This window comes from Streptomyces sp. NPDC033136 (assembly GCF_055578235.1).
Genome location: NZ_JBVIPD010000004.1, coordinates 425,473 through 522,681, shown reverse-complemented (window position 1 = coordinate 522,681; position 97,209 = coordinate 425,473). Strand labels below are relative to the sequence as shown.

Below are 97,209 nucleotides of genomic sequence, written 5' to 3'. Positions count from 1 at the left end.
GTTGATAGGCCGGATATGGAAGCACGGTAACGTGTGGAGTTGACCGGTACTAATAGGCCGAGGGCTTGTCCTCAGTTGCTCGCGTCCACTGTGTTGGTTCTGAAACCACGAACAGCCCCATACCAAGGGTTACGGTATGGTGCGGCAGTTTGAGAGTTTCATAGTGTTTCGGTGGTTATAGCGTAGGGGAAACGCCCGGTTACATTCCGAACCCGGAAGCTAAGCCTTACAGCGCCGATGGTACTGCAGGGGGGACCCTGTGGGAGAGTAGGACGCCGCCGAACAATTTTTGGGAAAGCCCCCGCATCTTCGGATGCGGGGGTTTTCTGCGTTCAAGGGCCCCTTTCCGGGCCCTTGAATCCCGGATTTGGTCAGAGACGTCCTGCCGCCTTCAGTGCCAAGTACGCGTCTGCCAGTGCCGGAGCGAGATCTTCCGGTGTGGCGTCCACGACGGTGACGCCGTGCCGGCGGAGTTGTTCGGCGGTGCGGTGGCGTTCGGACTGGGCCTGGGCTGCTGCTGCGGCCTCGTAGACGGCATCGACGTTTCCGCGTGCCTTCGCCATCTCCGAGGTGTGCGGGTCCGCCACCGAGGCCACCAGGACTGTGTGGCGCTGCGTGAGCTGCCCGAGGACCGGGAGCAGGCCCTCTTCGATGGGGGCTGCGTCCAGGCTGGTGAGCAGAACGAGCAGGGAGCGGCGGGGGGACGTACGGAGTGCGGTGGCCGCGAGGCCTCTGGCGTCTGTCTCGACGAGCTCCGGTTCCAGCGTGGCCATCGCGTTGACCAGGGACGGGAGGACGTCGCCTGCCGTGCGGCCCTGGACGAGGGCGCGAACCTTGCGGTCGTAGGCGAGAAGGTCGACGCGGTCGCCGGCGCGGGACGCGAGTGCCGCCAGGAGCAGGGCCGCGTCCATGGAGGCGTCGAGGCGGGGGACGTCGCCCACGCGGCCTGCGGAGGTTCGGCCGGTGTCGAGCACCAGGAGAATGTGGCGGTCGCGCTCGGGGCGCCAGGTGCGTACGGCGACAGCGGTCTGGCGGGCTGTGGCGCGCCAGTCGATGGAGCGGGTGTCGTCGCCGGGGACGTACTCGCGCAGGCTGTCGAACTCGGTGCCCTCGCCGCGGGTGAGGACGCTGGTGCGGCCGTCCAGTTCGCGGAGGCGGGCCAGTTTGGACGGCAGGTGCTTGCGGCTGGTGAAGGGGGGCAGGACACGTACCGTCCACGGGGCCTTGTGGGTGCCCTGGCGGGCGAAGAGGCCGAGGGGGCCGTACGAGCGGATGGTGACGCGGTCGGCCTGGCGGTCGCCTCGGCGGGTGGGGCGCAGGCGGGTCGTGACGCGGCGGCGTTCGCCCGGGGGGACCGTGAGGAGATGGCGGGAGGCTGTTGTTTCCGTGCCCTGCTGCCAGCTACTCGGGGGCCAGGCGTCGCGGAGCCGGGCGCGGAGGGGGCGACGGGCCGGGTTGGTGATCGTGAGGGTGACGTCCGCTGTGTCGCCCAGGCGCACGGAGGTGTCGCCGGAGCGGGTCAGGCCCAGGTGGCGCACGGGGGCGGCCAGGGCGAAGTCGCAGGCGCAGGCCACGGCCAGGGGCGCGTTGACCGCCAGGATGCCCGTCCAGCTGGGCTCCCAGATGCCGACGGGGAGGGAACCCAGGGCCGCGAGGAGGGCGGCGCGTCCGGTGAGTGCCATCAGCGGGGGACGGGGACGTGGGCGAGGATCGCGTTGATGACGGAGTCGGCGGTGACGCCTTCCATCTCGGCCTCCGGGCGGAGTTGGACGCGGTGGCGCAGGGTCGGGAGGGCGAGGGCCTTCACGTCGTCGGGGATGACGTAGTCGCGGCCGGTCAGCCAGGCCCAGGCGCGGGCGGTGGCCAGGAGGGCCGTGGCCCCTCGGGGGGAGACGCCCAAGGTGAGGGACGGCGACTCGCGGGTGGCGCGGCAGATGTCGACGACGTAGGCGGTGATCTCCGGGGAGATGGTCGTCTTGGCGACGGCGGTGCGGGCTGCCTCCAGGTCGGCCGGGCCCGCTACGGGGCGTACGCCGGCGGCGTGGAGGTCGCGTGGGTTGAAGCCTTCGGCGTGGCGGGTCAGGACGTCGATCTCGTCCTGGCGGGAGGGCAGGGGGATGGTGAGTTTGAGGAGGAAGCGGTCCAGCTGGGCTTCCGGAAGGGGGTAGGTGCCCTCGTACTCGACCGGGTTCTGGGTCGCGGCGACCAGGAACGGGTCGGGGAGGGGGCGGGGGGTGCCGTCGACGGTGACCTGGCGTTCCTCCATGGCTTCCAGGAGGGACGACTGGGTCTTGGGGGGCGTGCGGTTGATCTCGTCGGCGAGGAGGAGGTTGGTGAAGACGGGGCCGGGCTGGAAGGAGAACTCGGCGCTGCGGGTGTCGTAGACCAGGGAGCCGGTGACGTCGCTCGGCATGAGGTCGGGGGTGAACTGGACGCGCTTGGTGTCGAGTTCGAGGGCGGCGGCGAGGGCGCGGACCAGGAGGGTCTTGGCGACGCCGGGGACGCCTTCGAGGAGGACGTGGCCGCGGCAGAGCAGGGCGACGACGAGGCCGGTCACGGCCGGGTCCTGGCCGACCACGGCCTTGGCGATCTCGGCGCGCAGGGTCTCCAGGGCGGCTCGGGCGGTGCCCTGGTCCCCGGTCTGCCCGGCGTTGTCAGTGGTCGGGTCCATCATGGACGGCGTACCTCTCTTTCGAGGGCGTCGAGTCGGTCGGCGAGTGCGATGAGTGCAGCGTCGTCGCTGGGCGGTGGTCCGAAGAGGAGGGCGTGCAGGTCCTGTCCGTCGCCGTGGAGGTGGGTGGACAGGGCGGGGAGCAGAGCCTCGGGCGTGTGCGCCTGGGTGACGGGGACGCCGGTGAGGGGGGCGAGGCGGGTGCGTGTGGTGGAGCGAAGAGCGCCGGCTGCGCGGTCGCGGGCGTCGGCCTTGCGGTAGAGGCGGGCGCGGCCTTCGGCGGTCTCGGAGGCGCGGATCGCGACGGGGAGTTTCTCGGGTACGAGGGGGCCGAGCCGGCGTGCCCGCCACAGGGCGGCCAGGGCTGCGGCGATGAAGAGCTGCAGGGTGCCCCAGAGCCAGCCCGAGGGGAGTAGGTCGAAGAGGCTGCGTTCGTCGTCGCTGCCGGTGGCCGACGTGTCGGAGAGCGAGGGGAGGTACCAGACCAGATGGGGGCGGGAGCCGAGGAGCTGGAGGGCGAGCGAGGCGTTGCCCTGCTCGTCGAGGCGGTGGTTGAGGAGGATGTCGGGCGATCCGAGGACGACGGTGTCGCCGTCCCCGGTCTCGGCCGGGATGCGCAGCAGGGTGGCCAGGCGCTCGCTGGTGTAGCACGTGTCGGCGTCGAGGTGGGTGGTGGTGTAGCGGACGCCGCCCGTGTCGGCGGTGCCGGCGCGTTGTGCGGCGGGCAGGGCGCAGTCGGGGGGGAGCGTCGAGTCGAGGCTGGTGGCGGGGTCGGCGGTGACGCCGGGGGCGAGCCGTTCGACGGAGGCGCTGCCGGAGGCGACCAGGACGGTGCGGCCGCCGGAGTCGGCGAACGCGCCGTGGAGCCGGGATTGCTGATCGCGGGTCAGCAGGTCGGGGACGGCGACCAGGAGAGTCGTGTCGGGCCCGGTCGCGGCGGCTGCCTCGTCCAGGGTGGTGACGACGCGGGTGTCCACCCCTCGGTCGGCGAGGAGTTCTGCGACGGCGCGGCTGCCGTTGGGGTCGGCGGAGCGCGGGTCGAGTTCACCGTGCCGCGCGTCGGAGCGGATCACGGCGATGGCGATGGCTCCCACCAGGAGCACCACCAGGGCCAGCGCGATTCCGCGCGCCCGGGTCCAGACCTGGCGTGCGGTGGGGGAGGCCGAGGTGGACGGGAGCGTGGCCTCGGTGGTCATTCGGCGGCTCCCTGGCGGGTGGTGGCGGCCGCGTCGGCGCTGCTGGTCGCGAGCTGGGGTTTGGTGCGTTCCAGGTCGCGGTCGAGTTCGGCGAGGCGGTGGTACGCCTGCTCGGTCGCCGAGCGGCCGCCGTATGTGACGTCGTCGAAGTCGCGGGCGGCGGTGCGCAGCCGGCCGGTGTGGGCGGGCAGGGCGTGGCCGGCCTCGGCGGCGGCCTCGTCGGCGGTGCGGCCGGGGCGGGCGTCCAGGAGGGCGCGTTCCTCCAAGGCGCGGACAAGGGCGCGCATGCGTTCCTGGACGGCCTGGTTCCAGTGGCCCTGGGCGGCGTGTGCCTCGGCGGCGGCGCGGTGGTCGGCGGCGCCGCGGGGGCGGTCGTCGAACAGAGCGGCGGACGAGGTGGGCTGGCGGCGGGGGGTGCCCAGGCGCCACCACAGGGCGGCCAGGACCGCGACGACGGCCAGGATGATGACGACCAGGCCGAGTGTGCCGCCGGGGGTGGCGGTCGAGGCGGCGTTGAGCAGTTTTCCGAGCCAGTCCCAGAACGCGTCGAGGGCGCGCTGGAACAGGCTGGGGTCGTTCTCGTGGTACATCCGCTTGGACAGCTCGCGCCGGGCTGCCTCGCGCGCGGGGTCGCGCGGGATGGTGACGGGCGGTTCGTCGGCGGAGCGGGCCGGCGACAGCACAGAGGTGTCGCCGGCGCGCAGCAGCGTCCGCAGGGCGGTGCGTGGCAGCGCCGTGGTGAGAAGTTCCCCCGCCGAGCTCACCGCATCAGCTCCCCGGGGTGGTGCCGGGGGCGGCGGGGCCGTAGCCCTGGAGGCCGGCGGCGCGGGCCAGTTCGAGGTCGAGGGCCTCGCGGCGGATGCGCTGGTCGATGTAGAGGAGCACGGTGACGCCCGCCGTGATCGGGAACGTGATCATGGAGCCGATCACCGAGCCGATGCCACTGACGACGAGGAATGTCCAGCCGAGGCTGCCGACACCGGAGTTGAGCCAGCCGGTGATGCCGTCGCCGCTGAGAGCCCCGGCGAGGAAGGTGAAGGGGATGACGATGATCGAGGCGACGACGTTCGCGATGATCGTGGCGAGCAGCTGGATGCCGAAGATCCGCCACCAGGTGCCCTGGACCAGCTTCGCGGAGCGGCTCATGGCCTTCTTGATGCCCTGCTTCTCCAGCATGAGGGCGGGCGAGGCCAGGGAGAAGCGGATCATCAGCCAGAGGGCGACGATGCCGGCGCCGATGATGCCCAGGACGGTGAGGGCGACGCCTGCTCCGGTGCTGCCGGCGACGGAGACGAGGATGCCGGGCAGGGCGCCCACGGTGACGATGCCGACGGTGATGAGCAGCAACAGGCAGATGAGGCCGAACAGTTTGACGACCTGAGGGCGGGCGTCGCGCCATGCCTCGCCGATGGTGACCGACGTGCCGAGCACGGCGCGGCTGGTGACGGTCGTGAGCAGGGCGGTGGCGATGACGGTGCCGACCACGGAGATCACGAAGATGACGGTGGAGTTGAGCATGGCGTCGCCCAGGGCGCGGCTCAGCTCGCTGAGGGTGGCGCTCGGGTCGTTGAGGGCGTCGGTGCTGGAGTCGTCCAGGACGAGGCCCTGGAACAGGACGACGATGACCTGGGTGAGGACCGCGACGGTCAGGGAGATGCCCAGGACCGTGCGCCAGTAGGTGCGCATGGTGGAGACGGCGCCGTCGAGGACCTCGCCCACGCCGAGCGGGCGGAGCGGGATCACGCCGGGCTTGGCGGCGGGCGGGGGGCCGCCCCAGCCGCTTCCCCAGCCGCCGGGGGCTCCGTAGCCGCCGGGGGCCGCAGGGCCGCCGGTGCCGTGTCCGCCGGGGGGCCGGGTGCCCCAGCCCGAGCCGGGCGGAGGGGGCGGGGGAGTTTGGCCGGGGGCGGCCGGGCCGCTGGGCGCGGACCACTGGGCCGGTGGCGGCTGTTCCTTGGACCATTGCGGGCCGGTGCCCTGCGGGGGCTGGCCCTGCTGTCCCGGCTGGTCCGCGGGCTGTGCGGGACCGGGGCGGTCGGCGGGCTCGGCAGGGCCGGACGCGTCCGGCTTCTGCCCGTCGGACGGGGCGGATCCGGGCGAGGCCCAGCCCGGAGTGTCGTTCATCGTCGCTCCTTCACGGTGCCCGTCCGCGGTCGCGGCGGCAGGTTGGCAGCCATCGTGCCATGGGGTGGTCTTGGAGTGACCGGCCGCGGTATGGGCTGCGTACCTTCAATTGTCCGCTCGATAGGGGGCAGACTGACCGCATGGCTGATCAGTACGCGTACAGCGGCGATGACAAACGGCCGACCGAGACCCCGGCGATCCGCTGGGAAGAACCACCGGAAGGCCCGGTTCTGGTCCTGCTCGACCAGACGAGGTTGCCCGCGGAGGAGGTCGAACTGGTCTGTACGGACGCGCCCGCTCTCGTGGAGGCGATCCGCTCGCTGGCCGTGCGCGGGGCACCGCTGCTCGGCATCGCGGGGGCGTACGGCGTCGCGCTCGCCGCCGTACGCGGCTTCGACGTGGACGAGGCGGCGTCCGCCCTGGCGAGTGCCCGGCCGACCGCGGTGAATCTGACGGTGGGTGTGCGCCGGGCGCAGGCGGCGCACGAGGCGGCGCTCGCCAAGAGCGGTGACGTCAGGCAGGCGGCCGCGGCGGCACTGGCGGCGGCGCGGCAGCTGCACCGGGAGGACGCCGAGGCCAGCGCGCGGATGGCCGAGCACGGTCTGGCCCTGCTGGACGAGCTGCTGCCCGGTGGCGGGCACCGGATCCTGACCCACTGCAACACCGGCTCGCTGGTGTCGGGCGGGGAGGGCACCGCGTTCGCGGTGGCGCTGGCGGGGCACCGGGCGGGCCGGCTGCGGCGGCTCTGGGTGGACGAGACGCGTCCGTTGCTGCAGGGGGCGCGCCTGACGGCGTACGAGGCGGCTCGCAGCGGGATGGCGTACACGCTGCTCACCGACAACGCGGCGGGGTCGCTGTTCGCCGCGGGTGAGGTGGACGCCGTGCTGATCGGGGCGGACCGCATCACGGCGGACGGGTCGGTGGCGAACAAGGTCGGGAGTTATCCGCTGGCGGTGCTGGCGCGCTACCACCATGTGCCGTTCATCGTAGTGGCGCCGGTGACGACGGTGGATCTGGACACGGCGGACGGGGCATCGATCGAGGTGGAGCAGCGTCCCGGGCACGAGGTGACGGAGGTGGTGGCGCCGCAGGTGCCCGTGGTCGGGGCGGAGCCGGGCGGCGGGATTCCGGTGGCGCCGCTGGGGACGCAGGCGTACAACCCGGCGTTCGACGTGACGCCGCCCGAGCTGGTGACGGCCATCGTGACGGAGGAGGGCGCCGTCTCGCCCGTGACGGCTGAGGCGCTTGCCGAAGTGTGTGCGAGGTCACGGCGGGCGGCGGGCTGAGCTTTCGCGGCCCCGCCGGACCGGGGCCATGTCCTGTCCCTCGTCCGTCGTCTTGATCAAAAACGGGCGGACGAGGGCAGACAGTGACTCTTGCTGCGACTATGGTCACTGGCCGGTGAGCTACCTCACCACTGCCTTCGCCACCGTTATGAGAATGGGATGATGTCGTTTATGAAGGGACGAGTCCTTGTCGTCGACGACGACACCGCACTTGCCGAGATGCTCGGCATCGTGCTGCGTGGTGAGGGTTTCGAGCCGTCTTTCGTGGCCGACGGCGACAAGGCGCTGGCCGCCTTCCGCGAGTCCAAGCCCGATCTGGTGCTGCTCGATCTGATGCTGCCCGGCCGGGACGGCATCGAGGTGTGCCGTCTGATCAGGGCGGAGTCCGGGGTGCCGATCGTGATGCTCACGGCCAAGAGCGACACGGTCGACGTCGTCGTGGGCCTGGAGTCCGGCGCCGACGACTACATCGTGAAGCCGTTCAAGCCGAAGGAGCTGGTGGCCCGGATCCGGGCGCGGCTCAGGAGGTCGGAGGAGCCCGCGCCCGAGCAGCTCGCCATCGGTGACCTGGTCATCGACGTGGCCGGGCACTCCGTGAAGCGGGAGGGGCAGTCGATCGCCCTGACGCCGCTGGAGTTCGACCTGCTGGTCGCGCTCGCGCGCAAGCCGTGGCAGGTGTTCACGCGCGAGGTGCTGCTGGAGCAGGTGTGGGGCTACCGGCACGCGGCGGACACGCGGCTGGTCAACGTGCATGTGCAGCGGCTGCGCTCCAAGGTCGAGAAGGACCCGGAGAAGCCGGAGATCGTGGTGACCGTCCGTGGCGTCGGATACAAGGCAGGACCGAGCTGACATGTCCGGTGACAGTGCCGCTTCGGCGTCCGGCCGGTCCGGGGGCCGCCCGGAGCGGCCTGTCGGGCGGAAGAAGGCGGGTTCCCGCTGGGGGCGGTTCCTGGAGAGCGGGCTGCTGCTCCAGGGCGGAGTCCAGGGCAGCCCGGTCATCCGCCTGTTCCTGCGGTGGGTGCGCCGGCCGCTGCTGCCCGTCATGCGGCTGTGGCGGCGCAACATCCAGCTCAAGGTCGTCGTCACGACACTGCTGATGTCGCTGGGCGTGGTGCTGCTGCTCGGCTTCGTCGTCATCGGGCAGGTGCGCAACGGCCTGCTGGACGCCAAGGTGAAGGCGTCCCAGAGCCAGGCCACCGGAGGGTTCGCGGTGGCCAAGCAGCGGGCCGAGCTGGCGGCGAGCGGCACCGGCGACGACCTCGCCACGGCGGACGACCGTCCCGCGCAGAACGTCATCCAGTGGATGAGCGACCTCGTTTCCTCGCTTTCCAGCGGCGGTCAAGGTGCCTTCGAAGTGGTCACGCTCCCGACCTCCGACGCGGACGGCACCGGCGGTCGCGGACCGCGTGCCTCCGGTGAGGTCGACTGGAGCACGAGCGTGCCCGCCGACCTGCGCGAGCGGATCGGCAGCAGTCCGACGGCCGCACAGAGCTACACCCGCATCACGTACAACAACGAGACCAAGCCCTCCCAGCCGGGCCTGGTCATCGGCAAGCAGGTCAACGACCCCAACAGTGACCCGTACCAGCTCTACTACCTCTTCCCGCTCACCCAGGAGGAGAAGTCGCTGAGCCTGGTCAAGGGCACCCTCGCGACGGCCGGGCTGTTCGTGGTCGTGCTGCTGGGGGCCATCGCCTGGCTCGTCGTACGGCAGATCGTCACGCCGGTGCGGATGGCGGCGGGGATCGCCGAGCGGTTGTCCGCCGGGCGGCTCCAGGAGCGTATGAAGGTCACCGGTGAGGACGACATCGCGCGCCTCGGTGAAGCCTTCAACAAGATGGCGCAGAACCTCCAGCTGAAGATCAGCCAGCTGGAGGACCTGTCGCGGATGCAGCGCCGGTTCGTCTCGGACGTGTCGCACGAGCTGCGTACGCCGCTGACGACCGTACGGATGGCCGCGGACGTCATCCACGAGGCGCGGGAGGACTTCGACCCGGTGACCGCACGGTCGGCGGAGCTGCTCGCCGACCAGCTGGACCGCTTCGAGTCGCTGCTCGCGGACCTGCTGGAGATCAGCCGGTTCGACGCGGGCGCCGCGGCCCTGGAGGCGGAGCCGATAGACCTCAGGGACGTCGTACGGCGGGTGGTGAGCGGGGCCGAGCCGCTCGCGGAGCGCAAGGGCACGCAGATCCGTGTCCTCGGCGACCAGCAGCCCGTCGTCGCCGAGGCAGACGCCCGGCGCGTGGAGCGTGTGCTGCGCAACCTCGTCGTCAACGCCGTCGAGCACGGCGAGGGCAACGACGTCGTCGTCAGGCTCGCCGCGGCCGGCGGTGCCGTGGCCGTCGCGGTGCGGGACTACGGGGTCGGGCTCAAGCCGGGCGAGGGGACCCGGGTGTTCAGCCGCTTCTGGCGGGCCGACCCGGCACGCGCGCGTACCACGGGCGGTACGGGTCTGGGGCTGTCCATCGCCCTGGAGGACGCCCGGCTGCACGGCGGCTGGCTGCAGGCGTGGGGCGAGCCGGGCGGCGGCTCGCAGTTCCGGCTGACGCTGCCCAGGACCGCGGACGAGCCGCTGCGAGGCTCTCCGATACCGCTGGAGCCCAAGGACTCACGGCGCAACCGGGGGCTCGACGACGCCGGGCTGCCGTGCGGCGGTGGGGACGGCGAGAAGCGGGCGACCGTGCCGGCGCAGCCTGCGACGGGGCCGGTGCCTCCGGGACCGATGCGGGACCCCATACCGCCGCGGGCGTCTGCCGCCGCGGCGGATCCGACGGCGCTGCCCGGCAATGGCTCGCGTGTGGTGCCCAGGCCCGCCTCGGGCACGCGGCGGCAGGACGCCCCGGCGGCAGCGGACGGGCCGGCTCGTGACGGCGGAGCGGATGGCAGGGCCGGCGACGGTGCGCCGGGCACCGCGGCCGGGCAGCGGGACAACAGATCCGCGGAGTCGGGCAGGGAAACCGAGCCGGGCGATGCGAACAGGCAAGGGGAGGCAACTCGTGGGCGCTGACCGCGAGGGGCGCGGCCGGCGTAAGCCCCCGCGCGTGATGGCGTACGCCACCGGTGGCGTCCTGCTCCTGGCGGGGTGTGCCTCGATGCCGGACAGCGGTCACCTGCGCGGGGTGGAGTCCACACCGCGCCAGGAGACCCAGGTGCGGGTGTATGCCGTGCCGCCCGGTGAGGACGCGCCGCCCCCGGAGATCGTGCAGGGCTTCCTGGAGGCGCTCACCAGCGATGATCCGCACTACAAGACGGCACGCCAGTACCTGACCGGTGAGGCGGCGAAGACGTGGCGGCCCGAGCTGTCCGCTACGGTGCTCACGGACGGGCCCGGGGCCAAGCCCGTGGGTGCGGGCGGCCGGGAGGACACCGGCGAGATCTCGTACCTGCTGACCGGCACCAAGGTCGCCACCGTGGACGCGCAGCAGGCGTACTCGCCGGCGGCCGGGGCCTACGGCGGGACCGTGCACCTGACGCAGGACGACAAGAGGCAGTGGCGGATCGACGCGCTACCGCAGGGCGTCGTCATGGGCGAGTCGGACTTCCAGCGCAACTACATGTCCGTCAACAAGTACTACTTCGCTTCGAACACCGCGGCCGCCGCGGCGGACACACAGCCCGCCGCGGTCGCCGACCCGGTCTACGTGCGGCGGCGTGTGGATCCCATGACGCAGACGGTGCGCTCCCTGCTCGCCGGGCCCACGCGCTGGCTCGGGCCCGTCGTCAGGTCGAGCTTCCCCACCGGTACAGCGCTGGCGAAGGGCGCCGGCACGCTGACGCCCGACGACCGGAGCAAGCTGACGGTCCCGCTCAACGGCAAGGCCGCGGGCATCGGTACCAACCGGTGCCAGGAGATGGCGACTCAGCTGCTGTTCACGCTGCGGAACGTCAGCCCGGTGGTGGAGGAGGTCGGGCTGCGGGCCGGCGGGACGGAGCTGTGCTCCCTCACACAGGACGCGGCCGACGCGGCGGCCTTCCGGGGCTCGGCGCACCCCCCGGAGTACCTGTACTTCGTCGACGGCAAGAGCCGGCTGGTGCGCCTGCCCACGGACAGCGGTACGAAGCCGGACCCGGAGCCGGCGCCGGGAGCGCTGGGCGAGGGCGGCACGGCGCTGCGGTCGGTGGCGGTGTCGCGCGACGAGCACACCGCGGCCGGCGTCGGCCTCGACGGCAAGTCGCTGTACGTGGGGTCGCTGGTCTCGGGCGGTTCGCTGGGTGAGCCGGTGCTGCGCAGCCGGGGCCGGAGCGAGGCCGACCGGCTGACGGCCCCGAGCTGGGACGCGGACGACGGCCTGTGGGTGGCCGACCGCGACCCGGAGAATTCCCGGCTGCTTCTGCTCGAGGAGGGCAAGGGCGATCCGCTGGAGGTGCGCACGCCGCACATGGACGGGCGGATTCACTCCGTGCGGGTGGCCGCCGACGGGGTGCGGATCGCGCTCGCCGTGGAGAAGGGCGGCAAGAAGACCCTGCTCATCGGGCTGATCGAGCGGGACGAGAAGCCGGGCGAGAAGCCGGCCGTCCGGGTGGTCGAACTGCGCTCCGCGACGCCGGAGTTGGAGGAGGTCACCGCGATGTCGTGGGCCGGAGACAGCCGGCTCGTGGTGGTCGGACGCGAGCACGGCGGCGTGGAGCAGATGCGGTACGTCCAGGTCGACGGCTCCACGCCGGACATCCCGGCGCCCGCGGCCCTGACCGGTGTCAAGAACGTCACCGCCGCCGAGGACGACCGGCTGCCGCTGGTGGCGTACTCGGTGGACGGCATCGTCCGGCTGCCGTCGGGCGCGCAGTGGCAGAAGGTGACGGAGGGGACGGCGCCGGTCTATCCGGGGTGATGTTGACCCCGGGGCCGGTGCGTCCCCGGGCGTGAGTGTCGGAGCGGCCGCCGCTGCCGAGGGAGGCCTCGGGAGGGGCGGCCGCTGTGGGTTCGCGGTGGGGCGGGGCGCTGGGCCGTGGTTGCCCACAGGGGTTTTCCACAGGGGGTGGCAGGGCCCGGGGCGGGGCGGCAGAGTGGTGGGCATGCGGGGGTGGTGGCAGGAGCTCGGGGACCTGGTGCTGCCGGGCGAGTGCGGGGGCTGCGGGGTGCCTCGCGCGGTGCTGTGCGCCCGGTGCCGTGCGGTGCTGAGCGGGGCCGGGGCGTGCCGGGTGCGGCCGGTCCCGGAGCCGCCCGGGCTGCCTGTGGTGCACGCTGCGGCCCGGTACGCGGACGAGGTCCGGGCGACGCTGCTGGCCCACAAGGAACGGGGCGCGCTGGCGCTCGCAGGTCCGCTCGGGGTGGCTCTGGCGGGAGCTGTGCGGGCGGGGCTGCGACGGGCCTCGGCCGCAGGGGGGCCGGACACGGCGTGGTCCGGGGAGGTCAGGGCCCCCGTGCTGCTCGTGCCCGTGCCGTCCGGGCGGCGGGCCGTGCGGGCCCGGGGGCATGATCCGGCCCGGCGGATCGCGCTCGCTGCGGCGGGGGAGCTGCGGCGGTGCGGGGTGCCGGCCCGGGTACTCGGCGTGCTGCGGCAGAGGCGGGCCGTGGCCGACCAGTCGGGGCTCGACTCCCGGCAGAGGCTGGACAATCTGGCGGGCGCGCTGGCGGTGGTGCCCGGAGGTGACCGGCTGCTTTCCGGGGGGCGGGTCGTCCTCGTCGACGACCTGATGACCACCGGAGCGTCCCTCACGGAGGCCGCGCGGGCCGTGCGCGCGGTTCCGTACGGGCCGGTATACGGGCCGGTAACGGGGCCGATTCCGAACACTGAGGGAACGGTGGCCGTGTACGGGGGAGAGACGTGGGAAAGCAGAGAGGAACAGTACGTCGGATCAAGGCGGGAGAGTACGGGCCGGCGGCCCGGCCGGCAGGGAATCGCGGGCGCGGACGACGCCGGCGGAGTCGTGGACGTGGTGTGCGCGGCAGTGGTCGCGGCATCACCGGACTCTTTCGAAATAGACCGGAACTGACTGAGATCTTGTGTCGTTGCAGGTAACAAGAGGGCTTATTCACCTGAACGGAGGTACGCCGCAGTAGAGGGTGACGACATCCGTCCGGGCGAGATATGTTCGGTTGAGAGGGAAAGCCGCAGGCCACACCTCCCAAATCCGAATGCCGTGCTGCGGGTTTTCCTTCATCACTCGCGACGGTGGAGTGGAGATCTCGCTCACGGGGGAGGAGGTGGAAGTCACCGAGTCCGAGGTTCCGGGGCTCACCGGAACCTGGTGCGAAAGGGAGACGCTCCGCAACGAAGCGGAGCGATCCGGGAACGGAGTTCTGCGTGGACATCGTCGTCAAGGGCCGCAAGACCGAGGTGCCCGAGCGGTTCCGGAAGCACGTGGCCGAGAAGCTGAAGCTGGAGAAGATCCAGAAGCTCGATGGCAAGGTGATCAGCCTCGACGTCGAGGTGTCCAAGGAGCCCAACCCCCGGCAGGCCGACCGTTGCGACCGAGTGGAGATCACACTCCGCTCCCGCGGTCCGGTGATCCGGGCGGAGGCGGCGGCGAGCGATCCGTACGCGGCGCTCGACCTGGCGGCGGAAAAGCTGGAGGCCCGGCTGCGCAGGCAGCATGACAAGCGGTTCTCGCGCCGTGGCGCGCGCCGGATCCCGGCCGCCGAGGTCGCCGACCACGTCCCGGGGGTGGCGACGCTCAACGGAAACGGCCTCATGACGGCCTCCGAGGAGGAGCCGGAAGCCGTACCCACGAAGAAGATCGGCTCGCTGGAAGTGCAGGGTGACGGCCCCATCGTCGTCCGCGAGAAGACCCACGTCGCAGCCCCCATGACCCTCGACCAGGCTCTCTACGAGATGGAGCTGGTCGGGCACGACTTCTATTTGTTCGTCGACTCCGAGACCAAGGAGCCGAGTGTCGTCTACCGACGGCACGCCTACGACTACGGCGTGATCCACCTCAGTACGGACACGATGGTCACACAGTCGCACTCCCCCGAGGCGGGCGGTGCGCTCGGCGGCTGACCGTGCCGGGTGACAGCGGAGCAGGTGCCCCTGGAGCGCGTGTGCGCCCCCAGGGGCACCCGTGTGCGACCACTTCGCGCCCGCTCCGTCACCCCGGCGCCGTCCGGGCATGAAATCATGGTGACCACGGCCCAACCGGTGGGTCGTTGCTCTGGGTTGGCGATGGCTCAGGACCACAGGCCGCAGCCTTCAGGGGGAGGAACGATGGCGGACAGCTTCGGACCGATGCGTGACGAGGATGCCGACGGTGGCGTCGTCGGCATGGGCCCGGACACGGCGACTCCACGCAAGGAACCGATCAGAGTCCTTGTGGTGGACGACCACGCCCTGTTCCGCCGTGGTCTGGAGATCGTGCTCGCGGCCGAGGAGGACATCCAGGTCGTCGGAGAGGCGGGCGACGGCGCGGAGGCCGTGGAGAAGGCCGCCGACCTGCTGCCCGACATCGTCTTGATGGACGTTCGGATGCCCAAGCGGGGCGGGATCGAGGCGTGCACCTCCATCAAGGAGGTGGCACCCAGCGCCAAGATCATCATGCTGACGATCAGCGACGAGGAAGCCGATCTCTACGACGCCATCAAGGCGGGCGCGACCGGCTATCTCCTCAAGGAGATCTCCACGGACGAGGTGGCCACGGCCATTCGCGCGGTCGCTGACGGACAGTCGCAGATCAGCCCGTCCATGGCGTCGAAGCTCCTCACGGAGTTCAAGTCGATGATCCAGCGCACGGACGAGCGCCGGCTGGTGCCCGCGCCGCGGCTGACCGACCGCGAACTGGAAGTCCTCAAGCTCGTCGCCACGGGCATGAACAACCGGGACATCGCCAAGGAGTTGTTCATCTCCGAGAACACCGTGAAGAACCACGTGCGCAACATCCTGGAGAAGCTGCAGTTGCACTCCAGGATGGAGGCGGTGGTGTACGCGATGCGGGAGAAGATCCTCGAGATCCACTGATCGTCAGGCGGTCGCGCGGGCCAGCTCCCGCACGAGGGGCTCGCGCAGCTCCGGAGCGTCGACCCGCTCCACACGCACGTCCGCGCAGTCCACCCAGGTCGCCGCCTCGGCCAGGGCCTGGGCGACGGCCGGGACCGCCTTCGGACCGTCGAGCGTGACCTGCTTGGCCACCAGCGTGCTCCCCGCTCGGGACGGATCCACCCGGCCGACGAGCCGCCCGCCCGCCAGGACCGGCATCGCGAAGTAGCCGTACACCCGCTTCTGTTTGGGCACGTAGGCCTCCAGGCGGTGGGTGAAGCCGAAGATCCGCTCCGTGCGCGCCCGCTCCCAGATCAGGGAGTCGAAGGGGGACAACAGCGTGGTGCGGTGGCGGCCGCGCGGGGGTGTCTCCAGGGCCGCGGGGTCGGCCCAGGCCGGTTTGGCCCACCCCTCGACCGTGACCGGGACCAGGCCCGAGTCGGCGATCACCGCGTCGACCTGCTCGCCCTTGAGGCGGTGGTAGTCGGCGATGTCCGCGCGGGTGCCGACCCCCAGGGCCTGGCCCGCCAGGCGGGCCAGGCGGCGCAGGCACTCGGTGTCGTCCAGCTCGTCGTGCAGCAAGGAGTCCGGGATGGCGCGCTCGGCGAGGTCGTAGACGCGCTTCCAGCCGCGGCGCTCGACGCAGACCACCTCGCCGTACATCAGGGCGCGTTCGACGGCGACCTTGGAGCCGGACCAGTCCCACCAGTCGTTCGTCTTCTTCGCGCCGCCCAACTCCGTGGCCGTGAGGGGGCCTTCGGAGTGGAGCTGCTTGATGACCCGGTCGTAGGCGCCGTCCGGGAGGTCGTGGTTCCAGTGCGGGCGGTTGCGGTAGGCGCGGCGGCGGAAGGCGAAGTGGGGCCACTCCTCGACGGGGAGGATGCAGGCGGCGTGGGACCAGTACTCGAAGGCGTGGGTGTCCTGCCAGTACGCCTTCTCCACTGTCCTCCGGCCCACCGCGCCCAGGCGGGCGTACGGGACGAGTTCGTGGGAGCGGGCCAGGACCGAGATGGTGTCGAGCTGTATCGCGCCCAGGTGGCGGAGGACGCCGCGGGCGCCGGAGCGGCGGTCGGGGGCGCCGAGGAGGCCTTGGGCGCGGAGCGCGATTCTGCGGGCCTCGTCTGCGGAGAGGTCTGCGCTGGGGGGCGGGGTGGTCATGTTCCGCACGATAGGGGGTGGGACTGACAGTGGGGCGTGAGCTGCGGCCTTGCCGCTCCGCACCGGGCGTTGGCGCGCGGGCGGGGCGGCCGAACAACGGCTAGGTGTGCTGTTCGGACAGCACACCTAGCGGGCCGGCAGGTACGGGGCCGTCGACGGGAGGCCCATGTCCGAGGGGAGCAGGGAGCCCACCCAGCTGTCCCGGAGCACCCCCTTGTTGTTCATCGCGGAGCGCAAGGTGCCCTCGATCGTGAAACCCGCCCGTTCCGCCACGGCGCGCGAGGCCCGGTTGCCCACCTCCGCGCGCCATTCGACGCGGTCGAGTGCGGCGTGGGTGAAGGCCCAGCGGCAGGCGGTGAGGGCCGCTTCCGTGATGTAGCCGCAGGAGCGGTGCTGCTTCGCGGCCCAGAAGCCGATCTCCGCCATGCCCAGGGCGCGCATGGTGAGGCCGAGCATGCCCGCCAGTTCTCCGGAGTGCAGGAAGACGCCGAAGGTGACCACGGAGCCGTCCGCCCAGCCGTCCGGAGCCATCTGTTCCGTGAAGCTCCGGGCGTGCTCGCGGAGGTAGGGCGAGGGGATCGTGGTCCAGCGCTGGATGTCGGGGTCCTGGCAGGCGTCGTACACCGCGTCGGTGTCCTGGGGGCCGACCGTGCGCAGCAGGAGGCGGTCCGTGGTGAGCGTGACGGGGTCCATCGGCCGATTCTGTTCGGAGGCCGTGGCAGGCGCCATCGATTTGCTGTCGGTGATGGTTTGGTCACGCCTCGTGCGCGTCGTGGCGGGGTGCGGCACTATCCGAGGGGCGCGGGCGTTGTCCCCTTTGAAGCAGACGTGAACCAGAATGGAAGCGGCGGACGGTCGCCGTCACCGCAGGCCCTCCCGGCGTGGTGGGGTCCTCGCATACGATGGCCGTTGCTCAGTAAGTCAAGTGGTAACCGACCGTCCCAGGCCCGACCGGCAAGGAGACCAACCCCCGTGTCCGTCCTCTCGAAGATCATGCGTGCAGGCGAAGGCAAGATCCTGCGCAAGCTGCACCGCATCGCGGACCAGGTCAACTCCATCGAAGAGGACTTCGTCGACCTCTCCGACGCCGAGCTGCGGGCCCTCACCGATGAGTACAAGCAGCGGTACGCCGATGGTGAGAGCCTGGACGACCTGCTGCCCGAGGCGTTCGCCACCGTCCGCGAGGCCGCCAAGCGCGTCCTCGGACAGCGCCACTACGACGTGCAGATGATGGGCGGCGCCGCCCTGCACATGGGCTACGTGGCCGAGATGAAGACCGGTGAGGGCAAGACCCTGGTCGGCACGCTGCCGGCGTATCTGAACGCGCTGTCCGGCGGCGGCGTCCACATCATCACGGTCAACGACTATCTGGCCGAGCGCGACTCGGAGATGATGGGCCGCGTCCACCGCTTCCTGGGTCTGGAGGTCGGCTGCATCCTCGCCAACATGACGCCGGCTCAGCGCCGCGAGCAGTACGCCTGCGACATCACGTACGGCACGAACAACGAGTTCGGCTTCGACTACCTGCGCGACAACATGGCGTGGTCCAAGGACGAGCTCGTCCAGCGCGGCCACAACTTCGCCATCGTCGACGAGGTCGACTCCATCCTCATCGACGAGGCCCGTACGCCGCTGATCATCTCGGGCCCGGCCGACCAGGCCACCAAGTGGTACGGCGACTTCGCCAAGCTGGTCAAGCGCCTCAAGCGCGGCGAGGCCGGCCAGCCGCTCAAGGGCATCGAGGAGACCGGCGACTACGACGTCGACGAGAAGAAGCGCACGGTCGCCATCCACGAGTCCGGTGTCGGCAAGGTCGAGGACTGGCTGGGCATCGACAACCTCTACGAGTCGGTGAACACCCCGCTCGTGGGCTACCTGAACAACGCCATCAAGGCCAAGGAGCTCTTCAAGAAGGACAAGGACTACGTCATCATCGACGACGAGGTCATGATCGTCGACGAGCACACCGGACGTATCCTCGCGGGCCGCCGTTACAACGAGGGCATGCACCAGGCGATCGAGGCGAAGGAAGGGGTGCCGATCAAGGACGAGAACCAGACCCTCGCCACGATCACCCTCCAGAACTTCTTCCGCCTCTACAAGCGCCACGACCACAACGGCAAGGAGCAGCCCGGCCTCTGCGGCATGACCGGTACGGCGATGACCGAGGCCGCCGAGTTCCACCAGATCTACAAGCTCGGCGTGGTCCCGATCCCGACGAACCGGCCGATGGTCCGCAAGGACCAGTCGGACCTGATCTACCGGACCGAGGTCGCCAAGTTCGAGGCGGTCGTCGACGACATCGAGGAGAAGCACCGCAAGGGGCAGCCGATCCTCGTCGGCACCACCTCCGTCGAGAAGTCCGAGTACCTCTCGCAGCAGCTCAGCAAGCGCGGCATCCAGCACGAGGTGCTCAACGCCAAGCAGCACGACCGTGAGGCGACGATCGTCGCCCAGGCCGGCCGCAAGGGCTCTGTCACGGTGGCCACGAACATGGCCGGCCGCGGTACGGACATCAAGCTCGGCGGCAACCCCGAGGACCTCGCCGAGGCCGAGCTGCGCCAGCGCGGTCTCGACCCCGAGGAGCACATCGAGGAGTGGGCGCACGCCCTGCCCGAGGCGCTCGAGCGGGCCGAGAAGGCCGTCCAGGCCGAGAAGGACGAGGTCGAGAAGCTCGGCGGGCTCTATGTGCTGGGCACCGAGCGGCACGAGTCGCGGCGGATCGACAACCAGCTGCGCGGCCGTTCCGGCCGTCAGGGCGACCCCGGCGAGTCCCGCTTCTACCTCTCGCTGGGCGATGACCTGATGCGGCTGTTCAAGGCCCAGATGGTCGAGCGCGTGATGTCCATGGCGAACGTCCCGGACGACGTGCCGATCGAGAACAAGATGGTCACGCGCGCGATCGCCTCCGCCCAGTCGCAGGTCGAGCAGCAGAACTTCGAGACCCGTAAGAACGTCCTGAAGTACGACGAGGTCCTCAACCGCCAGCGTGAGGTCATCTACGGCGAGCGGCGCCGCGTCCTGGAGGGCGAGGACCTGCAGGAGCAGGTGCAGCACTTCATGGACGACACCATCGACGCCTACGTCCAGGCCGAGACCGCCGAGGGCTTCCCCGAGGACTGGGACCTCGACCGGCTGTGGGGCGCCTTCAAGCAGCTGTACCCGTGCAACGTCAGCATCGAGGAGATGGAGGAGGCGGCCGGCGACCGGGCCGGGCTGACCGCCGAGTTCATCGGCGACTCCATCAAGGACGACATCCACGAGCAGTACGAGGGGCGCGAGGGGCAGCTCGGCTCCGAGATCATGCGTGAGCTGGAGCGCCGGGTCGTGCTGTCGGTCCTCGACCGCAAGTGGCGCGAGCACCTCTACGAGATGGACTACCTCCAGGAGGGCATCGGCCTGCGCGCGATGGCGCAGAAGGACCCCCTGGTCGAGTACCAGCGCGAGGGCTTCGACATGTTCACCGCGATGATGGAGGGCATCAAGGAGGAGTCCGTCGGCTACCTGTTCAACCTGGAGGTCCAGGTCGAGCAGCAGGTCGAGGAGGTCCCCGTCGAGGACACCAAGCCGGTGGCCGACCTGGAGAAGCAGGACGCGGTGCCGGCGCAGGCCGGTGCGCGTCCGGAGATCCGTGCCAAGGGGCTCGATGTCCCGCAGCGGCGCAACCTCCACTTCTCCGCGCCGACGGTCGACGGCGAGGGCGGCACGATCGAGGGCGACTTCACCGAGGACGGCGAGCCGGTGCGTTCCGAGGCGGACGGCCTCACGCGCGCGGAGCGCCGCAAGCAGGCGCGGGGCCGCGGTCGTCGCAAGAAGTGACGGTCGCTGAGACACCGTAGTGGCTGACGGGCCGGGCACCTGAGGGTGTCCGGCCCTTCGCTTCGGTGCGGTGTTTCAGTCGCTGCCCGCGCGGGGTGGGCGGGGGCCGCCGAGTTCCACCGCCGTGCAGCGCCAGCGGCGGTCCCGGCCGAGTTCCAGGCGGAAGGCCATCGCGCGAAGTTGATCGCCGGCGCCGATGCGGGCGAAGGCCTCGATGGCGCCCGGACGGGGTTCGAAGTACCCGATGTCGCGGACGACGGGGCGGACGCCTCGGGTGCGCAGAGGGCCGCGTTCGGCCAGCCAGGCCAGTTCGTCGTAGGCGCGGCCGCGGGTGTGGCGGAGCATCGAGTGGACGGGGCGGTGGCCGCTCAGCACGGCGAGGAGGAGGTCGGCGAAGAGGTCGGTGGGCAGCGGCCGGCGGACTGTGGGGGCCCGGCGGGAGCCTTGTGCCGGGACGCGGGGAGCGGGCTCCGTGACGGTCGGGGTGGCTGCCTCCACGGGCGCCGGGGTGGTGCCGGTCGCGGGCCTGCGGGGCAGTGTGCGGGTGCGCGTGAGGGTCGGTGGGCGGGTGTCGGTGGGGCGGGTGTGGGGGCGCCTGGTGCGGGCGGAGGCCGGGGGACGGCCGCCGGCTGCCGCCGGTGTGCGGGTGGGGCCGCCGCCGGGGGTGCGGGGCGGGGCGGTACCGCCGGAGGTACGGGGCGGGGTACCGGCTTCTGTGGCGGGCGGGGTGGCGGTGCGGAGCAGGGTGGGCGCTTCTGAGGCGGGTGGGGTGATGGTGCGATGCGGGGTGTCCGGGGCGGTGTGCGCGAGGGGGGTGCCGGTGTGGTGCGGTGCCGGGGTCTCGGTGCCGGGGGTGTGCTGGTCGTGGCGGGTGGGCGGGCGGTGCTGGGTCCTGGTCATGACCTTGTGCATGGGGGTCCCCGTTTCGTGGGTCCGGTGGATACCGGGGAGTAACTTCGGGTTGGTGACCTTGTACGGGGCGGAGAGGGGCCGGGGCAAGGAAGGCGACCTCGTGTTTCCGGGTGCCGGAAGGTTCACCTATCCGGGTGGTCCGCAGGGTGTGAAGCCCGTGGGCGCGGGGGCGGGGCGGGTGAATTCCCGGCCCGGGGTGGACGCGTACGGTGGCACGGGGCGGGACTCGAAAGGGGACGCCCCGCACGTATCCTGAAGGCCCTCCGGAGCCCTCCGGCCACGATCACGAAAGCGGCCAGCCATGCGTGTCTACGTGCCCCTGACCCTCCCCGGTCTCGCCGAGGCGTACAGGACGGGTGAGCTGGGAGCGGGGCCGTTCGTCGCGTACGCCGTGACGCCCGGGCTGCGCGAGTGGTACCTCTCCGAGGACGTCGAGGAGCTGGAGTACGCGGCGCTGAGCCGGGCCGCGCTGGCCTCGCTGCGGCTGCTGGCGGCCGAGCCGGGGGTGCCGCGGCGCCGGGTCGTGGTCGCCGTCGACGTGGCCGACCGGGCCGCGAGCGCGGATCCCGGCCGTGGGCCCGATCCGGCGGCGCCGGGGGAGGTGCGGGTCGCGGGGGCGGTGCCGTTGGGCAAGGCGGCGGCGGTGCACGTCGATGCGCCGGACGCGGAGGCGGATGTGACGGCGGCCGCTGAGGCGCTGCCGGCGGCGGACGGCGGGGACGACGACGCGCAGTTCGTCGTGGACGGGGCCGAGGACCACGAGCTGCTGTGGTTCGCCACGCAGGAGATCCCGAACCTGGTGGGCCGCGGGGACTGAGCGGGACGCTCCGGGGCTCTTCGGGACTCATCGGGACCCTTCGAGCCGGGGGCGCGTTGAGGTGCCGTTCTCTTGATTGTCAGTGCGGGCGGGTACGTTTTGTGGCATGGGGACGAAGACGGGCGCGCACATTGTGTGGGACTGGAACGGGACGCTGTTCCACGACATCGAAGCGATCATCGGGGCGACGAACGCGGCGTTCGCCGAGCTGGGGCTTGAGCCGCTGACGCTGGAGAAGTACCGGGAGCTGTACTGCGTGCCGGTGCCGAAGTTCTACGAGCGGCTGATGGGGAGGCTGCCGACCGAGGCCGAGTGGGAGGCCATGGACGACATCTTCCACCGGTACTACGCCGAGCACCGGGTGGCGTGCGGGCTGACGGTGGGGGCGGCGGAGCTGCTGGCCGGGTGGCGGTCGGCCGGGCGGAGCCAGTCGATTCTGAGCATGTACGTGCACGAGGAGCTCGTGCCGTTGGTGCGCGGGTTCGGGATCGAGCCGCACTTCCTACGGGTGGACGGGCGGACCGGGCCGTCGGGGGGCAGCAAGGCCGAGCACATGGTGCGGCATCTTTCGTCCCTCAGGGATGTGGTGCCCGATCGCACCGTGGTCATCGGGGACGCCGCGGACGATGCGGTGGCCGCGCGGTTCGTGGGGGCGCGGGCCGTGCTGTACACCGGGGGGTCCCACAGCCGGGCGAGCCTGGAGTCGGTGGGCGTTCCGGTCGTGGACACGCTGGAGGAAGCGGTCGCCGAGGCGGAGAGACTGGCGGCGTAGCCGGTCTCCGTGCCGCCCCCGGCGGCACGACGGGGCGTAGCTACCTGCCCCGACTGTGCAGAACGTCAAACTTCCGCGGCTTGTTTTGTACACATACGGCTCATGACGGGGCCCCTGTAAGGAGCGATAGCCTTGGTGGCGTGATCAGCGCGATAGTTCGCGGGGACGCCGTCGTCCCCGCCTTGCGCCCGGAGAGCACGGACGACATCCGTGACCGGGCGGCGGTCGCTGGTCTTCGCGGGCGGGACGGGGCATCGAGGACTCCCGGGACGCCGAGCACCACCCGGCCCCAGGCGTCGCAGAGAGCAGCGTCACACCGGTGGAGCAGCTCAAGAATGGCTCAGAAACCCCCGCTCATCTCGCCTTGCGGCATACCGTCGGAGCAGACCGGATACCCCGGGTCTCGGCGTGACATCGCAGGCGCAGAGGCCGTACTTCCTTCTACGTCACGCAACGGCGCGCGACAGGAGCCAGAGGACAATGCAGACCAAGCTGGACGAAGCCAAGGCCGAGTTGCTCGAGAGGGCCGCCCGGGTAGCTGAGAACGGCCCGGCCGGGGGGCACCTACCGACCGGGTCGACGGGCGAGGAGACCCCAGACGCCCGGGAAGCCCCGGACCGCGAGTCCCTGCTCACGTTCCTCCAGCGTTACTACCTGCACACGGCACCGGAGGACCTCACCGACCGCGACCCGGTCGATGTCTTCGGAGCCGCCGTATCGCACTACCGGCTGGCCGAGAATCGCCCCCAGGGCACCGCCAACGTGCGGGTGCACACTCCCACGGTGGAGGAGAACGGGTGGACCTGCAGCCACTCGGTCGTGGAGGTCGTCACCGACGACATGCCCTTCCTCGTGGACTCCGTCACCAATGAGCTGACGCGTCAGGGACGTGGCATCCACGTCGTCATCCACCCCCAGTTCGTCGTGCGGCGCGATGTCACCGGCAAGCTCATCGAGGTGCTGCCCACGCCCGCGACCGGCCTCGGCGAGCTACCGCACGACGCGCACATCGAGTCCTGGATCCACGTCGAGATCGACCGCGAGACCGACCGGGCCGATCTGAAGCAGATCACCGCAGACCTGCTGCGCGTGCTCTCCGACGCCCGTGAGGCCGTCGAGGACTGGGGCAAGATGCGGGAGGCGGCGATCCGGCTGGCGGAGGGGCTGCCGGACGAGCCCATCCCCGCCGACCTGCCCGGACCGCAGGTCGAGGAGGCCCGCGAGCTGCTGCGCTGGCTGGCCGACGACCACTTCACCTTCCTCGGCTACCGCGAGTACCAGCTGCGCGACGACGACTCTCTGGCCGCCGTCCCCGGCACCGGGCTCGGCATACTGCGCGCGGACCCGCACCACGCCGCCGAGGAGAGCCACCCCGTCAGCCCGTCGTTCGAGCGGCTGCCCGCCGACGCCCGGGCCAAGGCGCGTGAGCACAAGCTGCTCGTCCTGACCAAGGCGAACAGCCGGGCGACCGTGCACCGGCCGTCGTACCTGGACTACATCGGCGTCAAGAAGTTCGACGCCGACGGCAACGTCATCGGAGAGCGGCGGTTCCTCGGGCTGTTCTCCTCCGCGGCCTACACCGAGTCCGTGCGCCGGGTCCCCGTCATCCGGCGCAAGGTCGAGGAGGTCCTGGAGGAGGCCGGGTTCTCGCCCAACAGCCACGACGGGCGCGACCTGCTGCAGATCCTCGAGACGTACCCGCGCGACGAGCTGTTCCAGACCCCGGTCGGCGAACTGCGCTCCATCGTCACCTCCGTCCTCTACCTGCAGGAACGCCGCCGTCTGAGGCTCTACCTGCGCCAGGACGAGTACGGGCGCTACTACTCCGCCCTCGTCTACCTCCCGCGCGACCGCTACACCACGGCCGTCCGCCTGCGGATCATCGAGATCCTCAAGGAGGAGCTCGGCGGCATCAGCGTCGACTTCACGGCGTGGAACACCGAGTCGATCCTGTCCCGGCTGCACTTCGTGGTCCGCGTCCCGCAGGGCACCGAGCTGGAGCAGCTGTCCGAGGCCGACAAGGAGCGCGTCGAGGCCCGGCTGGTGGAGGCCGCGCGCTCCTGGGAGGACGCCTTCGCCGAGGCGCTCAACGCCGAGCTAGGCGAGGAGCGCGCGGCCGAGCTGATGCGCCGGTACGCGCACGCCTTCCCCGAGGGCTACAAGGCCGACCACAACCCGCGTGCCGCGGTCGCCGACCTGGTCCACCTCGAGCAGCTGAACGCCGAGGAGGGCACGGACTTCGCGCTCAGCCTGTACGAGCCGGTGGGCGCGGCCCCCGAGGAGCGTCGCTTCAAGATCTACCGCACGGGTGACGCCATCTCCCTGTCGGCCGTGCTGCCGGTCCTCAACCGGCTCGGCGTCGAGGTGGTCGACGAGCGGCCCTACGACCTGCGCTGCTCGGACCGGAGCGTGGCCTGGATCTACGACTTCGGCCTGCGCATGCCCCGCTCGCAGAACGGCGGGGACCACTTCGGCGACGACGCCCGCGAGCGCTTCCAGGACGCCTTCGCCGCCACCTGGACCGGCAAGGCCGAGAACGACGGCTTCAACGCCCTCGTGCTGAGCGCCGGGCTGACCTGGCGCCAGGCGACGGTGCTGCGGGCGTACGCGAAGTACCTGCGCCAGGCGGCGTCGACGTTCAGCCAGGACTACATGGAGGACACCCTCCGCCACAACGTCCACACCACCCGCCTGCTCGTCTCCCTGTTCGAGGCGCGGATGTCGCCGGACCGGCAGCGCGCGGGGCACGAGATCGTGGACGCGCTGCTGGAGGAGCTCGACGCGGCCCTCGACCAGGTGGCCTCGCTCGACGAGGACCGGATCCTGCGGTCCTTCCTCACCGTCATCAAGGCGACCCTGCGGACGAACTTCTTCCAGGAGGCGGCGGGCGGCAAGCCGCACGACTACGTCTCCATGAAGTTCGACCCGCAGGCCATCCCCGACCTGCCGGCGCCGCGTCCGGCGTTCGAGATCTGGGTGTACTCGCCGCGGGTCGAGGGCGTGCACCTCAGGTTCGGCAAGGTCGCGCGCGGTGGTCTGCGCTGGTCCGACCGGCGTGAGGACTTCCGCACCGAGATCCTCGGCCTGGTCAAGGCGCAGATGGTGAAGAACACCGTCATCGTGCCGGTCGGCGCCAAGGGCGGCTTCGTCGCCAAGCAGCTGCCGGACCCGTCCGTGGACCGGGACGCGTGGCTGGCCGAGGGCATCGCCTCGTACAAGACGTTCATCTCGGCGCTGCTCGACATCACCGACAACATGGTGGCCGGCGAGGTCGTGCCCCCGGCCGACGTCGTCCGGCACGACGAGGACGACACCTACCTCGTCGTCGCCGCCGACAAGGGCACCGCGACCTTCTCCGACATCGCCAACGAGGTCGCCGAGAGTTACAACTTCTGGCTCGGTGACGCCTTCGCCTCCGGCGGCTCCGCGGGCTACGACCACAAGGGCATGGGCATCACCGCCCGCGGCGCCTGGGAGTCCGTCAAGCGGCACTTCCGGGAACTGGGCGTGGACACCCAGACCGAGGACTTCACGGTCGTCGGCATCGGGGACATGTCCGGTGACGTGTTCGGCAACGGCATGCTGCTCTCCGAGCACATCCGCCTGGTCGCCGCCTTCGACCACCGGCACATCTTCATCGACCCGAACCCGGACGCCGCCACCTCCTACGCCGAGCGCCGCCGCGTGTTCGAGCTGCCCCGCTCCAGCTGGGAGGACTACAACAAGGAGCTGCTGTCGGCCGGCGGCGGCATCTTCCCGCGCACGGCCAAGGCGATCCCGGTAAACGCGCACATCCGCGAGGCCCTCGGCATCGAGGCCAAGGTCGCCAAGCTGACCCCGGCCGACCTCATGAAGGCGATCCTCCACGCGCCGGTGGACCTGCTGTGGAACGGCGGCATCGGCACGTACGTCAAGTCCGCGGCCGAGTCGAACGCGGACGTCGGTGACAAGGCCAACGACGCCATCCGCGTCGACGGCAAGGACCTGCGCGTCAAGGTCGTCGGCGAGGGCGGCAACCTGGGCCTGACCCAGCTCGGCCGGATCGAGTTCGCGCTGCACGGCGGCCGGATCAACACCGACGCCATCGACAACAGCGCGGGCGTGGACACCTCCGACCACGAGGTGAACATCAAGATCCTGCTCAACGGCCTGGTCGCGGACGGCGACATGACCGTCAAGCAGCGCAACAAACTGCTCGCCGAGATGACCGATGAGGTCGGCCACCTGGTGCTGCGCAACAACTACGCGCAGAACACGGCGATCGCCAACGCCCTCGCCCAGTCCGGCGCCATGCTCCACGCCCAGCAGCGGTTCATGAAGCACCTGGTCAGGGAGGGCCACCTCGACCGGGCGCTGGAGTTCCTGCCCGCCGACCGGCAGATCCGCGAGCGCCTCTCCCAGGGCCAGGGCCTGACCGGCCCGGAGACGGCCGTCCTGATGGCGTACACGAAGATCACGGTCGCCGAGGAGCTGCTGCACACCTCGCTGCCGGACGACCCGTACCTGAAGGGCCTGCTGCACGCGTACTTCCCGACCGAGCTGCGCGAGCAGTTCCCCGACCGCCTCGACGGTCACCCGCTGCGTCGCGAGATCACCACCACGGTCCTGGTCAACGACACGGTCAACACGGGCGGTACGACCTACCTGCACCGCCTGCGCGAGGAGACCGGGGCGTCGCTGGAGGAGATCGTGCGGGCGCAGACCGCGGCCCGGGCAATCTTCCGCCAGTACCCGGTGTGGGACGGGGTGGAGGCGCTCGACAACAAGGTCGAGGCCGACGTCCAGACCCGTATCCGGCTGCACTCCCGGCGTCTCGTGGAGCGCGGCACGCGCTGGCTGCTCAACAACCGGCCGCAGCCGCTGGAGCTCGCCGAGACGGTCGACTTCTTCGCCGAGCGGGTCGAGCAGGTCTGGGGCCAGCTGCCGAAGCTGCTGCGCGGCGCCGACCTGGAGTGGTACCAGAAGATCTACGACGAGCTGACGGGCGCCGGCGTCCCGGACGAACTCGCCACGCGGGTGGCGGGCTTCTCCTCCGCCTTCCCGGCGCTGGACATCGTCTCGGTCGCGGACCGCATGGGCCGGGAGCCGATGGACGTCGCCGAGGTCTTCTACGACCTCGCCGACCGGCTGCGCATCACCCAGCTCATGGACCGAATCGTCGAGCTGCCCCGCGCCGACCGCTGGCAGTCCATGGCCCGCGCGGCGATCCGCGAGGACCTGTACGCGGCGCACGCGGCACTGACCGCCGACGTCCTCGCGGTGGGCGACGACAGCTCGACGCCCGAGCAGCGCTACAAGGCCTGGGAGCAGAAGAACGCGGCGATCCTCGGCCGGGCCCGCAGCACACTGGAGGAGATCCAGGGCTCCGACGCGTTCGACCTCGCCAACCTGTCGGTGGCGATGCGCACGATGAGGACGCTGCTGCGGACGCACTCGTAAGGCGTACGCGTCCAACTGAGCGCCCCGGGCCGGTACTGGTCCGGGGCGCTTGTTCGCGGCCCGCCGCAGGGCGGTTCGAGTGGAGGACTCACCGGATCCGGCTCAGGCTGGGGGCGTGACTGTGAACCTGTCCGAGGAGCGGGTGCCCGCTCCGCCCCTCCCCGCCGAGTGCGTCGGACTCGCAGCGGTGAACTCCGCTCCGGCCGGCGGCAGCGGCGTCACCCCGGACGACCCGAACGCGCTCCAGGCGCCGCCCATCGGCCTGGCCTCCGCCTTCTGCTTCCTCGGCTGCCCGACCCGGGTGTTCCCGCACGATGCACACCGCGCCTAGAGCGGCCGCCGTCGCCGCGCAGGGCGCTGCCGCGGTGGTCGTACTGCTGCTGCTCCTGGTCGTCGTCCGGCTGCCGTGGGCCGGGGACCTCGGGATGCACGCGGCGACCGTCCAGCGGCTGCGCCACGACCTCGTCGACCCGGGCAACCCCCTGGTCGACGCGGACACGCCGAGTCCGTACTACTCGCCCTGGACGCTGGTGCTCGGGTGCGTCGCGCGGCTGAGCGGCCTGTCGGTCTTCGTGGTGCTGCGGCTGGGGGCGCTGGCCGGGCTCGGGCTGCTGGTGACGGGGGTGTGGCGGTACGTACGGACCCTCAGCGCGCATCGTGCCGCGCCCGCACTGGCCGTGCTGAGCCTGCTGTTCCTGTGGGGGACGGCCCTGTTCACCTGGAGCGGTTTCCACGGGCTCAACTCGCTCGCGCTGACGATGTCGTATCCCAGCGTGTTCGCGCTGGGTCTGGCGTTCCACCTCTGGGCCTGGCTGGGGCGGGCGGTGCGAGAAGACGCGGGGCCGGGGATGTTCCTCGGGCTGGGGGTGCTGTGGGCGGTGATTCTGCTGTGCCACCAGTTCTCGGGCGTGGTCGCGTCGCTGGGGGCGATCGCGACGGTGGTCGCAGCGCGGCCGGGCCGGCGCGTGTGGGCGCGGCTCGGGGGCGGGACGGTGGTCGGGCTCGGAGTGCTGCTGCTGTGGCCGTACTACGACTTCTTCGCCCTCCTGGGAGCGGGGGGCGGGCTGGAGTCGGTGCACCGGCCGCTGTACGAGGATCTGCCCGGGCGGTACTGGCTGGTGCTCCTCGGGGTGGCGGCCCTGGCGATGCGGTGGGGGCGGGACCGGTGGGATCCGCTGGTGCTGTTCTTCGCGCTCGGGGTTGTCGTGGTGGCGGCGGGCGGGCTGAGCGGGCACTACTCGTGGGGGCGGGCGCTGCCGGCCGTGCTCATCCCGGCGCAGATCGCCGCGGCGCTGGAGGCTGTCCGGGCCGGGCGGCGCGCGGTGCGGGCGGGGTGGGCAGGTGCGCTGGGTGCGGCGCTGGCGCTGGGCGCGTGGACGCAGGTGGGGACGGTCGGCTACGTGGTGAAGCCGGAGAATCTGCCTCGGGCCGTCGCGGAGAAGTACCGGCGGCCCTGGGCCGGGTACCACTGGATGACGCCGTGGGTGAGGTACGGCGATGTGGTGATGGTCCGGGCGGGGCGGCCGGCCCGGCAGATCCCGGCGTACGGGGCGTACACCGTGGCGCCCGGCTATCCCGACTTCTTCCTGCCCGACGAGGAGGACCGGGAACGGGCTGTGCGGCGGTACTTCGCGGCCGGGGCGCCGGGGAGGGAGCGGGGGGAGATCCTGCGGGAGTACGACGTGCGGTGGGTCGTGGCGGGGGTGAGTGCGCGGGGCGCGGGGCTGCGGGAGGTGACTCGGGGGCCTGAGGGGCAGGTGTTGTACGCGGTGGTGCGGTGAAGGGCGCGCCGGACCGGGACCCGACGTGGGTGGGGTGCTGGGCAGGGCGACCGACGGTGGGTGGGGTGCTGGGCAGGGCGACCGACGTGGGTGGGGTGCTGGGCAGGGCGACCGACGTGGGTGGGGTGCTGGGCAGGCTGCCCGCCGTAGGTGGTGCGGTGGGCGGGCAGCCGCCGCGGGTCTACTTGAGTACGCTCGCCACCAGCCGTGCCGCCCTCTTCACCCGCGGGCGAGCCACTCGGCGTACCGCCGGGCGCAACACCCGCGCCGTCATGCCCACCGGCTCCCAGCGGGCCTGCAGACGGCCCGGGCCGTGGCCCTCCGGTTCCAGGGTCAGCCGGTGTCCGGGGACCCGGGTCGTCAGGGCCGGGAAGGCCAAGGGGGCCAGCAGCAGACCCGTGTGGGACAAGCCCTGGTGCTGGAGGCGGAGCAGGGGGTGGCGGATGCCCGCGAAGCCCTGGAGGGGCAGGGAGGCCGCCGCCAGGTCCAGGTGGGCGTGGCCCTCGAAGAGACCGGGCCGGACGGGGGAGAGGCGGAAGTGGACGCGGAGGCGGCGGCCGCCCGGGGCGATGAGGAGCGTCGCCCGCCGGGGACCGACAGGGAGGCGCAGTGCCGGGTCGTACGTGCGGATCGCGAGGTCGATCGAAGCGCCCGGGCCTCGGGTGATCTCCGTGATCTCGTGGCGGAACTGGGCGCTCGGGAAGGGGCGGGTCTCCAGCTCCAGGTCCGAGATGTCCAGTTCGCGGCGGGCCCAGGCGGACACGGGGATCCGGTCGCCCCAGTAGGAGCGTCCCTGGTCGTCCCTCGCCACCCGCCGGGGCGCTACGCCGTGGCCCAGGCCCCTGGACGCCAGGCGGGCGTCCGCCAGGCGGCGGTCCCGGATCAGCTGGACGACCACGCGCTCGGCGCGCGGGAGGCGGGCGAACGCGCCCGGGGCGAGTGTGTCGAGGTACGGGGTCACGATGTCCGCGAAGGACGTCAGCCAGGCGTCGTCCCGGTAGGGCAGGTCACCGGCGTACATCCGGAAGTCGTGCTTGAGGAACTTGTGGTCCTTGTCCTCGCGCAGCGACTCGTGCCCGCTCTCGGCCAGGAACGCGTCGATGAGGTGCTGGACGTGGACCCGGTCCCGGACGTTGGCGAGCTTGTGCCGCTGGTTGGATATCGAGGCCGCCTCGGAGGCCGCGAACGGGGCCACGTACCAGCGGTACACCGGCTCCGGGATGATCGTGAAGCTCTTGGCCAGGCAGTACGCCTGCGCCGAGAACAACTGGTCCTCGTAGTGGATGCCCTCGGGGAAGCGCAGGCCGTGCCGGTCGAGGAAGGCGCGGGCGTACATCTTGCTGGTCGACAGGTGCTCGAAGAGCAGGCGCGGGTCGGCCTCGATGCCGTCGAGGGTGCGGCGCTCGGCGACCAGGTGCGGCATCCACGTCGAGCGGCGGCCGTTGTCCGACCGGACCCGCTCCACCGCCCCCATGGCGAAGTCGAGCTCGCGTTCGCGGTGCGCGGCGAGCAGCAGTGCGACGGAGTCCTCGGGGAGTTCGTCGTCGCTGTCGAGGAACATCAGCAACGGCGCCCGGGCGGTCTCCAGGGCCCGGTTGCGGGGTGCGCTGCAGCCGCCGCTGTTCCGCTCCAGACGGAGGTACCGGATGCGGGGGTCCTGGTCCGCCAGCCGTCGTGCCACCTCCGGCGTCCCGTCCGTCGAGTGGTCGTCGCTGATGACGATCTCGAGGTTCGCGTGGGTCTGTCGGCGCACCGAGTCGACCGCGCGGGTGAGCCGTTCGGCGTCGTTGTAGACGATGACCGTCACGGTGACGTCGGGGGTGCTCATGCGGTCGCCTCCTGCGGGGTCGGGGCGGGGGTGCGCTCCTCGATCGGCAGCACCGGCGGCAGGTCCCCCCCGTCCTGACTGAGGAAGACCCGGCGTACGACGCGTTCGGCGGCGCGTCCGTCGTCGTACTCGCAGAACCGGCGGCGGAAGACGGCCCGGGTCTTCGCGGCGCCCTCGTCGCGCCAGGCCTCGGTGGTGAGGATCTCCGTCAGCTCCTGCTGGGTGCGGGCGACCGGGCCCGGGGCCTCGGCCATCAGGTCGAAGTAGACGCCGCGGGTCGTGCGGTACGTCTCCCAGTCGTCGGCGTGGATCACGATCGGGCGGTCGAGGTTGGCGTAGTCGAACATGATCGAGGAGTAGTCCGTGACCAGGGCGTCCGCCGCCAGGCACAGCTCCTCGACCGGCTCGTAGGAGGAGACGTCGATGATCCGGCCCGTGCGGCGCAGGTGGGTGAGGGGGGAGGCGGCGCCGCCGTAGAAGTAGTGGCCGCGGACGAGGAGGACCGTTTCCTCGCCGAGGCGGTCGGCCAGGGCGGCGAGGTCCAGGCGCGGGGTCCAGCCGGCCTCGTAGTCCCGGTGGGTGGGCGCGTAGAGGACGGCCCGGCGGCCGGGCGCGATGCCGAGGCGCTCGCGGACCGCGCGGATGCAGGCGGCACCGGCCGTGTAGTAGACGTCGTTGCGCGGATAGCCGTGGTCCAGGGAGACGTAGCGCGAGGGGTACGCGCGCTCCCACATGCGGGTGGTGTGGCTGTTGGCCGAGATGCTGAAGTCCCACTTGTCGATGCGCTCCAGCAGCGCCTGGAAGTCCAGGCCCTGCGCGGCCGCCGGGTACGCCAGCTGGTCCAGGCCCATGCGCTTCAGGGGCGTGCCGTGGTGGGTCTGGACGTGGACCGCGTCCGGGCGTTTGACCACCGCGTTGGGGAAGTTGACGTTGTTGACCAGGTACTTGGCGGTCGCCAGCACCTCCCAGTAGCGGCGGGTTCCGGGCACGACATGGTCGGTGCCGGGCGGGAGGAGGGCCGCGTTCTCCTCGGTGACCACCCACACCGGGTGGATCTGCGGGGCGAGTTCGGCGAGCTTCGCGGCGATCGCGGCCGGGTTGCAGGCGACGCCGCGGTTCCAGTACGCCGAGAACACCGCCAGGTGGGGGTTGACCGGGCGGCCGAGCGCCCTGCGGTACTGGTGGTCGCGGAGCCGGGCGCCCACCTGGCGCCTGCGGGCCCGTACAACCGACCTGGCGGTGCGGCGGGTGCGGTTGACGGCCTGGAAGGCCCGGTACTTGGCGTACGCGCCCTCCTCCAGCAGGGAGCGCCGGACGCCTTCCAGGCCGGCCGGGCGGCGGTGGCCCTCGGGGCGGCGGCGCAGCGCGGCCAGGGACGCGCGGCGGAAGAACTCCCGCGCGACCTCCTCCGCCATGCCGCCGCGGGCGAAGGTGCGCAGGCAGTCGCGGACCATCACGTCGTAGAGCACGGTGTGGGCGGCGCGGCGGTCGCGGGTGAGGTCGAGGAGGGACTCGTAGCGCTCGACGAGGCCGTAGCGCTGCTCGGGCGTGACCGGCGGCAGGCTGGCGGGGCGCAGCCGGCGGTCCTCGTAGGCGACGTGCGGCAGGCAGGCGACGCGGTCGGCGAGCAGCAGGGCGGCCAGGGCGGCGTACGGCTCGTCGTCGGTGGTGAATCGCTGCTCGTGCGCCCTCCAGAACTCCGCGCGCAGGATGCGGGTGCCGAGCAGCGGGGTCAGCCGCAGCAGCGGCGAGCAGTCGTCGAGGGCGACGTCGGCGCGGCCCGCCCGGGCGAGCAGGGAGCCGTCCGGGGACGGCAGGCCGGAGGTGTGCCAGGTGCTGCGGACGTGGTCCACGAGCAGCACGTCCACTTCCGCCGGGAGCTCCGCGACCCGCTCGGCGACCGTGCGCGGGGCGCCGGCGGGCAGGCCGTCCTTGGCGTGGACGAAGTGGAGCCAGCGCCCGGAGGCCCGGGCCGCGCCCGCCACCCGGGCCGCGGCGTCGCCCGTGCCGTCCGGCAACGGCACGACCTGGACGTCCGGGGTGTGCCGCTCGGCCGTCTCCCGGGCCCAGTCGCCGACCGCGGCCACGATCAGCTCGGCGTCCGGGAGGGGATGGGCGGCGAGGGAGTCGAGGAGTTCCGTCAGGTGGTCCTGCGTGTTCGGCCCGTGGACGATGACGCTGAGTTCGGCCATCACGGGGACTCCTTCTCGCAGCGGCTCCATATGCGGTCATGGTGCCATCAATGAGACGAAAGGGCCGATCGGGTGCGCCTCACGAGGGAACGGCGGCCTTCGGCTTCGGCTTGGCCTTGGGGGACTTGTCCCCGGTGAACGCCTCGTACTCCTTGAGGACGTCCTCCGTCGGCCCGTCCATGCGCAGCTCGCCCCGCTCCAGCCACAGCACGCGGTCGCAGGTGTCGCGGATCGACTTGTTGTTGTGGCTGACCAGGAACACCGTCCCGGCGTGCTTGCGCAGCTCCCGGATGCGGGCCTCGGAGCGCTTCTGGAAGGAGCGGTCGCCGGTGGCCAGGGCCTCGTCGATCAGCAGCACGTCGTGGTCCTTGGCGGCGGCGATGGAGAACCGCAGCCGCGCGGCCATGCCGGAGGAGTACGTCCGCATCGGCAGCGTGATGAAGTCGCCCTTGTCGTTGATGCCCGAGAAGTCGACGATCTCCTGGTAGCGATCCCTGACCTGCTCGCGGGACATGCCCATGGCCAGGCCGCCGAGGTGCACGTTGCGCTCACCGGTCAGATCGTTCATCAGGGCCGCGTTGACGCCGAGCAGGGAGGGCTGGCCGTCGGTGTAGATATGGCCGTTCTCCACGGGGAGGAGCCCGGCGACGGCCTTCAGCAGGGTCGACTTGCCGGAGCCGTTGGTGCCGATCAGGCCGATCGCCTCGCCCCGGTGGGCGACGAAGGACACGTTCCTCACGGCGTGCACCCGGCGCACGCCCGACGCCGTCTCGGTCTGCTTGCGGCGCAGCATGCGGTTGAGGGCGGCGGTCGCGGAGCCGCGTCCGGCGCCGGTGCCGTTGACGCGGTAGACGATGTCGACGCCGTCGGCGACGACGGTGGGGATCCTGTCGTTGGTGAGGTCAGCCACGGCCGTATGTCTCCTCAGCCTTCCAGAAGTAGATGAAGCCGCCGACACCGGCGACCAGCGCCCAGCCGGCGGCGAGCGCCCACACGTGCGCCGGGAGCCGGCTCGCGTGGAAGCTGTCGATCAGGGCGAAGCGCATCAGGTCGATGTAGACGGCGGCCGGGTTGGCCGCCAGCGCGACCGTCACCACGTGGGGCAGGCTGTCCTTGTCCGCCAGCTGGTCGATGCTCCACATGACCCCCGAGGCATACATCCAGGTGCGCAGCACGAACGGCATCAGCTGGGCGATGTCGGGGGTCTTGGCACCCATCCGGGCCATGGCCATGGAGACGCCCGCGTTGAACGTGAACTGCAGGAACAGCGCCGGCACCGCCAGCAGCCAGGAGGGCCCGACCGGCACGCCGAAGCAGAGCAGGATGACGACCAGCGCGCCCATCGAGAACAGCAGCTGCTGCAACTGCTGGAGGCAGAACGACAGCGGCAGCGCGGCGCGCGGGAAGTGCAGGGCGCGCACCAGGCCGAGGTTGCCGGAGATCGCGCGGGTGCCCGCCATGATCGAGCTCTGCGTGAACGTCCAGATGAACACGCCCGTGACCAGGAACGGGACGTAGTCCGGGACGCCGTGCTTGGTGCCGAGCAGCACGCCGAAGATGAAGTAGTAGACCGCCGCGTTCAGCAGCGGGGTCATCACCTGCCAGACCTGGCCGAGCTTCGCCTGGCTGTACTGGGCGGTGAGCTTGGCGGTGGCGAACGCGGTGATGAAGTGGCGGCGGGCCCACAGCTGTCGCACGTACACCGGCAGGGGCGGGCGGGCGCCGCTGGCCGAGAGGCCGTGGCGGGCGGCGAGGGCCGCGAGGTCGTCGTCGGCCGGGGCCGGTGTCCGGGGCATCCGGGGCGGTGTGTGGAGGGCCTGGCTCACATCCGCTGCTTTCGCTCGGGAGGGGGTGGGGTGGGACCGACGGGGGCGTGAAGAGCGCGGCGGAGGGGTGGTTCTCACCGGACTGTTTCTTACCGGTCTTACCGGACTCCGCACGGATTCTTACGTCGGGACGGGACCGTATCGTCGCAACGGGAGCGTACGTCGGGCGAGCGTCGGAACGCAACCGTTTCGTCGTGACGCCCTATGCTGTCGGCATGACGACGAAGCCCGACGAGCCCCAGCAGCCCCCGCGCCGCCGGGCCCCCGCGGGGGCCGCCGTCCTGCGGGAGGATGTGACGGAAGCCATCCGGGCGGCCGTCTTCGAGGAGCTCGCCGCCGTCGGCTACGCGCGGATGTCCATCGAGGGGATCGCGCGGCGGGCGGGCGTCGGGAAGACGGCGGTGTACCGCCGGTGGCGCTCCAAGCTGCACCTGGTCCTGGACATCGTCTCGGCGCTCGCCGTGCAGGGTCTGCCCGCGCCGGACACCGGCACCCTGGCGGGCGACCTGCGGCTGCTCTACGAGGTGACGTCCCGCGCCCTGCGCCACCCCGTCGCCTCGCAGGTCATCCCCGACCTCCAGGCCGAGGCGGCCCGCAACCCCGAGATCGCCGAGGCCCTCCAGAAGGCCCTGCGCGAGGGCCAGGACGGGGTCGCCACGGGCATCGTCACGGCGGCGGAACGGCGCGGCGAGCTCCGCGAGGGCCTCGACCACGACCTGGCCCTCGACCTGATCTCGGGCCCGCTGTACTGGCGCTCGGTGGTGATCCGCAGCCCGAAGCTGCCCAAGGGCTACCTGGGGGCGCTGGCCCGGGCCACGGCGGAGGCGCTGCGGGCGCTGTGAGGGGCTGTCGGTGAGGGAGGGAGCGGCTCAGCCCCGTGCCGCCTCCGGGTGCAGCCGCACCCATCCCTCCCACGCCGAGGTGATCATGTCCTGGACGCCGTGCCGGGCCTTCCAGCCCAGCTCCGCGGCCGCGCGGTCGGCGGAGGCGACGACCCGGGCCGGGTCGCCCGGGCGGCGGGGGGTGACCGTGGGCGGCCGGTCGTGGCCGGTGAGCGCGTTGATGCGGTCGATCATCTCGCGGACGGAGACGCCCTCGCCCCGGCCGATGTTGAGGGTGAGGTCCCGGCCTCGGGAGGAGCTCAGGACCCGGGCCGCGGCGACATGGGCCTCGGCCAGGTCCACGACGTGGATGTAGTCCCGTACGCAGGTGCCGTCCGGGGTCGGGTAGTCGTCGCCGAAGACGCGTGGAGGCGCGTGCTCGGTGAGCTTCTCGAAGACCATGGGGACGAGGTTGAAAACGCCGGTGTCCGCCAGTTCCGGGCCCGCCGCGCCCGCCACGTTGAAGTAGCGCAGGGACGCGGTCGACAGCCCGGTCGCCCGGCCCGTGGCGCGCACCAGCCACTCACCCGCCAGTTTCGTCTCGCCGTACGGCGACATCGGCACGCAGGGCGTCTCCTCCGTGACCAGGTCCACGTCCGGCATGCCGTACACCGCCGCCGAAGAGGAGAAGACGAAGGACGGCACCCGCGCCGCCGTCACGGCGTCCAGCAGGATCCGCAGCCCCTCGACGTTCTCCCGGTAGTAGTGCAGCGGCCGCTCCACCGACTCGCCCACCTGCTTCTTCGCCGCGAGGTGGACGACGCCGGTGACCTCGTGGTCCGCGAGGGTGCGCGCGACCCGCTCGCCGTCCAGCGTCGAGCCGACCACCAGCGGCACCCCGTCGGGCACGCGCTCGGCGACACCGGTGGACAGGTCGTCGTACACCACCGCCTGCTCACCGGCCGCGGTCATCGCCCGTGCGACGTGCGCGCCGATGTAGCCGGCGCCGCCGGTGATCAACCAGGTCATGTGCGGCCGTCCCCTCGTCAGTTGGCCCGTGGTGTGCGCTGATCCGTCGTCGTGGTGCTCTCAGTGAAGCAGGCGGCGGAGCCTTCCGCGTGCGACCGACAGCACACCGAGTACGCCGGGGGCCACCCGCAGCGCCAGCGCGCCGGAGTGGGTGGCGTACGGCTGTACGAGTACCACGCCGTGCCGGGCGCTCGGGACGGCGCGACGGCGCAGCAGACCGGCGCCCGTGAGGGCGTGCGCCGTGACGTCGCGGCTCACGCCGTCGCGGAAGCGCAGACGGAGGCGCAGGTCCCAGGTGCCCGCGCCGAGCGCGGCCAGGGCGGTGAGGTCGACGGCGGCCTCGGCCGACCAGATGCCGGCGGGCCCGGCGCACAGTGCGAGCGCGGTCGCGCCCCGGACCACCACCTCGCTGTCGTCACGGTGCCACCACTCCACCTCCACCCCCTCCGGCCCCGCCTCCGTCACCCGCCCGTACAGCTCGTGCAGGCACAGCCGCAGCCGGGTGCCCCGCGCGTGCGGCCGCAGTTCCGCGTCGACGGCCAGGGGGAGCGCCCGCACCGGCCGGGTCAGCAGGGGTTCCAGGGAGATCTGCGGGAGGTCGTCCGACCAGACGGGCGTGCCGTCCGCGGCCCGGGCGTAGGGCGGGCGGAGCCGGGCCGGGCGGGCCGCCAGTTCCCGCAGCCGGGGCAGATCACGCGGCTCCGCGGAGGCCAGGACGACCCGCCCGGCCAGCCGGCCGGGAGCCGCCGGGTTGCGCGCCCAGTCGTCGGCGTCGTACTCCGCGAGGTGCGCCCGCGTGAGCTCCCACCATGCGCGCCGGTAGCCGGCGTCACGCAACCCCAGCTCGCGCAGGTACATCCGCAGGTCGTGGTCGAGGAACTTGGCGCGCACGGCCCGCGCGAGTTCCTTCTGCCCGGCGCCCAGCAGGACCTCGTACGCCTGTCGGCAGGCCTCCGTCCGGGCCCGCCAGTTGGTCACGCCCGCCCGGTCCAGCGAGATCGACAGCCGCTCGGCGGACCGGCGCACGTGCCAGACGTACACCCGGTCCGGGATCAGGGCGATACGGGGTCCCGCGGCGAGCACGCGCGCCGTGAAGACCACGTCCTCGTACGGGAAGCGGCCCTCGGGGAAGCGGATGCCGTACTCGCGCAGGAAGCCGGTGCGGTAGAGCTTGTTGACGCAGAGGGTGTCGTGGACCAGACGCGGTCGCCGCGCGGGGTGCGGTACGGCGGCGTGCAGTGCGTAGAGGCGGGGCTGCCAGGTGGTTTCGCGACCCGAGGGCAGTTCCCGGCGCACGCACAGACCGCCCACGACCTCCGCGTGCGCCGCCGTGGCCGCTTCGAGCAGCGCGTCGACCGCGCCCGGCGGCAGGACGTCGTCGCTGTCCAGGAACATCACGTACGGCGAGGTCACCGCGTCGAGCCCGGTGTTGCGCGGGGTGCCGCAGCCGCCGCTGTTGACCCGGCGGCGGATCACCTTCAGCCGGGGCTCCGACGCGGCGAGCCGTTCGAGCACGCCCGCGCTGCCGTCCGTCGAGCAGTCGTCGACCGCCACGACCTCGCGCACGGCCCGGCCCTGGGCGAGCGCCGAGCGCACGGCGTCTGTCACATGGGCGGCGTCGTCGTGCCCGATGACCACGACGGCGACCTGGGGCAGAGGCCTCTCGGGGTTCTGTGCGGCATTCATTATGGCGGATCGTAAGCCGGGCGAATGACATGAAAGTGTTAACACACCACTAAGTGCGGCCAAAGCCCCCTCTGCGGCACAGAATCGGGCCGTGATGAGCGGACAGTCGAGGGGGAGCGGCCGGTTCGGCACGGGCATGGCGCCCGTGGCGGTTCCCATGACGGTGATGCCGGTGATCGGGCTGTGGGGCCTTGACCGCGGCGGCATGTGGGGCGACGAGAGCGTCACCTTCCAGGTCGCGCAGCGCACGGTCCCGCAGATCTGGCGACTGCTGCACGACGTGGACGCGGTGCACGGTCTGTACTACCTGTTCATGCACGCCGTCCTCACCGTCCACCCGGGTGAGATCGCCCTGCGCCTGCCCTCGGTGTGCGCGGCGACGGCGACCGCCGGCCTGGTCGCGGCCCTGGGTGTCCGGCTGGCCGGCCCATGGGTCGGCCTGTGGGCCGGGCTCCTCTACGCGATCACGCCGATGACCGGCCACTACGCCCAGGAGGGACGGTCGTACGCGCTCGTCGCGGCGGGCGTGGCGGGGGCGACGCTGCTGCTCCTGAGGGCCGTGGGCGGGACAGGTGCCCGGGCCTGGTGGGGGTACGGGACGGTCGTCGCCCTGACCTGTCTGCTGCACGAGCTTGCGGTGCCGGTGCTGTGCGCGCACGCGGCGACGCTGGCCCTCCTGCGGGTGCCGGGGAGGGTGTGGGCCGGCTGGGGGCGCGCGGCGGGGGCGGTCGTGGTGGTGCTGCTGCCGCTGGCGTGGGTGTCACAGGGCCAGGCCGGGCAGGTGGCGTGGCTGGAGCCGCCCGGGTGGGACCGGGTGGAGAGGCTGGCGCGGAACTTCTCGCCCGGCCCGGACGGGGTGGTGTTCTGGGCGACGCTGCTGCTGATGGCCGTGGGGCTCCGGGAACGTCGGCTCGCGGCGGTCGCGCTGCCGCTGCTGCTCGTGCCGCCGGGGATCCTGATGACGGTGTCGCAGGTCCGGCCCCTCTACCACGACCGTTACGTGCTCTACGCGCTGGCGGGCGCGTCCCTGCTGGCGGCGGCCGGGGCCGGGCGGGTGGCCGGAGCGCTGGGGCCGATGCGGGTCGCCTGGCGGCGGGCCGGAAGGCGGGGGGTGCGGGTCGCCTGTCGGCGGCTCGGTGGGCGGGGGGTGCGGGTCGTCTGGCGGCGGGTCGGCGGGCAGGGGGTGCGGTTCGGCGGGCGTCCGGTGCGGGTCGTCTGGCGGGGGGTGCGGGTGGAGGGGCGGCCGGTGGGTGTTGGTGGGTCGCGGGGCGGCGGGGGGCGGTTGCAGTGCGGTGGGCTGCGGTGGGTCGGTGGGGGTCTGGCGCGGTTTGTCTGGCGGGAGGCGCGGGGCGAGGGGCGGCCGGTGGGTGTCGGCGGGTCGCGGGGCGGCGGGCGGCGGCTGCAATGCGGCGCACTGCTCCGGTTCAGCGGGCGCCGGGTGCGGGTCGGAAGACGGCGGGTGCACGCCCTGCTCGGCGTCATCGGTGTCCTCGCCCTCACCGCGGCCTTCCTGCACCACCTCCCCGTCCACCGCCAGGACCGCTCCGCCGCCCAGCGCCCCGACAACCTCGCGGTCGTCTCCGCGCTCGCCGTCCGCCAGATGCGCCCCGGCGACCCGGTGCTGTTCGTGCCGTCGGTCGGCAGGCTCGCCGCGCTGGCCTACCCGAAGGGGTTCCGGCAGGTCCGGGACATCGCCCTGCGGGAGCCGGCGCCCCGGTCCGGGACGCTGTGGGGCCGTGAGACGACGCCCGGGGAACTGCGGCACCGGCTCGCCTCGGTGGACCGGGTCTGGGTGGTCGCCGAGCGGTACGCGCTGGACCCGCGCTGGTCTCCGCCCGACCCGGTCGAACGCACCAAGCTCGCCGTCCTGGAGAAGGAGTTCACCGTCCGGGAGGAACACGTCCGGGACGACGTGGTGCTCCGCCTCCACGTCCGGCGGGAGCCGGCCGAGGTGCCGCCGGACGTGTCCGAGGTGCCGCCCGGTGCCGCTACGACCGCTCGTCTGCCGGCGGCCCGGCCGGCGGCTCCGCGAACGCGGCGGCGTCCAGCGCGGTGGTGAGCTCGTCGAGGCGGGCGCGCAGGGCACGGACCTCGGCGGCGTCGAAGCCGGTCGAGGCGGCGATCCGGCGCGGCACCTGAAGCGCCCGCCGCCGCAGCGCGACGCCCTCCCCGGTCAGCCGCACCTCCACCGACCGCTCGTCGCGCGCACTGCGCTCCCGGCGCACCAGTCCTGCTGCCTCCAGCCGCTTGAGCAGCGGCGACAGCGTCCCGGAGTCCAGCCGCAGATGCTCCCCGAGCTTCTTCACGGGCAGCTCGTCGTGCTCCCAGAGCACCAGCATCACCAGGTACTGCGGGTAGGTGAGCCCGAGGTCCTTGAGGATCCCGCGGTAGACGCCGTTGAAGGCGCGGGAGGCCGCGTGCAGGGAGAAGCAGATCTGCTGGTCCAGGCGGAGCCAGTCGTCGTCCGGCGTGTTCATGCTTCCAGGGTAGCTCGCGCCCGCCATTTAATTGTGCACAACTTAATTGTGTGCTCTAATTCTGGGTGTCAGGCGGCCCGGAAGCGGGCCGCCGAACGTCGACGTGTGAGAGGGAAGGATTTCCATGGACGCGCTCTACACCGCTGTCGCCACCGCCACCCACGGCCGCGAGGGCCGCGCCGTCAGCTCCGACGGCGTGCTGGACCTCGCGCTGGGGATGCCCCAGGCGCTGGGCGGCAACGGCCAGGGCACCAACCCCGAGCAGCTTTTCGCCGCCGGATTCGCCGCCTGCTTCGGCAGCGCCCTCGGCCTCGTCGGCCGCCAGGCCAAGGTCGACGTCAGCGAGGCCGCCGTGACCGCCGAGGTCTCCATAGGCAAGCAGGGCGAGGGCTTCGGGCTCGCCGTCACCCTCCGCGTGGAGCTCCCCGAGAGCATCGACGAGGCGACCGGCCGCAAGCTGGTCGACCAGGCCCACCAGGTCTGCCCCTACTCCAACGCCACCCGCGGCAACATCGAGGTCGACCTCGTCATCGAGTAGTTCCGGACGTCACCCCCCGACCCGCGCCAGCACCTCCCCCGTCCGTCTGCTCCACGCCACCACCACCGCCTCCTCGGGCACCGGGTGCCAGCGCGTCAGCAGCAGCCAGCGCACGTGGTAGCGGCGGACGACGGCCTCCCGCTCGGCGCGGGTCGAGCCGGGGGCCAGATAGGCGCGGACCTCGGCCGCCCGCCGTTTGCGCTCCCCCTCGTCCAGGGCGGGGTCGGGCCAGATCGGCGCGGCGAGGTTCGGCCCGTACCCGGCGATGGCGTGACTGGCGAAGTACCCGTCGGTGATCACGACCTCGCCGGGCCCGATGTGCCGCGCCGCCCAGTCGTACGACGGCCAGCGCGTCGGCTGGGTGAACCCCACCGGGTCGACCGAGCGCGGCACGACCGCCCCGGCGTGCACGGTGACGAACCCGACGCACACCCCGACCGCCGCCGCACCGCCCAGCACCCGGCGGACCCGGCTCCAGGGCCGGGGCGCCGCCAGCTCCACCGCCAGCGCGAACTGCAGCGGCACCAGCACCGCCCACAGGGCCCTGGCGTACGTGTAGTGCCCGCTCACCCAGCCGTACGCCACCAGCAGGCACTCCAGCAGGAACATCAGCACCAGCGGATCACGCGCCGAGCGGCGGGCCCGCACCCACAGAGCGGGCAGGCCGAGCAGCGCCAGCCAGGAGTTGGCGAGCATCCCCTCGTACAGCCGCAGGTGCATCGCGTCCATGCCGGTGTCGCCCACCAGTGTCAGGACGTCGTAGTACGGCCACGTCAGGGCCACCGTCGCGCAGGCCGCCCCGGCGAGGGCCCAGCGCGCCACGACCGGCCGGTGGCGGCCGCGCTGCCGGGCCGCCACGATCGCCACCGCCCCGGTGAGCGCCGAGGCGGCCGTGACGGGATGGGTGAGCAGGATCAACCCGTACAGGGCACCGATCCCGGCGTAGCCCCACCAGCCGCCGAGCCCGCTCGGGCCGACGAACCGCACGGCGGGGGCGTCGTCCCTCGCGCGCGTGCCCGTCCAGGCCCAGGCCCAGAACGTCAGGCCGATCGCGAGCGCGGACGGGTAGCCCAGGTTCGTCGTCATCGACATCAGCCCGAGGTAGCCGCTCCACAGGATCCGCGCGGTGCCCCACAGCAGCGTCATGAACAGCAGGGCCCACACCGGCGCCCAGGGGCGCGGAGTGAGGGTCCTGACGAAACGGCCGAGCCCCGTCAGCAGCACCAGCAGATGCACCGGCCCGGCGAGCTTCACCACCTCCCAGCCCGACAGCCCCGTCAGCCGCGCCAGCACGCCCTGCGCGACGGCGTAGGGGCCGTAGTAGGGGCTTCCCTCGCCCGGCAGATCGGCCATGGTGTGGGCCGGGTGGAGCAGGTCGGCCTTGAGGCGCTCGACGACCGCCGCGTGCTGCCCGGCGTCGCAGCACAGCGGGACGCGCCAGAACGCCAGCGTCATCACCAGCCAGAACAGGGCGCCGTAGAACTGGTAGGGGGTGAGCCGCCCGGCGCGGCCGCCGCGCAGCGCCGTCGCGCCGCGCACGGTCCGCCGGACGAGGACCGAGGCGCTCACAGGACTGTCGGAAGGGCGAGGTTCTGGGGCATGCGCCGAATGTTCCCGCCCGTCCGCACGTCCTGACCCCGGGTCACTTCATCGGGTGAGGCGGCTGCACCCACCTGCCGCCCCTCAGTCGCACAGCTCCTTCTCCGCCGCCGCAGGCCAGCGCGCGAACCGGAACCGGGTGCGCTCCAGGGCCCCGGTGAGGTTGCGCCAGAACCGCTCGGCGGTGAGCGGCGCGCGCACCGACTCCTTCAGTTCGGCGAGGCCGCCGCAGCCCAGCGCGGCCCGGGCCGCCTCGACCGCCTCCCGTGGGGCCCCCGCCCGCAGCAGGTCGCGCCGCGGCGGGTGCCGCGCCGCCCACTCCGCGAAGACCCAGTGGTTGCGCAGGAACTTCTCGTGCCCGGGCCAGCTCCACCGCTCCAGCGCGAGATGCGCGCCGACGGGACTGGCCAGCCCCCAGGCGTCGTTGACATAGGCGTCGAGCGGGGCGGCGGCTCCGGTGACGCCGAGATGACGTCCCACGATGACCACCTGGTACGGGGAGTCCGCGCGCATCGGCGTGGCGTGCAGGCGCCGCTCGGCGTCGAAGTAGAGCAGGGTCGGCCGGGGGGAACGGGCGGCCTCCGCCAGCATGCGGCGCCCCTCCGGCAGGGCGGGCCAGTTGTCCACCCAGGTGGCGGTGCGCACCGGGTTGTGGTCGCCGAGGCCCTCCACGTCGGAGCTGCGCACGTTGAAGGACCCGGGCGTGCTGCGCACGTCGAAGGGCGTCCGCAGCGGACTGACCGCCGCGCACAGCCACACCACCAGCAGCGCGCTCGCCACGCCGGTGAACCGGGTCGCGGGGACGACCAGCACCGGCAGGAGCAGGAGCAGGAGCGCGGGAAGGATCATGCGGGCGTGCATGTAGTCGCCGCCGACGCGGACGACGTACCCGGCCAGCAGCAGCCCGGCCGCGAGGGGCGCCAGCAGCACCGCGAGCGAGGCCCGTCCCGGAGCCCGGTCCCGCCGCTGCTGGCGGGCGCGCCGCACCAGCAGCACGGCCAGCGCGCCGAGCACGGGCACGACGGGCCACAGCCAGTAGGGCCCGAGCGTCTCCTGCACGTACCCGGCGCCCCGGCTCCAGTCGCTGGCGCTCGCCTCCTTGGCGATGGCGGGCAGCGGCACCAGGATCCCGTAGTATCCCGCCCGGAACGCCTCGTACGCCAGCGGCACCGCTCCCGCCGCGGCCAGCGTCACCGCGCCGCCCCGCCGGGACGGCCGCAGCACCCACCACTGCGCCGCCAGGAAACACCCCGTCACCACCGCCAGATCGGGCCGGACCAGCGGACCCAGCCCGAACACGAACGCGGCGAGGTACGTCTCCCGGGCCTCCTGGCCACGCCCGGTGCGGGTCAGCAGCCACCACGACAGGCCGGTCCAGAAGGCGCCGAGGCCGCTCTCCAGACCGGAGGTCATGTACGACCAGAAGGGCGGCACCGCCAGCAGCACGCACACGCCCGCGGGAAGCAGCAGCCCCGCGCAGCGGTGCAGCCGGCACGTGGCGAGCAGGGCGAGCGCGAATCCGGCCGTGCTCAGCAGCAGCCCCAGCCCCACCGCGAGGAACGCCGGATCCTCGCCGGTGACCCAGGCGGCGAGCGCGAGCAGCCACTGCCACAGGGTGCCGGTCGAGCTCTCCGCCCGTTCCCCGACATTGAACACCGGCCCGTTCCCCGCCAGGATCTGCCGGACCGGACGCAGGTAGATCAGCCCGTCGTCGCAGATCCAGCGGCGCCGGTAGCCCAGCACGAACAGGGCCGCGGTCGGCACGGCGACCAGGGCGGCGTGCCACCCGTGCACCGGCCGCAGCCGCAGCCGCAGCCGCAGCCGCACGGCCGTGACCGGGGGCCGGGCCGAGGAGGCCCGCTGGCCGGGCAGGGAGGGGACGGCCTCGGGGGTGGTGGGTGTCGTCATCTCTCCACCAGCGCCTCGGAGCGGGTGCGGACGCCCTCGGTCCGGCGGGCCGCGGGCAGCAGCGCACCGCCCCGCTCGCCCAGCATCAGCAGGCGAACGACGCGCTCGGCGGCCCGCCCGTCCTCGAACTCGCAGTAGCGTTCCCGGAAGCCGGCGCGCAGCCGCGCCGCCTCCGCGTCCTGCCAGGTGCCGGAGGCGAACAGCCAGGCCAGCTCCCGGTAGGAGCGGGACACATGGCCGGGCGCGTCGGCGGTGATGTCGAAGTAGGCGCCCCGGCTGGCCGCGAACGCGCCCCAGTCGTCGGCGTGCACCACGACCGGCCGGTCGAGGAGGACGTAGTCGAACATCAGGGCGGAGTAGTCGGTGACCAGCGCGTCGGCGGCGAGCAGCACGTCCTCGACGTGCGGCTCGTCGGTCGCGTCCACCACCACGCCCCGCCGGTGCAGGTCGGCCAGGCCCAGGCCCCGCGCCACGCTCCCGGCCAGCGAGGGGTGCAGCCGGACGAGAAGGGTGTGGCCGGGGCCCAGGTCCTCGGCGAACCGGGCCAGGTCGAACCGCTCGACATGGCCGCCCCGCCGGTAGTCGCGACGGGTCGGCGCGTACAGCACCGCCGTGTGACCGTCGGGGACGCCGAGCCGCTCGCGCGCCTCCCGGCCCCGCTCCGGGCCCGCGCCGACCAGCACGTCGTTGCGCGGACTGCCGGTGCGCAGCGAGGTGAATTGGCACGGGTAGGCCCGCTCCCAGGCCCGCTCCGCGTGCCGCCCGGCGACCAGGCCGTAGTCCCAGCGGTCGGCGCGGCGCAGCATCTGCGGCACGTCGAAGCCGTGCCGGGCGCCCGGCTTGGTCAGCAGGTCGGCGCCCATGTACTTGAGCGGGGTGCCCTGGTGGGTGTGGAGGTGGACGCTGCCGGGCCGCTTGGCCAGGGTGCCGGGCCAGTTGACGTTGTTCACCCAGTACGTCGCCCGTGCCATGACCTCGTGGTAGCGCCGCGAGCCCGGCGTCACATGGTCGATGCCGGGCGGCAGCGCGTCCGCCGCGTCCTCCTTCACCACCCACACGCCCCGGATGTGCGGGGCGATCTCCAGGGCCTTGGCGTAGATCGCGGCCGGGTCGCCGGACACCCCGCGGTGGTGGGTCGCCGAGTAGACGGCGAGGTGCGGATCGAGCGGACGCTTCGACTGGGCCGCGTACCAGCCGCTCAGGGCGGTCTCCGACGCCTTGCGCACCACCCGGCGCTTCCCGCCCAGGGCCGTCGCGCGCAGGTCCCGCAGCCCGCGCACCGCCGCGTACGACGCGTAGGGTGCCGAGGCGAGTAGCCGCATCTCCACCCCGCGCCAGCCGTCCGGCTGAGGGAAGCCGCCCTCGGGGAGGTGACGCCGGTGGAAGGAGCGGATCTCGCGGTAGAAGTCGCCCCGGTCGGCGGGCCGTACCCGGTCCTCGCGGCCCAGCACGAACAGCATGTGGTCCAGCGCCCGTTCCAGCAGCGGCGGCCGGGCCCAGTCGAGGTCGGGGCGCTGCTCCAGGAACGCGAACAGGCCCTCGTACTGCGCGAAGATCTCGAAGTGCCGGCGCCCCGGCGTCTTGGTGATCGCGCCCTGCCGGCGCTGCCGGTACTCCACGCCGATCCGGTCCAGGCAGACGATCCGCTCGGCGAGCACCATCGACCGGTAGGTGACCGGCGCGTCCTCGTACAACCCCGGCGCGTACCGCAGGCCGTGCTCCTGGAAGAAGGCCCGCCGGTAGGCCTTGTTCCAGGCGACCAGGAACAGGTTCAGGTACTGCGGGCTCTCCCGGATGCCGAAGGTGCCCGCGCCCGCCGCGGCCAGCAGGTCCGCCGCCTCGCTGCGGCCGCCCCGGCCCCACCAGTGGGTGCGGACATGGTCGAACACCAGGATGTCCGGGTCGCTCGTCGCCGCCAGGCGCGCGGCGACGGCGGCCAGCAGGCCCGGTGTGTAGTGGTCGTCGCTGTCGAGGAACAGGACGTAGTCGCCGCCCGCCTGTTCCAGACCGGCGTTGCGGGCCCGGCCCAGGCCGACGTTCTCGGGCAGGTGCAGCACCCGCACCCGGGCGTCGCGGGCCGCGTACTCGTCGAGGATCGCGCCGCTGCCGTCCGGTGAGCGGTCGTCCACGGCGATCACCTCGAAGTCGCCGTACGACTGGCCGAGCACCGAGTCGAGACACTCGCGCAGGAACCCCCGCACGTTGTAGACGGGGACGATGATGCTGAAGCGGGGCACTTCCGGTCAGCTCCTTACGAGGGTGGCGGCGGGGGCCGGGACGCGCTCCGCGAGCGGGATCACGGGCGGGATCGACTCCGGCGGCTCCCCCAGCAGCACCCGGCGCACCACGCGCTCGGCGGCCCGCCCGTCGTCGAACTGGCAGAAGCGCTCCCGGAACGCGGCACGCAGCGCCGTCGCGGCCTCGTCCGCCCAGCCGCCGTCGCGGAAGACGTCCGCCAGCTCCTCGGGCGTGCGGGCGACCCGTCCGGGCGGGAGCCGCATCAGGTCGAAGTAGACGCCCCGGACCTCCCGGTAGACGTCCCAGTCGTCGGCGTACACGACGATCGGCCGGTCCAGGTTGGCGTAGTCGAACATGATCGACGAGTAGTCGGTGATCAGCGCGTCGGCCGCCAGGCACACGTCCTCCGACGAGCGGTGCCCGGTGACGTCGATGATCCGGCCGCCGCCGCGGGAAGCACCCTGGTCGTAGAAGTAGTGGGCGCGCAGCAGGACCACGTACTCGTCGCCGATCGCCTCGCAGAACTCCGCCAGGTCCAGGCCCGCCGCGAAGCCGGTGGCGTAGTCGCGGTGCGTGGGCGCGTAGAGCAGGGCCTTCTTGCCCTCGGGGACGCCCAGTTCCTCGCGGACGCGGGCGACGTCCTCGGCGGACGCCGTGCAGTAGACGTCGTTGCGCGGATAGCCGTACTCGAGGGTCTCGTGGGCGCCGGGGAACGCCTTCTCCCACATCTCGGTGGAGTGGCGGTTGGAGGTGAGGTTGTAGTCCCAGCGGTCCACCCGGGCCAGCAGCCTGGCGAAACTCCCGGTCGCCGCGGCCACCACCGGGTACGTCGACTGGTCGGCGCCCATCTTCTTCAGCGGCGTGCCGTGCTGGGTCTGCAGGTGCACGCTGCCCGGGCGTTTGACGACCGCGTCCGCGAAGTTGGCGTTGTTGACGAGGTACTTGGCGCGGGCCAGCACCCGCCAGTACGCCCGGCTGCCGATCACCGCGTACTCCACGTCCGGCGGCATGCTGCCCACCGCCTCCGGCTCCACCAGGAACACCGCGCGCAGGTGCGGGGCGAGTTCGCGGGCCTTGGCGTGGATCGCGGCTGGATTGCAGGCGTAGCCCCGGCCCCAGTACGCGCAGTACACGACGAGGTTCTCGTCGAGGGGGAGGCGCAGGTCCGCCGCGTACCGCAGCCGGGTGCGCAGCCCCCGGGGACGGGGGAGCAGCGCGGCGGCCCGCACGGCCCTCCGGTTGGCGGCGCGCAGGGTGCGGAACGCCGTGTACGACCCGGACGCCAGCAGCCGGTGCTGGACGCCGAGGCTGCCGCCGGGCGGCTGGTAGCCCGCGGGGCGGAACCGCCGGTGGAGGGCGCTCGCCCGGCGGAAGAAGGCACGCCGCCCGGCCGGCAGCCGCCGGGGGTGGGCGGCCGTCTTCAGCACGGTGGCGAAGAGCTGCTCGAACAGCGGCCTCAGCCGTTCCGCCGGCAGCCCCTGCTCCACCGCCCGCGTCAGCACCAGCTCGGTCTGGTCGAGCAGTTCGGTGTGGTGTCCGCCGGGGAGGCTCAGCCGGTTGCCCTGCCGGCGCACCAGGTGCCGGACGACGACCGTGCGCAGGGCCGTCACCCGCTCCGCCCCGAGGGTGACCAGCCCGCCGAACCCGACATCGGTGAAGTGGTCCCCGGGGAACGTGAGGTCCCGCTCGGTGAGGAAGGCCCGGCGGTAGACCGCGCTCCACGCCGGCAGCGCCACGCCCGTCAGCTCCGGGGCCCGGCCGGGGGAGAAGGCCCCGCCCGGCGTCCTGGCCAGCAGGGGCGCGGCCGGGTTGGCCGGTTCGCCCTCCCACCAGGGGGTGCGCTCGTGCTCGAAGTACAGGACGTCCACCGGGGCACCGGCGTCGCCGGTCTCGCGCAGCCGGGCGTCCAGCGCCGCCAGTGCCCCCGGGACCAGGACGTCGTCGCCGTCGAGGAACAGCACGTGGCCGCCGACCGCCGCCCGCAGCCCGGTGTTGCGCGCCCCCGCCAGACCGGCCGACGGCGGCGAGTGCACCGGCGTCACCCGGGAGTCCCGCTCGGCGTACCCGGCGACGACGTCCGCCGCCGGTGCGTCGGGCGCGTCGCACACCGGGATCAGCTCGAAGTCGCCGAACGACTGGGCGAGGACCGAGTCCAGCGCCAGGGACAGCCGGCCCGCGACCCCATGGGACGGGACGACGATGCTGAAGCGGGGCATTCTGCTCTTTCTGTCGAGGGTCTTCAGGGGCTGGGTCTTCAGGGGCTGGGTCTTCAGGGGCTGGGGCTTCATGTGGCCGGTCTTCACACGACGGGTCTTCACGGGACGGGTCTTCACGGGACGGGTCTTCACGGGGTGGAACCTGGGACAGCGGGCCGCCTCAGACCGCGCGCGGGCGTCCCGGGCGTCCGGACGGGCGCCAGGAGGGCGGCCGGCTGGGTGTCGGCCGCGACGGGCTGGAGGGCATGCGGACTCCCCGGAGCGAGAACCGTGTTCAGAGCAGGTCGGTGACGGCCGCGGGGCCGGCCGGCAGCGGCACCGTCGCGAGTGGCTGACGCGCCAGCGCGGCCACCGCCGACGGCACCGGGCGGCGCTCGTCCAGCGGCACGACCGGCGGCAGCTCCGACTCCCCGAGGACGACCCGGCGCACGACCCGCTCGGCGGCCCGGCCGTCGTCGTAGGTGCAGAACCGCTCGCGGAACGCCGAGCGCAGCTGTGCCGACCGGGAGCCGCGCCAGTGGCCGGTGGCGAAGATGTCGATCAGCTCGTCCTCGCCGCGGGCGACGGCGCCCGGCGGGGAGGCGCGCAGGTCGAAGTAGGTGCCGCGGGCCGCGTCGTACGACTCCCAGTCGTCGGCGTGGATCACGATCGGCCGGTCCAGGTTGGCGTAGTCGAACATCAGCGACGAGTAGTCCGTGACCAGGGCGTCCGAGGCCAGGCACAGCGACTGCACGCTCGGGTGGTCGCTGACGTCGACGACCCGGCCGCGGGTGCTGGTCAGCGGGGCGTCGTAGGCGTGGTGGGCGCGGGCCAGGACGATGTAGCGCGGGCCCAGGCGGCGCACGATCCGCTGCAGGTCGAGACTCCGGCGCTGGGAGCGGCGGTAGTCGCGGCGGGTCGGCGCGTACAGGATCGCCACGGTGCCCTCGGGGATGCCGAGCGAGGCGCGCAGCCGTGCCACGTCCGCGGGGGTGGCGGTCCCGAACACGTCGTTACGGGGGTAGCCGTACTCCAGCAGGGTGTAGCGGCCGGGGTGGACGCGCTCGTGGGTCAGCGTGGTGTGGCGGTTGGCGGACAGGACGTAGTCCCACTGGTCGACGTCCCGGAGCAGCCGCGCGAAGTCCCGGCCGCGGGCCGCCGCCGGGCGCTCCTGGAGGTCCAGGCCGATGTGCCCCAGCGGGGTGCCGTGCCCGGTCTGGATCAGCACCTGGCCCCGGCGCTTGGCCAGGCCGTCGTCGAAGTCGGTGTTGCTGACCAGGTACCGGGAGCGGGCGAGGGCCGTCCAGTAGGAGAGCGTCCCGGGGACGAGGCGGCGCGGGCCCGGCGGGATGGTGTGGTGGTGCTCGGGGCGGGCGGCCCACGCCGTGCGGATGTGCGGCGCGAGGTCGCGGAAGGCGGACTCCAGCGCGCCCGGGTTGCAGCCGTGGCCGCGGCCGTCGTAGGCGGTGAACACGGCCCGGTCGGCGCGCAGCGGGAGACAGCGCTGGACGCGGTAGTGGGCCCTGAGGGCGGCGGACCGCAGCCCCCGCGCGAGCCGGCCGGTGGACCTGGTGATGCCGCGGTGCAGGGCCGACGCCAGTTGCAGGGTGCGGTAGGTGCGGTGCAGGCCGAAGCGGATCAGGGTGTGGTGCACCCGGGCGCGCAGGGGGACGGGGGCGCCCGGGGTGCGGTAGCGGCGGTAGTGGGCGCGGGCCCGGCGCAGGAAGTCCGCCCGCGAGCCCCGGGGCAGCCGGTCCCGCCGGGAGTACACGATCGCCAGGTGGTGGACCATGCGGCGGAACAGCACCGGCCGCCACTGCGCCAGCCCGGGGCGCTCGTCGAGGAACGCGAAGACCCGGTCGTACTGCTCGAAGACGTCGAAGTGCCGCTCGCTGGTGGTGCGCAGGATGCTGCCCTGCCGCCGCTGCCGGTAGTGCACGCAGACCCGGTCGAGGGTGGCGATCGACTCCGCGGTCATCAGCACCGGGTACGTCCACGGCGTGTCCTCGTACCAGCCGGGCGGGAAGACGAACCCCTTCTCCTCGACGAACTCCCGCCGGTAGGCCTTGTTCCAGGCGACCATCAGCAGCCTCAGCAGGCCCGGCCGGTCCTCCAGGCGGAACGGGGCCGGGCCCTGCTCGGTCAGCTGCAGGGCCGCCTGGTTGCGGACCGCCTCGCCCGTCCAGTAGGTCCGCGCGTAGTCGAAGACCAGGACGTCCGGCTCGCCGGTCTCCTTCAGCCGGTCGGCGACGGACCGCAGCGCGTCCGGCGTGAGGGTGTCGTCGCTGTCGAGGAACAGCAGGTAGTCGCCGCTCGCGTGGGCCACGCCGGCGTTTCTCGCGCGGCCCAGTCCGACGTTCTCCGGCAGGTGGACGGGGCGGACGCGCGCGTCGCGGGTGGCGAACTCGTCGATGATCGCGCCGCACGCGTCCGGCGAGCAGTCGTCGACGACGATCAGTTCCAGATCGGGACAGGACTGGGAGAGCACCGATTCGAGGCACTCGTGCAGGTACGCCTGAACCTGGTACGCGGGGACAATGACACTGAACCTGGGCAAGAGGCCATCCATCGGTCGGCGCGGGCGTTCGGCCCGGGAACGGCCGACGGGGCCACTTGGTTACGGTGGCTACGGCATCCGGGGGAACGCCGAAGAGGCGGACCGCACTCGGCCCGCCCCTCCAACCGCCCTGCACGGAAGGCTACTTGACCGCGCCCGCCATTACGCCGGACACGAACTGCCGCTGGAACGCGAAGAAGACGGCCAGCGGCACCACCATCGAGATGAACGCGCCGGGTGCCAGCACGTCGATGTTGTTGCCGAACTGCCGTACCTGCGTCTGGAGGGCGACCGTGATCGGCTGGCTCCCGGAGTCCGAGAAGATCAGCGCGACCAGCATGTCGTTCCACACCCACAGGAACTGGAAGATGCCGAGGGCGGCGATCGCCGGGCCGCCCAGCGGCAGCACGACACGGAAGAACAGGCGCAGTTCACCCGCCCCGTCCAGCCGCGCCGCCTCCAGCAGCTCTCGCGGGATCTCCGCGAAGAAGTTCCGCAGCAGGAACACGGCGAACGGCAGACCGAAGCCGACGTGGAACAGCACCACGCCGGTCACCGAGCCGAAGACGCCGATCTTGCCGAAGAGTTCGGCGATCGGGATCAGCGCGACCTGCACGGGGACGACCAAGAGGCCGACCACGCCCAGGAACCACCAGTCGCGGCCCGGGAACTCCATCCAGGCGAAGGCGTAGCCCGCCAGCGAGCCGATGATCACGACCAGGAGGGTCGCCGGGACGGTGATCCACACCGTGTTGAGCAGGCTGCCGTTGATGTCGTCGTTCTCCAGCAGCTTGGAGTAGCTGTCGAAGGTGATCTGCGCCGGCTCGGTGAACACCGTCCACCAGCCGCTCGCCGCGATGTCCTCCGGCGAGCGGAGACTGGCCAGCAGCAGACCGATCGTCGGCACCAGCCAGAACAGGCCGACCACGATGAGGAACACCCGCACCAGCCCGCCGCTGACCCCCTCGGCCAGCCGGGACCCCAGCGACTGCCTCGCCTTGACGGAGCCGGTGGGCCGCGCCGCCTTGCCGGGCGCACGGCCCGCGTCCGCGGTCATCGCCGCACCTCCCGCCTCAGCCGACGCACGTTGAACCACATCACCGGGATCACCAGCAGCAGCAGGAACACCGAGATGGCGCTGGCGATGCCCGGCTGGTTCTCGGAGAAGCCCTTGCGGTACAGCTCCAGGGCGAGGACGTTCGCGTCGTCCTGGGCGGAGCCGGGGGCGATGATGAAGACCAGGTCGAAGATCTTCAGCACGTTGATCATCAGGGTGACGGTGACGACCGCGAGGACCGGCGCCAGCAGCGGCACCGTGACCCGTCTGAACACCTGCCACTCACTCGCGCCGTCGACCCGGGCGGCCTCCAGCAGCTCCCGGGGCACCCCCGCGAGCCCGGCCGCGATCAGCACCATCGCGAAGCCCGCCCACATCCAGATGTACGCGCCGATGATGGACGGGGTGACCAGGGACGGGCCGAGCCAGTCCAGGCCGTTGTAGGGCTCCGCGAAGTTGCTCGCGGGCAGCCGGAGTTGAGCCCCGTCGGCCGAGGCCGGCAGCGTGAAGGTGCCGTCTTCGGCGGCCGTCGCCGAGGCCACGACCCTGCCGTCCTTCACGGCCTCGACCTTCATCCCGGCATAGCCCAGTTCGGAGGAGTCGACCTGGTTGAGCGTGCCGACGCCCTTGCCGCGCGTGAAGTCCTGCCAGGTCGCGCCGGTGATCTTGCCCGGCTCGGGCTTCGGCGCCACGGCCGTCTTCGCGCCGTCGGGCATCAGGTCGGGCGCGACGCCCACCAGCGGCAGCGAGACGGTCTCGCCGGCGCGGACGGGCGACGTGGTGATGAACGCGCCGCCGCCCGCCGGTTCGAGCGGCGACTCCCGGCCCGGGTGGGCCTTCGGGAACGCCGACGACTGGGCGAAGGTGTCGTGCACGCCCACCCACACGGCGTTCGCCACGCCCTTGTCCGGGTCCTGGTCGTACACCAGGCGGAAGATGATGCCCGCCGCCAGCATCGAGATCGCCATCGGCATGAAGACGACCAGCTTGAACGCCGTGCCCCAGCGCACCCGTTCGGTCAGCACCGCGAAGACCAGGCCGAGCGCCGTCGCGACGGTCGGCGCGAACACCACCCAGATGATGTTGTTCTTCAGCGCGGTGCGGATGCCCTCGTCGGTGAAGAGGGCCTGGTAGTTGTCGATCCCGGCGAAGCCGTCGCCGGACTGGTCGTAGAAGCTGCGGACCACCGAGTACCCGATCGGGTACACCACGAGCGCGCCGAGCAGGACGAGCGCGGGCAGCAGGAACAGCGCCGCGACGGTCCTGCGGGTGCCGGTCACACTCTTGCGCGACTGGGGAGCGGCAGGGGGCGCAGTGCCCCCTGCCGCCGTGGCCGACGTCATGCCGTCAGCCTCCGTAGGCCGCGGCCGCTGCGGCCTCCAGCTTCGCTTGCGTGCCCGCCACGTCCTTCGGGTTCTTCAGGAAGTCCTGGAGGATCTTCCACTCACCCTTGCCCGGCGTGCCGCCGAAGGCCTGCGGGGTCTGGTCGGACATGTCGAAGCGGAAGTCGTCACCGGCGTCGATGAGCGCCTTGGCGATCCTCTGCTGCACCGCGTTCGGATACGCGGAGTTCGCCACGTTCTTGTTCGGCGACAGGTAGCCGCCCAGCTTCGCCTGGATCGTCGCCGCGTCCGGGGAGGCGAGCCAGGTGGCCAGGGCCTGCGACCCCTTCGAGTCCTCCAGGACGACCGCCGCGTCGCCGCCCGAGACCACCGGCCCGTTGTCACCGACCGCCGGGAACGGGAACACCTTCGCGTCCGTGCCGACCTTCATGCCGGAGGGGATGTTGACCTGCGCGAAGTCCCCCGCGGCGACCATGGCGGCCTTCGGCTGGTCCCCGCCGGTGAAGACCTGCGTGACGGAGGCCGGGAAGTCGGTCTGCAACGCCCCGCCCGCCCCGCCCGCGATGTAGTCCGCCTTGCCCCAGACCTGCGCGAGAGTGGTCAGCGCGGCCTTCACGGACGGGTCCGTCCACTTGATCTCGTGCTTGGCCAGCTGGTCGTACTTCTCCGGGCCGGCCTGGGAGAGGTAGACGTTCTCGAACCAGTCGGTCAGCGTCCAGCCGTCGGCGCCGCCGACGGAGAACGGGGTGACGCCGGAGTCGTAGACCGTCTGGGCGGTCCTCAGCAGGTCCGGCCAGGTCTCGGGCTCACTCGCCCCGGCGTTCTCGAAGACCTGGTTGTTGTACCAGATCAGGGACTTGTTGGCGGCCTTGTAGTAGACGCCGTACGGCTTGCCGCCCACCTTGCCGATGTCCTGCCAGCCCTGCGAGTAGTTCTCGCCGAGCTCCTTGATCGCCTCGGCGCCGAGCGGCTTGGCCCAGCCGCGGTCGACGGCCTGCTTGATGGCGCCCGGCTGCGGCAGCATCACGACGTCCGGCGGCTGCCCGCCGGCCACCTTGGATCCGATGAAGTTGATGATCGGGTCCTGGGCGGGCACGAACGTGACCTTGGCGCCCGTGCGCTTCTCGAACTCCGCCAGGACCTTCTTGAAGTTGGCCTGTTCCGTTCCGCTCCACACGGCGGCGATCTCCAGGCTCGTCCCGTCCAGCTTCGGAAGGGTGACGCTGTTGGCGGTCTCCGTGGTGTCGCCCGGGCTTGTGCCGCTGTCGGTGCCGTCGCCTCCGCAGGCGGTGAGCGCGAGCGCGAGCGCTCCCGCGGCGACGGTTGCTGCGGTCTTGATGGCTCTGCGGCTCTGAGGGGTCGCCTTGTCCTGCTTGGGCGACCAGCGTGTCCGGATGGTGCTGCTCGTCATGCGCATGACTGCCCCGTTCTTCGTTCCTCGTCGAACGTCGAGCGCGCTTCCGTGCGTCTGGTCTACGCCCGGGTGTGCGGGGGCGGCAAGATGGCGTCGGCTGTCAAGCGGGCGATCGTGACTCCCTCGTGACCGGCAACGCGGGCCCATGACGCCGGGCGGGGCCGACGGCCGTCCCCCGTCAAAGGAGTGACGGCACCTTCGCCGCCGCGACCTGCCGCGCCGCCCTCTCCAGCGCGCTGGCCAGCAGTGCCAGGTCGGTCGGGCCGTTTCCGAGCTCCCGCACCGGGCGCCGGGCCGGAGGGTCGCCCATGCGGTGCCACTCCAGGGGGACGACCGTGGGGCGCAGCGTCGCCGTCCGGGGGATCCGGCCGGAGACCCGCCCGCCCTGGAACGGCGTGACCCGCCCGTCCGCGCCGGTCAGCCTCCCCCGGCCGGGCGCCGACTCGTCCGGTCCGCCGGCCGGGGAATCGAGCGTCACACGCAGCGTGGCCCGGCGCGCCGGCTCCGTCTCCGCCGTACGGGCGCACGGGCCGGTGGCCGCCACCAGGTGCACGCCCAGCCGCTCACCCTCCCGGGCCACGGCCTCCAGGGCGCGCATCACCGACCCGGCGGCGGGCCGTCCGGTCGAGCCGAGGGCGGGGGAGACCAGGGCGTCCAGGTCGTCGACGACCACGACCAGCCGGGGGAGCGGGGGCGCCGCGGCCTCGGCCTGCCGCCGGGCCCCGCCGGGCCGCAGACGCAGGGTCGAACTGGAGGGGCTGTCGATGTCCCCGGCCCCCGCGCCGACTTCGGCGGTCCGGACGCCCCGGGCCGTCGCCGTGCGCTGGGCGACCATACGGCCCGACAGCTCGCGCCCGGTGTGCCACTCGGTGAAGTCGGACCGCCCCAGCAACTCGGCCCGGCGCTTCAGCTCGGCGCTCAGGGACTGCGCGAACTCCCGCATCCGCACCGGGTCGTGGGCCGTGAGATACGTGGTGACATGCGGGACGTCCGTACACACCCGCAGACCCTCGCCGGGCCCGCCGCCCGCGCCCGGGCCGCCCCGGCCGTCGACCAGCACGATGCCCAGGCGGTCCGGCCGCTCGGCGGCGGCCAGGGACGCGACCGTCGCCCGCAGCAGCTCCGTACGGCCGCTGCCCGGCGGGCCCTCGACCAGCAGATGCGGGCCCTGCACCGCGAGGTCGGCGCAGACCGGGCCGCGCGGCCCGGCGCCCAGCACCGCGCGCACCCGCCCGCCCAGCGCGTCCGCGTCGTCGGCCGCGTCCGCCCAGCGCGCCATCAGCGACGCCGGGGTGGCCCGGGCCAGGCCCAGCTCGTCCAGCAGGCGGGCCGCCTGGGGCAGCGGGGCGGAGACGCGGGGCTGCCGGTCGCCCGCCACGCCGTCCGTGCACAGCGGCGCCAGCGCCCGGGCGAACCGCTCGGCCCAGGCGGGGGAGACGGCGTCGACGGTGGCGATGGTGCCGTGCCCGACGGGTCCGGCCGGCGCGCCGTCACCGCCGGCCCGGGCGACCCGGGTCAGCCGCAGTGCCGTCGCCACGTCCCCGCTGAGCAGCGCGACGGCACCGCACTGCCGGAACGTCGGCGCCACGGAGCAGGCCGCCTCGTAGGTCTCCGTCACCGGCGAGGCGGGGGAGGCGGCGGCCGTCTCGGCCACGCAGAGGACGTGGACGCCGGCCCGGGGGCCCTCCAGCGCCAGCCGCGCGACGGCCTCGCGCAGATCGGCTCCGCCGGGGTCGCCGTCCACGATCAGGACGGTGTACGGGCCGGGGAAGCCGGTCGGTGCGTCGGTACCGGCGTCCTCCTCCCTGGCCCAGGAGGGGCGGCGGGGAGCGGGGACGGAGTGGGTGCGGGGCGTGTCGGCGCCGGTGGACCGAGGGGAGCCGGTGCTCGCCGGGGTGTGCGGCGGCTGCCCGCCGGTCCCCGTGGCACTGCTCCCCGCCTCGTCCGCCAGCTGGTCCTCCAGACGGCGGAGCAGCTCGTCGGTGCGGGCCGCGGCCTGTTCGCGGTCATGGGCGAGAAGCAGACGGCAGTCCTGCCCGTGCCCCGGGCGGACGTGCGGCAGCCAGCCCAGCCAGGACCACTCGGCGGTGCGCTCCTCCAGCGGGCGGGAGCGGTCCGCGGCGATCAGGACGATCTCCAGCGTGTCGGGGGAGTGCAGCGCGGCGAGCTGGGCCAGCACGGCCCGGGCCAGCCCGGCCAGCCGCTCCCGCGGTCCCGCCAGCCCCAGTGCGCCGACCTCACGCAGCCCGGTGGTCACCGGCACGGCTGGCAGCAGGCCCGAGCCGTCCGGCGCCGCCCGGTCGGCCGTACCCAGCCGCACGGCGAGCGCCTCGGGGTGGCCCGGCCCGCGCTCCCACAGCCGGGGCCCGGGGCCCAGGGCCGTCAGCAGCAGCGTCGCCGGGTCCGGCCAGGTCTCCGGCATCCCGGGCACGACGGCCGGGAGCTCCGCCGCGACCACCGCCGCCGACTCGTCCTCGTACGTCCCGCGCGGGTCCGCCGCCTGCTCCCCACGCCCTCCGGCCAGCCGCCGGGCCCACGCCCCGAGCCCGCCACGCCTGCGTGTCCCGGGCGGCACGTCGGTGCCCCGGAGGGGAGTGCCCTTGCGCCCACGACCGGCATGCTCGTCCGGCAACCCCTCACCGCCGCCACCGGCGGGAGTCGCCGGGGCCGGCGCGGAGTGCCGGTCGCTGCCCGGGTGGCGGTGGCCGGTGTCGTGCGCGGCTCCGGCAGGAGGACGGCCGGCGTCGTACGCCGTTCCGGAGCCCGGACGCCGGGTGCCGTACGGCGTCCCGGTGCGCGCACCGTCGGCGTCCGAGGCCGTTTCGCCGAACGCCCCGGCTCCGAAACGGCCCGCGTGTGTGTCCCCCGCACCGCTGCCCGGCTCCGCCGTACGCCGCTGCTGGGGAGCCCGGGGCGTGCCTTCCGGCGGGCCTGTGCGCCTTCCCTGCCCATCCGGGGAGGCGGGCCCAGCCCCAGCGGCCCGCGCCTGCGCGGCGTCTCCGGCCCCCTGCGTACGCGCAGCATCTCCGGCGTCCCGCGTACGCACCTCGCCTCCGGCACTCCGGGAGGGCGCCTCACCCCCGGCACTCCGCGAAGGCGCCTCGTTCCGGCTGCCTTTCGCGTGGGACTCGGCTCCGCTGCCCGGGGGGCGGGTCCCGCTGCCGTGAGCGCGCGCCTGCGGTGCTCCGGCCCCCGCGCCCGCACCCCCGCTCTCGACCCGCGGCGCCCCGCCCTGACCCGGCACCACGGCCTCACCGGAGCCCGGCCCCGGGGCACCGGGCGTGCCCCAGGCCGCCGCGCCGTGGGCGTGATGGGTGGGGCCGGAAGGCGCGACCGGCGCCGGGTCTGCCCCGCGCGCGTGGGACAGGACGTCATCCCCGGCAGGCCCGGGAACGCGCACGTGTCCTTCCCCGTCCGGCGTCGTCTCGACCCGGCCCCCCGGCCCCCCGGCGGGAGCCAGCCGCAGGGCCGACTCGCCGATCCGCAGCAACGCCCCCGGCGCGAAAGGGACCGCGCGGCCGCTCACCCGCGCCCCGTCCAGCGTCGTGCCGTTCGTGGAGTCCAGGTCGGCGACCGAGACGCTTCCGTCCGCGCCCACCGTCACCGCGCAGTGCAGCCGGGAGACGTCCGGGTCGTCGAGGGGCACGTCGGCGTCGGCGGAGCGGCCGACGCGGATCTCACCTCCGTGCAGCAGGTGGACCCCGCCGGCGTCGGGACCGGCGACCACCTGGAGCTGGGCGGGGGCGTCGTCCAGCTCGGGATGCGGCTCGGGCTCGCCCGGCGCCCCCACGGACAGCACCGCACCGTCCGTCAGCGGGGGCTCGCCGAGCGTGCAGCGCTGGGCGTCGAGCCGCTGCTCTCCGGCGTACAGCACCGGCGCGCCCGAGCCGTCGCCGCGGGATACCGCCTGGGCGAGGGCCGACGCCACCGCCGCGAGCGCCGTACCGGCGGGTGCCGTGACCAGGACGTCGCTGCGTGGGGCGCGGTCCCGCGCCGGAGCCGATGCGCCCAGCGGATCTACGACGGTCAGCCGGATCTGCATCGCCGTCAGCGGTCCCTTCTGCCCGGGCGCGGAGTCCCCCCACCCCGCCCCAGCACGTCGGCCAGTAGTGCACGCATCCTCGCACCTGCCACTGACACCGCGCCCCTCGCTCCGGGAAAGGTGATCTTGATTGGTCGGCTCTGCCCGCAAAAGTGCCTGAGAGATGACCCACAGCCGACCGCTTGAGATCAGTCACGTCCGTTATCAGCAACCACAAGACCGAGGTGAGCGTCTTTCCTTCGAACGGGAGTGAGAGCGGATACGTAAGATCCACAGAAAGGCGACACTCCGGTCCTCGGCAACCCGGCACTACAGTGGTCCGGACAGGCCAGCAGGCAAGGCAAGCACCAGGGAGCGCATGACGTGCGGCCGGTAGGCAGCAAGTACCTGCTCGAGGAGCCGCTCGGACGCGGCGCCACGGGCACCGTCTGGCGAGCCCGCCAGCGCGAGACCGCGGGCGCCGAGGCGGCCGTGCCGGGGCAGCCCGGAGAGACCGTCGCGATCAAGGTCCTCAAGGAGGAGCTGGCCAGCGACGCCGACATCGTCATGCGGTTCCTCCGGGAGCGCTCCGTCCTGCTCCGGCTCACCCACCCGAACATCGTCCGGGTCCGCGACCTGGTCGTCGAGGGCGAGCTGCTGGCCCTGGTCATGGACCTCGTCGAGGGCCCCGACCTGCACCGCTACCTGCGCGAGAACGGGCCCTTCACACCCGTCGCGGCAGCGCTGCTCACCGCCCAGATCGCCGACGCGCTCGCCGCCAGCCATGCCGACGGCGTCGTGCACCGCGACCTCAAGCCGGCGAACGTGCTGCTCCAGCAGTACGACGGCCGGATGCACCCGCTGCTGACCGACTTCGGCATCGCCCGACTGGCCGACTCCCCGGGCCTGACCCGCACCCAGGAGTTCGTCGGCACGCCCGCGTACGTCGCGCCCGAGTCCGCCGAGGGCCGCCCGCAGACCTCCGCCGTCGACATCTACGGCGCCGGCATCCTGCTGTACGAGCTGATCACCGGCCGCCCGCCGTTCGCCGGCGGCTCCGCCCTGGAGGTGCTGCACCAGCACCTGAGCGCCGAGCCGCGCCGCCCCTCCACGGTCCCCGACCCGCTGTGGACGGTCATCGAGCGCTGCCTGCGCAAGAACCCCGACGAGCGGCCCAGCGCCGAGAACCTCGCCCGCGGTCTGCGCGTCGTCGCCGAGGGCATCGGCGTGCACGCGAACTCCGCGCAGATCGCCGCCGCCGAGGGCGTCGGCGCGCTGCTGGTGCCCGACCCGGCGCCCGCGCCCGTGCCGGACATGACCGGCGGGGCCGATCCGACCCAGGTCCTCCCGCAGGGCGCGGGCTCCTACGACCCGAACGCCGCGACCAGCGTCATGCCGCACACCGGCGGCCCGGGCGGTGCCGCCGACCCCACCGCCGTGCTGCCCCACCGGGGCGCGGCCGACCCGACCGCCGTCATGCCGCCGGTCCCGCCGGGCTCGCCCGGCCACCCCGGACAGCAGGGCGGCGGGCCCGAGGACCCGCACCCCTGGCAGAACCAGCTGCGAGCGGCCCGCGACCGCAACGAGCAGACGCAGGTCCAGTACCTCGACCCGAACGAGGACCCGCTGCGCCGCCGTCCCCAGCGCCAGGTCGCCCGGCCGCAGCAGCAGCCCCCGCGCCGCCAGGCGCCCCCGCCCGGACCTGGCTACGGCCATCCGCAGCAGCAGCCCCAGCAGTACGCCCCGCAGTCCCCTCAGCCCCAGCGGCCCCAGCCGCCGCAGCGCTATGCCCCGCCCGCGCCGCCGGCCCAGCCCCAGCAGCCGCAGCGGCCCCAGCGCGAGCCCCGGCAGCCGCGGCAGCGCAGCGCCAACCGCATGCGGATTCCTGGGCTCGGCTGCCTGAAGGGCTGTCTCTTCACGATCATCATCCTGTTCGTCGCGGGCTGGCTGATCTGGGAGCTGAGCCCGCTCCAGGAGTGGCTCGGCACCACCAAGGGCTACTGGGACCAGCTCACCGACTGGTTCGGCACGGTGACCGGCTGGATCGAGCAGCTCAGCGGGAGCGGTTCGGGCACGAACTGACCCGAACCACCCTGCGAGGTTGGCGATTTGTCGACACCTGGCGGGTGATTTCCGCCCGGGCGGTGAAGGTTGGCTCCCCGGACGCGTAGTTTTAGGGGGCCTTTCACCATGCCCGCCCGGGTCGCGTGGTCTGGCACCGCGCCTCGCCGCGTTGCCGAAAAGCCCTGGTAGCTCCGCTACGAGGGCTCTCCGGCGCCTTGCGATGCACGGCACCAGACCACGCGACCTGATCGGACGCTCATGGTGAAAGGACCCCTTAGCGACAACACGCGTCGGTAGGAGCAGCCTTGGCACGGAAGATCGGCAGCCGGTACACCGCCCACCAGATCCTCGGGCGGGGCAGCGCCGGCACGGTGTGGCTGGGTGAGGGCCCCGAGGGCCCCGTCGCCATCAAGCTGCTGCGCGAGGACCTGGCGTCCGACCAGGAGCTCGTCGGGCGCTTCGTCCAGGAGCGGACGGCGTTGCTCGGCCTGGAGCACCCGCACGTGGTGTCGGTGCGCGACCTGGTCGTCGATGGCAACGACCTGGCCCTCGTCATGGACCTGGTCCGCGGCACGGACCTGCGGACCCGGCTGGAGCGGGACCGGCGCCTGGCGCCCGAGGCGGCCGTCGCGATCGCGGCGGACATCGCCGACGGGCTGGCGGCCGCGCACGCCGCGGGTGTCGTGCACCGGGACGTGAAGCCGGAGAACGTGCTCCTGGACATGCGGGGCCCGCTCGGCCCCGGCGGCTCCCACCGCGCGCTGCTGACCGACTTCGGCGTGGCGAAACTCATAGACACCCCGCGCCGCACCAAGGCCACGAAGATCATCGGCACGCCGGACTACCTCGCCCCGGAGATCGTCGAGGGCCTGCCGCCGCGCGCCTCAGTCGACATCTACGCCCTCGCCACGGTCCTCTACGAGCTGCTCGCGGGCTTCACCCCCTTCGGCGGCGGCCACCCGGGCGCGGTCCTGCGCCGGCACGTCACGGAGACGGTCGTCCCGCTGCCCGGCATCCCGGACGAGCTGTGGCAGCTGCTCGTGCAGTGCCTGGCCAAGGCCCCGGCCTCCCGGCTGCGGGCCTCGGAGCTCGGCGCACGGCTGCGGGAGCTGCTGCCGATGCTGGAGGGCATGCCGCCGCTGGAGGTGGACGAACCGGACACCGAGTCCGCCGACGAGGCCGACCGCGAGGAGCAGCCCGCCGGACCGGCACCGGCCGAGCGGGCCCGGCGGCGCGGCGCGGTCCCCCTGGTGCCGGGCGCGAAACCAGCCGACTCCAACCGGGACACCCACACCTCGATGCGTGTCCCGGCCCCCGACGAACTGGCCGGCGGCGCCCACGGCACGGCCCGCGCCCCCCGCACCCCGGGCGCCCCCCGCCCCGGCTCGGCCCGCAACCGCGCCGCCACCCGGCGCCGCCGGGTGGCCCTGGGGGCGGGCGCGGTCGCCCTGGCGGCGGCGGTCGGCGTCGGCGCGTGGCTGTCCACGTCGGGCGACGAGGCGAGCAAGCCACCCCAGGACACGAAGAACTCGGCGCCGCAGTCCCCCTGACCCCCGCGGGCGCCCCGGAGCCCGGCGTCCGCGCACCCGTCGGCACCGGCCGCCCGGCGATGGCCGCCGGGCGGAGCCGTTACGCTGGAGGGCGTGGCAGTCGTCGACGTATCCGAAGAGCTCAAGTCCCTCTCCTCGACCATGGAGTCGATCGAGGCCGTTCTGGACCTCGGGAAGATGAGGGCAGACATCGCCGTGCTCGAGGAGCAGGCGGCCGCGCCGTCCCTGTGGGACAACCCCGATGAGGCGCAGAAGATCACCAGCAAGCTGTCCCACCTCCAGGCCGAGGTGCGCAAGGCGGAGGCCCTGCGCGGTCGTATCGACGACCTCGCCGTCCTCTTCGAGATGGCCGAGGAGGAGGACGACCCGGACACCCGTGCCGAGGCCGAGTCCGAGCTCGTCGCCGTCAGGAAGGCGCTGGACGAGATGGAGGTCCGCACGCTCCTGTCCGGCGAGTACGACGCCCGTGAGGCCCTGGTGAACATCCGCGCCGAGGCCGGCGGCGTCGACGCCGCCGACTTCGCCGAGAAGCTCCAGCGCATGTACCTGCGGTGGGCCGAGCAGCGCGGCTACAAGACCGAGATCTACGAGACGTCGTACGCGGAGGAGGCCGGCATCAAGTCGACCACCTTCGCCGTCCAGGCGCCCTACGCGTACGGCACGCTCTCCGTCGAGCAGGGCACGCACCGCCTCGTGCGCATCTCGCCCTTCGACAACCAGGGGCGTCGCCAGACCTCCTTCGCGGGCGTCGAGATCCTTCCCGTGGTCGAGCAGACCGACCACATCGAGATCGACGAGTCCGAGCTGCGGGTGGACGTCTACCGGTCCTCCGGCCCCGGCGGCCAGGGCGTGAACACCACCGACTCGGCGGTGCGCCTCACCCACATCCCCACCGGCATCGTCGTCTCCTGCCAGAACGAGCGCTCGCAGATCCAGAACAAGGCGACGGCCATGAACGTGCTCCAGGCCAAGCTGCTGGAGCGGCGCCGCCAGGAGGAGCAGGCCAAGATGGACGCCCTCAAGGGCGACGGCGGCAACTCCTGGGGCAACCAGATGCGTTCGTACGTGCTGCACCCCTACCAGATGGTCAAGGACCTGCGCACCGAGTGCGAGGTCGGCAACCCCGAGGCCGTTTTCAACGGCGAGATCGACGGGTTCCTCGAAGCCGGAATTCGCTGGCGCAAGCAGCAGGAGAAGTAAGTTTGTCGACAAGGCAACTGCCGACGCCAGGACGGCAGTTGCCTTTTCTGTGCCCGCATGTCTGGGTTTTGCGTCACACTCACACGCTCAGACTCCCGGCATAGCCCCCGTAGTTGGACATGGCGCCCGCAAACGGCCTTGACGTGTCTTTGAAAAATGGGAAGGGTAAAGCGCGGCATGCGTGTCTCTGGGGCGCATGTGAACCGGGGGCCTTCCATCGCAGCTGTCCCCGTCGAGCACAGCCCCGAACGCTGCCTAATGACGATGAGCTACTGGGGGTAGCAACCACATGACGAAGAAGACACGGATCCGTGTCGCGCGGATAGCGGCCGGTGCCGTGATCGCCGCCGGTGCCTCGCTGACCGCCGCGGGTGCCGCATCCGCTCTCGACCTGGGCGTGAACGTCGGCCTCGGTGACACCAGTGTCGGTGTCGGCGTGGGCGTCGGCGGGGAGAACCCGGGTGAGCCGGGTGAGCCCGGTGAGCCGAGCGAGCCGGGTGAACCGTCGGAACCCGGCATCCCGACGGCGCCGAACCCGACCGAGCCGGGCACGCCCACCGAGCCGGGCACCCCGACGGAGCCGGGTACGCCCACTGAGCCGGGCACCCCGACTGAGCCGGGCACGCCGACCGAGCCCACCGACGAGCCGACGGAGCCGACCGACGAGCCGACGGAGCCCACCGAGGATCCGACGAACGGCGGCGGCAACGGCGGCGGCAACAACGCCGACCCCGCCGGTGGCGCATCCACCCAGGACCAGGGCTCCTCGGCCCTGACCGACACCGGCTCGGACAACACTCCGGCGGCGCAGGCCCAGGGCAACGGCGAGGAGCTCGCCGCGACCGGTGCCGCGCAGACCACCTTCCTGGTGGTCGGCGCCGCCACGATGATCGCCGGCGGTGTCGGCTTCCGTCTGCTGCCGCGTCTCGTGGCCGGACGCGGCGGAGCTGTCGCCTGACAGTAGCCGCGTCCGTACGGACCGCCAGTACAGCGCGAGACCGAGGGCCCGGAGCGTCACGCTCCGGGCCCTCGGCCTCGTCTCAGGGCTGTGACGCCGTTACGCGGTCTGGTGCGCCAGGAGCGCCACGGCCGCGATCAGGACCGTCAGCAGGGCGATCAGCGCCATCGGGTTCAGGTTCACGAAGAAGTTCCCCTGCTGCAGGCGCTCGCGGTTCGCGCGGCACACGGGGCACCGGCCCTCGCTCACGGGGGCCGCACAGTTCGCGCACACCAACCGGTCGTACGTCATGCGCTTGCCCTCCTTGCGACGGTTCCACGTCTCCAACGTGTGGGGGGACGGGAATGTTCCCCCCTCCACTTTGCCAGGTTCCTCCGGAGGGTGCGCGGCTCGCTCCCGAAGGGGTGGTCGCACGGGGTCCCGCGGCTGCGGGCCGTGGGGGGAGCGCGCAGCTCCCCGCGCCCCCGAGGTGCGTACAAAACGGCACATCGGATGCGCAACCGCGACCGGTGACTGCGGCCCCCTACCCGATTCGCGTATGGTCACGCTCATCTACCCCCGGCGACCCGTGGTGCATCCGTGATCCGATTCGACAATGTCTCCAAGGTCTACCCCAAGCAGACCCGCCCCGCCCTCAGGGATGTCTCCCTGGAGGTCGAGAAGGGCGAGTTCGTGTTCCTCGTGGGGTCCTCCGGCTCCGGAAAGTCCACCTTCCTGCGGCTGATCCTCCGCGAGGAGCGGTGCAGTCACGGGCAGGTGCACGTGCTGGGCAAGGACCTCGCCCGCCTCTCCAACTGGAAGGTGCCGCAGATGCGGCGCCAGCTGGGGACGGTGTTCCAGGACTTCCGCCTGCTGCCGAACAAGACGGTCGGCGAGAACGTCGCCTTCGCGCAGGAGGTCATCGGCAAGTCGCGCGGTGAGATCCGCAAGTCCGTGCCGCAGGTGCTCGACCTCGTCGGGCTCGGCGGCAAGGAGGACCGGATGCCCGGCGAGCTGTCGGGTGGTGAGCAGCAGCGCGTCGCCATCGCGCGGGCCTTCGTCAACCGGCCGAAGCTGCTCATCGCCGACGAGCCCACCGGCAACCTCGACCCGCAGACCTCCGTCGGCATCATGAAGCTGCTCGACCGCATCAACCGGACGGGCACGACCGTGGTGATGGCCACGCACGACCAGAACATCGTCGACCAGATGCGCAAGCGCGTCATCGAACTGGAGAAGGGCCGCCTCGTCCGCGACCAGGCCCGCGGTGTCTACGGCTACCAGCACTGACCCCGCACCCGAGATCCACGGAAAGGCATAACCAGTCGCCATGCGCGCCCAGTTCGTCCTGTCGGAGATCGGAGTCGGTCTCCGCCGCAACCTGACGATGACCTTCGCGGTCGTCGTCTCCGTCGCCCTGTCGCTCGCCCTGTTCGGCGGGTCGCTCCTGATGAGCGACCAGGTCAACACCATGAAGGGCTTCTGGTACGACAAGGTCAACGTCTCGATCTTCCTCTGCAACAAGAGCGACGCCGAGTCGGACCCCAACTGCGCCAAGGGCGCGGTGACCGACGACCAGAAGAAGCAGATCAAGGCCGACCTCGCCGAGATGGCGGTCGTCCAGACGGTCACGTACGAGTCGCAGGACCAGGCGTACAAGCACTACAAGGAGCAGTTCGGCGACTCCCCGCTGGCCAGCTCCCTCACGCCGGACCAGATGCAGGAGTCGTACCGCATCAAGCTGAAGGACCCGGAGAAGTACAAGGTCATCGCCACCGCCTTCAACGGCCGGGACGGCGTGCAGTCCGTGCAGGACCAGAAGGAGACCCTGGACAACCTCTTCAAGCTGCTGGAGGGCATGAACTGGGCCGCACGCGCGGTGATGGCGCTGATGCTGGTCGTCGCGCTGATGCTGATCGTCAACACGGTGCGCGTCTCGGCGTTCAGCCGCCGGCGTGAGACCGGCATCATGCGCCTGGTGGGCGCCTCCGGCTTCTACATCCAGGCGCCGTTCATCATGGAGGCCGCGGTCGCCGGACTCATCGGCGGCACCCTGGCGTGCACCTTCCTGCTGGTCGCGCGGTACTTCCTCATCGACCACGGACTGGCCCTGGCCGACCAGCTCACACTGATCAACTTCATCGGCTGGGACGCCGTCCTGACGAAGCTGCCGCTCATCCTCGCGACGAGCCTCCTGATGCCCGCGTTGGCCGCGTTCTTCGCGCTGCGCAAGTACTTGAAGGTGTGACGCATACCAAGAGGGGCCGTACGGTCAACAGGCCGTACGGCCCTTCCGCTTGTCCTAGACTCACCGGCATGTCAGGTCGTGACCCGTTCTGTCAGCCCCGCCGAATCCGCCGCGGGGCCGCCCTGACCTTGGTGTTCGCGAGCGTGCTCGTCGCCGGTGCGGCCACCGGGGCGTTGCCGCAGGCCGACCGGAAGTCCGCGCCGGGCCAGGCTCGTTCGGCCGTCCCGGCCGGGCGCCACGCGGACGTCACCAAGGCGGCCGAGGAGGCCATGGCCGACGGCAAGTCCCCGATGGAGGCCGCGAAGCGCGCCGTCAGCCGCAGCGGGGACCGCTGGGGCGCCGTCTACTCCGAGGGCGAGTACGAGGAGTTCCAGGACGCCCTCGACGGCCGGTACACCGGCGTCGGCCTGTGGGCCCGCAGCGAACGGGACGGCCGTATCGAGGTGACGAAGGTGCGCGCCGGCTCACCCGCGGCGACCGCCGGCATCCGCGCCGGGGACCTGCTGCGCAGCGTCGACGGTGAGAAGACCGACGGGCGGCCCGTCACGGAGGTCGTCTCCTTACTGCGCGGGGACGCCACCGACGCCCCCGCCGGGACCACCGTCCGCCTCGGCCTGGAACGCGGCACCCGCGCGTGGACCGAGACCCTGCGCCGAGCCCAGCTGTCCACGGAGCCGGTCACCGTTCGGGAACTCGCCGGCGAGGTCACCCTCATCGAGGTCGACACCTTCACGAAGAACTCCGGCGACCAGGTCCGCGAAGCCGTCCGGCAGGCCCCGCGCGGCGCCGGGATCGTCCTCGACCTGCGCGGCAACTCCGGCGGCCTGGTCGCCGAGGCCGTCGCGGCCGCCTCCGCCTTCCTCGACGCCGGCCTCGTCGCCACCTACGACGTCGACGGCGAACAGCGCGCCCTGCACGCCGAGCCCGGCGGCGACACGACCAGACCCCTGGTCGTCCTCGTCGACGGCGGGACCATGAGCGCGGCCGAACTCCTCACCGGCGCCCTGCAGGACCGCGGACGGGCGCTCGTCGTGGGCTCCCGCACCTTCGGCAAGGGCTCGGTCCAGATGCCGAGCCGGCTGCCCGACGGCTCCGTCGCGGAGCTCACCGTCGGGCACTACCGCACCCCCTCCGGCGGCGGGGTCGACGGCCGGGGCATCACGCCCGACCTGGACAGCGACGAGGACGCCCTGCAGCGGGCCGAGGCCGTACTGCGCGGCCTGACCGGCCCCTCGTAAACGACTTCCCGGGAGCCCCCTCCGTAGTGCGAAAATGGTCGGCACTATGGCTAAGGAAAAAGGGCGCAAGATGATCGCGCAGAACAAGAAGGCGCGGCACGACTACCTCATCATCGACACCTACGAGGCCGGTCTGGTCCTCACCGGGACCGAGGTGAAGTCGCTGCGCCAGGGACGGGCGTCGCTGGTCGACGGCTTCGTGCAGATGGACGGGCACGAGGCGTGGCTGCACAACGTGCACGTGCCGGAGTACAGCCAGGGCACGTGGACCAACCACAGCGCCCGCCGCAAGCGGAAGCTGCTGCTGCACCGCGAGGAGATCGACAAGCTGGAGTCGAAGTCGGGCGAGACGGGCCACACCATCGTGCCCCTCGCGCTGTACTTCAAGGACGGCCGCGCCAAGGTCGAGATCGCGCTGGCGAAGGGCAAGAAGGAGTACGACAAGCGGCAGACGCTCCGCGAGAAGCAGGACCGCCGGGAGACCGAGCGGGCGATCTCGGCGGTGCGCCGCAAGGCCCGGGGGTAGGGCGGACCGGCCGCCGGGAATACGGTGGCATCGTCGGGCGTTGGTCACGTACGATGGCATCTGCACCTCACAGCGGCGGGTGCGAGCCCCCTCCGCGGGGGATTGAAAAAACAACATGGGGATGATCGGTTTCGACAGCGGCTGTCGAAGCAGGGGAAGCGTGTCGAGGAAGCGGCCATGATCTCGTAAACCACAGGCCGAAAAAAATAATCGCCAATTCCAAGCGATCCATCTCCCAGGGCGAGCTCGCCCTCGCTGCCTGATCTTCAGGTAGCGAGCAGCGGCTCCCCTACTTAAGGGAGTGTCAGCCCGGGGGTGTTCCCGACCCGGATCCTGGCATCATTCAGGGAACTAAACCTTGATCCCGGTCACGGGGTGAAGAGGGAAACCACACAGTGACTGGGCCCGTCGGAGACTTGTCGGCGTGATCTCCGGGGCCGAGAAAAGCACAGCCGACTGCACACGGAGAAGCCCTGGTTCCACACCGTTGGACGCGGGTTCGATTCCCGCCATCTCCACTCATCCCATGTGGGCGAAGGCCCCGTCGCTTCCGAGCGGCGGGGCCTTCGTCATGCCTGACGTGTGCCGGCCCGCTCCGTCAGGCGCGGCGGCAGCAGGGTCGTCTGCGGCACGGGAGCGCCGGACAGCTTCCGCATCAGCAGGTCCACCGCCCGGGCGCCCAGCTCCGCCGACGGCAGGGTGACGGAGGTGACCGGGACACCGGTCGTCGTCGTGAGGTCGTCGGGGCCGATGGCGGTGATCGACAGTTCGGCGGGGATCCGCAGGCCGAGCTGTAGGAAGGCCTGGATCAGCGGCTCCAGGAGGGGCTCGTTGTGGACGACCAGGCCCGTCGGGGACGGGTGCGCGCCCAGGAGCCGCTCCGCCAGGCGCCGGGCGGCGTCCGGGCCCGGCTCGCTCGGGTGCACGGAGGACACCAGCCGGTGACGGTCGGCCGCGGCCGTGAAGCCCTCGACCAGGTGGTGGGCGAAGGCGGTCCTGCGCAGATAGACCGCCGGGGGCGAGCCGACCAGCGCGACCGTGCGGTGGCCCAGCCCCGCCAGGTGGTTCACGCACACCTCGCCCGCGGCGCGGAAGTCGAGGTCGACGCAGGTCAGACCGCGCGGTTTCGCCGGGACGCCGATCAGGACCGAGGGCCGGGCCAGGGAGCGCAGGACGGGCAGGCGCGGGTCGTGGAGTTCGACGTCCGTCAGCAGCAGCGCGTCCACCGAGGCCGTCTCCGTGGCGCGGTCCAGGGACTGATCGCCCTCCTCCTGGGTGAGGAGCAGGACGTCGTGGTCATGGCCACGGGCCGCCGTCACCACCGACCCCGCCACCTGCATCACCACCGGTACGTGCACACCGGGCCGGAGCGGCGCCAGCAGCGCCAGGACGTTCGGCTTGCCGGCCAGGGCGCGGGCGCCCGCGTGGGGGCGGTAGCCCAGGTCGCGGACGGCGGCCTCGACACGGCGCCGGGTCTCGTCGGAGATCGGGCGCTTGCCGCTCAGCGCGTAGGAGACGGTGCTGGGGGAGACCCCGGCCCGTCGTGCCACGTCCGTGATCCTGACCATCAGGCCGGCTCCAGCTCCAGCGTCAGGGAACCGGTTCCGGGCGCGGCCTCAGCCGCGCGCCCGCCCGCGGCCAGACTCCAGGACGCCGCCGGGTCACCGCAGGACGCCCGGAGGGTGCCCCCCTCGCGCACCACCGTGAAGGTCACGTCCCCGACCGGCACCGTCACCTCGTCCCCGGGCCGCAGGCCGTACGCCCTAAGCGTCACCCCGTCGGCGTGGCCGTAGTCCGGCCGGTCGTCCCGCGCGCCGACCGGGATCACCGCGCCCGGTCGGACCAGGAGCGGCACGCTGGTGAAGTCGTGCCGCTCGCGTACCCAGCGCGGGCCCGTCACCGTCTCGCCGGTGAGGAAGTGCGTCCAGGTGCCCTCGGGGACGTAGTACGTGACGTCGCCCTCGTCGCTGAACACCGGCGCGACCAGCAGGTCCGGGCCGAGCATGTACTGCCGTTCCAGGTGCGCGCAGCCCGGGTCGTCCGGGAACTCCAGCACCATCGCCCGCATCATCGGCACGCCCTCGGTGTGGGCGGTGCGGGCCGTCTCGTACAGGTAGGGCATGAGGCGCAGCTTCAGCCGGGTGAAGTGGCGGGCGACCTCGACCGACTCCTCGTCGAACAGCCAGGGGACCCGGTAGGAGTCGCTGCCGTGCAGGCGGCTGTGCGAGGAAAGCAGGCCGAAGGCCAGCCAGCGCTTGAACAGGGCCGGGGTCGGGGTCCCCTCGAAGCCGCCGATGTCGTGGCTCCAGAAGCCGAAACCGGACAGGCCGAGGGACAGCCCGCCCCGCAGCGACTCCGCCATCGACTCGTACGTCGCCTCGCAGTCACCGCCCCAGTGCACGGGGAACTGCTGGCTGCCCGCCGTCGCCGAGCGGGCGAAGAGGACGGCCTCCTCCTCGCCGCGGTGCTTGCGCAGCACCTCGAAGACCGTGCGGTTGTACAGGTACGTGTAGTAGTTGTGCATCCGCTCCGGGTCGGAGCCGTCGGACCAGGTCACATCGACCGGCACCCGTTCGCCGAAGTCGGTCTTGAAGCAGTCGACGCCCTGCGCGAGCAGCGCCTCCAGCTTGGCGGCGTACCAGTCGCGGGCGGCCGGGGAAGTGAAGTCGACCAGGGCCATGCCGGGCTGCCACATGTCCCACTGCCAGACGCTGCCGTCCGGGCGCCTCAGCAGGTGCCCGAGCGCCTTGCCCTCGGCGAAGAGCGGGGAGCGCTGGCCGATGTACGGGTTGATCCAGACACTGACGCGCAGGTCACGGTCCTTCAGCCGGGCCAGCATGCCCTCCGGGTCGGGGAACACCCGCGGATCCCACTGGAAGTCGCACCACTGGAACTCGCGCATCCAGAAGCAGTCGAAGTGGAAGACGGAGAGGGGGAGCCCCCGCTCCCCCATGCCCTCGATGAAGGACGTCACCGTCTCCTCGTCGTACGAGGTCGTGAAGGACGTCGACAGCCACAGCCCGAACGACCAGGCGGGCGGCAGGGCCGGGCGGCCGGTCAGGGCCGTGTACTTGCGCAGGATCTCCTTCGGAGTGGGGCCGTGGATGACGTAGTACGTCAGCTCCTGTGTCTCCGCGCTGAACTGCACCCGGGAGACGACCTCCGAGGCGACCTCGAAGGACACCTGGCCCGGGTGGTCGACGAAGACGCCGTAGCCCGCGTCCGTGAGGAAGAACGGCACGTTCTTGTAGGCCTGTTCGCTGCACGTGCCGCCGTCGGCCTGCCAGATGTCGACGACCTGCCCGTTCTTCACCAGCGGGCCGAAGCGCTCACCGAGGCCGTAGACGGACGTGCCGACCTTCAGGACCAGTTGTTCACGCAGGTAGTGCGCGCCGGAGTCGTCCCGCATGATGCCCGTGTTCTTGTGGCCGCTGCTGGTGAGCGTGCGGCCGCGGGCCAGGAACTCGACGTGCCAGGGGCCGCCGCGGGCCAGCCGGACCGACAGGTCGCCCGAGGTCAGGGTCGCGTGCTCGTCGTCGTACGCGATGTGCGGGCTGGTCCGCGATGCCGTGAGCTCGAACGCGGGGCGCCGGGGCTCGCCGCCCGTGAAGTGCGTCAGGGTCAGGCCGATGACGCCGGGCATGGGGGTGTGCGCCCTGACCGTCATGACGGGGCCGGTCATCAGGTCGCCGCGGGAGCGGACGGGCCGGGTCGGGGCGTGGATCTCCAGGATGCCGTCCGACTCGGTGACGTCGAGGACCTGGGCGGGGTGGGCCGCGGTGACGCCCTCGCGCAGGAGCCAGTAGCCGTCGGTGAACTTCATGTGGGGGTCCCTACTTCCCGGCGCCCTGACGTCGAAGCGCTTCGACGATCGAACGTATGCGGGGTGCGTGAGGGCGTCAATGGGGTGGGATGGGATCGGTGAAGCGGTTCGATGACCCGCGCGGGGGTGGGGCCAGGGGCAGGGACAGAGCCAGGGCCACGGCAGCCGCCGTCACCGGGACGCCGTAGCCCGCCGCCGGCGACAGGTGCTCCACCGTCCAGCCGCCGAGCGCGCTGCCGCAGGCGATGCCGCCGAGCAGGCCGGTCACGGCGAGGGTCATGCCCTCGTTGAGCCGGCCCTCGGGGGTGCGATGCTGGACCAGCGTCATGGTGGTGACCATGGTCGGGGCCGTCGCCATCCCGGCAACCAGCAGCGCGGCGGCCAGAAGCGGGAGCGAGCCGGTGAGGGTGGCGGCGAGCCACGGCAGGGTCAGCAGCGCCGCCATCGCGGCCACGCACCACGGCATGCGGGACGCGGCCGGACCGGTGAGCTTCGCCGTGCCGTAGAGCAGCCCGGCCGCGCAGGAGCCCGCCGCCTGGAGCGCGAGCACGACGCCGGCCGCCGACTGCTGTCCCCGGGCGTCGGCGAACGCCAGGGTGACGACCTCGGTCGCGCCGAAGACGCCGCCTGTGGCCAGGCAGACCGCGAGCAGCGGGGCCATGCCGGGGGCGCGCAGCGGTGCCTTGCCGGGTATGAGTGCGCGGACCGGCGGCTCCGTCGCACGCCGGGTGGTGAACAGGACCATGCCCGTCAGCAGCAGCACCGCGCCCGCCAGGGTGCCCGCCTCCGGGAAGAACGTGCCGCACAGGAACGCCGCGAGCACCGGGCCCAGCATGAAGCACAGTTCGTCCGCGGCCTGCTCGAAGGAGTTCGCCGTGTGCAGGGCCTTCGGGTCGCCGGCCAGCAGATGTGCCCAGCGGGCCCGGGACATGCCGCCGGTGTTGGGGGTCGTGGCGGTGGCGGCGTAGGAGGCGAACAGGGTCCAGTCCGGGGCGTCGTGGCGGACGCACAGCAGCAGGGCGAGGGAGCCGAGGAAGGCGATCACCGTGGCGGGCAGGGCCACCCGGGCCTGGCCGTGCCGGTCGACGAGCCGCGCGGTCCACGGCGCGACCACCGCGGTCGCCGCGAGCCCCGTCGCCGTGACGGCACCGGCGAGGGCGTACGAGCCCCGTGTCCCGGCGATCATGATGACCGCGCTGACGCTGAACATGCCCATCGGCAGCCGTGCGATCAGGTTCCCGGCGGTGAACGCGCGGGCGCCCGGCAGGCGGAACAGGCGGCGGAACGGGGCGAGTCGAGGCATGTGGCCACCGTCGCCCGGCCGTGATCAGGCCGTCCAACACCTGTTCCGTGCGGACTCACGCACCCGGGTTGTAGGACGGCCGAAACGTCCCGGCCGAAAACATTCGCTCCTTGTTCTTCATACAGAGATATGGAGAGTTCCTGATGGTCCTCACGGTGCGTGGAAAAGATGCTCATTCGGGAAAATCCTTCACCCGTTTGCCGCGCATCCGCCGAAGTGGGCCGACGGTTAGTTGGTACATGACCGAGGCGACCAGGAAAGACGGCTGGGCGGTAACGCTCGGCCCGTACACCTACATTCCCGCTCCAGCGCACTCGCCGGCCACCGTCAACGGCATGCTCACCAGGGGCGGTTGCCCGGTCACGCTGCAGGTGACCGAGTCGGTGCTGCGAGATTTCATCGACGCGATGAGCGTGCTGGAAAAGGATCTCGCCCGACGGTGGATCAGCGCGACGGATCGGCCCGCTTTCGCTCTTGCGGAATAGCGGGCCGCGTCATGTACGACAATGGAATCGAGGGCACCGGCCGGCATCGGGCCCCGGCCAGGGATTTCGTCACCCCGCTGACGCCGCCGGACCCGACCTGGGACCCGGCCGAGGAACTGGCGTTCATTCTCGAGGAGGCCCTCGGGGAGCAGGCGGCGCGGATCCCCGCCCCCCGTGACGATCCACCGCCGCCCGCGGATCCGGCCCCGGACGTCCACATGCGGCGGCTGCAGGACATCACCGAGGAGCTGCCGCCCGTGCGGGAGGTCCCCCGGCGCCACCGCAGGGTCCGCACCCGCAAGGCCTCGGGCCTGCTCCGCATCACCAGCTTCCTCGTCGCCGCCCTGGCGGGCGTCATCGCCTCCGCGGTGAGCCTCCTGAGCGGCATGGTCGCCTACGACCCCCTGCGCCTGGTCGCCGTGTCCCCCGCGGAGAGGAGCCTGTGCACCTGGTGGCCCCTGCTCGTGTACGGGCCCTGGCTGGTGGCCTCCCTGTCGGTGCTGCGGGCCGCGCTGCACCAGCGCCGTGCCGTGCACTCCTGGTGCGTGGTCGTGGTGTTCTCGTGCGTCGCCGTGCTCCTGTGCGTCGTCCAGGCGCCCAGGACGGTCCTCGGCACCGCGGCGGCGGCCCTGCCCGGGGTCGCGGCCCTGGCTTGCTTCCAGCAGGTCGTCCGGCAGATCACCCTGACCCGGCCGCCCCTGCGGTCGGCACCGCGGCACCGAGTCGGGCAGGCTCCGGCGACCGCCGGTACGGACGCCGCGACGGGTGAGGGCGAGACCCCTCGGAAGGCCACCGGCCCCTGAACTACCGGGGCGCAGGCTGCCGGAGGTCACCGGCTCAGAGCGGCTCAGAGCGGCTCAGAGCATCCGGACCGCAGACCGCCGGTGGTCACCGGCCCCGGGCTCCCGGTGCGATGGCCACCGGAGGCCACCGGCCCCGAATTACCGGACCGCGGACCACCGGAGGCAGCCAGCCCCCGGGCTCCTGGACCGCGGACCACCGGCGGTCACCGGCCCCGGGCTCCCGTACCGCCGTCCGCTGTAGGTTCACGGCATGCCCGCCCACCTCGACCCCCGCCTCCTGCGTGGCTTCGTCACCGTCGCCGAGGAGCTGCACTTCAGCCGTGCCGCAGTGCGTCTCCACGTGGCCCAGCAGGCGCTCAGCCGGGACGTGCGGCGGCTGGAGCGGGAGCTCGGCGCCGAGCTGTTCGTGCGGACCACCCGGCAGGTGACGCTCACACCCGACGGGGAGCGGCTGCTGCCGTACGCGCGTCGCGTGCTGCGGGCGCAGGACGAGCTGCTCGCCGCCTTCGACCAGGCCCGGCCCCTGCTGGTCGACCTCAACTCCCCGGGCCTGGTCACCGCCCGCCGTGTGCTGCACCGGGCGCGGGACCTCGCCCCGGGCCTGGAGCTGATGGCCCGTTACGAGAGCGGCCTGACCGGAGCCGCCGGCGAGCTGCTCACGGGCCGGCTGGACGCGTCGTTCGGCCGGTTCGCCGGGCTGGACCCGGCGCTGCGGGCCGGGCTCGACCACCAGCCCGTGCGGTACGAGCCGATGGCGGTCGTGCTGCCCGAGGACCACCGGCTGGCCGCGCTGGAGGCGGTGCCGCTCGCCGAGCTGGCCGGCGAGACCGTCTACGCGGGCGCCGGGAATCCGCGCACGCCGGAGTGGACCGGCCTCGCCCGGCTGCTGTTCGAGGGACGGGGAATCGAGATCGCGCCACCCGCGCCGATGGCCGTCGGAGAGGAGGAGTTCCAGCGGGTCATGGCCGGAACGCGCAACCCGGTCCTGGCCGTGGTGGGGTTCCCGGCCCTGCCGTCGACGGTGTCCCGGCCGCTGGTCGACCCCGTTCCGCTGTCTCCTGTGTCCCTGGTGTGGCGCAGGGGCCTGAGCCACCCCGGGTTCGACGCGCTGCGACGGGCGGCGGCGGATCTCGCGGCGGAGGAGGGCTGGCTGCGGCGGCCCGCCGGGGGGTGGGTCCCGGCCGCCGACGATGTCCTGATGGTGTCCCACCGCTGACACGATTCGACACCGGCCAAACACGAAACCTCCGCGTGCGCTACATTCGACGCCTGAGCACGGTGTGGTAATAGGGGGGCGCTCGGACGGGTGGGGGCCCGGTCCGACGACGGGTGCTCAGGTCGAACGCGCACCTGAACCATCCCTGTGGGGGGAAGTGCGTGCGCGTGAAAAAGTGGCGAGAAGACGCCCAACCCGAATGGCCCGAGGCCGCCACGGCCACCGGGGAACTCCCAGCGGACGCCAGAGCCGGCGACCGGAGAGCCAGCCGGTTCTTCGCCGACGGCGACGTTCGGACGACCAGCCTCCGGCTGCCCGCCGGGACGGAGATACTGCGCGGCATCCCCCGGCAGAGCGAGGGCGAGGCCGATTCGCTCGCCTCGGACCCCGGTCCCCGGCCGGCGGTCCGCGATCCCTGGCGGGAGCACGAGGAAGCCGGCCCGGCCGGGCAGGACCCCGGCTCCGCCGAGCACACCCACGACCCGCACGAGGTCACCGTCCAGCTCGACGCCGTCCAGCTCGGGGACGGGTTCCTCCAGCAGGTCAAGGAAGGCCCCGGCGCCGAGGCGGCCGCCGACCGGCCCGTCTTCGTCGACGAGTCCGGCCGCCGCAGCCGCCGCCTGCGCCGGATCGGCATGGTCATAGCCCTGGCCTGCGGGGTCTACGCCGTCGTCATCGTCACCACCCTGCTGTCGGGCAACTCCAACGCGCCCTGGCTGCCCGTGCCCAGCAAGAAGGAGGGCCAGCCCGCCGGGCAGGTCGACACCCCGCCGCTGCCCACGGAGTCGGCACCGACGGCCGGCACCGGCGCCACCGCGCCGGGCAGCGCGCCGGCGACCGGCGAGGCCACGGTGCCCGCGGCCGACCGACCCAGCGCCGTCGCCCCCGGTGTCACCGCGGACCCCGGCCTCCCAGGCACCTCCGCCGAGCCCTCGCCGACCGCGATCCGGACCAACCCGAAGCCGGGCACCGTCGACACCGACCCGACCCCGAGCAGACCGGCGGACCCGCCGGCCACTCCGGCCACCGACCCCACGCCGACGGTCGACCCCACGCCCGAGCCGACCGTGACCACGGACCCCGGCGTCGACGACGACACGGGCACGGTCGCCGAGGGCCCGGCCGAGCCACAGCCCGTGGCGGAGACGCCCGCCGCCTAGGGCCTGTTGCGAAAGTGCCGCCTGCCGCGCGACGCCCGGCACGCTCCCCCGAGCTCTTCGAGCAGGGGGACCCCCACTCGCCGCACCGGCCGAAAGCCCGTCTACGTATGAGGGCTTCCGGGCGGCACGCCGAGAGCAGGCACCGGACGCCGCGCGGCCGCCCTCCGGGCGACGACGCCACGTTCGCAACAGGCCCCGGCCCGGGCCACCACCCATCGCACGACCAGGTGTGCTCCGCACGCCGCGCAACCGTGCCCGTCACACCGCATGCCCGCTTCCGGCCGGCGGGAGAGGCCGTCAGGCGGCCTTCACCGGGCCCGTCACACCGCATGCCGCGTCACCGTCCCCGTAACACCCGCTCACCGCACCACCCGGAGTACCACCACCCATGGCATCCCGTACCCGCCGTTCCGGGCCCGCGCCTGGAGCCCCCGGCGGCTCCAGGCGCCGGCGTCTGCCCATGCGACTGCTGCTGCCCCTGCTCCTTCTCGTCGCCCTGATGGCGATGCTCATGCTGCGCGGATACGTGCACAGCGAGATCCTCGCCGACCACCGGGTCGGGCCGCCCGCGGCGAACGACCGCGTCCCCAAGGACATCCTGGAGGGCGGACCCGTCATCGACACCCGCAACGGGAAGCCGACCACCCTGGGGCTCCCGGACCGCGAGCTGGTCCTGACCTTCGACGACGGGCCGGACCCGACGTGGACGCCGAAGGTCCTCGACGTGCTGGAAAGGCACGACGCCCACGCCGTCTTCTTCATCACCGGCACCATGGCCTCGCGTCACCCGGACCTCGTCCAGCGCATGGTCGACGAGGGCCACGAGATCGGGCTGCACACCTTCAACCACCCGGACCTGTCGTTGCAGAGCAGGAGCCGTATCGACTGGGAACTGTCCCAGAACCAGCTCGCGCTGGCCGGGGCGGCCGGCATCCGCACCTCGCTGTTCCGCCCGCCGTACTCGTCGTTCGCCCAGAACATGGACAACAGGTCCTGGCCGGTCACCGAGTACATCGGCAGCAAGGGCTACATCACCATCGTCAACGACACCGACAGCGAGGACTGGCGCCGGCCCGGGGTCCAGAAGATCATCAGCAATGCCATGCCGAAGGGCGGCGAGGGCGCCATCGTGCTGATGCACGACTCCGGCGGAGACCGCTCCCAGACCGTGGCCGCGCTCGACCGGTACATCACCGGGCTGAAGGACAAGGGCTACCGCTTCCACACCCTCACCGCCGCCCTGGAAGCCCCCAGCGCGCACACCCCGGTCGCCGGGCTGGACGCCGTGAAGGGCGAAGCGTGGGTCTTCCTGGTGCAGGCCTCCGAGAAGACGACCGGGGTCCTCGTCGCAGGGCTCGCCGTCGTCGGCGTGCTGGTCTTCGGGCGTCTCGGGCTGATGCTGATCCTTTCCGTCGCGCACGCCCGCCGGGTCAGGCGCCGGGACTTCCGCTGGGGGGAACCCGTCACGGAACCGGTCTCCGTCCTCGTGCCCGCCTACAACGAGGCCAAGTGCATCGAGCAGACCGTCCGTTCCCTGGTCGCCAGCGACCACCCCATCGAGGTGCTGGTCATCGACGACGGCTCCACCGACGGCACCGCGCGCATCGTCGAGAACCTCGGCCTGCCCGGCGTACGCGTCGTCCGCCAGCTCAACGCGGGCAAGCCCGCCGCCCTCAACCGGGGGATCGCCAACGCCCGGTACGACCTGATCGTGATGATGGACGGCGACACCGTCTTCGAGCCGGCCACCGTCCACGAACTCGTCCAGCCCTTCGGCGACCCCCGTGTGGGCGCCGTCGCCGGCAACGCCAAGGTCGGCAACCGGGACTCGCTCATCGGCGCCTGGCAGCACATCGAGTACGTCATGGGCTTCAACCTCGACCGGCGCATGTACGACGTGCTGCGCTGCATGCCGACCATCCCGGGCGCGGTCGGCGCGTTCCGGCGCAGCGCCCTGGAGCGCGTCGGCGGCATGAGCGACGACACCCTCGCCGAGGACACCGACATCACCATGGCCATGCACCGCGACGGCTGGCACGTGGTGTACGCGGAGAAGGCCCTCGCCTGGACGGAGGCCCCCGAGTCGGTCCAGCAGCTGTGGTCCCAGCGCTACCGCTGGTCGTACGGCACCATGCAGGCCATCTGGAAGCACCGCCGGGCCCTCGTCGAACACGGCCCCTCCGGACGCTTCGGCCGGGTGGGCCTGCCACTGGTGTCGATGTTCATGGTCGTGGCGCCGCTGCTGGCTCCGCTGATCGACGTGTTCCTGCTGTACGGGCTGGTGTTCGGCCCGACCGAGAAGACCATCGGCGCGTGGCTGGGCGTCCTCGCGGTGCAGGGCGTGTGCGCGGCCTACGCGTTCCACCTCGACAAGGAGCGCATGACCCACCTGATCTCGCTCCCGCTGCAGCAGCTCCTCTACCGCCAGCTCATGTACGTCGTCCTGCTCCAGTCCTGGATCACCGCCCTCACCGGCGGCCGGCTGCGCTGGCAGAAGCTGCGGCGCACGGGCGCGGTGGGCCTGCCCGGGGCCGGTACCGCCGCGCCCCAGCAGCAGAGGGACGGGAGGCCGGTCGGATGACCACTCCTCCCGTGACCGAGGCTCCGCGGCAGACGGAGCTGGCCCCTTCCGGACGGCCCGGACGCGACCGGTACTTCGACCTGCTGCGGGCCCTCGCGCTGTTCCGTGTCGTGCTGTACCACCTGACGGGCTGGGCCTGGCTGCCGCTGCTGTTCCCGTCGATGGGCGTGATGTTCGCGCTCGCCGGGAACCTCATGGCCCGCTCGCTGAAGCGCCCGCCCGTCCAGGTGATCCGCGGCCGGCTGCGCCGGCTGCTGCCCCCGCTGTGGCTGCTGGGTGTCGTCGGCGTGACCGGCATGGTCCTGCAGGGCTGGGGGCCGGGTGCGGACGGGCACCCCGGCTGGTGGTGGCTCCATCTCACCTTCTGGATCGTGCCGTTCAGCGACCCGCCGTACGCCGAGGGGCTGCCCGGCGTGTCCGGCGTCATCGGCGAGAACTGGGCGGTCGACCTCGCGGGCCCGCTGTGGTACATCCGCGCCTACCTCTGGTACGTCCTGCTGTCGCCGCTGCTGCTGAAGGCCCTGCGCGCCCTGCCGGCCGTCACGCTTCTCGCGCCGATCGTCCTGGCCGTCGCCTTCGAACAGGGCTGGCTCACGCTGCCCGGCGAGCGGGTCCCCTCGGCGCTCACGGACTTCTCCACCTTCGGCGCCTGCTGGATCCTCGGCATGGCCCACCAGGAGGGCATCCTGCGGCGGCTGCCGCGCTACATCGTCCCGTCCGTGGCACCCGTCATCGCCCTGGCCGGCCTCTGGTACGCCGTGGAGCACGACTTCGGCACCGGCAACCACCTGGACAGCATGCCCCTGGCGCAGGCGCTGTGGTCGTTCGGCACGGTGCTGTTGCTGCTGCACGTCAGCCCCTCCTGGTCCGACTGGCCGCGCCGGCTGCGCCCCTGGGCCGGGACGATCACCCTGCTCAACTCCCGGGCCGTCACGATCTACCTCTGGCACAACATCTGCATCCTGGTCGCCGCGACCCTCTGGGACCACCTGTGGCGCTTCCCGCTGCTGGAGCAGAACGTCCCCGGGCTGCTGGAGAGCCCCTGGCCGGTGCTGGTCCTGGTGTGGGTGCTGATCGGCTACTGCGTCCTGGCCTTCGGCTGGGTGGAGGACCTGGCGGCGAAGCAGAGGCCCCGGCTGTGGCCGGACGGGGAGCCGCGGGCGCGGGCCCGGAGGAGCAGGAGCTGAACGGACCTCGCTGTCCCGGGCTGCGCCGGTGTGGAAAACTGCCCGGGTTGCGCGTGTGAACAGCGGTGGCCGGTGGGTGACCCGGGGGAGCGGTGGATGAGTAAGCGGCAGACACAGAAGATGCTGCGGCTGATGGCGAGTGGCGAACCCGTCGAGCTGACCAGCCCGATGGCATCCGTGAAGAAGCTCGCCCGGCTGGCCTTCGTCGCCCAGCAGTTCGGCTACGAGTACGCGGACGTCCGGCAGAGCAGCGGCCGCGGCGGCGCGCTCACCATGCTGATCCTGCCCGATCCCAGCCCGCAGGCCCGGGCCCGGGCCGCGCAGAACTGGGCGCGGTACCCGGGCGCCGCCGACGGCGTCTCCCTGCCGCCGCTCGTGCCCGACGCGTTCGAACTCCTCAAGGCCCGTATCAACTTCGACCTCACCGGCAAGCACGCCGAGAAGCGCATGGGGTACGCGGCCCTCGGCGGCACCGTCGGCTGCGTCGTCCTCGCCTTCCGCGCCGGGGGAGGGTCCTTCGACTTCGGTGTCGCCGGTGCGATGTGGCTGCTGATCATGGCCATCCTCGGCATCGGCCTCCTCGTCACGCGCAAGCGCAACGCGAAGTTCGCGGCCCGTCTCCAGGCCGCCGGGTTCGCGCCGATCAGCGATGAGGGCGGTCGGGTGCGGTATCTGCCACCGGGTGCGCAGCTGCCGGGGCAGTACGGGGGCCAGATGCCAGGTCAGATGCCCGGCCAGGGGACCCCCTTCGCCGCCGGGCCCTACGGCCGGCAGGCCCCCGGCCCCCACGCGGGGCAGTACGCCGCCCCGGCCCCCGGTCCGTACCCGGGGCAGTACGCCGCCCCGGCCCCGGGTGCGTACCCTCCCCAGCCCGCCGCCCCGGGCCCGTACGGCCACCAGCCCACCCCGGGGCCCTACAGCGCTCCCCAGCCCCCGGGCCCGTACGCCACGCCGCAGCAGCCTCAGCCGCCGTACGGGCAGCCGCAGCCCTTCCCCCAGCAGCAGGGCGCCCAGCCGCCGCACCCCCAGCAGCACCCGCACTGGCAGCCCCCGCAGCGCTGACGCCCCCGCCCCCTGTCCCGCCCTTGAGCAGGGGGCGACCCACACGACCTCTCATCCACCCTCCCCGCCGGGTGAGAGCAAATTGCCTTTCCGGTCATCCGGTGCCACAGCCCGGAAACGAGCCCTCCCTACCTTCGTGACCAGCCACTGGCAGTGCGACCTGAGCCCGGAGAACCGTGGAGGCCTGAGATGACAGCCCCGACCCCCGTCAGTACACCCCCCAAGGGGTCTCGCTGGATCGAGCAGTGGGATCCCGAGGACGAGACCTTCTGGGAGTCGGAGGGCAAGCACATCGCCCGCCGGAACCTGACCTACTCGGTGATCTCCGAGCACATCGGATTCTCCGTATGGAGCATGTTCTCGGTCCTCGCCCTGTTCATGGGCCCCGAGTACGGCATCGACCCCGCCGGCAAGTTCTTCCTCGTCGCCGTCGCCTCCCTGGTCGGCGCCTGCCTGCGGGTGCCCTACGGCTTCGCTGTCGCCCGCTTCGGTGGCCGGAACTGGACCATCTTCAGCGCGGGTCTGCTGCTGGCGCCGACCACGGCACTGCTGTTCGTGATGGAGCCCGGCACCTCGTACTCCACCTTCATGCTGGTGGCGGTCCTCACCGGTGTGGGCGGGGCGAACTTCGCCTCGTCCATGACCAACATCAACAACTTCTACCCGCTGCGTCTCAAGGGCTGGGCCCTCGGCATGAACGCGGGCGGCGGAAACATCGGCGTCGCGGTCGTCCAGCTGCTGGGTCTGCTGGTCATCGGGCTCGTCGGCGCCGGTCACCCCCGTCTCCTGCTGGCGATCTACATTCCGCTCATCATCCTGGCGACCGTGCTGAGCGCCCGCTACATGGACAACCTCGCGCCCGTGCGCAACGACACCGGGGCGGCCAAGGAGGCGGTGAAGGAGGGGCACACCTGGATCATGTCCTTCCTCTACATCGGCACCTTCGGCTCGTTCATCGGCTACAGCTTCGCCTTCGGACTCGTGCTGACGAACCAGTTCGGCCGTACGCCGCTGCAGGCGGCCGCCCTCACCTTCATCGGCCCGCTGCTGGGCTCGGTGATCCGGCCCATCGGCGGGCAGCTCGCCGACCGGATCGGCGGTGCCAAGGTAACGCTGTGCAACTTCGGGCTCATGGCCGTCGCCACCGCGGTCATCGTCACCGCGTCGGTGCAGGAGTCCCTGCCGCTGTTCATCGGCGGGTTCATCGCCCTCTTCATCCTCACCGGCATCGGCAACGGCTCCACGTACAAGATGATCCCCGGCATCTACCGCGCCAAGGCCGCGGCCAAGGGAATGACCGGTGAGGGCGCGGCGATCTACGCCCGCCGGCTGTCCGGCGCCTCCATGTCCCTCATCGGCGCGGTGGGCGCCCTCGGTGGCCTCGGCATCAACCTGTCGCTGCGTCAGTCCTTCCTCACCGTCGGCTCCGGAACCGGTGCCTTCATCGCCTTCCTCGCCTACTACGGCGTCTGCTTCGTGGTCACCTGGGCCGTATACCTTCGCCGTCCGGCCCCCTCAAAGGCCCAGGCCACCTCGGCGACCGAGGCGAAGCCGCAGCTCAGCTACGCGGAGGTGTGACGTAACACCAGCGACATCAAGCCGATCCGGGCCTGTCACGAGCCGTTGACAGGCTCGATCGGCATGTAGGTACGCCGTACCCACGCAGTACGACGACTCGAGTGCGGGACGAGAGCCATGTACGAGGAAGAACAGCGACCGGACCACGGACCACTGGCGGGATTCACCGTGGGTGTGACGGCAGCGCGCCGGGCCGATGAGCTCGGGGCGCTGCTGCAGCGGCGCGGTGCCGCCGTTCTGCACGCCCCCGCGCTGCGGATCGTGCCGCTGGCCGACGACAGCGAGTTGCTGGCCGCGACGAAGGACATCATCCAGCAGGCGCCGGACATCGTGATCGCCACGACCGCGATCGGCTTCCGCGGCTGGGTCGAGGCCGCGGACGGCTGGGGCCTGGGCGAAGACCTGCTGGCGCGGCTGGGCGGCGTACGGATCATGGCGCGCGGGCCGAAGGTCAAGGGCGCGGTCCGGGCCGCCGGGCTGACGGAGGAGTGGTCGCCGTCGTCGGAGTCCATGGCGGAGGTGCTGGACCGGCTGCTGGAGGAGGGCGTCGAAGGGCAGCGGATCGGCATCCAGCTGCACGGCGAGCCCCTGCCCGGGTTCGTGGAGGCGCTGCGGGAGGGCGGAGCCGAGGTGGTCGGGGTGCCCGTCTACCGCTGGATGCCGCCGGAGGACATCGGCCCGGTCGACCGTCTCCTGGACGCGACGGTCTCCCGGTCCCTGGACGCGGTCACCTTCACCAGCGCCCCGGCCGCCGCCTCGCTCCTCTCCCGGGCGGAGGAACGCGGTCTGCTCCCCGAGGTGCTGGCGGCCCTGAACCACGACGTCCTGTCCGCCTGCGTGGGCCCGGTCACGGCCCTGCCGCTGCAGTCCCATGGCATCGACACCGTCCAGCCCGAACGCTTCCGCCTCGGCCCATTGGTCCAGCTCCTGTGCCAGGAACTCCCCGTGCGGGCACGCGCCCTGCCCATCGCCGGGCACCGCGTGGAGATCCGCGGCCATGCCGTGCTGGTCGACGGCGACCTCAAGCCCGTCCCGCCCGCGGGCATGTCCCTCCTGCGCGCCCTAGCCCGCCGCCCCGGCTGGGTCGTGGCCCGGGCCGAGCTCCTGCGCGCCCTGCCCGGCTCGGGCCGCGACGAGCACGCGGTCGAAACGGCCATGGCCCGCCTGCGCACCGCGCTGGGCACGCCGAAGCTGATCCAGACGGTGGTCAAGCGGGGCTACCGCCTGGCGCTGGACCCGGCGGCGGAGACGAAGTACGCGGACGCGTGAGTTCGCGTAGGGGTTGAGCGGGATCGCGTCGGCGTCCCGGCGGTGCCGCCGCACGCGCCCCTCCTGACCGCGCGGCCGTGCGAGGGGTTTCCCGCGCGTTGCGGGGCAGGCACTGTAAGAGGGAACGGATTCCCCGTCCCCCTCTCACGGGCGTCTCACCGACCTAGGCGGTGACAGGCACATGGCACTGGGTACGGCCACGGCCTCCTACGAGCTGCGGTTCGATGCCGGGCGGATCTGCCTGGACCTGCTCTCCACCACCCATCCGGAGGAGCGGCTGGACTCCGTGGACGTGCTGCGCGCCTGGATCACCGGCTCCGGACTCGTCCCGGCGGACACCGCCCTGGTCCACGCCGACGCCACCTGGCCGGTCGCCTTCCGTGAACTGCGGGGCCAGGTCGGCCGGTTGGTGCGCGGGTGGCGGGGGTCCGCCGTCACGACGTACGACCTCGCACTCGCGCGCGTCAACGACCTGGCCCGGCCCGCGCCCCCCGCCCCGCGCGCCGTCCGCGGCGAAGACGGCGAACTCGTACGGCGGTTGGACGCCTCGCCCTCCTGCGCCGCCCTGCTCGCGGTGGTCGCCCGGGACGCCGTGGACCTGCTCACCGACCCCGTCGCCCGCGCCGCCCTGCGGCAGTGCGAAGGCGACAACTGCCCCATCGTGTACCTCGACACCTCCCGGGGGCGCAGGAGGCGCTGGTGCTCCAGTGAGGTCTGCGGGAACCGCGAGCGCGTCGCCCGGCACCGTCGCCGCGCGGCACTCTCCCGCGCCTGAAACGGAGTTGGGTGGCCGCTACACCCAATTTCCCTGTCCTAAATGCGACTTCTGTGAGTGCACTGTCGAAGTGATTTCGATTACATGCCGTTTACCTACGCACCCGTAGGGAAAGCCTGGCTCGTTCTTGTCGATGTGGTGGATATGTAAAGAACGCGGGGTGGGAATGTGCTCTCATGTCCCGCTCGTCACGTCATCCCGAGGAAATCTTCCCCGCCTCTTTGAACGCCCAACGGCTCGCTTCCGTACGGCTTGTGGAGCGACCGACTGGGGGAACCCCCGGACACCGGAGGTGGGCGTGCGCAAGGATTCCGTCGTGGCCAATGAACGTGCACCGAGGGCCCGACATCGCATGTCCCAGCCCTCGGAACCCGACGAGGAGTTGATGCGTGCGCTCTATCGCGAACACGCCGGACCCTTGCTCGCGTATGTCCTGCGTCTGGTTGCCGGAGACCGGCAGCGCGCCGAGGACGTCGTGCAGGAGACACTCATCCGTGCCTGGAAGAACGCCGGTCAGCTCAATCGGGCGACCGGATCGGTACGCCCCTGGCTGGTGACGGTCGCCCGGCGCATCGTCATCGACGGCCACCGCAGCCGGCAGGCCCGGCCGCAGGAGGTCGACCCGTCGCCGCTGGAGGTCATCCCCGCGGAGGACGAGATCGACAAGGCGCTGTGGCTGATGACTCTGTCGGACGCACTCGACGACCTGACCCCCGCTCACCGGGAGGTGCTCGTCGAGACGTACTTCAAGGGACGTACCGTCAACGAGGCGGCCGAGACCCTGGGCATACCCAGCGGAACCGTCCGTTCCAGAGTCTTCTACGCTCTGCGTTCGATGAAGCTGGCTCTGGAGGAGCGGGGGGTGACGGCGTGATGAGTGTTTATGGGGGTAACCAGGGGTTCGGTACGGGAGGCATGGGTATGTCTGGACCCATGCAGGAGTCTCCGGTGCCGAACGAGCACGAGACCGTCGGCGCCTACGCCCTCGGCATCCTCGACGACGCCGAGGCCACCGCCTTCGAGGCCCACCTCGCGGGCTGTGAATGGTGCGCCCAGCAGCTCGACGAGCTGGCCGGCATGGAGCCGATGCTCGCCGCCCTCGCCGACCTGCCCGGTTCCGGCACGCCCGCGATCGGCGACTCGCTGTCCGCGAAGCCCCGGCCACGCCTGGTGGAGAAGCTGGTCGACGAGGTCGCCGACCGCCGCGCCCAGAAGCGCCGCCGCAGTTTCTACATGGTGGCCGCGGCCGGCGCGCTGATCATCGGCGGCCCCTTCGTCGCGGTCGCGACGAACGGCGGCGGTGACGGCGGCGGCGCGGAGAACCGCCCGCTCGCGGTGAGCCCCGCCAAGGCGGCCTTCGACGACATCTCCGACAAGATCACGGCCACCGACCCGAACACCAAGGTCTCCGCCACCGTCGCCCTCCAGCAGAAGGACTGGGGCACGGGCATGGTCCTGGAGCTGAAGAACGTCAAGGGCCCGCTCAAGTGCGCCGTCGTCGCGGTCGGCAAGAACGGCGAGCGGGAGACCCTGGCCTCCTGGTCCGTCCCGGAATGGGGCTACGGCCTCCCGGACGCCAAGTCCGAGAAGGCCAAGGAGCCGCTCTACGTCCAGGGCGGCGCCGCGTTCAAGCCGAACCAGATCGACCACTTCGAGGTCGTGACCTTCGACGGCGACCGTCTGGTCGAGGTCGACGCGTAGCCTTACGGGGTCCCCTTCGCGTACGGTGGACGGCTGCCCAGCACGTCAGAAGGGGACCCGGTGGCCGCTCAGGCTCAACAGGAATCCGCGCTCGACTCCCTGAGAGACAGAGAGATCGGCGTCGAACAGGAACACCTGGACCGGGTGTACCGGCGCCTCGAGGAGAAGATCCACGAGGCGGAGTTCCTCATGAACGACGCGGCCCAGCGCGGCCAGGTCGGCACGCCCGGCGCGCTCGCCGAGCGGGACGCCCAGGTCTTCCGCGCGGGCATCCACCTCAACCGGCTCAACAACGAGTTCGAGGACTTCCTCTTCGGCCGCATCGACCTGCTGCGCGGCAAGGACGGCAAGAAGGGCCCCGACGGCGCGTACACCGCCGTGGAGCCCGCCGAGGGCGCGGTGCGGGAGGACAACACCGCCGACATCGCCGAGACGCTGCACATCGGCCGCATCGGTGTGCTCGACCAGGACTACGCCCCGCTGGTCATCGACTGGCGGGCCCCGGCCGCCGCCCCCTTCTACCGCTCCACCCCGGTCGACCCCGGCCGGGTCGTCCGCCGCCGGGTCATCCGCTCCAAGGGCCGCAAGGTGCTCGGCGTGGAAGACGACCTGATGCGCCCCGAGCTGAAGGCCTTCCTCGACGGGGACGAGCTGGCCGTCATCGGCGACGGCGCCCTGATGGCCGCGCTCGGCCAGGCCCGCAGCCACACCATGCGCGACATCGTCGCCTCCATCCAGGCCGAGCAGGACCTGGTCATCCGCGCCCCCGCCGCGTCCGTCACCTACGTCGAGGGCGGCCCCGGCACCGGCAAGACCGCCGTCGCCCTGCACCGCGCCGCCTACCTCCTCTACCAGGACCGGCGCCGGTACGCGGGCGGCATCCTGATCGTCTCGCCCACCCCGCTGCTCGTCTCCTACACCGAGGGCGTGCTGCCCTCCCTCGGTGAGGAGGGCCAGGTCGCCATCCGCGCCATCGGCTCCCTCGTCGAGGGCAGCGAGGCCACGCTCTACGACTCCCCGGCCGTGGCCCGCGCCAAGGGCTCGTCCCGCATGCTCAAGGTGCTGCGCACGGCCGCGCGCGGAGCCCTGGAGCTGAACGACGCACCGGCCCGGCTGCGCGTGGTCGCCTTCGGCCGCCGGCTGGAGCTGGAGGCCGGGGAACTGGAGGGCATCCGCAGCGCCGCCCTCGGCGGCACCGCCCCCGTGAACCTGCTGCGTCCCCGCGCCCGCAAGCTCCTGCTGGACGCCCTGTGGGAGCAGTCCGGCGCGGCCGGCCGGCACACCGACCCGGAGCTCGCCGCCGAGCTGCGCTCCTCCTTCGACGAGGACGTCACCTCCGAGGACGCCTTCATCGGGTTCCTCGACGCCTGGTGGCCGGAGCTGACCCCGGCCGCGGTCCTGGACGCCATGGCCGACGAGCGGCGCCTCGGCCGTTGGGCCCGGCGGATCCTCAACCCCGGCGAGGTCCGCAAGGTCGCCCGCTCGCTCAGGCGCGACGGCCGTTCCGTGCACGACATCGCGATGCTCGACGAGCTCCAGGCGATCCTCGGCGCCCCCGCCCGCCCCCGCAAGAGGCGCGAACTCGACCCGCTGGACCAGCTCACCGGCCTGGAGGAGCTGATGCCGGTGCGCGAGGAGTCGCAGCGCGAGCGGGCCGAGCGCCTCGCGCAGGAGCGCACCGAGTACGCGCACGTCATCGTCGACGAGGCCCAGGACCTCACGCCCCTGCAGTGGCGCATGGTCGGCCGCCGCGGCCGGCACGCCACCTGGACGGTCGTCGGGGACCCGGCCCAGTCCTCCTGGTCCGACCCGGACGAGGCCGCCCAGGCCCGCGACGAGGCCCTCGGCACCCGCCCGCCCGCCTCCCGCCACCACCCTTCCAAAGAAGGTCCGTCGGGCCGCCCCTCTCGCGGCCGCCGCTTCGAACTCACCGTGAACTACCGCAACCCGGCCGAGATCGCCGAGCTCGCCTCGAAGGTCCTCGCCCTGGCCATGCCGGGCTCCCTGTCCCCGAAGGCGGTCCGCTCCACCGGAGTCGAACCCTGCTTCACGGTCGTGGGGAACACCTTGGCCGAAACCGTCCGCGACGAGGCGGCCCGGCTGCTGGAGCGCGTCGACGGCACGGTGGGTGTGGTCGTCGCCATGCAACGCCGCGAGGAGGCCCGCCGCTGGCTCGCCGGACTCGGCGACCGGGTCGTGGCGCTCGGCAGCCTGGAGGCGAAGGGCCTGGAGTACGACGCGACGGTCGTGGTCTCCCCGGCGGAGATCGCCGACGAGTCCCCGGCCGGCCTGCGGGTGCTCTACGTCGCGCTGACCCGGGCCACCCAGCAACTCACCGTCGTATCCGCCGACCGGGACGAGCCCGACGGGGCCGGAGTGCCGGACCTGCTCAGGGACTGAGGCCCGTTACCCCGTTGCCGGCGAAATGAACTCCCGGTACGGGAATGGCCTTGCGGGATCTGTTTGTTAGCCTGGATGTGGCACCGGCCCGATCCAAGCCCCCGGGCCCAACCTTCGTCGCTACGAGCGACCACTTGCCGCGAGGCGAGCATGGCGGGCCGGTGCCACTTGACTTCCGGAGAGACCCGAAGAGAACCGAAGAGACCCACGTCCACGTGACGTGGGTCTCTTTTTGCTGGCCTGTTCCGCGAACAAAACGTTCGCAATCCAAGGTGGCTACCTGCTACTGAGCGGTAGGTGCGACGATCGGACGGCACAAATCAGCGTCAGGTGAAAGCAGAGGAAGTCGGCCATGGCAACGGCGCCCAGCGTCTCCTACTCGATGACGGTCCGGCTGGAGGTGCCCGCGAGCGGAACCGCCGTGTCGCAGCTCACCACCGCCGTGGAGTCCTCCGGAGGCTCGGTGACCGGCCTCGACGTCACCGCATCCGGCCACGAGAAGCTCCGTATCGACGTCACCATCGCGGCCTCGTCGACCTCGCACGCGGACGAGATCGTCGAGGAACTCCGCGGCATCGAGGGCGTCACCCTGGGCAAGGTCTCGGACCGGACCTTCCTCATGCACCTCGGCGGCAAGATCGAGATGGCGTCGAAGCACCCCATCCGCAACCGTGACGACCTGTCCATGGTCTATACGCCGGGCGTGGCGCGCGTCTGCATGGCGATCGCCGAGAACCCCGAGGACGCCCGCCGCCTCACCATCAAGCGCAACTCGGTTGCGGTCGTGACGGACGGCTCCGCCGTGCTGGGCCTGGGCAACATCGGCCCGAAGGCGGCCCTGCCCGTCATGGAGGGCAAGGCGGCCCTCTTCAAGCGGTTCGCCGGCATCGACGCCTGGCCGATCTGCCTCGACACCCAGGACACCGACGCGATCGTCGAGATCGTCAAGGCGATCGCCCCGGGCTTCGCCGGCATCAACCTCGAGGACATCTCCGCCCCCCGCTGCTTCGAGATCGAGGCCCGGCTGCGCGAGGCCCTCGACATCCCCGTCTTCCACGACGACCAGCACGGCACCGCGATCGTCGTCCTCGCCGCGCTCACCAACGCACTGCGCGTCACGGGCAAGGCCATCGAGAACATCCGGGTCGTCATGTCCGGCGCGGGCGCCGCCGGTACGGCCATCCTCAAGCTGCTGATCGCCGCGGGCGTCAAGAACGCCGTCGTCGCCGACATCCACGGTGTCGTGCACGCCGGCCGGGAGGACCTGGTGGACGCCGCCCCGGACTCGGCGCTGCGCTGGATCGCCGACAACACCAACCCCGAGGGCCTCACCGGCACGCTCAAGGAGGCCGTGCACGGCGCCGAAGTCTTCATCGGCGTCTCGGCCCCGAACGTCCTCGACGGCGACGACGTGGCCGCCATGGCCGACGGCGCCATCGTGTTCGCGCTCGCGAACCCGGACCCCGAGGTCGACCCGGCGATCGCCCGCCAGACCGCGGCCGTCGTCGCCACGGGCCGCTCGGACTTCCCGAACCAGATCAACAACGTGCTGGTCTTCCCGGGTGTCTTCCGCGGTCTGCTGGACGCGCAGTCCCGTACCGTCAACACCGAGATGATGCTGGCCGCCGCGACCGCTCTCGCGGACGTGGTGACCGAGGACGAGCTGAACCCGAACTACATCATTCCGAGTGTCTTCAACGACAAGGTCGCCGGTGCGGTCGCCGGGGCCGTGCGGGAGGCCGCCAAGGCGGTCGGCGCGTCGGTGGGCAGCCCGTCCGGCGTCTGAGGACGAGGCCCCCGGGCCGGGTCCGGGGTCCGGGGCGCCGGCCCCCGGACTGTGAGTAACCCCACGGCCGCCCGGAACCCGGCGCGTCGCACGCCCCCTGTCAGCAGCGGAGCTATCGTGGCGCCAGGCTCAGGCCCTCTTTTCGTGTGACTCCCCAAGGGTGTTCCCACGACTCCTGCGGGTGCGGATTGGCTTTCCCGCCGCAGGTAGAGGCAGGATGCGTCCCTGGGCGCGAGGGTCTGACGACGGACCCGGGTCCGGGGACTCATGGAGGACCCTGGCAGCATCGGCTTCGATCTGACGCCTCAACGGCAAGATGAACACGGGAGTAACAACATGAACCGCAGTGAGCTGGTGGCCGCGCTGGCCGACCGCGCCGAGGTGACCCGCAAGGACGCCGACGCCGTGCTGGCCGCGTTCGCCGACGTCGTCGGCGACATCGTCTCCAAGGGCGACGAGAAGGTCACCATCCCCGGCTTCCTGACCTTCGAGCGCACCCACCGTGCCGCTCGCACCGCCCGCAACCCGCAGACCGGCGAGCCCATCCAGATCCCGGCCGGCTACAGCGTGAAGGTCTCCGCGGGCTCGAAGCTCAAGGAAGCGGCCAAGGGCAAGTAACCGTCCCCTCGCGTGCGCCGTGGGCACCTGCCGGCCGTCTCCGGCCGGCCGCGCGGTGCCCCGCGCCCTTCGAGGGCGCGCCACCGAGAGCCGTAGAAACGCCGATGGGCGGCCACCTGAATCCAGGTGGCCGCCCATCGGCGTGTGTGGGACCAGGGCACAACGGGCCTCAGCCGAGCGCCTTGCCCGGCAGTTCGACCTTCGCGCCGAGCTCGACGAGCTTCTCCATGAAGTTCTCGTAGCCGCGGTTGATGAGGCCGATGCCGTGCACCCGGGACGTGCCCTGGGCCGCCAGGGCCGCGATGAGGTACGAGAAGCCGCCGCGCAGGTCCGGGATGACCAGGTCGGAGCCCTGCAGCTTGGTCGGGCCCGAGACGACCGCCGAGTGCAGGAAGTTGCGCTGGCCGAAGCGGCAGTCGGAGCCGCCCAGGCACTCGCGGTAGAGCTGGATGTGCGCGCCCATCTGGTTCAGCGCGGACGTGAAGCCGAGGCGGGACTCGTAGACCGTCTCGTGGATGATGGACAGGCCCGTGGCCTGCGTGAGGGCGACCACCAGCGGCTGCTGCCAGTCGGTCTGGAAGCCGGGGTGGACGTCCGTCTCCAGCGCGATGGACTTCAGCTGGCCACCGGGGTGCCAGAAGCGGATGCCCTCGTCGTCGATCTCGAAAGCACCCCCCACTTTCCGGTAGGTGTTCAGGAACGTCATCATCGAGCGCTGCAGCGCGCCACGGATGTAGATGTTGCCCTCGGTCGCCAGCGCCGCGGACGCCCAGGACGCGGCCTCCAGGCGGTCCGGCAGGGCGCGGTGGTTGTAGCCGCCGAGCTGGTCCACACCGGTGATGCGGATCGTCCGGTCGGTGTCCATCGCGATGATCGCGCCCATCTTCTGCAGCACGCAGATGAGGTCCTCGATCTCCGGCTCGACGGCCGCGTTGGACAGCTCCGTGACGCCCTCCGCGAGGACGGCCGTCAGCAGCACCTGCTCGGTCGCGCCGACGGACGGGTAGGGCAGCCGGATCTTCGTACCGCGCAGCCGCCGGGGCGCCTCCAGGTACTGGCCGTCCGCCCGCTTCTCGATCTTCGCGCCGAACTGCCGCAGCACCTCGAAGTGGAAGTCGATGGGCCGGCCGCCGATGTCGCAGCCGCCGAGGCCGGGGATGAACGCGTGACCGAGCCGGTGCAGCAGCGGTCCGCAGAACAGGATCGGGATACGGCTCGAACCCGCGTGGGCATCGATGTCAGCGACGTTCGCGCTCTCCACGCGCGTCGGATCCATCACCAGTTCGCCGGGTTCGTCACCCGGACGGACCGTCACACCGTGCAACTGCAGCAGACCCCGTACGACCCGAACGTCGCGGATGTCCGGAACATTGCGCAGCCGGCTCGGAGCGCTGCCCAGCAGCGCTGCGACCATGGCCTTCGGTACGAGATTCTTCGCACCGCGGACACGGATCTCGCCCTCCAGCGGGGTTCCGCCGTGGACAAGCAGGACATCGTCGTTGACGGTCATGAATCTCGCGTTCCGTGGAGTCGGGCAGGGGCCAGGAGGGAAAGGGTAATCGCCCACCACCCCCCTTCAGTAAGCCTGAGTCAGACCCAGCCACGTCATAGCTCTGTCACAACACGAACCGTTCCGCCCCGGGCACGTGGGGTCACCGTCACGTCCATGCGCAGGACGCGCACCCGTGCGCCCTGAGCTGCACGCACTCCCATACCCCCATTGCCTCCCCACGGACAGGGAAGATGCGGGATCATGTCTGGCATGACCGAGGTGTCCTCGCTCACAGGGCGGTTGCTCGTGGCCACGCCCGCCCTGGCGGACCCGAACTTCGACCGCGCGGTGGTGCTGCTCCTCGACCACGACGAGGAGGGCTCCCTCGGTGTCGTCCTCAACCGGCCCACCCCGGTGGATGTCGACGACATCCTGGAGGGCTGGGGGGACCTCGCCGTCGACCCCGGTGTCGTGTTCCAGGGCGGCCCGGTGTCGCTGGACTCCGCGCTCGGGGTCGCCGTCGTCCCCGGCGGCGCGTCCGGCGAGGCCGCCCCGCTGGGCTGGCGTCGGGTGCACGGCGCGATCGGCCTGGTCGACCTGGAGGCCCCGCCGGAACTGCTGGCCTCCGCCCTCGGTTCCCTGCGGATCTTCGCCGGTTACGCCGGCTGGGGTCCGGGCCAGCTGGAGGACGAGCTGGTCGACGGCGCCTGGTACGTCGTCGAGTCGGAGCCCGGTGACGTCTCCTCGCCGTCCCCCGAGCGGCTCTGGCGCGAGGTGCTGCGCCGCCAGCGCGGCGAGCTGGCGATGGTGGCGACGTACCCGGACGACCCTTCGCTCAACTGATGCGTGTGAGCTTCAGTACCCTGGGGCCTATGAGCACTCTCGAGCCCGAGCGCGGGACTGGTACGGGGACCCTCGTAGAGCCGACGCCGCAGACCTCCCACGGTGACGGTGACCACGAGCGCTTCGCCCATTACGTCCAGAAGGACAAGATCATGGCGAGCGCCCTCGACGGCACCCCCGTCGTGGCGCTGTGCGGCAAGGTCTGGGTACCGGGCCGCGACCCGAAGAAGTACCCGGTCTGTCCCATGTGCAAGGAGATCTACGAGTCCATGAGCTCCGGCGACGACGACAAGGGCAAGGGCGACAAGTAGGCCCGGCCCGCGCGGCGTCAAGCCTCCGGGGTGCGTTGTGCGCGCCCCGGGGGCTTTTTGGACTCTTTCCGGCGCGTCTTCGGGCAGCGGGAAGTCGGCCGTTCCTTACTCGACGGTCCCCGTCGCGGGCCGTGTCGTGATCGCCTCCACGGTGATGACCGATTCCGGCCCTGGTCTTCGCCGAACGCGTGCGGCAGCGTCGGGTCTCCGGACGGGGCGGAGCGGTGAAGGGCTGACGTGACTCCTGCGGACACGGACGTGATTCCGGCGCCCCTGAGCGTCGAGACCGGGGACGGCCCGGGCTTCCTCCTCGACGCGGGCACCGGGATCGAGGCGGGCCCCGGCACCGGGCAGGTTGCGCGCTGGCTGCGCGCGACCGTCGGCGCGGCGACCGGCCTGCCGCTGGACCCGCGCACCGGCGACCGCCTCGGCATCCACCTGC

General features: G+C 72.2%; 71 protein-coding genes, 1 rRNA gene and 1 other RNA gene (1 of these 73 only partly in view). 44 read left to right on the top strand and 29 right to left on the bottom strand.

The window, feature by feature from the left end:
* The first annotated feature begins 167 nt into the window (after nucleotides 1–167).
* A 5S ribosomal RNA gene (rrf, locus tag ACZ5TL_RS10600) occupies nucleotides 168–284 on the top strand.
* 87 nt (nucleotides 285–371) lie between these two features.
* Here rrf and ACZ5TL_RS10595 read toward each other — a convergent pair.
* The 5 genes from ACZ5TL_RS10595 to ACZ5TL_RS10575 are packed head-to-tail and all read right to left on the bottom strand — an operon-like array spanning nucleotide 372 to nucleotide 5,988.
* Entirely contained in the window at nucleotides 372–1,682 is a 1,311-nt protein-coding gene (locus ACZ5TL_RS10595) for a DUF58 domain-containing protein (RefSeq protein WP_468588990.1), read from the bottom strand.
* Entirely contained in the window at nucleotides 1,682–2,671 is a 990-nt protein-coding gene (locus tag ACZ5TL_RS10590; protein ID WP_468588988.1) for an AAA family ATPase, read from the bottom strand. The genes ACZ5TL_RS10595 and ACZ5TL_RS10590 overlap by 1 nt, the downstream gene beginning before the upstream one ends.
* Nucleotides 2,671–3,867, bottom strand: coding sequence for a DUF4350 domain-containing protein (locus tag ACZ5TL_RS10585; RefSeq protein WP_468588987.1), 1,197 nt, complete (start codon nucleotides 3,865–3,867; stop codon nucleotides 2,671–2,673). Before ACZ5TL_RS10585 ends, ACZ5TL_RS10590 begins: the two co-directional genes overlap by 1 nt.
* A complete protein-coding gene (locus ACZ5TL_RS10580; protein WP_468588986.1) occupies nucleotides 3,864–4,631 on the bottom strand; it encodes a DUF4129 domain-containing protein in 768 nt (255 codons plus the stop codon). The genes ACZ5TL_RS10585 and ACZ5TL_RS10580 overlap by 4 nt, the downstream gene beginning before the upstream one ends.
* 4 nt (nucleotides 4,632–4,635) lie before the next feature.
* Nucleotides 4,636–5,988, bottom strand: a complete 1,353-nt coding sequence (locus ACZ5TL_RS10575) for a DUF7847 domain-containing protein (RefSeq protein WP_468588985.1) — start codon at nucleotides 5,986–5,988, stop codon at nucleotides 4,636–4,638.
* A 140-nt stretch (nucleotides 5,989–6,128) separates the two neighbouring features.
* Here ACZ5TL_RS10575 and mtnA point away from each other — a divergent pair, with 140 nt between their 5' ends.
* The 7 genes from mtnA (at nucleotide 6,129) to ACZ5TL_RS10540 (ending at nucleotide 15,166) form a co-directional block, all read left to right on the top strand.
* Complete coding sequence (mtnA, locus tag ACZ5TL_RS10570) at nucleotides 6,129–7,274, top strand: S-methyl-5-thioribose-1-phosphate isomerase (protein ID WP_468588984.1); 1,146 nt, start codon at nucleotides 6,129–6,131, stop codon at nucleotides 7,272–7,274.
* A gap of 159 nt (nucleotides 7,275–7,433) precedes the next feature.
* Nucleotides 7,434–8,123 carry a two-component system response regulator MtrA gene (gene mtrA, locus ACZ5TL_RS10565; RefSeq protein WP_189397631.1) on the top strand — a complete coding sequence of 230 codons (690 nt, stop codon included), beginning with the start codon at nucleotides 7,434–7,436 and terminating at the stop codon, nucleotides 8,121–8,123.
* Between the two features lies 1 nt (nucleotide 8,124).
* Nucleotides 8,125–10,281: an MtrAB system histidine kinase MtrB gene (mtrB, locus tag ACZ5TL_RS10560; protein ID WP_468588983.1), complete on the top strand. Its 2,157-nt coding sequence runs from the start codon at nucleotides 8,125–8,127 to the stop codon at nucleotides 10,279–10,281.
* Nucleotides 10,271–12,103, top strand: a complete 1,833-nt coding sequence (locus ACZ5TL_RS10555; RefSeq protein ID WP_468588982.1) for an LpqB family beta-propeller domain-containing protein — start codon at nucleotides 10,271–10,273, stop codon at nucleotides 12,101–12,103. Before mtrB ends, ACZ5TL_RS10555 begins: the two co-directional genes overlap by 11 nt.
* A gap of 184 nt (nucleotides 12,104–12,287) precedes the next feature.
* On the top strand, nucleotides 12,288–13,208 hold the full coding sequence (locus tag ACZ5TL_RS10550; protein WP_468588981.1) for a ComF family protein: 921 nt from the start codon (nucleotides 12,288–12,290) through the stop codon (nucleotides 13,206–13,208).
* 311 nt (nucleotides 13,209–13,519) lie between these two features.
* Nucleotides 13,520–14,215 (top strand): ribosome hibernation-promoting factor, HPF/YfiA family, encoded by a 696-nt coding sequence (hpf, locus tag ACZ5TL_RS10545; RefSeq protein ID WP_468588980.1) that lies wholly within the window; start codon nucleotides 13,520–13,522, stop codon nucleotides 14,213–14,215.
* Nucleotides 14,216–14,419: 204 nt separating this feature from the next.
* On the top strand, nucleotides 14,420–15,166 hold the full coding sequence (locus ACZ5TL_RS10540) for a response regulator (protein WP_468588979.1): 747 nt from the start codon (nucleotides 14,420–14,422) through the stop codon (nucleotides 15,164–15,166).
* A 3-nt stretch (nucleotides 15,167–15,169) separates the two neighbouring features.
* On the opposite strand, the gene ACZ5TL_RS10535 is transcribed toward ACZ5TL_RS10540, so the two are convergent.
* The gene (locus tag ACZ5TL_RS10535; protein ID WP_468588978.1) at nucleotides 15,170–16,342 is read right to left on the bottom strand and encodes a winged helix-turn-helix domain-containing protein; all 1,173 of its coding nucleotides are present in this window, start codon (nucleotides 16,340–16,342) and stop codon (nucleotides 15,170–15,172) included.
* A gap of 126 nt (nucleotides 16,343–16,468) precedes the next feature.
* On the bottom strand, nucleotides 16,469–17,035 hold the full coding sequence (locus ACZ5TL_RS10530) for a GNAT family N-acetyltransferase (protein ID WP_468588977.1): 567 nt from the start codon (nucleotides 17,033–17,035) through the stop codon (nucleotides 16,469–16,471).
* Nucleotides 17,036–17,314: 279 nt separating this feature from the next.
* Between ACZ5TL_RS10530 and secA the strand changes: the two genes are divergently transcribed.
* Nucleotides 17,315–20,161 (top strand): preprotein translocase subunit SecA, encoded by a 2,847-nt coding sequence (secA, locus tag ACZ5TL_RS10525; RefSeq protein ID WP_468588976.1) that lies wholly within the window; start codon nucleotides 17,315–17,317, stop codon nucleotides 20,159–20,161.
* 75 nt (nucleotides 20,162–20,236) lie between these two features.
* On the opposite strand, the gene ACZ5TL_RS10520 is transcribed toward secA, so the two are convergent.
* On the bottom strand, nucleotides 20,237–20,905 hold the full coding sequence (locus ACZ5TL_RS10520) for an Rv3235 family protein (protein ID WP_468589016.1): 669 nt from the start codon (nucleotides 20,903–20,905) through the stop codon (nucleotides 20,237–20,239).
* A gap of 469 nt (nucleotides 20,906–21,374) precedes the next feature.
* Here ACZ5TL_RS10520 and ACZ5TL_RS10515 point away from each other — a divergent pair, with 469 nt between their 5' ends.
* The 5 genes from ACZ5TL_RS10515 (at nucleotide 21,375) to ACZ5TL_RS10495 (ending at nucleotide 29,882) form a co-directional block, all read left to right on the top strand.
* Nucleotides 21,375–21,890, top strand: a complete 516-nt coding sequence (locus tag ACZ5TL_RS10515; protein ID WP_468588975.1) for a DUF6912 family protein — start codon at nucleotides 21,375–21,377, stop codon at nucleotides 21,888–21,890.
* 106 nt (nucleotides 21,891–21,996) lie between these two features.
* Nucleotides 21,997–22,662, top strand: a complete 666-nt coding sequence (locus ACZ5TL_RS10510) for an HAD family hydrolase (RefSeq protein ID WP_468588974.1) — start codon at nucleotides 21,997–21,999, stop codon at nucleotides 22,660–22,662.
* 480 nt (nucleotides 22,663–23,142) lie between these two features.
* Complete coding sequence (locus tag ACZ5TL_RS10505) at nucleotides 23,143–28,101, top strand: NAD-glutamate dehydrogenase (protein ID WP_468588973.1); 4,959 nt, start codon at nucleotides 23,143–23,145, stop codon at nucleotides 28,099–28,101.
* A 115-nt stretch (nucleotides 28,102–28,216) separates the two neighbouring features.
* A complete protein-coding gene (locus ACZ5TL_RS10500) occupies nucleotides 28,217–28,432 on the top strand; it encodes a hypothetical protein (protein ID WP_468588972.1) in 216 nt (71 codons plus the stop codon).
* Nucleotides 28,416–29,882 (top strand): hypothetical protein, encoded by a 1,467-nt coding sequence (locus ACZ5TL_RS10495; RefSeq protein WP_468588971.1) that lies wholly within the window; start codon nucleotides 28,416–28,418, stop codon nucleotides 29,880–29,882. The genes ACZ5TL_RS10500 and ACZ5TL_RS10495 overlap by 17 nt, the downstream gene beginning before the upstream one ends.
* Before the next feature lie 181 nt (nucleotides 29,883–30,063).
* Here the strand turns inward: ACZ5TL_RS10495 and ACZ5TL_RS10490 are convergent, their stop codons facing one another.
* The 4 genes from ACZ5TL_RS10490 to ACZ5TL_RS10475 form a co-directional block, all read right to left on the bottom strand.
* Nucleotides 30,064–31,710 (bottom strand): glycosyltransferase family 2 protein, encoded by a 1,647-nt coding sequence (locus tag ACZ5TL_RS10490; protein ID WP_468588970.1) that lies wholly within the window; start codon nucleotides 31,708–31,710, stop codon nucleotides 30,064–30,066.
* The gene (locus tag ACZ5TL_RS10485; protein WP_468588969.1) at nucleotides 31,707–33,902 is read right to left on the bottom strand and encodes a CDP-glycerol glycerophosphotransferase family protein; all 2,196 of its coding nucleotides are present in this window, start codon (nucleotides 33,900–33,902) and stop codon (nucleotides 31,707–31,709) included. The genes ACZ5TL_RS10490 and ACZ5TL_RS10485 overlap by 4 nt, the downstream gene beginning before the upstream one ends.
* 79 nt (nucleotides 33,903–33,981) lie before the next feature.
* Complete coding sequence (locus tag ACZ5TL_RS10480; RefSeq protein WP_468588968.1) at nucleotides 33,982–34,812, bottom strand: ABC transporter ATP-binding protein; 831 nt, start codon at nucleotides 34,810–34,812, stop codon at nucleotides 33,982–33,984.
* Nucleotides 34,805–35,728, bottom strand: a complete 924-nt coding sequence (locus tag ACZ5TL_RS10475) for an ABC transporter permease (RefSeq protein WP_468588967.1) — start codon at nucleotides 35,726–35,728, stop codon at nucleotides 34,805–34,807. Before ACZ5TL_RS10475 ends, ACZ5TL_RS10480 begins: the two co-directional genes overlap by 8 nt.
* 215 nt (nucleotides 35,729–35,943) lie before the next feature.
* Between ACZ5TL_RS10475 and ACZ5TL_RS10470 the strand changes: the two genes are divergently transcribed.
* Complete coding sequence (locus ACZ5TL_RS10470) at nucleotides 35,944–36,570, top strand: TetR/AcrR family transcriptional regulator (protein ID WP_468588966.1); 627 nt, start codon at nucleotides 35,944–35,946, stop codon at nucleotides 36,568–36,570.
* 27 nt (nucleotides 36,571–36,597) lie between these two features.
* Here the strand turns inward: ACZ5TL_RS10470 and galE are convergent, their stop codons facing one another.
* A complete protein-coding gene (gene galE / locus ACZ5TL_RS10465) occupies nucleotides 36,598–37,578 on the bottom strand; it encodes a UDP-glucose 4-epimerase GalE (RefSeq protein ID WP_468588965.1) in 981 nt (326 codons plus the stop codon).
* Between the two features lie 60 nt (nucleotides 37,579–37,638).
* Complete coding sequence (locus ACZ5TL_RS10460) at nucleotides 37,639–39,264, bottom strand: glycosyltransferase family 2 protein (RefSeq protein WP_468588964.1); 1,626 nt, start codon at nucleotides 39,262–39,264, stop codon at nucleotides 37,639–37,641.
* Between the two features lie 157 nt (nucleotides 39,265–39,421).
* On the opposite strand from ACZ5TL_RS10460, the gene ACZ5TL_RS10455 reads away from it, so the two are divergent.
* The gene (locus tag ACZ5TL_RS10455) at nucleotides 39,422–41,323 is read left to right on the top strand and encodes a glycosyltransferase family 39 protein (protein WP_468589014.1); all 1,902 of its coding nucleotides are present in this window, start codon (nucleotides 39,422–39,424) and stop codon (nucleotides 41,321–41,323) included.
* Here the strand turns inward: ACZ5TL_RS10455 and ACZ5TL_RS10450 are convergent.
* Entirely contained in the window at nucleotides 41,253–41,768 is a 516-nt protein-coding gene (locus ACZ5TL_RS10450; RefSeq protein WP_468588963.1) for a MarR family winged helix-turn-helix transcriptional regulator, read from the bottom strand. The two genes, ACZ5TL_RS10455 and ACZ5TL_RS10450, sit on opposite strands and share 71 nt — an antisense overlap.
* 97 nt (nucleotides 41,769–41,865) lie before the next feature.
* Between ACZ5TL_RS10450 and ACZ5TL_RS10445 the strand changes: the two genes are divergently transcribed.
* Entirely contained in the window at nucleotides 41,866–42,279 is a 414-nt protein-coding gene (locus ACZ5TL_RS10445; protein ID WP_468588962.1) for an organic hydroperoxide resistance protein, read from the top strand.
* A 9-nt stretch (nucleotides 42,280–42,288) separates the two neighbouring features.
* Here the strand turns inward: ACZ5TL_RS10445 and ACZ5TL_RS10440 are convergent, their stop codons facing one another.
* The 9 genes from ACZ5TL_RS10440 to ACZ5TL_RS10400 form a co-directional block, all read right to left on the bottom strand.
* Complete coding sequence (locus ACZ5TL_RS10440; RefSeq protein ID WP_468588961.1) at nucleotides 42,289–43,848, bottom strand: hypothetical protein; 1,560 nt, start codon at nucleotides 43,846–43,848, stop codon at nucleotides 42,289–42,291.
* A 114-nt stretch (nucleotides 43,849–43,962) separates the two neighbouring features.
* Entirely contained in the window at nucleotides 43,963–45,786 is a 1,824-nt protein-coding gene (locus ACZ5TL_RS10435; RefSeq protein WP_468588960.1) for an arabinofuranosyltransferase AftB family protein, read from the bottom strand.
* Entirely contained in the window at nucleotides 45,783–48,023 is a 2,241-nt protein-coding gene (locus tag ACZ5TL_RS10430) for a bifunctional glycosyltransferase/CDP-glycerol:glycerophosphate glycerophosphotransferase (protein ID WP_468588959.1), read from the bottom strand. The genes ACZ5TL_RS10435 and ACZ5TL_RS10430 overlap by 4 nt, the downstream gene beginning before the upstream one ends.
* A 6-nt stretch (nucleotides 48,024–48,029) precedes the next feature.
* A complete protein-coding gene (locus tag ACZ5TL_RS10425; RefSeq protein ID WP_468589013.1) occupies nucleotides 48,030–50,240 on the bottom strand; it encodes a bifunctional glycosyltransferase/CDP-glycerol:glycerophosphate glycerophosphotransferase in 2,211 nt (736 codons plus the stop codon).
* Nucleotides 50,241–50,514: 274 nt separating this feature from the next.
* Nucleotides 50,515–52,776, bottom strand: coding sequence for a bifunctional glycosyltransferase/CDP-glycerol:glycerophosphate glycerophosphotransferase (locus ACZ5TL_RS10420; RefSeq protein WP_468588958.1), 2,262 nt, complete (start codon nucleotides 52,774–52,776; stop codon nucleotides 50,515–50,517).
* 142 nt (nucleotides 52,777–52,918) lie between these two features.
* Nucleotides 52,919–53,833 (bottom strand): carbohydrate ABC transporter permease, encoded by a 915-nt coding sequence (locus tag ACZ5TL_RS10415; protein WP_468588957.1) that lies wholly within the window; start codon nucleotides 53,831–53,833, stop codon nucleotides 52,919–52,921.
* The gene (locus ACZ5TL_RS10410) at nucleotides 53,830–55,176 is read right to left on the bottom strand and encodes a carbohydrate ABC transporter permease (protein ID WP_468588956.1); all 1,347 of its coding nucleotides are present in this window, start codon (nucleotides 55,174–55,176) and stop codon (nucleotides 53,830–53,832) included. Before ACZ5TL_RS10410 ends, ACZ5TL_RS10415 begins: the two co-directional genes overlap by 4 nt.
* Before the next feature lie 4 nt (nucleotides 55,177–55,180).
* Nucleotides 55,181–56,593: an ABC transporter substrate-binding protein gene (locus tag ACZ5TL_RS10405; RefSeq protein ID WP_468588955.1), complete on the bottom strand. Its 1,413-nt coding sequence runs from the start codon at nucleotides 56,591–56,593 to the stop codon at nucleotides 55,181–55,183.
* Nucleotides 56,594–56,768: 175 nt separating this feature from the next.
* Nucleotides 56,769–60,632, bottom strand: coding sequence for an FHA domain-containing protein (locus ACZ5TL_RS10400; RefSeq protein WP_468588954.1), 3,864 nt, complete (start codon nucleotides 60,630–60,632; stop codon nucleotides 56,769–56,771).
* 363 nt (nucleotides 60,633–60,995) lie between these two features.
* Here ACZ5TL_RS10400 and ACZ5TL_RS10395 point away from each other — a divergent pair, with 363 nt between their 5' ends.
* From ACZ5TL_RS10395 to ACZ5TL_RS10380, 4 genes are all read left to right on the top strand, one after another.
* Nucleotides 60,996–62,693 (top strand): serine/threonine-protein kinase, encoded by a 1,698-nt coding sequence (locus ACZ5TL_RS10395; protein WP_468588953.1) that lies wholly within the window; start codon nucleotides 60,996–60,998, stop codon nucleotides 62,691–62,693.
* Nucleotides 62,694–62,980: 287 nt separating this feature from the next.
* Nucleotides 62,981–64,225, top strand: a complete 1,245-nt coding sequence (locus ACZ5TL_RS10390) for a serine/threonine-protein kinase (protein ID WP_468588952.1) — start codon at nucleotides 62,981–62,983, stop codon at nucleotides 64,223–64,225.
* A gap of 93 nt (nucleotides 64,226–64,318) precedes the next feature.
* On the top strand, nucleotides 64,319–65,425 hold the full coding sequence (gene prfB, locus ACZ5TL_RS10385) for a peptide chain release factor 2 (protein WP_468588951.1): 1,107 nt from the start codon (nucleotides 64,319–64,321) through the stop codon (nucleotides 65,423–65,425).
* A gap of 289 nt (nucleotides 65,426–65,714) precedes the next feature.
* Nucleotides 65,715–66,383 (top strand): hypothetical protein, encoded by a 669-nt coding sequence (locus tag ACZ5TL_RS10380; protein ID WP_468588950.1) that lies wholly within the window; start codon nucleotides 65,715–65,717, stop codon nucleotides 66,381–66,383.
* Between the two features lie 99 nt (nucleotides 66,384–66,482).
* On the opposite strand, the gene ACZ5TL_RS10375 is transcribed toward ACZ5TL_RS10380, so the two are convergent.
* Nucleotides 66,483–66,674 (bottom strand): hypothetical protein, encoded by a 192-nt coding sequence (locus tag ACZ5TL_RS10375; RefSeq protein WP_468588949.1) that lies wholly within the window; start codon nucleotides 66,672–66,674, stop codon nucleotides 66,483–66,485.
* A 288-nt stretch (nucleotides 66,675–66,962) separates the two neighbouring features.
* On the opposite strand from ACZ5TL_RS10375, the gene ftsE reads away from it, so the two are divergent.
* From ftsE to ssrA, 5 genes are all read left to right on the top strand, one after another.
* Nucleotides 66,963–67,652: a cell division ATP-binding protein FtsE gene (ftsE, locus tag ACZ5TL_RS10370; protein ID WP_003990615.1), complete on the top strand. Its 690-nt coding sequence runs from the start codon at nucleotides 66,963–66,965 to the stop codon at nucleotides 67,650–67,652.
* Between the two features lie 40 nt (nucleotides 67,653–67,692).
* Complete coding sequence (gene ftsX, locus ACZ5TL_RS10365; RefSeq protein WP_468588948.1) at nucleotides 67,693–68,610, top strand: permease-like cell division protein FtsX; 918 nt, start codon at nucleotides 67,693–67,695, stop codon at nucleotides 68,608–68,610.
* A gap of 68 nt (nucleotides 68,611–68,678) precedes the next feature.
* Complete coding sequence (locus tag ACZ5TL_RS10360; RefSeq protein ID WP_468588947.1) at nucleotides 68,679–69,848, top strand: S41 family peptidase; 1,170 nt, start codon at nucleotides 68,679–68,681, stop codon at nucleotides 69,846–69,848.
* Nucleotides 69,849–69,894: 46 nt separating this feature from the next.
* Nucleotides 69,895–70,374, top strand: a complete 480-nt coding sequence (gene smpB, locus ACZ5TL_RS10355) for an SsrA-binding protein SmpB (protein WP_468588946.1) — start codon at nucleotides 69,895–69,897, stop codon at nucleotides 70,372–70,374.
* A gap of 117 nt (nucleotides 70,375–70,491) precedes the next feature.
* Nucleotides 70,492–70,895, top strand: a transfer-messenger RNA (tmRNA) gene (gene ssrA / locus ACZ5TL_RS10350).
* 48 nt (nucleotides 70,896–70,943) lie between these two features.
* Here ssrA and ACZ5TL_RS10345 read toward each other — a convergent pair.
* The 3 genes from ACZ5TL_RS10345 to ACZ5TL_RS10335 form a co-directional block, all read right to left on the bottom strand.
* On the bottom strand, nucleotides 70,944–71,942 hold the full coding sequence (locus ACZ5TL_RS10345) for a LacI family DNA-binding transcriptional regulator (RefSeq protein ID WP_468588945.1): 999 nt from the start codon (nucleotides 71,940–71,942) through the stop codon (nucleotides 70,944–70,946).
* Entirely contained in the window at nucleotides 71,942–74,197 is a 2,256-nt protein-coding gene (yicI, locus tag ACZ5TL_RS10340) for an alpha-xylosidase (protein ID WP_468588944.1), read from the bottom strand. The genes ACZ5TL_RS10345 and yicI overlap by 1 nt, the downstream gene beginning before the upstream one ends.
* A 76-nt stretch (nucleotides 74,198–74,273) precedes the next feature.
* Nucleotides 74,274–75,500, bottom strand: coding sequence for an MFS transporter (locus ACZ5TL_RS10335; protein WP_468588943.1), 1,227 nt, complete (start codon nucleotides 75,498–75,500; stop codon nucleotides 74,274–74,276).
* A 143-nt stretch (nucleotides 75,501–75,643) separates the two neighbouring features.
* On the opposite strand from ACZ5TL_RS10335, the gene ACZ5TL_RS10330 reads away from it, so the two are divergent.
* The 15 genes from ACZ5TL_RS10330 (at nucleotide 75,644) to ACZ5TL_RS10260 (ending at nucleotide 94,121) form a co-directional block, all read left to right on the top strand.
* On the top strand, nucleotides 75,644–75,985 hold the full coding sequence (locus tag ACZ5TL_RS10330; protein WP_468588942.1) for a hypothetical protein: 342 nt from the start codon (nucleotides 75,644–75,646) through the stop codon (nucleotides 75,983–75,985).
* A gap of 11 nt (nucleotides 75,986–75,996) precedes the next feature.
* Nucleotides 75,997–76,788, top strand: a complete 792-nt coding sequence (locus tag ACZ5TL_RS10325) for a hypothetical protein (RefSeq protein ID WP_468588941.1) — start codon at nucleotides 75,997–75,999, stop codon at nucleotides 76,786–76,788.
* 250 nt (nucleotides 76,789–77,038) lie between these two features.
* Nucleotides 77,039–78,004: a LysR family transcriptional regulator gene (locus tag ACZ5TL_RS10320; protein ID WP_468588940.1), complete on the top strand. Its 966-nt coding sequence runs from the start codon at nucleotides 77,039–77,041 to the stop codon at nucleotides 78,002–78,004.
* Between the two features lie 167 nt (nucleotides 78,005–78,171).
* The gene (locus ACZ5TL_RS10315) at nucleotides 78,172–79,164 is read left to right on the top strand and encodes a hypothetical protein (protein WP_468588939.1); all 993 of its coding nucleotides are present in this window, start codon (nucleotides 78,172–78,174) and stop codon (nucleotides 79,162–79,164) included.
* A gap of 388 nt (nucleotides 79,165–79,552) precedes the next feature.
* Nucleotides 79,553–81,745 carry a bifunctional polysaccharide deacetylase/glycosyltransferase family 2 protein gene (locus ACZ5TL_RS10310; RefSeq protein WP_468588938.1) on the top strand — a complete coding sequence of 731 codons (2,193 nt, stop codon included), beginning with the start codon at nucleotides 79,553–79,555 and terminating at the stop codon, nucleotides 81,743–81,745.
* Complete coding sequence (locus tag ACZ5TL_RS10305) at nucleotides 81,742–82,932, top strand: acyltransferase family protein (protein WP_468588937.1); 1,191 nt, start codon at nucleotides 81,742–81,744, stop codon at nucleotides 82,930–82,932. Before ACZ5TL_RS10310 ends, ACZ5TL_RS10305 begins: the two co-directional genes overlap by 4 nt.
* A gap of 96 nt (nucleotides 82,933–83,028) precedes the next feature.
* Nucleotides 83,029–83,994 (top strand): hypothetical protein, encoded by a 966-nt coding sequence (locus ACZ5TL_RS10300; RefSeq protein ID WP_468588936.1) that lies wholly within the window; start codon nucleotides 83,029–83,031, stop codon nucleotides 83,992–83,994.
* Nucleotides 83,995–84,183: 189 nt separating this feature from the next.
* The gene (locus ACZ5TL_RS10295; RefSeq protein ID WP_468588935.1) at nucleotides 84,184–85,572 is read left to right on the top strand and encodes an MFS transporter; all 1,389 of its coding nucleotides are present in this window, start codon (nucleotides 84,184–84,186) and stop codon (nucleotides 85,570–85,572) included.
* Between the two features lie 117 nt (nucleotides 85,573–85,689).
* A complete protein-coding gene (locus ACZ5TL_RS10290) occupies nucleotides 85,690–86,841 on the top strand; it encodes a uroporphyrinogen-III synthase (RefSeq protein WP_468588934.1) in 1,152 nt (383 codons plus the stop codon).
* Nucleotides 86,842–87,022: 181 nt separating this feature from the next.
* On the top strand, nucleotides 87,023–87,616 hold the full coding sequence (locus ACZ5TL_RS10285; RefSeq protein WP_468588933.1) for a CGNR zinc finger domain-containing protein: 594 nt from the start codon (nucleotides 87,023–87,025) through the stop codon (nucleotides 87,614–87,616).
* A gap of 352 nt (nucleotides 87,617–87,968) precedes the next feature.
* Entirely contained in the window at nucleotides 87,969–88,490 is a 522-nt protein-coding gene (locus ACZ5TL_RS10280) for a sigma-70 family RNA polymerase sigma factor (RefSeq protein WP_010039908.1), read from the top strand.
* On the top strand, nucleotides 88,490–89,317 hold the full coding sequence (locus tag ACZ5TL_RS10275) for an anti-sigma factor family protein (RefSeq protein ID WP_468588932.1): 828 nt from the start codon (nucleotides 88,490–88,492) through the stop codon (nucleotides 89,315–89,317). The genes ACZ5TL_RS10280 and ACZ5TL_RS10275 overlap by 1 nt, the downstream gene beginning before the upstream one ends.
* A 60-nt stretch (nucleotides 89,318–89,377) precedes the next feature.
* Entirely contained in the window at nucleotides 89,378–91,717 is a 2,340-nt protein-coding gene (locus ACZ5TL_RS10270) for a HelD family protein (RefSeq protein WP_468588931.1), read from the top strand.
* A 352-nt stretch (nucleotides 91,718–92,069) separates the two neighbouring features.
* Nucleotides 92,070–93,503: an NAD-dependent malic enzyme gene (locus tag ACZ5TL_RS10265; RefSeq protein WP_468588930.1), complete on the top strand. Its 1,434-nt coding sequence runs from the start codon at nucleotides 92,070–92,072 to the stop codon at nucleotides 93,501–93,503.
* Nucleotides 93,504–93,839: 336 nt separating this feature from the next.
* Entirely contained in the window at nucleotides 93,840–94,121 is a 282-nt protein-coding gene (locus ACZ5TL_RS10260) for an HU family DNA-binding protein (RefSeq protein WP_003990598.1), read from the top strand.
* A 169-nt stretch (nucleotides 94,122–94,290) separates the two neighbouring features.
* Here the strand turns inward: ACZ5TL_RS10260 and murA are convergent, their stop codons facing one another.
* On the bottom strand, nucleotides 94,291–95,631 hold the full coding sequence (gene murA, locus ACZ5TL_RS10255) for a UDP-N-acetylglucosamine 1-carboxyvinyltransferase (protein WP_468588929.1): 1,341 nt from the start codon (nucleotides 95,629–95,631) through the stop codon (nucleotides 94,291–94,293).
* A gap of 252 nt (nucleotides 95,632–95,883) precedes the next feature.
* Here murA and ACZ5TL_RS10250 point away from each other — a divergent pair, with 252 nt between their 5' ends.
* The 3 genes from ACZ5TL_RS10250 to ACZ5TL_RS10240 all read left to right on the top strand — a co-directional run.
* Nucleotides 95,884–96,456: a YqgE/AlgH family protein gene (locus ACZ5TL_RS10250; RefSeq protein WP_468588928.1), complete on the top strand. Its 573-nt coding sequence runs from the start codon at nucleotides 95,884–95,886 to the stop codon at nucleotides 96,454–96,456.
* A gap of 29 nt (nucleotides 96,457–96,485) precedes the next feature.
* Entirely contained in the window at nucleotides 96,486–96,767 is a 282-nt protein-coding gene (locus tag ACZ5TL_RS10245) for a DUF3039 domain-containing protein (RefSeq protein ID WP_003990595.1), read from the top strand.
* A 237-nt stretch (nucleotides 96,768–97,004) separates the two neighbouring features.
* Nucleotides 97,005–97,209 carry the beginning of a beta-N-acetylhexosaminidase gene (locus ACZ5TL_RS10240; protein ID WP_468588927.1) on the top strand. 1,442 nt of this gene lie beyond the right edge of the window, so the window shows 205 of its 1,647 coding nt (coding positions 1–205); the start codon lies at nucleotides 97,005–97,007; its stop codon lies beyond the right edge, outside the window.

What these genes read in the sequence shown, in the direction of transcription:
- ACZ5TL_RS10335 (WP_468588943.1), bottom strand. Translation starts at nt 75,500, where the DNA reads ATGCCTCGACTCGCCCCGTTCCGCCGCCTGTTCCGCCTGCCGGGCGCC.
- ACZ5TL_RS10495 (WP_468588971.1), top strand. Translation starts at nt 28,416, where the DNA reads ATGCACACCGCGCCTAGAGCGGCCGCCGTCGCCGCGCAGGGCGCTGCC.
- ACZ5TL_RS10290 (WP_468588934.1), top strand. Translation starts at nt 85,690, where the DNA reads ATGTACGAGGAAGAACAGCGACCGGACCACGGACCACTGGCGGGATTC.
- mtnA (WP_468588984.1), top strand. Translation starts at nt 6,129, where the DNA reads ATGGCTGATCAGTACGCGTACAGCGGCGATGACAAACGGCCGACCGAG.
- ACZ5TL_RS10575 (WP_468588985.1), bottom strand. Translation starts at nt 5,988, where the DNA reads ATGAACGACACTCCGGGCTGGGCCTCGCCCGGATCCGCCCCGTCCGAC.
- ACZ5TL_RS10425 (WP_468589013.1), bottom strand. Translation starts at nt 50,240, where the DNA reads ATGCCCCGCTTCAGCATCGTCGTCCCGTCCCATGGGGTCGCGGGCCGG.
- ACZ5TL_RS10325 (WP_468588941.1), top strand. Translation starts at nt 75,997, where the DNA reads ATGTACGACAATGGAATCGAGGGCACCGGCCGGCATCGGGCCCCGGCC.
- ACZ5TL_RS10460 (WP_468588964.1), bottom strand. Translation starts at nt 39,264, where the DNA reads ATGAATGCCGCACAGAACCCCGAGAGGCCTCTGCCCCAGGTCGCCGTC.
- ACZ5TL_RS10455 (WP_468589014.1), top strand. Translation starts at nt 39,422, where the DNA reads ATGACGGTGATGCCGGTGATCGGGCTGTGGGGCCTTGACCGCGGCGGC.
- ACZ5TL_RS10285 (WP_468588933.1), top strand. Translation starts at nt 87,023, where the DNA reads ATGGCACTGGGTACGGCCACGGCCTCCTACGAGCTGCGGTTCGATGCC.
- mtrA (WP_189397631.1), top strand. Translation starts at nt 7,434, where the DNA reads ATGATGTCGTTTATGAAGGGACGAGTCCTTGTCGTCGACGACGACACC.
- ACZ5TL_RS10550 (WP_468588981.1), top strand. Translation starts at nt 12,288, where the DNA reads ATGCGGGGGTGGTGGCAGGAGCTCGGGGACCTGGTGCTGCCGGGCGAG.
- ACZ5TL_RS10265 (WP_468588930.1), top strand. Translation starts at nt 92,070, where the DNA reads ATGGCAACGGCGCCCAGCGTCTCCTACTCGATGACGGTCCGGCTGGAG.
- ACZ5TL_RS10250 (WP_468588928.1), top strand. Translation starts at nt 95,884, where the DNA reads ATGACCGAGGTGTCCTCGCTCACAGGGCGGTTGCTCGTGGCCACGCCC.
- ACZ5TL_RS10330 (WP_468588942.1), top strand. Translation starts at nt 75,644, where the DNA reads ATGGTCCTCACGGTGCGTGGAAAAGATGCTCATTCGGGAAAATCCTTC.
- ACZ5TL_RS10515 (WP_468588975.1), top strand. Translation starts at nt 21,375, where the DNA reads ATGCGTGTCTACGTGCCCCTGACCCTCCCCGGTCTCGCCGAGGCGTAC.
- ACZ5TL_RS10375 (WP_468588949.1), bottom strand. Translation starts at nt 66,674, where the DNA reads ATGACGTACGACCGGTTGGTGTGCGCGAACTGTGCGGCCCCCGTGAGC.
- ACZ5TL_RS10410 (WP_468588956.1), bottom strand. Translation starts at nt 55,176, where the DNA reads ATGACGTCGGCCACGGCGGCAGGGGGCACTGCGCCCCCTGCCGCTCCC.
- ftsX (WP_468588948.1), top strand. Translation starts at nt 67,693, where the DNA reads ATGCGCGCCCAGTTCGTCCTGTCGGAGATCGGAGTCGGTCTCCGCCGC.
- yicI (WP_468588944.1), bottom strand. Translation starts at nt 74,197, where the DNA reads ATGAAGTTCACCGACGGCTACTGGCTCCTGCGCGAGGGCGTCACCGCG.
- ACZ5TL_RS10360 (WP_468588947.1), top strand. Translation starts at nt 68,679, where the DNA reads ATGTCAGGTCGTGACCCGTTCTGTCAGCCCCGCCGAATCCGCCGCGGG.
- ACZ5TL_RS10490 (WP_468588970.1), bottom strand. Translation starts at nt 31,710, where the DNA reads ATGAGCACCCCCGACGTCACCGTGACGGTCATCGTCTACAACGACGCC.
- ACZ5TL_RS10435 (WP_468588960.1), bottom strand. Translation starts at nt 45,786, where the DNA reads ATGACGACACCCACCACCCCCGAGGCCGTCCCCTCCCTGCCCGGCCAG.
- mtrB (WP_468588983.1), top strand. Translation starts at nt 8,125, where the DNA reads ATGTCCGGTGACAGTGCCGCTTCGGCGTCCGGCCGGTCCGGGGGCCGC.
- ACZ5TL_RS10400 (WP_468588954.1), bottom strand. Translation starts at nt 60,632, where the DNA reads ATGCAGATCCGGCTGACCGTCGTAGATCCGCTGGGCGCATCGGCTCCG.
- ACZ5TL_RS10505 (WP_468588973.1), top strand. Translation starts at nt 23,143, where the DNA reads ATGCAGACCAAGCTGGACGAAGCCAAGGCCGAGTTGCTCGAGAGGGCC.
- smpB (WP_468588946.1), top strand. Translation starts at nt 69,895, where the DNA reads ATGGCTAAGGAAAAAGGGCGCAAGATGATCGCGCAGAACAAGAAGGCG.
- ACZ5TL_RS10535 (WP_468588978.1), bottom strand. Translation starts at nt 16,342, where the DNA reads ATGACCACCCCGCCCCCCAGCGCAGACCTCTCCGCAGACGAGGCCCGC.
- ACZ5TL_RS10260 (WP_003990598.1), top strand. Translation starts at nt 93,840, where the DNA reads ATGAACCGCAGTGAGCTGGTGGCCGCGCTGGCCGACCGCGCCGAGGTG.
- ACZ5TL_RS10310 (WP_468588938.1), top strand. Translation starts at nt 79,553, where the DNA reads ATGGCATCCCGTACCCGCCGTTCCGGGCCCGCGCCTGGAGCCCCCGGC.
- ACZ5TL_RS10510 (WP_468588974.1), top strand. Translation starts at nt 21,997, where the DNA reads ATGGGGACGAAGACGGGCGCGCACATTGTGTGGGACTGGAACGGGACG.
- ACZ5TL_RS10445 (WP_468588962.1), top strand. Translation starts at nt 41,866, where the DNA reads ATGGACGCGCTCTACACCGCTGTCGCCACCGCCACCCACGGCCGCGAG.
- ACZ5TL_RS10585 (WP_468588987.1), bottom strand. Translation starts at nt 3,867, where the DNA reads ATGACCACCGAGGCCACGCTCCCGTCCACCTCGGCCTCCCCCACCGCA.
- murA (WP_468588929.1), bottom strand. Translation starts at nt 95,631, where the DNA reads ATGACCGTCAACGACGATGTCCTGCTTGTCCACGGCGGAACCCCGCTG.
- ACZ5TL_RS10275 (WP_468588932.1), top strand. Translation starts at nt 88,490, where the DNA reads ATGAGTGTTTATGGGGGTAACCAGGGGTTCGGTACGGGAGGCATGGGT.
- ACZ5TL_RS10540 (WP_468588979.1), top strand. Translation starts at nt 14,420, where the DNA reads ATGGCGGACAGCTTCGGACCGATGCGTGACGAGGATGCCGACGGTGGC.
- ACZ5TL_RS10380 (WP_468588950.1), top strand. Translation starts at nt 65,715, where the DNA reads ATGACGAAGAAGACACGGATCCGTGTCGCGCGGATAGCGGCCGGTGCC.
- ACZ5TL_RS10485 (WP_468588969.1), bottom strand. Translation starts at nt 33,902, where the DNA reads ATGGCCGAACTCAGCGTCATCGTCCACGGGCCGAACACGCAGGACCAC.
- ACZ5TL_RS10295 (WP_468588935.1), top strand. Translation starts at nt 84,184, where the DNA reads ATGACAGCCCCGACCCCCGTCAGTACACCCCCCAAGGGGTCTCGCTGG.
- ACZ5TL_RS10245 (WP_003990595.1), top strand. Translation starts at nt 96,486, where the DNA reads ATGAGCACTCTCGAGCCCGAGCGCGGGACTGGTACGGGGACCCTCGTA.
- ACZ5TL_RS10405 (WP_468588955.1), bottom strand. Translation starts at nt 56,593, where the DNA reads ATGCGCATGACGAGCAGCACCATCCGGACACGCTGGTCGCCCAAGCAG.
- ACZ5TL_RS10470 (WP_468588966.1), top strand. Translation starts at nt 35,944, where the DNA reads ATGACGACGAAGCCCGACGAGCCCCAGCAGCCCCCGCGCCGCCGGGCC.
- ACZ5TL_RS10305 (WP_468588937.1), top strand. Translation starts at nt 81,742, where the DNA reads ATGACCACTCCTCCCGTGACCGAGGCTCCGCGGCAGACGGAGCTGGCC.
- ACZ5TL_RS10595 (WP_468588990.1), bottom strand. Translation starts at nt 1,682, where the DNA reads ATGGCACTCACCGGACGCGCCGCCCTCCTCGCGGCCCTGGGTTCCCTC.
- ACZ5TL_RS10345 (WP_468588945.1), bottom strand. Translation starts at nt 71,942, where the DNA reads ATGGTCAGGATCACGGACGTGGCACGACGGGCCGGGGTCTCCCCCAGC.
- ACZ5TL_RS10415 (WP_468588957.1), bottom strand. Translation starts at nt 53,833, where the DNA reads ATGACCGCGGACGCGGGCCGTGCGCCCGGCAAGGCGGCGCGGCCCACC.
- ACZ5TL_RS10300 (WP_468588936.1), top strand. Translation starts at nt 83,029, where the DNA reads ATGAGTAAGCGGCAGACACAGAAGATGCTGCGGCTGATGGCGAGTGGC.
- galE (WP_468588965.1), bottom strand. Translation starts at nt 37,578, where the DNA reads ATGACCTGGTTGATCACCGGCGGCGCCGGCTACATCGGCGCGCACGTC.
- ACZ5TL_RS10450 (WP_468588963.1), bottom strand. Translation starts at nt 41,768, where the DNA reads ATGGCGGGCGCGAGCTACCCTGGAAGCATGAACACGCCGGACGACGAC.
- ACZ5TL_RS10280 (WP_010039908.1), top strand. Translation starts at nt 87,969, where the DNA reads ATGTCCCAGCCCTCGGAACCCGACGAGGAGTTGATGCGTGCGCTCTAT.
- ACZ5TL_RS10530 (WP_468588977.1), bottom strand. Translation starts at nt 17,035, where the DNA reads ATGGACCCCGTCACGCTCACCACGGACCGCCTCCTGCTGCGCACGGTC.
- ACZ5TL_RS10320 (WP_468588940.1), top strand. Translation starts at nt 77,039, where the DNA reads ATGCCCGCCCACCTCGACCCCCGCCTCCTGCGTGGCTTCGTCACCGTC.
- ACZ5TL_RS10590 (WP_468588988.1), bottom strand. Translation starts at nt 2,671, where the DNA reads ATGGACCCGACCACTGACAACGCCGGGCAGACCGGGGACCAGGGCACC.